The sequence below is a fragment of the Paracoccus sp. AK26 genome, assembly GCF_011801365.1.
Lineage (GTDB): Bacteria > Pseudomonadota > Alphaproteobacteria > Rhodobacterales > Rhodobacteraceae > Paracoccus > Paracoccus aerius.
This window is the reverse complement of sequence record NZ_CP041041.1, coordinates 755,972-867,057: the sequence shown is the minus strand read 5'-3', so window position 1 is coordinate 867,057 and position 111,086 is coordinate 755,972. Positions and strand designations below refer to the sequence as shown.

Sequence of the window (111,086 nt, the reverse complement as noted above, 5' to 3'; positions counted from 1 at the left end):
CGGGCGCTCGACGCCTTCCGCAAGGGGCAGACGCAGGTGCTGGTGGCGACCGACGTCGCCGCCCGTGGCCTGGATATCCCCGAGGTCGCGCATGTCTATAACTATGACCTGCCGAACGTGCCGGAAAACTATGTCCACCGGATCGGCCGCACCGCGCGCGCAGGCCGCGACGGCCGCGCCGTGGCCTTCTGCGCCCCGGCCGAGGTCGGCGAGTTGCGCGCCATAGAAAAGGCCATGAAGGCCGCGATCCCGGTCATCGGGGGCGAACCCCCGGTTGGTCCGGTTCCTTCGGCCCGTCCGCAGGGCGGTCGTGGCCCGGGCATGGGCAAGCCGATGGGCGCGGGCGGGAACAAGCGGCCGGCGCGCCGTCCCTCTCGTGCGCCGAAAAGCCGGCAGGCGTAACGCCGGGGGCGATGTCGCCCTTTGGGTATTTTGACAACGAAGAAGCCGCAGGGTTCGCGCCCTGCGGCTTTTTTGCAACCTTGATGCGCCTTGGGCGCGGGGCTATCTGGCGGCATGGCCAAGCTCTATTTCCATTACTCGACCATGAATGCGGGCAAGAGCACGCTGCTTCTGCAGGCGTCTTATAACTATCGCGAACGGGGGATGGGGACGCTGCTGCTGACGGCGGCGCTTGACCGGCGGGCGGGACAGGGCCGCATCGCCAGCCGCATCGGCATCGGCGAGGACGCGCTGACCTTCGACGACGCCACCGACATGTTCGCGCTGATCAAGGATCGCGGGGCGGATTGCGCCTGCGTCTTCGTGGACGAGGCGCAGTTCCTGTCATCTGCCCAGGTGTGGCAACTGGCCCGCGTGGCGGACGACCTGCGCATCCCGGTGATGTGCTATGGCCTGCGCGTCGACTTCCGGGGCGAACTGTTTCCCGGGTCGGCCGCACTGCTGGCCTTGGCCGACGACCTGCGCGAGGTTCGCACGATCTGCCATTGCGGCAAGAAGGCCACGATGGTGATCCGCCGCGACGAGCAGGGCCGCACCATCACCCAAGGTGCCCAGGTCCAGGTCGGGGGAAACGAGACCTATGTCTCGCTGTGCCGGCGCCATTGGCGCGAGGCCACGGGAAACTGAGCATCAATTCTATCTCAGGATGTGCCGCCCGCGTTGCGGGACGCATGGCCTTGTTGTAACCATCGACACCAAACAGGCAAAGGATCTTCCATGCGCGCGTTCCTGCTGCGGCTTCTCGCCATTTTCTGTCTGGCTGCCCCGGCGCAGGCCTTCGAGACGACGGCAACCTCGGCCTGGGTTTATGACGTCAACACAAGCACGGTGCTGATGTCGAAGAACGCCGATGTGCCGATCCCGCCTGCTTCCATGTCCAAGCTGATGACGCTGTACATGGTGTTCGAGGCGCTGCAGAACGGCCGCCTGAAGCTGGACGACACGCTGCCGGTATCGACCAAGGCATGGCAGATGGGCGGGTCAAAGATGTTCGTGGAACCCCGCGACACGCCGACCGTGGAGCAGTTGATCAAGGGCGTCATCGTCCTGTCCGGAAACGACGCCTGCGTTGTGCTGGCCGAAGGACTGGCCGGGACCGAGGAAGCCTTTGCCCGACAGATGACCGAACGGGGAAAGACGCTGGGCCTGAAGCATTCGGTCTTCAAGAACTCGACCGGCTGGCCTGCGGAAGGCCATGTGATGTCGGCCGAGGATTTGGGGATGCTGGCCATGCACATCATCAACGACTTTCCCCAGTATTACGATGACTTTGCCCTGACCGAGTTCCGCTACATGGACCGGGTGCCGTCGAACCGCTTCAACCGCAACCCGATCCTGAAGCTGGACATCGGGGCGGACGGGCTGAAGACCGGGCACACGCAGGAAGCGGGCTATGGCCTGGTCGGATCGGCCGTGCAGGACGGGCGCCGGGTGATCTTTGTCATCAGCGGCTTGCAATCCGAAACCGCGCGGGCCGAGGAATCCGAGCGGATCGTCAACTGGGCATTCCGCCAGTTCAGCATGGAAACGCTGGTGCCCGCGGGCGACACCGTGCTGGAAGCACCGGTCTGGCTGGGCACGAAGGCGCGCGTCGGCTTGACGACGAAGGACGGCGTGAACGTGCTGGTCCCCGCCGGTTCCCAGGACCAGGTCAAGGTCGAGGCGGTTTATGAATCCCCCATTCCCGCGCCCATCTCCAAGGGCGATCAGATCGGCCGGCTGGTCGTCTCGGTCCCCGGCACACAGGATGCGGTGACGCCCCTGCTGGCGGCCGAGGACGTGCCCGAGGCCGGCTTCACGGGCCGCATGAAGGGCGCCGTCATGCGTCTGGGCCACAAGGCCGTCGAGGCCGCCGGCCTTTGATGTTCATCAGCTTCGAGGGGGTCGACGGCTGCGGCAAGTCCACGCAGGCCCGCCTGCTGGCCGAAGCCCTGCGTGCCGAAGGCCGCGACGTCGTGCTGACCCGCGAACCGGGCGGCAGCCCCGGCGCCGAGGAGATCCGCCGCCTGCTGGTGGAAGGCGCGGGCGAACGCTGGTCGGCGGAAACCGAATGCCTGCTGTTCACCGCCGCCCGGCGTGATCACCTGGAGCGCACCATCCGCCCGGCCCTGGACGCCGGAAAAACCGTCATCACCGACCGCTTCGCCGACAGCACCCGCGTTTACCAGGGCGCGACGCGGGGCGAGTTGCGCGGCTTCGTGGACCGGATGCATGACCTGGCGATCGGGGTCGAACCCGACCTGACCTTTGTCATCGACCTCGACCCCGAAACCGCGCTTGGCCGCGGCAATGCGCGGGGCGGGGCCGAGGATCGCTTCGAAAGCCTCGGCCTGGATTTCCAGCAGCGGCTGGCCCAAGGCTTCCGCGCCTTGGCCAGGGAGTTTCCGAACCGCGTCCGCCTGATCGATGGCAGCGGCAGCGAAAGCAGTGTCGCCGCCCGCATCCGGGCCGCCCTGTGAAGACTGAGCCAGAGGACATTCCCGAACCCGACCGGGTTCCCGGCGCCCCCCATCCGCGCCACACCGACCGCGTGATCGGCCAGGACAATGCCATCGCCGAGTTCATGGAGGCCGCCCAGGGCGGCCGCCTGCACCATGCATGGCTGCTGACTGGCCCGCGCGGCGTGGGCAAGGCGACGCTGGCCTGGGCCATCGCCCGCTGGATGCTGTCGGGCGCCTCTGGCCCCTTCGGCGCCACCGACACGCCCGAGGCGCGGCGCATCGCAGCCCTGTCCGAACCGCGCCTGCATCTGGTCCGCAGGCCGTGGGACGACAAGGCGGGACGGCTGTCCGCGCAGATCACCGTGGACGAAATCCGCAGGCTTCTGTCCTTCTTCCACCTGTCGGCGGCCGAGGGAGGCCGGCGCGTTGCCATCATCGACGCCGCCGACGACATGAATCTCGCGGCTGCGAATGCCCTGCTGAAGGTGCTGGAGGAACCCCCCGCCGATGCGCTGATCTTGATGATCGCCCACCAGCCCGCGGGCCTTCTGCCGACGATCCGGTCGCGCTGCCGCACGCTGCGCCTGTCGCCGCTGACGCCTGCGCAGATGGGCAATGTCCTGGCGCATCTGGGCATCGACGAGGATGCCGAGGCCCTGGCCGCCCTGTCCGACGGATCGGTGGGCGAGGCCCTGCGGCTGGCAGGCCAGGGCGGGCTTGACCGCTACCAGCAGCTGGTGGACCTCATGACCACCCTGCCCCGGCTGGACCGGCCGCGCGCGGCGGTTTTCGCCGACGGGGCGGCCGGGCGCGCGGGGGCGGATGGCGACCCCTTCGACCTGACCATGACCGTGCTCGACCGCTTCCTGACAAGAACCGCCCGGGCCGGGCTGATGGGGCCGCCCCTGCCGCAGGCCGCCCGGGGCGAGGGCGCTTTGCTGGCCCGCCTGTCGCCCGATGACCAGGCCGCGCGGGCCTGGGCCGATGCGCAGGCGCGCCTGTCTGCCCGCGCCCGGACCGGGCGGGCGGTCAACCTTGACCCTGCCGCCCTGGTGATGGATATGCTGATCGAACTGGCGCATCTGCCGCCCGCGCGATCCGCCCTGCCATCCAAAGGTTGATCCATGTCCCAAGCGGCATCCCCCACGCCGATCGTCGATAGCCATTGCCATCTGGATTTCCCCGATTTCGAGGGTGAGCATGACGCGCTGATCGACCGCGCCCGCGCGGCCGGCGTCACGCGGATGGTCACGATCTGCACCCGCCTGCGCCAAGAACCGCAGGTTCGCGCCCTGGCTGAACGCTATGACGGGGTCTTCTACGCCGCCGGCACCCATCCGATGAGCGTGGCGGACGAACCGATGGCGACGGTTGACCAGCTTGTCGCCCTGTCCGCGCATCCGAAGTTCGTGGGCATCGGCGAAACGGGCCTCGACTATCACTACACCGCCGACAGTGCCGCCCTGCAGGCCGAAAGCCTTCGCATTCACATCGAGGCCGCGCGACGCACCGGCCTGCCGCTGATCATCCATTCCCGCGATGCCGACGACGACATGGTACGCATCTTGGCCGAGGAACACCGGGCGGGCCCGTTTTCCTGCGTGATGCATTGCTTCACATCCGGCGCGGCCCTGGCGCAGACGGCGCTGGATCTGGGCTTCTACCTGTCGATGTCGGGGATCGCCGCCTTTCCGCGTTCCGACGACCTGCGCGCGATCTTCGCCGCAGCGCCCGTGGACCGCATCCTGGTCGAGACCGACAGCCCCTACCTCGCCCCGCCCCCGCATCGCGGCAAGCGCAACGAACCGGCTTATGTCGCCAAGACCGCCGCCCTGGTGGCCGAGATCTTCGGCATGGATTACGCGCAATTCGCCGCCCAGACCTCGGCCAATTTCGACCGGCTGTTTTCGAAGGCCGCAAGATGATCCGGGCAACGATCCTGGGCTGCGGATCCTCGGGCGGGGTGCCCCGGCTGGGGAACCGCTGGGGCGCCTGCGATCCCGCCAATCCGAAAAACCGCCGCCGCCGCTGTTCGCTGTTGGTGGAACGCCCCGGCCCCGGCGGGGTGACGCAGGTGCTGATCGACACTGGACCCGACCTGGTGCCGCAACTGCTTGACGCGAACGTGGCGACGCTGGACGCAGTGGTCTATACGCACCCCCATGCCGATCATATCCACGGCATCGATGACCTGCGGCAGGTGGCCTACAACGCGGGTCGCCTGATCCCGGCCTGGGCCGACATGCCCACGTCCGAACAGTTGCTGGATCGCTTCGACTATATCTTCAAGACCCCGCCCGGCAGCTATTACACGCCCATCTGCGACCATCACCTGATCGACGGACCCATCCGCGTCGACGGCCCGGGCGGCCCCGTTACGTTGGTCCCCTTCCGCGTCCAGCACGGGGAAATCACCGCCCTGGGCCTGCGCATCGGCGGGATCGTCTACCTGCCCGACGTGTCCGACATCCCCCACGCCGCCTGGCCGCTGATCCACGGGGCCGAGGTCTTTGTCTGCGACGCCCTGCGGCCGCAGCCCCATCCCAGCCATGCGCATCTGGCGCAGGCGCTTGACTGGATCGCCCGATCCGGCTGCCCGCGCGGGGTGCTGACGAACATGCATATCGACATGGATTACGCGACCGTTGCAGCGACAACGCCGGATCATATCCAGCCCGCCTTCGATGGCATGGTGATCGAGGCCGCGGCGGACACGCCCGACCACCCCGCCGCGCTATGAGCGCGCTGTTCAACATCATCGTCCCGGTCTTCCTGATCGTAGGCTTCGGCTATGTGGCAGCCTGGCGCGGCATCTTCCGAGAAAGCGCGGTCGACGGGCTGATGGTCTTTGCCCAGAACTTCGCCGCGCCCACGCTTCTGTTCGCCTCGATGTCGCGGCTTGACCTGGGGACCGAGTTCCGGCCCGGGCTGCTGCTGCCTTTCTATGTCGGTGCCTTTTCCAGCTATTTCATCGGCTGGGCCGGGGCGCGGTTCCTGTTCAACCGCCCACCGATGGATTGCGTGGCGATCGGCTTTGTCTGCCTGTTCTCGAACAGCCTGCTGCTGGGCATCCCGATCATGGAACGCGCCTATGGCCCCGACTCGCTGTCGGGGAACTGGGCGATCATCGCGATCCATTCGCCGCTGCTTTATACCTTCGGCATCACCTTCATGGAATTCACCCGCGCCCATGGCAGCGGCCTGTCGGTCGGCCGCGTCGCGCTGCGCGCCATGACGGGGGTGCTGCGGACGCCGCTGGTGATCGGCATCCTGGCCGGCATGACCATGAACGTGCTGCAGCAGGCCGGCCTTGTCATGCCCGAGGGCTTCTGGGCCGCCGTGGATATGATCGCCGGTGCCGCCCTTCCTGCCGCCCTGTTCGGCCTGGGCGGCGTCCTTTATCGCTATCGCCCTGAAGGCGACATGGGCGCCATCGCCATGTGCTGCGCCTGCTCGCTGCTGGTCCATCCCGGCATCGCCTATGCCTTGGCCCGCATCACCGGCCTGGACGATGCAGGGCTGCGGTCGGCGGTGATGACCGCCGCCATGGCGCCGGGGGTGAACGCCTATCTCTTCGCCAACCTCTACGGCTCGGCCAAGCGGGTCGCCGCCACGACCGTCCTTGTGGGCACGGCCGTCTCGGTCCTGTCGATCTGGATGTGGCTGGCGATCCTGCCCTAGGACTTCTTCCTTGCCCAAATACCCCGCGGGGGTCTGGGGGCGCGAAGCCCCCAGGCTTCACCGTGGCGTTACGCCCCGGATCCGTTCCGACCGCCGGCGCAGCAGTTCCACCGTGGTCAGCAGCGCGATGGAAAAGATCACCAGCAGCGTCGCCACGGCCAGGATGGCGGGGCTGATCTGCTCGCGGATACCGTTCCACATCTGGCGCGGGATGGTCTGCTGTTCCGGGCCGGCGATGAACAGCACGGCCACCACCTCGTCGAAGCTGGTCACAAAGGCAAACAGCGCGCCCGAGATCACGCCCGGCAGGATCAGCGGCATGGTCACCCGGAAAAAGGTGGTGCGGGGATTGGCCCCCAGCGACGCCGCCGCCCGGTTCAGCGACTGGTCGAAGCCTACAAGGGTCGCGGTCACGGTGATGATGACAAAGGGTATCCCCAGCGTCGCATGGGCCAGGATCACGCCCAGATAGGTGCCCGCAAGCCGCCCGCAGTTTGTGGGCAGGCCCACCAGGCCCAGAAGCTCGCACGGGTTCGAATAGAAGAAGAACATCCCCGTCGCCGTGATGATCAGCGGCACGATCATGGGCGAGATCAGGATCGCCATGATCGCCCGGCGGAACGGCATCTCGGGGCGCGACAGGCCCAAGGCGGCCAGCGTCCCCAGCACCGTCGCCAGCAGGGTCGAGAAGACCCCGATGATGATCGAGTTCTTGGCGGCCTTCACCCAGTTCGCGTTCTGCCAGGCATCCGACCAGAAGGCCCAGCCGGTGGCGTCGGGGTTCTGCATCCCGAAGGTCAGCAGGCTGCGATACCACCTCATGCTGTAACCCTCGGGGTCGAAGGACAGCATCCGGTCGGTAAAGGTGAAATACGGCTCGGCGTTGAACGACAGCGGGATGATGACAATGATCGGCGCGATCAGGAAGAAGAAGATCAGCCCGCAGATCACCAGATAGGCGTAATGCCAGATGCGCTCCAGCGGGGTTGCATAGGTCGGAACAGCCATGGATCACCCCAGCTTCAGGTTGTCGATGCCGACCATGCGGTCATACACCCAGTACAGCAGCAGGACCGCGCCCAGCAGCAGCGCGGCAAGGGCCGCCGCCATCGACCAGTTCAGCGTGTCGGTCATGTGCATCGCGATCATGTTGGAAATCAGCTGGCCCGAGGATCCGCCCACAAGCGCCGGCGTGATGTAGTATCCCACGGCCAGGATGAACACCAGAAGCGCCCCCGCCCCCAGGCCGGGCAGCGTCTGCGGGAAATAGACGCGGCGGAAAGCGGTCCAGCTTGTCGCGCCAAGCGAACGCGCGGCGCGCACATAGGACGGGTTGATCGTCCGCATCACCGAATAAAGCGGCAGGATCATGAAGGGCAGCAAGATATGCGTCATCGCGATGATCGTGCCGGTCTGGTTATAGATCATCTGCAACCGTTGGCTGCCCCCGATCACGCCCAGCCAGACCAGGACATCGTTGATGACCCCCTGCTGTTGCAGCAACACCATCCAGCTTGTGGTCCTGACCAGAAGCGAAGTCCAGAAGGGCAGCAGCACCAGGATCATCAGCAGGTTCGATTTCCGCATCGGCAGGGTCGCCAGCAGATGCGCGATGGGAAAGCCCAGAACGAAGGTGATCGCGGTGATGACCAGCGACAGCCAGAAGGTGCGCATGAACAGCATCACGTAGACCTGCTGGCGCTCCTCGACCTGGACGATGCTGCCGTCATCGGCCCGGCTGCGGTCCACCGCCGCCAGGTAAAAGTTGCCGGTCAGCGGGGTCGCGGCATTGCGCATTGCGGACCACAGTTGCGGGCTGCCCCAGTCCTCATTGATGTCCAGCAGCGCGGCTTGATAGGGCGGCTCCAACCCCCGCCGGACCTGACGGCCGGTCGAGGTGAACAGCGACCGCGTCCCCGGCACGTCATAGTTGATGCGGGTGCCGACGATGCCGATGGTGCGCCCCTCGGCGGCGGCTTGCAGGTCGGTGGCCAGGGCTGTCCAGGCCGCGTCGTCCGGCTCGACCCCGCGCGGATTTTCGGCGAACCATTGCGACAGTTGCGGCATATGGGCCGAAAAGCCGTCGTTGTAAAAGGACCGCTGCAGCATCTGCCCGATCGGCACGACGAAGGTGATCAGGACAAAGGCCAGCAGCGGCAGCACCAGCAGAAAGGCCCGGCGGCGGGCCAGCGACTGCGACCGCGCAAGCGCGCGGACCAGCGGCCTGCCATCGGCGGTCCGCAGCGCGCCATCGGTAAGGCCGGTGGCCGTCGTCGCAATGGCCGCGTGCGGATCAAGAGCGTTCGCCATGTATTCCCCAAGGTATCTGGGCCGCCGCCCCTGCGAAGGGCGGCGGCGATCGTCGGCTGTCAGGCGCCGGCCAGCCAGCTGTTGAAGCGTTCGGTCAGCTCGGTGTCATGGTCGGCCCAGAACCCGGCATCGTTGACCACGGCACGCTCGGCGTTTTCGGGCGTCGTCGGCAGATAGGGCGCCATTTCCGTGGTGCCGTCCTTGTAGGTGCCGACGCTGGCCGAGGCCGATTCGCGTGGCGGGCCATAGGCGATGTATTTCGACAGATCCGCCTGCCGCGCCGGGTCCGAGGCAAAGGCGATGAACTGCATCGCCACGTCCCTGTTCGGCGCTCCCATCGGCACCACCCAATAATCCATGTCAAGGTTCGCGCCGTCCCAGACAAAGGCGAAGGGCTTTCCCTCGTCGACGATGGCGTCGAAGATCCGGCCGTTATAGGCCAGCGTCATCGACACTTCCTTGTCGGCCAGAAGCTGCGGGGCCTGGGCGCCCGCTTCCCACCAGACGACCTGGTCCTTGATGCTGTCCAGCTTGGCGAATGCACGGTCGACGCCTTCGGGCGTGGACAGGACGTCGTAGACCTCGTCGGCGGGCACGCCGTCGCCCAGCAGGGCGAACTCAAGCGCGTATTTCGGCCGCTTGATGATGCCGCGCTTGCCGGGGAATGTCTTGGTGTCGAAGAAATCCGCGACGGTGGTCGGCGCGGCGTCCGGGAAGGCTTCGGTATTGTAGGCGATGACCGTGGACCAGACCATGATCGCGGTCGCGCATTCATGCAGCGCCTGGGGCAGGTAATCGTCCGCCGCGGGGGTGCCGTCGGCGGCGGCGGGCAGGATCGAGGGGTCGATCGGCTCGATCAGGCCTTCGTCGCACAGCCGCAGCACGTCCGACTGCTCGACGTCGAAGACATCGCTGGTGATGTTGCCGGCCTCGACCTGGGCCTTCAGCGTCGCGGGCGGGTTGTCGTTGTCCACCATCGTGGCCTGAACGCCCGTCTCGGCGGTGAAAGGCTTGACGAAGGCCTCGTTCACGGCGGCCCCGAAAGCACCGCCATAGGTGGTGATGTTGATCGGGCCGTCCTGGGCCTGCGCGGCGACCCCAAAGATCAGCGCAAGCGCCGTTCCTGCAATCAGTCGTCTTGTCATGCTTTGCTCTCTCGAAACCTTGGGTGAAGGCGGCGCCGCAGGGCGCCGTCCGGTCAGGAACCAGCCAGCCAGCTGTTGAAACGCTCGGACAGTTCGGCATCGTGGTCGGCCCAGAACTCCGGGTCGTCCACGACGGCGGTCGTCAGGTGTTCGGGTTCGGTCGGCATATGCGGCGCCATTTCGGTCGTGCCGTCCTGATACATCCCCACCAGCGGGGCAGAGGATTGGCGCGCCGGGCCATAGGCGATGTATTTCGCCTGATCCGCAAGCGGTTGGGTGCCGGTCGCGAACTTCACGTATTCCACGGCCGCTTCGGGATTGGGGGCGTCCTTGGGAACGACAAAGGCGTTGATCTCAAGGTACTGTCCGTCCCAGATCACGTCGAAGGGCTTGCCCTCGCCCACCATCGCGTCGAAGATCCGGCCATTGTAGACGGTGGTCATCACGACCTCTCCGTCGGCCAGCAACTGCATCGGCTGGGCGCCGGCTTCCCACCAGATCACGTCGTTCTTGATCGTGTCCAGCTTGGCGAATGCACGGTCAACGCCTTCGGGCGTGGCCAGCGTGTCGTAGATGTCGTCGGCGGCAACGCCATCGGCGATCAGGGCCAGATACAGCGTCCGCTTGGGCGACTTGGGCAGGCCGCGCTTGCCGGGAAACTTCTCGGTGTCGAAGAAGTCGGCGACGGTGGTGGGCGCCTCGGCTTCGAACTTGGTCTTGTCGTAACCGATCACCGTGCCCCAGACGATGTTGCCCACGGCGCAGTCACCCAGCGAGCCGTCGACGAAATCCTCGGCGGCGGGGGTGCCATCGGCGCCGGCGGGCAGATCGGCCGGATCGAACTCCATCAGCGCGCCTTCGTCGCACAGCCGGATCGCATCGGCCATCGCCAGGTCGAAGACATCGCCGGTGATGTTGTTCGCCTCGACCTGCGCCTTCAGCGGCGTGGCCGGGTCGTCGGCAGCGATCATGTTGGCCTTGATGCCGGTCGCCGCGGTGAAGGGCTTGTTATATGCCTCGACCTGGCTGACCTCGTAGGCGCCGCCCCAGGACACGACATTGACCTCTTGCGCAGTCGCCGCGAAGGCCATGCCCGCCAAGGCCGTGGATAGGACCAGAGTGATTTTCACGTTCCTGAACTCCCGTTGGTGAAGGGTCTTTGCCCCATGTTCTTGGCCCCCCAAGGGGCAAGGGACGGGCATCGCCTGCCCGTCCCGTCCGGTTCAGCTTGCCAGCCAGCTGTTGAAACGCTCGTTCAGTTCGGCGTCACGATCGACCCAGAACTCCAGGTCCGACCCAAGCGCGTTGGTCATGTTCGCCTCGGTCGTGGGCAGGTTCGGGCCCATCGGCTGGTCCGTGCCCTCGATGTTGCCGACCATGGCCGCCGCCGAACGGCGCGGGGGACCATAGCTGATGAACTCGGCCGCGCGGGCCTGCGGCGCGGGCGAGGTCGTCCAGGCCACGAACTGCTTGGCTTCCTCCAGGTTCTCGGCCCCTTTCGGGATCACCCAGCCCTCCATCTCATAGATCTGGCCGTCCCAGATGATCTCGAAGGGCTTGCCCTCGGCCTGCGCGGCATTGAAGATCCGGCCGTTGAACGCATAGGCCATCGTGACCTCGCCATCGGCCAGCAGTTGCGGCGGCTGCGCGCCCGCTTCCCACCAGATCACGTCGTTCTTGATCGTTTCCAGCTTGGCGAATGCGCGGTCGACGCCTTCGGGCGTGCCCAGGACCTCGTAGACCTCGGCCGCCGGGACGCCATCGGCCATCAGAGCCAGTTCCAGGTTGAACTTGGCGCCCTTGCGCATGGTGCGCTTGCCGGGGAACCGTTCCAGGTCGAAGAAATCCGCGGGGGTCGAGGGCTTGGCCTCCGGGAACTTGCTGTCGTCGAAAGCCAGGACCATCGAATAGACATCGGTCGCGACGAAGCATTCGGTGATTGCGCCTTCGATGAAATCCTCGGTCGCGGCGGTGCCATCCTCGGCGGCGACCAGGATCGCCGGGTCGATTTCCTCGAGCAGGCCTTCATCGCACAGCCGCACCGCATCGGCATATTCGACCGATGCCACGTCGGTGGTGACGTTGCCGGCCTCGACCATGGCCTTGATGGGGGTGGCGGGGTTGTCGGCGTCGGCCATGTTCACCTTGATGCCCGTCTCGGCCTCGAAGGGCTTGGCATAGGCTTCCAGATGGCTGTTGCCATAGGCACCGCCCCAGGACAGCAGGTTCACATCGGCCAGCACGGGCGAGGCGATCAGGCCAAGCGCGGTGGTCAGGGCAAGCGTCTTCTTCATTGATCACTCCAACTGCAGGGACATGCGGCATTCGCCGTCATTCGTGGGCCGGGACGGCCTTCAGACCGGATCGAGGGCACGGGCATCCGCCGGATGCCAGCCGACCTTGATCTGCTGGCCGGGCTCCAGCCGGGTCTGGCCGATCGTGTTGCGCATCTTCATCACGAAGTCGCCGCTGCCCGCGACCTTCAGGCGGGCGCGCAGGATGTCGCCCATGTAGATGACCTCGCAAACCTCGGCGCCGATCATGTGGGCACCCGGGGGCATCATCTCGGGCTTGAACTCGACCCGTTCGGGGCGGATCGACACCAGCACCTGCTGGCCCCTGGCGGTCACGTTCACCGGCGTGGCGTCGATCACCTCGCCCGTGGACAGGCGCACCAGGGCCTTGTCGCCCGACAATTCCTCGATCACACCGGGCAGCTTGTTGTTCTCGCCGATGAACTGGGCCACGAAGCTGTTCTCGGGGCGTTCATACAGGTCGGCGGGCGCGGCAAGCTGCTGGATGCGGCCGTCGTTGAAAACCGCGACCCGGTCCGACATGGTCAGCGCCTCGCCCTGGTCGTGGGTGACGTAGACCACCGTGATTCCAAGGCGTTCGTGCAGATGCTTGATCTCGAATTGCATGTGTTCGCGCAACTGCTTGTCAAGCGCGCCCAGGGGTTCGTCCATCAGCACAAGCTCGGGGTCGAAGACCAGGGCGCGGGCAAGCGCGATCCGCTGCTGCTGGCCGCCCGAAAGCTGCGCGGGCCGGCGGTTCGCGAACTTGCCCATCTGCACCATGTCCAGGGCGCGGGCGATGCGGGTTTCGCGTTCCGATTTGGCCATGCCCCGCACTTCCAGCGGGAAGGACAGGTTTTCGCCCACCGTCATGTGCGGAAAAAGGGCATAGTTCTGGAACACCATGCCGATGCCGCGCTTGTGCGGCGGCACCTGGTTGATCGGGCGGCCCGCCAGCCTGATCTCGCCATGAGTCGCGGTCTCGAACCCGGCCAGCATCATGAGGCAGGTGGTCTTGCCGGACCCTGACGGTCCAAGCATGGTCAGGAACTCTCCCTTGCCGATGGACAGGTTCAAGTCTTTGACGACAAGTGTCTGGCCGTCATAGCTTTTCTGCACATGCTCGAATGCGACGAAAGCATCGCCGTGGCGGTCATCCAGCAAAAGGCGCTCTCCCTCTTTCTGTTTTCGTTGTTGGGCGCCCGCACAGGTTAGCCGTGCGATCCGCGGCCGCGCAACACCGTTTGCGACATTTCTCGGCACCAGAGTGTCGCTTCCATGCCTTGGTCCGGGACGCCCGGAAAACCGGCATTGCTGCCAGAAAAACAGGCGACTGCGGTCGGGCTTGTGCCTCTGCACCCCTGGGGTTAGCGTCGCTGCCGACCCGAATCCGGCCACTTGCGCCACCACCTGCCAAGGACCCGCGTCCTTCGCCCGATCCGAAGGACTGCCATGCTGGAAGCCGCGCTGTTGTTCGCCGCCGCATTCTTCGGCGGGATGCTGAACGCCGTCGCCGGCGGCGGCACCTTCATAACCTTCCCGGCTCTGGTCTTCGTGGGGATCCCGCCGGTCGTGGCCAATGCCACCAGCACCATCGCCGCCCTGCCGGGCTATCTGTCGGCGGCCATCGCCTTTCGCAGCGACATCCGCCGGATCGAGGACGCGCCCTTCGCCAAGCTGACGATCTGGACCATGATCGGCGGCGCGGTGGGCAGCGGCCTTCTGCTTGTCAGCTCGAACGAGGCGTTTTCCGTTCTGGTGCCCTTTCTGCTGCTGGGCGCGACCCTTGTCTTCTATCGCGCGGACGAGGTCCGGCGCATGGCGTCGCGGTGGCGGTCGGTCGTCGTGCCCTTCGGCCTTGGGATCCTGCTGCCGGTGGCGATCTATGGCGGCTATTTCAACGGCGGCCTTGGGATCGTGCTGCTGGCGGTCTTCGCCATGTGGGGCATGACCGACCTGCACCAGATGAACGGGCTGAAATGCTGGCTGTCCTTCGCGCTGTCGCTGATCGCCTTCGCGATCTTCGCGGCGGGCGGCGCGGTGGCCTGGGGGCCGGCGGCGGTCATGGCCTTGGGCACGGTCGTCGGCGGCTATGCCGGCGCGCCCGTCGCCCGCCGCATTCCGCGCGACAAGCTGCGCCTGCTGATTGCTATCGTGGGCTTCGGCATGACCGCGATCTTTTTCTGGCGTCTCATCCAAGGAGCATGAACATGAGCGACATCAAGCGTATCGAGACCGGCCCGCGCATGAGCCAGGCGGTCATCGCGGGCGGCATCGTCTGGCTGGCGGGCCAGGTGGGCGAGCCCGGCGCGTCGGTGGCCGACCAGACCCGCGTGGTGCTGGAACAGGTGGACCGCCTGCTGGCCGAGGCAGGGACGGACAAGACCCGCATCGTGTCGGCCCAGATCTGGCTGGCCGACATGGCCGATTTCGCGGAAATGAACGCCGTCTGGGACCAGTGGGTGCCCCAGGGCCACACCCCTGCCCGCGCAACGAGCGAGGCGAAGCTGGCAACGCCGGACTACAAGGTCGAGGTGATCGTCACCGCGGTCCTGTAACCGCCGCCAGCACCGAACGGGCGGCGCGCAGACCCGGCGCCTCGCCCCCCTTGCCCAGCCGGTCCATTGTCAGGTCCATCGCGTCCAGTTGCGCCTGCCGCGCCGCGGGGTCGTCCAGCAGGCGCAGCAGCGCCTGCGCCATCGGGCCGGGCTGGCAGTCGCGGCCCAGGAACTCGGGCACCACGCGCGTGTCGCTGACCAGGTTCACCAGCGTCACCGTGTCCGTCTTCAGCAGCATTCCCACCAGCATCCGGCTGAGCGGCGCCATGTCATAGCCGATCACCATCGGCACCCGGTTCGCCGCCAGATCCAGGCTGACCGTCCCCGACGCCGCCAGCGCCAGATCCGCCGCTGCGAAGGCCGCGCGCTTCCCCTCGGCATCCTCGACCACCAGCGGCCGGACGGGCCAATTGGCCGTCTCGTGCCTTACCTGACCGGCAACCCCCGGGACGGTGGGCAGGACCACCCGCATGTCGGGAACGTGATGACGCAGGTCGTTCAGCGCCTGCCCGAACCGGGGCAGAAGCCGCCCCACCTCGCCGCCGCGCGATCCGGGCAGGCACAGCACGACGGGGCTTTCGGGCGCGATGCCGTGGCCCGCGCGGAACAGCGCGGCCTCGTCCGGTCCCGCGACAGGAGCGGTGGCGATGGGATGGCCCACGAAATCGCAGGTCATCCCCGCGGCCTGCATCAAGGGCGGCTCGAAGGGAAGGATCGCCAGGACGTGATCCACGACCTGGGCCATCTTCAGCGCCCGCCCCGGCCGCCAGGCCCAGACCGAGGGCGCGACATAGTGGATCACCCGCAAACCGGGCTGCTGCGCCCGCGCCATGCGGGCCACGCGCAGGCAGAAATCCGGGCTGTCGATGCCGATCAGCGCATCCGGGTTCTCGGCCGCGACGCGGGCGGCCGTTTCGGCAATGCGGCGCTTGAGGTGGCGGTATTTCGGCAGCACCTCCCAGATGCCCATGACGCTCAGTTCCGCCATGGGGAACAGGCTGGTCAGGCCCTGCGCCGTCATCGCCTCGCCGCCGATGCCCAGGAACTCGGCATCCGGCACCAGCTCGCGCAAGCCCGCCATCAGCGCCGCGCCCAACTGGTCGCCCGAAGGCTCGCCCGCGATCAGGAAGAACTTCATGCGCGTCACCCTGTTGCTGCTGTCTTACGGGTATTTAAGCAAAGAAGAAGCCGGTTTCTTCTTTGTCTAAATACCCGAAGGCGGCATCGCCCACAAAAACAACCCTGCGGCTTCCGCGCGCCGGACGGATTCGTCCCGGTCCAGCAGGATCACGCCGCCCGCTTGCCAGGCAATCCCGGCCAATCCCGCGGCAGCGGCCTGGGTCACGCTATCGGGGCCAAGCGTCGGCAGGTCGATGCGCATGTCCTGGCCGGGCTTCGGGGCCTTGACGAAGACGCCTTTCGCGCCGTTCGGGTTAGGCCGCAGGCCCGTATGGCGGGCGGCGAAGTCCAGCATCGCAGCAGTGCCCGGCAGCGTCTCGATGGCGAGGCACTGGCCCTGCGCCACCACCGCGCCCTGCCCTACGTCCAAGGGTCCCAGCGTCGCCAGGATCAGCGCCGCCCGCGCCGCATCGCGGCGGTCGGCGGCGGTGGGTTCGCCCGCCAGCACGCCTTCGCCGGGGATCAGGCCGGGCGCGACCTCGGCGACCGAGGCAATGGCCAGCCCGTGTTCCTCGAACACCTCCAGCACGGCCCGCAGCGCGCCGTCGTCGCCCGACTGCATCGCCATCATGATGCGCGGCACCAGTTGCGCGGTGCGGTTGTCGAACAGTTCGGGATCAAGGCGCGGGCGGCGGATCGCGCCCGCGAAGACCACGCGAGACACGTCCTGATCCAGAAGGCTGTCCAGGAACGGCACCAGTCGTTCCAGCCGGAAGGGCTGCGCCTCGACTCCTTCGGGCGCGAAGCCCTCCAGCGCATAGACCTGCGGCGCATCCAGCGCGGCGATGACGGCGGGGGCCAGCGCGCCCTGGCCCGCGATGACGGCGGTGCGGCTCATGCGGGCTTCGGGGTCAGGAAGCTGCGGTCGGACGGGCCGAGGATGAAGTCCAGCACGTCGCGGACCATCGTGCCGCCGTCGCCCCCGGCCAGCGCACGGGCCGTGTCGCGGAAGCTGCCCGCGCCCAGCTTGTCCAGCATCTCGCGCAATTCGTGGATATCGGCGCGGCTGGCGCCCCGGCGCTTCAGTCCCACAAGGTTCAGCCCGTCCAGATGACCGCGCGGCCCCTGCACCAGGCCATAGGGGATCACGTCCGCCGTCACCATGGTCACCGCGCCGATCATCGCGCCGCGCCCGATGCGCACCCATTGATGCACGCCCGACAGCCCGCCGACGATCACGTCGTCGTCCAGATGGCAATGCCCGGCCAGCGAGGCGTTGTTGACCAGGATCACCCGGTCGCCCAACTGGCAGTCGTGGCCCACATGGCAGCCCGCCATGAACAGCCCGTCGTCGCCGATGCGCGTGATCCCGCCCCCGCCCTGCGTGCCGGGGTTCATGGTGACATATTCGCGGATGCGGTTGCGCGCGCCGATTTCCAGCCGCACATCCTCGCCCCTGAACTTCAGATCCTGCGGCACCTCGCCGATCGAGGCGAAGGGAAAGACCACCGTTTCCGCGCCGATCGTCGTGTCGCCCGCGATGGCGACATGGGATTTCAGCACCACCCCGTCGGCCAGCCGCACCTTTGGACCCACCACGCAGAAGGGTCCGATCCGCACCCCTGCGCCGATCCGGGCGCCTTCCTCGATCACGGCGCTTGGGTGGATCAGGCTGTCAGCCATCGGTCTTCATCGCCATCATCGCCGTGAACTCGGCCGAGGCGCAAAGCTGGCCGTCCACCAGGGCGCGGCCCTCGAACTTCCAGATTTTGCCGCCGCCGCGCAGGGCCTTGCAATGCAGCTCAAGCACGTCGCCCGGAACGACCATTCGGCGGAACTTGCACTTGTCGATGCCCATGAAATAGGTCGCCAGGGGCTTGTCGATGATGTTCATGCTGATGCCCACGATCACGGCGGATGTCTGGGCCATCGCCTCGACGATGGTGACGCCGGGCATGACCGGCTCGTCCGGGAAATGGCCCTGGAAATGCGGCTCGTTGCAGGTGACCATCTTGATGCCCACGCCGCTTTCATGCGGGACGATGTCGCGCACCTTGTCGATGAACAGGAACGGATAGCGGTGGGGGATGATGCGCTTGATCAGCGACAGGTCGGCCGCGGTGTAAGGGGCGGGGGCGCGCGTTTCTTCGGCCATGAGCGTTCCTTCGGGACGTTTTTTCCCGGTTAGCAATGCGCTTGCCCCTTGGCAAGCGTTCAGCCGGATGCCGGTCGGGCCGTGGGCGCGGCCTTGCCGGGCCGTCCCTCGCGCAGCCAGCCGGTCAGGATCAGCCCCGCGACCAGGATCAGCCAGGCCCAGCCGGGCAGCAACGGCCGCCGTTCCAGCCCGGTGACCGAGGCCGCCTCGCGCGGGGTGATCGCGATCCAGTCGCCCAAGGCCGCCGCGCCGTGGGCGTTTCGGCCCGGCGCCACGCTGCGCAGGTCGGGGATGCCGTCCGACAGCGACACCACGCCGCCGCCTGTCGCGTCCACCAGCGGCTGCAGTGCCCCCGCGTCCGCCACCGTCTGCTCGAACTCGCGCGGCGCCGCCGGGCCAAGGGCCAGGACGCGACGCAGATCGCCGTCCTGCAGGCGGTAGAGGCCCGGTTCAGGCGCGGTCCAGTCGGCTGTGAAACGGCCCGGCCCGGCCTCGGTCAGCGCAACTTCCTCGGTCTGGCCGTCGGGGCGGGTGACCACCAGCGGGCCGGCGCTGTCGCCCATGGTGCGGCGCGTGAAGCGGACCGCAAGATCACCCGAGACGTCGGCAAGAAGCGCCTCTTCCTCAAGCTCGGGCTCCTTCATCGACCAGTGGGCGATGCGGCGCAGCAGTTCCAGTTGCGGCCCGCCGCCTTCGAAACCGCGCCCCCACAGCCACACCTGGTCCGAGGTCAGAAGCGCCACCCGCCCCTCGCCCACCCGGTCCAGGATCAGCAGCGGCTCGTCGTCGATGCCGGTCATCGCCACCTGCGCTTCGGGGTCGGGCTGGACCGTCGCCATGCGCAGCCAGCGGCCCCAGCTGGAATCGTCGCCTTCGGAGCCAGGCAGGGCGGCGGTCACGGGATGGCGCTGCCCGTCCTCGGTCAGGCGGGGAAGAAAGGGTTCTTCCAGGACGCGGCCAGTCGGGCGGGCGGGCAGGATGCGGCCCAAGGGCGACAGGTAAAGGCTTTCCACCCCGGCCATCTCGGGTCCGGCAGATACCAGGATCGCCCCGCCGTCTTCGACATATTGGGCGATGTTGAGGTAGTAATCCGGCGGCAGGATGCCCCGCACGCTGTAGCGGTCGAAGATGATCAGGTCGAAATCGCCGATCCGCTCCATGAACAGTTCCTGGGTCGGGAAGGCGATCAGCGACAGTTCGTTGACCGGCACGCCGTCCGACTTGTCGGGCGGGCGCAGGATGGTGAAGTGGATCAGATCAACCGCCGCGTCGGATTTCAGCAGGTTGCGCCAGGTGCGTTCGCCGGCATGGGGCTCGCCCGACACCAGCAGCACGCGCAGGCGGTCGCGGACGCCGTTGATGCTGATCGCGGCAGTGTTGTTCCTGTCGGTCAACTCGCCCCCCTCGGGCGCGTCGAAGCCGATCTGCACGACATTCTGGCCCGCGTGATCCAGCACCAGCGGCAGGCTGATCGGCTGGCCCAAGGGAACGGCCACGACCTGTTCGTCCTCACCGTCAAGCGACAGGCGCAGGTTGACCGAACCCGTCTGCGCCTCGGGCGGGACGGCGCCCTGATCCTCGATCCGCAGGCGGATGGTGACTTCCTGGTCGATCAGGCCGAAGGCAGGCGCCTCCTCGATCACCAGGCGGCGGTCCCAGTCCTGGGGGCGGCCGGTCAGCAGGACATGGACCGGCGCGGGAACGGATGCGGGCAGCATCGCGGGGTCGTGCAGGCGGCCGTCGGTGACGGCGATGACGCCTGCAAGCCGGGTTTCGGGTTCGGCGGCGATGGCGCGGGCCATCTCGGTCGCAAGCAGCGTGCCGTCGTCGTTGTCGCCCACCGTCACGCGGCGCAGTTCGGTATCGGGCAGCGCGGCGATCTGGCGGGTCATGGCGTCCACCGCGGCGTCCGTCTGCGCGGTCCGTTCCGGCAGGGACTGGCTGGCGGAACGGTCGTCGATCAGGATCACGATGTCCGACAGCCCGGCCCGGCTGCCGATCTCCAGCGCGGGTCCAGCCAGGGCCAGGGCGGCCGCAAGGCCTGCAAGCCCGCGCCAGGGCCAGCCTCGCAGGCCGCGCCACAGCGCAAAGCCCGCCACCAGCAACGCAAGGACGGCCAGGGCGGCAATCGCCCACCAGGGCAGCAGCGGGTCGAAGCGAAGCTGGGTCATGGGCCAAGCGTCTCCTCGGTCCGCATCCGATCCAGCAGGGCGGGCACATGGACCTGGTCGGATTTGTAGTTGCCCGTAAGCACATACATGATCAGGTTCACGCCGAACCTGAAGGCCATCTCCCGCTGCATCTCGCCTTCCCAGCCGCCGCCGATGGGAAAGGTGGGATAGCCGTTCTCATCCACGGCCCAGGCCTCGGCCCAGGAATTGCCGCCGATCACGACCGGGCTGACGCCGTCGTTGAGCTGACGGAAGGGCACGCCCTCGGCCGCCTCGGCGCCCGCAGGGGGCGCTTCCAGCCAGACCGGGTTGCCTTGCCAGCGGCCCGGAAAATCCGACATCAGGTAAAAGCTGCGGGTCAGGACATGGTCGTCCGGCACCGGCGCCAGCGGCGGTATCTCCAGCGGCGCCGCAAGGGCTTGCAGCGCCTGCGACATATCGGGGCCGCCCACGCCGGTCACGTCGCCGTCGCGCGTGTCGAACAGGATCATCCCGCCCGAACGCATGAAGTGGTTCAGCCGCACATAGGCCTGGGGCGAAGGCGCGGGCTGGCTGTCGGTGATCGGCCAATACAGGAAGGTCAGCACCGAGAGTTCGTCCCGGTCCAGGTCGATGGCAACCGGATCGCCCGGCTCGACCGAGGTCCGCTGCGACAACAGCATCGACAGCCCCCGCAGCCCTTCGCGCGAGGCTTCGTCGACGCGGTCGTCACCCGTGACCACATAGGCCAAGGCGACCTCGTTGGCGGCGCGGGCCAGTTCCGGGTTCACGTCCTGCGCCATGGCGGGCGGGCCGGGCTGGACCAGCAGCGCCAGCAGCAGTCCCGCAGCAGCAACGCGTCCACCCCGCGCCAGCATGGCCGAGCCAAGCGCATCGACAGCCAGGATCAGCGCGGCCAACGCGAGCAGCACGCCCTTCAGATCGCGCCCGCCGGTCGTGCCCACGGCTTCCACCGCGGCGCCGGGCCATTGGGCCAGGACCAGCGGCCCGCCGGCATTCAATGCCATCCTGCGTTCACCTGCGGCATAAATGCCAGCCGGGCGGTCCGGGCCCGCGCCAAGCGCCAGATCCGCCGCCGCGACAGGGGCCATCCCTTCGGCGGGCGAGGCGCGGCCGAAGCCGTCCAGAACCTCTTCCGGCGTCCAGAAAGGTTGTTCGCGGTCGTCGGCGGCGGCCTCGGCCGGGGTAACGCGGGCGGTCTGGACCAGCCGGTCCAGCATCTGGACGAACAGGCCCGAGATCGGCAGGTTCGACCATTCCGCATTGGCCGTGACATGGAACAGCACGACCTGCCCCTGCCCCAACCGGGCACGGGTCACCAGCGGCGTGTTGTCCGAAAGCGCGGCCAATGTGCGTTCGGCCAGTTCGGGGGCGGGCTGCGCCATCAGTTGCGCGCGAACCGCCACATCCTCGGGCGCGGTCAGGCCAGCGAAGACACCGTCGGCGGCAAAGGGCGCGATGCCGCGCGGATCGCCCCAGGACAGGGCGCCGCCAATGTCGCGCCCGCCCTGGCGCAGGGCCACGGGAATCAGGGGTTCGTCCTGCAAGCCCTCGAAGGCCGCCATGCGCGGACCGGCAAAGCGGATCAAAAGCCCGCCTTCGTCCACCCAGGCCGCAAGGTCATCGGCCTCGGCCAGATCAACCTGGTCGGCCAGCACGATCACGTCGGGCGCGGTGTTCAGCACGTCGCCCAGCCCACCCTCGACCAGATCGGTCGTGGGCGTCAAGGCGCGGCGCAGGTAGTGAAGCTGGGACAGAAGCTGCTGGCCCTCGGCCTGGCGATCCGCCTCGCCCACAAGGCCCACCTTGCGGCGCTTCACCCGGTCATCCGCCAGCACGACCGCGCCCGCATGGGCCTCGCCCTCGATCTGGAAGCGGGTGATGCGGTTGCGAAGTTCGGGCGGCAGGTCGATCGCGGTGGGGCGGGTGGTGACGCCGGCGGCGGTCGCGGCCTCTCCGGGCGTCAGGCGGGCCAGTTCGCGTTCGACGCCCTGCGGGTCGGGACCGATGGCGAGGATGGCGGGTGCCAAGTCGTCGGTCGCGGCCAGCGTCAGCGAGGGCGTTTCGCCCTCGTGCAGCGACAGGGACCGGAGAGCGCGGGCAGGCGGGACGACGGTCACCGGGCCACGCTGGGACAGCGCCCCAAGCCAGGGGGCGCGGTTCGGGTGATCCAGCCCGTCGGTGATCCACAGGGTCGCAAGCTGGCCCTCGGGCGCATTGGCCAGCAAGACGGCGGGATCGTCGGGCAGGCCAGTTGGCCAGGCGGCGGGCTGCGCGGCCCGCAGGCCTGCAAGCAAGGTATCGGCGGGGGCAAAGGGCAGCGCGCCCTGCGCCGCCTGCCCGTCGGCCAGCAGTAGAGCAGCGGGGCGGCCGTCGGCGGCGGCCTGGGTCAGGGCGGATTCGGCGCGGGTCAGGCGCGCGGGCCAGTCGGGCGCGGCAGCCCAACCCGCATCCAGGACCACCAGCAGCGGCCCGCTTTGCCCCGATGCCATGACCGGCTTCCAGCTTGGCCCGGCAAAGGCCAGGATCAGCGCGGCGACGGCGGCAAGGCGCAGCAGCAGCAGCCACCAGGGCGTCCGCCGTGCGACCGGCACGCGGTCCAGCAAGCCGCGCAGCAGCGCCACGCCCGGAAAGGCCACAAGGCGCGGCGCGGGCGGCAGGGCGCGCAGGATCACCCACAGGATCGGCAGCGCGATCAGCGCGGTCAGCACCCAGGGGGCCGCGAAGCCTATGGGACCCAGCATCAGCATCAGTCGGCAAGCACCTGATAAAGCCAGCTCAAGGCCGTGGCGGGCGGGTGGCCGGTGGAATGGTGGCCGAACTGCCAGCCCGCGCCGGTTGCCTGACGGCGCAGCCAGTCGCGGCGTTCGGACAGGCGGGCCAGATAGGCCTCGCGCAACCCGCCCGCGTCGCGGCTGTCATGGCGGATCGCGCCAGACAGCGACCGGAACAGGACCGCGCCGGACCAGGGAAATACCTCCTCGTCGGGGTCGAGAACCTGCATCAGCACGCCCTTCACGCCGATCCCGGCGGCGCGGGACAGCAACCCCTGGACCCAGGCTGGATCGTCCAGAAAATCCGACAGGATCACCAGCCGCTGGTTGGGGCGCAGCAGATCGACCGGGGGCGCATCGGCGTCGCCCCGCGCGGCCACCATTGTCGCGATCTGTTCCGCCAGCCGGTCCGCCTGGACCCGGCCCGCGCGGGCAGGCTGGCCCAGAAGCCCCACCTTCTCGCCCCCGCGCAACAGCACCATTGCCAGGGCCAGGGCCAGAAGCTGCGCGCGGTCGGACTTGGTCGGGCGGTCGGCGGCCCCCGCATAGCCCATCCCCTGCCCGGCCGAAATCCACAAGCCCACCGCCTGCGCGGTCTGCGCCTCTCGGTCGCGGACGAATTGGGTGTCGGACCTGGCCGAGCGGCGCCAGTCGATGGATCGGGCGGTATCGCCGGGCCCGGCGGGGCGATACTGCCAGAAATCCTCGCCCGGACCGCCCCGACGCAACCCGTGGGCGCCGGGCGCGATCATCGCGGCCAGGCGTTCGGCGGACAGGATCAGCGCGGGCAGGTGTCCGCTTGCCGTCTGCGCCCTGGCGCGGAGGTCGGCGGGCGACGCGGTCATGCGGCCTGGCGCGCCCCGAGCCGGTCGTCCAGCAACTGACCGATCACGCCGTCCACCGTCTCGCCCCGCGCGCGGGCCGAGAAGGACAGCGCCATGCGGTGGCGCAGGACAGGGGCGGCCATCGCCTCGACATCTTCCAGCGTCGGGGCAAAGCGGCCGTTCAGCACGGCACGCGCGCGGGTCACCAGCATCAGCGCCTGCGCGGCACGCGGTCCCGGCCCCCACATCAGGCTGTCGCCCAGGAAGGGGGCCGTTTCCGGCCCGCCCGGACGGCAGGAGCGGACCAGATCCAGGATCGCCTCGACCACGCCCTCGCCCACGGGCATCTGCCGGATCAGGCGCTGCGCGGCGATCAGACCCTCGGCGTCGAAGGCCGCATGGGCGCGCGCATCCTCGACCCCGGTGGTGTCCAGAAGGATCTGCCGTTCCGTGTCGCGGTCGGGATAGTCCACGTCGATCTGCAGCAGGAAGCGGTCAAGCTGCGCCTCGGGCAGCGGATAGGTGCCTTCCTGCTCGATCGGGTTCTGGGTGGCAAGGACGTGGAAGGGCCGGCCCAAGGGGCGGTGCTGGCCGCTGATCGTGACCTCCCGCTCCTGCATGGCCTGCAGCAGGGCTGACTGGGTGCGGGGGGATGCGCGGTTGATCTCGTCCGCCATCAGAAGCTGGGTGAAGACCGGGCCTTCGATGAAGCGGAAGGCGCGGCTGCCGTCGGGCAGCACATCCAGAACCTCGGACCCCAGGATATCGGCGGGCATCAGGTCGGGCGTGAACTGGATCCGCTGGCTGCCCAGGCCCAGGACCGTCGACAGCGTATCGACCAGCATCGTCTTGCCCAGGCCCGGCTGGCCCACCAGCAGCGCGTGGCCGCCCGACAGGATCGCCGCCAGCACCTGTTCGACCACCTGGTGCTGGCCCACGAATTTCTGTTCGATGCTGGAACGGGCATTGCCGAGGGTCTGGCCTAGCTGTTCGACCCGCTGCACCAGAATTTCATCCGAAGCCATGACAATGCCCCCTGACTGCTCTACACCAGACCATAAGGGGATAACCGAAAGACGACTACAAGGAATGGCAGATCGCGGTGACAAAGCTGTGAGCGCCGAGGGCATTGCCGCAGCAGCCAGCAAGGCGGCGAAGGGCGGCCTTCCGCCGGTGCATCTGTGGAACCCGCCCTTCTGCGGCGACCTGGACATGGAGATCCGGGCCGACGGCACCTGGTTCCACGAAGGCACACCCATCGGCAGGCCCGCGATGGTGCGGCTGTTCTCTACCATCCTCAAGCGCGAGGGGGACCGCTTCTTCCTGGTCACCCCGGTCGAGAAGGTGGGGATCCGGGTTGCCGACGCACCCTTCGTGGCCGTCGATGCGGATATCGTGGCCGATGCCGTGGCCTTCACCACGAATGTGGGGGACAGGGTCACGGCGGGGCCGGAGAACCCGATCACCCTGCGAGGAACGGCTGACGAACCGCGCCCCTATGTCCATGTCCGCGCCGGGCTGGAGGCGCTGATCGACCGCAAGACCTTCTACCGCCTTGCCGCCGCCGCCACCGAGCAGGACGGACGCGCGGGAATCCGGTCGCAGGGCGTCTTCTTCCCGTTGGAGCCCTGATGCCCCGGTTTGCCGCCAACCTGACCATGCTGTTCACCGAACTGCCGATGCTGGACCGATTCGCGGCCGCGGCGGATGCGGGCTTCGAGGGGGCAGAGATCCTGTTCCCCTATGACATCCCTGCCCGCGACCTGTCGCGTGCGGCGATCTCGGCGGGGCTGGAATTCGTTCTGATGAACACTCCCCCGCCGAACTGGGCCGGCGGCCCGCGCGGTTTCGCCGCCGAGCCGGGACGAGAGGACCGTTTCCGCAGCGACTTCGACCGCGCCCTGCGTTTTGCGGGCGCGCTGCGGGCGCGGCACATCCACATCATGGCGGGCTATGCCCAGGGGCCAGAGGCACAGGACAGCTTTGCCCGCAACCTGGCTTGGGCTGCGGCCCGCGCGCCCCATGTAAGCCTGACGATCGAGCCGCTGAACCCCAAGGACCAGCCCGGCTATTTCTTGGCCGACTTCGGCCTTGCGGCCGAGCTGATCGCCGAGGTCGGCGCGCCGAACTTGGGCTTGCAGTTCGACAGCTATCACGCGCACCTGATCACCGGCGACGCGATGGCGACCTGGCGCAGGCACGCGTCGATCATCCGCCATATCCAGATCGCAAGCGTTCCGGGGCGGCACGAGCCAAGCGGCGGCATGATCGACCACCAGGGCTTTTTCGCGGCCCTGGATCATTCCGGCTACAAGGGCTGGGTCAGCGCCGAATACAATCCCGCCGGGCTGACGGCGCAAGGCCTGGGCTGGCTGCCGCGCCGGATCGGCTGACAGGCAGCGGGCCGGGAACCTCGGTTGCACATTCGCGTTATCACGATGACGCCGTTCGGAAAATCCGAACCTCGGACGCAATCATCAGCGGAGACAACCCATGAATTCCATCATCTACATCGTCGGCCTGGTCGTCGTCGTCCTGTTCATCCTGTCCTTTCTTGGCCTTCGCTAAGACGACTTGCACGGACGGCTGACGCATCCCTGCAGCCGGCATTGGCCAAGGCCGATGGACCGGCATCCTGTCCCGGACGCCCCCGCCACCCAACGTGGCGGGGTTTTCCGTTGCGTCGGCAGGCAGCGGCCGCTTTCCAGTTTTCATCTGGTGTTTTTGCCCGCGATTGTTTAGGGCGACCGCAAATTGAAAAGGTCGCCCATGGATATCCGCAACATCGCCATCATTGCTCACGTTGACCACGGCAAGACGACCCTGGTCGACCAGCTGTTGCGTCAATCCGGGTCCTTCCGCGAAAATCAGGCCGTCGCCGAACGTGCGATGGACAGCAACGACATCGAACGCGAACGCGGCATCACCATCCTGGCCAAGGCCACCTCGGTCGAATGGAAGGGCACGCGGATCAACATCGTGGACACCCCCGGCCACGCCGATTTCGGCGGCGAGGTCGAGCGCATCCTGTCCATGGTCGACGGCGTCTGCCTGCTAGTCGACGCGGCCGAAGGGCCGATGCCGCAGACCAAGTTCGTCACCTCGAAGGCGCTTGCCCTGGGCCTGCGCCCGATCGTGGTGCTGAACAAGGTGGACAAGCCCGCAGCCGAACCCGACAACGCGCTGAACGATGTCTTCGACCTGTTCGCCAACCTGGGCGCGAATGACGAGCAACTGGATTTCCCGCATGTCTACGCCTCGGGCATCGGCGGTTGGGCGGACGAAACGCTGGACGGTCCGCGCAAGGACATGTCGGCGCTGTTCGACCTGATCCTGTCCCACGTCCAGCCGCCCAAGCAGATCGCCCGGTCGACCGAGCCCTTCCAGATGCTGGCGACCACGCTGTCGGCCGACCCCTTCCTGGGCCGTCTTCTGACCGGCCGCGTCGAGGCTGGTCGCGCCAAGGCCGGCGACACCGTCAAGGCGCTGTCGCGCGACGGCGAACGGATCGAACAGTTCCGCATCAGCAAGGTCCTGGCCTTCCGCGGCCTGACCCAGACCCCCATCGACGAGGCGCAGGCCGGCGACATCGTCACCCTGGCCGGCATGTCCAAGGCCACCGTGGCCGACACCATTGCCGCGCTTGACGTGGATACCGCCCTGCCCGCCCAGCCGATCGACCCGCCCACCATCAGCGTGACCTTCGGCATCAACGACAGCCCCCTGGCCGGCCAGGACGGCAAGAAGGTCCAGTCCCGCGTCATCCGCGAGCGCCTGATGCGCGAGGCCGAGGTCAACGTCGCCATCAAGGTCGAGGATACGCCGGGCGGCGACGCCTTCATCGTCTCGGGCCGGGGCGAATTGCAGATGGGCGTCCTGATCGAGAACATGCGCCGCGAGGGCTTCGAGCTGTCGATCAGCCGCCCCCGCGTGATCTTCCGCGAGGAGGACGGCCAGCGGCTTGAGCCGGTCGAGGAAGTCATCATCGACGTGGACGACGACTATACCGGCGTCGTCATCGAGAAGCTGACCGGCGAACGCAAGGGCGACATGGTCGACATGCGCCCGGCAGGCCACGGCAAGACGCGGATCGTCGCCCATGTGCCGTCCCGCGGGTTGATCGGCTATCACGGCGAATTCATGACGGACACGCGCGGCAACGGCGTGCTGAACCGCATCTTCCACGGCTGGACCCCCTACAAGGGCCAGATCCAGGGCCGCCGCCAGGGCGTGCTGATCAGCATGGAGGACGGCGTGTCCGTGGCCTATGCGCTGTGGAACCTGGAAGACCGCGGCAAGATGTTCATCGGCGCGCAGGAACAACTGTATCAGGGCATGATCATCGGCGAACACAGCCGCGACAACGACCTGGAAGTGAATCCGCTCAAGGGCAAGAAGCTGACCAACGTCCGCGCGTCCGGCACCGACGAGGCCGTGCGCCTGACGCCCCCGGTCCGCATGTCGCTGGAAGAAGCCATCGCCTATATCAACGACGACGAGCTGGTCGAGGTGACGCCCAAGAACATCCGCCTGCGCAAGCGTTTCCTGGATCCCCACGAACGCAAGCGCCAGTCCCGCGCGGAAGGCTAGGCCGGGACGCGACCTGTCGTTTTAGCGAAGTTCGCAGCAGCCTTGCTGCGTGTTACCTTGTTTCATGGGCCCCGTGTCGGGATCGTCAGTGCTTATGTTCAGTCGTTGTTCACCGGGTTTCCTCGGCCGTTCCGGCATAGCTGCCGGCAGGACCGCCAGGATCCTGTCCAGCCGGATCGGTGGCTTGGCGGGGAACCTTGGTGAACGTGGTTCGTTCCTTGTCAGGGAACATCCGTCGCATGACGCCCCGGGTCGGCCCTGACATGAGCGTGGTTGATCAGGATCGTGCCGTGAGCAGACATGACGACATCATGAGGGGGCTTGGCCTGCATGGGCAGGCGGTGGTGGCGACCCTTCAGATGATGGATGATCTGGACCGGCGAGATCCGGATCTGGAACAGGTTGCAGCGCGCCTGGGGATCGACCCGTCCGACCTGCAGCGCATCTTTCCCGACAAGCACAGCCTGCTTTTGGCGGTGGCCGAACAGGCCTTGGTGCGCCTGATGGATTCCTGCACCAAGGCGGTCGTCAAGGTCGATCCCGGTGATGCGGTCGGGCAGTTCCTGGCGCTTGGAAAGGCCTATATCCGCTGGGCAGCCGACCACCGCATCCAGTTCCGGATGATCGCAAGCCACCCCAGTCTGAACGTGGGTCGGGTGCCGGAACTGCGGCGCTACCTGGATTCGGTGATCGACCTGATGACGCGGATGCTGGAACGCGCCCGCGACGCAGGGCGTCTTCGCGATGACGAGGATATCCCGATGCTGGTGATGTCCTCGCGCATCTTCGTTTATGGCCTTGCCCAGATGGTCGTCGATGGCCGGGTCGAGGCATTGCGGCCCGCCCGCACGCCCTTGGAAGCCGCCGAACAGGCCTTGTCGGACTTCGTGCAGCGGATCGCCCGGACCGCGACGGTGAAGCTTCGGCGGAAAGGCGGCTGATGCCGTCGGGCCGCCACGCGTTTTGTGAAACGCCTTTCGAGCCTGTGCAGTCGGCCTGCCAAGGCCCCGCCCCGGCTTAAACCTATTTTCAGATTCCTTTGACAACCTGCCGTCGGGAGGGTCTTTCCCCGACTTGCGAAGGCTTGTCGCATCAAAGGGGGACGTGCGGCGCACCGCCGTCCTCCGGGCTGCGGCGGATCTGGGGTTCCGCCGCAGCCACATCGGGGCGCCAGGGCATATCCCTTTTCCCTTTCGATTCCGGCCCGCTTGGGCTATCCGGGCAGGGTTGCAGGAATAGACGAAAGACGAACCGCCGTGACCGACTACATCATCAGGGATATCTCGCTGGCCGGTTACGGCCGCAAGGAACTGGACATCGCCGAGACGGAAATGCCCGGCCTGATGGCGCTGCGCGCCGAATACGGCGCGGCCAAGCCCCTGGCGGGCGCGCGGATCGCGGGCAGCCTGCACATGACGATCCAGACCGCCGTGCTGATCGAGACGCTGACGGCCCTTGGCGCCGAGGTCCGCTGGGCGTCCTGCAACATCTATTCGACCCAGGATCATGCCGCGGCCGCGATCGCCGCGACCGGCGTGCCGGTCTTCGCCATCAAGGGCGAGACGCTGGCCGAATACTGGGCCTATACCGACAAGATCTTCCAGTTCGCCGAGGGCACGGCGAACATGATCCTGGACGATGGCGGCGACGCGTCGATGTATGTCCTGCTGGGCGCGCGGGTCGAGGCGGGCGAGACCGGCCTGATCGACGTGCCGACCAGCGAGGAGGAGGAGGCGCTGTTCGCGCAGATCCGCCGCCGGATCGCCGAGACGCCCGGCTGGTTCGCCCGCCAGCGCGACGCCATCAAGGGCGTCAGCGAGGAAACCACCACCGGCGTCCATCGCCTTTACGACCTGCACAAGAAGGGCCTGCTGCCCTTCCCCGCGATCAACGTGAACGACAGCGTCACCAAGTCCAAGTTCGACAACAAATACGGCTGCAAGGAATCGCTGGTCGACGGCATCCGCCGCGCCACCGACACGATGATGGCCGGCAAGGTCGCCGTGGTCTGCGGCTATGGCGACGTGGGCAAGGGCTCGGCCGCGTCCCTGCGCGGCGCGGGCGCGCGCGTCAAGGTGACGGAAGTGGACCCGATCTGCGCCCTGCAAGCCGCAATGGACGGATACGAGGTCGTCCTGCTGGAGGATGTGGCCGCCACCGCCGACATCTTCGTCACCACCACCGGCAACAAGGACGTCATCCGCATCGAGCATATGCGCGAGATGAAGGACATGGCGATCGTCGGCAATATCGGCCATTTCGACAACGAGATTCAGGTGGCGGCGCTTCGCAACCACAAGTGGACCAACATCAAGGACCAGGTGGACATGATCGAGATGCCTTCGGGCAACCGCATCATCCTGCTGTCCCAGGGCCGGTTGCTGAACCTGGGCAATGCCACGGGCCATCCGTCCTTCGTGATGTCGGCCAGCTTCACCAACCAGGTGCTTGCCCAGATCGAGCTGTGGACCAAAGGCGACGAATATGCGCCGGGGGTCTATATCCTGCCGAAGGCGCTCGACGAAAAGGTCGCTCGGCTGCATCTGGACAAGGTGGGCGCCAAGCTGACAGAACTGTCGCGCGAACAGGCCGACTACATCGGCGTGACGCCCGAAGGTCCTTTCAAGTCAGATCATTACCGGTACTGAGTCATGGAATATTCGTTGTTCACCTCGGAATCCGTTTCCGAGGGCCATCCCGACAAGATCGCCGACCAGATTTCCGACGCGATCCTCGACGCCATCCTGGCCGAGGATCCGCGCGCCCGCGTGGCCTGCGAGACGATGGTCAAGACCGGCGTCGCCATCATCTCGGGCGAGATTTCCACGAATGCCTGGGTCGATCTGGAAAGCATCGTGCGCGGTGTCATCAACGACATCGGCTATACCTCGTCGGACGTGGGTTTCGACGGCGCGACCTGCTCGGTCATCAACATCATCGGCAAGCAGTCGCCCGAGATCAATCAGGGCGTCGATCGCGACAACCTTGAAGACCAGGGCGCGGGCGACCAGGGGCTGATGTTCGGCTATGCCTCGGACGAAACCGACGTGCTGATGCCGGCTCCCATCACCTATGCGCATCGTCTGGTGGAACGGCAGGCCAAGGTCCGCCGCGACGGCACCCTGAAGTGGCTGCGCCCGGACGCGAAGTCGCAGGTGACGCTGCGCTATGGCGCGGATGGCCGCCCCGAGGCGATCGACGCGGTGGTTTTGTCCACGCAGCACAACCCGGAGATCACCCTGTCCGACCTGCGCGAGGCCGTGATCGAGGAGATCATCAAGCCGGTGCTGCCCGCCGAATGGTTGTCGGACAACACCAAGTATTTCATCAACCCGACCGGCAAGTTCGTGATCGGCGGGCCGGTCGGCGATTGCGGGTTGACCGGGCGCAAGATCATCGTGGACAGCTATGGCGGCATGGCCCGCCACGGCGGCGGCGCGTTCTCGGGCAAGGATCCGTCCAAGGTGGACCGCTCGGCCGCCTATGCCGGCCGCTGGGTCGCCAAGAACATCGTCGCGGCCGGACTTGCCAGCCGCTGCGAGATCCAGGTCAGCTATGCCATCGGCGAGGCGCAGCCCACGTCGATCAGCCTGAACACCTTCGGGACGGAAATGGTCGCGCATGACAGGATCGTGGCAGCGGTGCGAGAGGTCTTCGACCTGCGCCCCTTCGCCATCATCCGCGACCTGGACCTGCTGCACCCGATCTATCGCCCCACCGCCAGCTACGGGCATTTCGGGCGCCAGCCTTACCAGCTGAACCGGGGCACGGCCTTCAGCTGGGAAAAGACGGACCGGGCCGAAGCGCTGAAGGCCGCACTGACCTGACATGGTCTGGTGGGGGTAACGCCCCGCCATGCCACCCGGTCGGCTAGGGTCTTACCCCACCTTGCCGGCGTCCGCGCCGTAAAGCACCTTTGCGCGGGCCTCGAAGGCCCGCACGATCCGGACCATCGCCTCGTGGAAGACGACGCCGATAAGCCTTTGCAGGATCGCGTTGCGGAACTCGAAATCCACGAAGAACTCGACATGGCAGCCGCCTTCGGGACGGTCGGCGAAGGTCCAGCCGCTGCGCATGTACTTGAACGGGCCGTCCAGATATTCGGTGTCGATCCGCAGCGGTTCCTCCTGGGGCCACAGCACCACGCGGCTGCCGAAGCGTTCGCGGAAGACCTTGAAGCTGATGACCAGATCCGCCGCTATCTCCTCGGATCCGTCGGGGCGTTCGTCGCGGGACCGGATGCGGGCGGCGCTGTTCCAGGGCAGGAACTGGGGATAGCTTTCGATGTCCGCGACCAGGTCGTACATCTGCCGGGCGCTATAGGGAAGGTCGCGGGAATCCTGATGATGGGGCAAAGCAGTCTCGCAGGTTCGGTCTTGAAAGGCGACCCGCTCTCTGATCGAGTCGCCCCGATCTAGCAGGAGGGCGTTGCCGTGAACAACCTGATCTGGCTGCTTCGGGCATCGAAATGGGCGCGAAACCCGCCAAGCGCGCGCACCGTCAGGCTGGTGCTGCTGATCGTGGCGGCGGGCCTTGCGATCGCGGCGCTTGAATGGCTGCAGCTTTGGCCCGAATGGGCCACGCTGGACGAAGGCCGGGCGCCGCGCCTTCCGCGCTAGCGGCGGCGGCGCACCGGCACGGGCTTTGGCTGGGGGCGGCGGCGCAGCATCAGCGCACCGGTTGCCAGGGTCAGGATCGTCAACGTCGTCAGCATCGTCTTTCCTCCTGTTGCGGCTAGTTTCCTGCCGCGCTGAATGTGTCGCATTGGGCCATGTCGCCCGAGTTGAAGCCGCGCATCAGCCATTCCTGCCGCTGCGCCGCGCTGCCGTGGGTAAAGCTGTCGGGCACCGGCGTCCGGCCCGCATTCGACTGGATCACGTCGTCGCCCACGGCCTCGGCCGCGGACATCGCCTCTTCCAGGTCACCAGCCTCCAGGGTGCCGAAACGCTGCTGCGCCTGCCGCGCCCAGATGCCCGCATAGCAATCGGCCTGAAGTTCGGTCAGGACCGAGATCTGGTTGGCCTGCCGCTCACTCAACTGGCTACGCAGGCGCTGTGTTTCACCCAGCACGCCGGTCAGGTTCTGGACATGGTGGCCGACCTCATGCGCGATGACATAGGCATAGGCGAAATCGCCCCCTGCCCCCATCCGGCTTGCCATCATGTCGAAGAAGTCGGTGTCCAGGTAAACCCGCTGGTCGTTCGGACAATAGAACGGGCCCATCGCCGAGGACGCACCCCCGCAGGCCGACCGAACGACGCCGCTGAACAGCACCAGCCGGGGTTCGGCATAGTCGATACCAGCCTGCTGCGGCAGGACCTGGCCCCAGACTTCCTCGGTGTCTGCCAGCGTGACCGACACGAATTCGCCCCATTCCTGTTCCTCGCGGGTGATGGCGCGGTTTTCCTGCGGCCGGCCCTGATCCAGGCCCTGCACCACCGGCGAGATGTCGATGCCGAAGAAATAGCCCACGGCCAGGATCGCCAGCATCCCGACGATGCCAACGCCCCCTGCCCCGCCGGCACCCATGCCGCGCCGATCCTCGATATTGCTGCTGCCGCGCCGTCCACGCCATCGCATGTGCCGAGACCTCCTTTGACCCCATGCCGCGGGGCCGTCATCACCAAAACACCGGCCCGTCCAGCGGGTTCCGCAAAGGGGCCTTCGCCTTCACGATCACAGCGCTGCGACGGAACTGCAAGGCGCTTGACGCGGGCGCCCGCTGGGCCGATCCACAAGGCCGGAACAGACCGGGGAACATCATGGACGAACGACAACTTACCTTGCTGGCCGGGGCCGGGTCGGCGGCGCTGCTGATCGCCGCGCTTGGCTTTCAGGCCGTCGGCTATGCCCCGTGCGAATTGTGCATCCTGCAACGCTGGCCCCATGTCGCGGCGATTGCCGTGGCGGTGCTGGTCTGGTGGACGGGCCGGGTGCGGGCGCTGGCGGTCCTGGGCATGATCGCGGCGGGCATTGCGATGGGCCTTGCCATCTATCACACCGGCGTCGAGTGGAAGCTGTGGGCAGGCCCGTCGCATTGTTCCGGGACCATCGGCAACCTTGCCACCATGTCCCCCCAGGATCTGATGACGCGGTTGCAGAACGCCCCCGTGGTGCGCTGCGACGAGGTCGCCTGGCGCTTTCTGGGCCTGTCGATGGCGGCCTGGAACGCGATCTTTTCGGCAGGCTTGGCGATCATGTGGGGATTGGCGGCAAAACGGGCGAAACAGGCCTGAAAACACGGCCCCAAGATTGCCTCCGGGGCTTGGGTCACCTATATGTAACTCAACAAGATGTTGAGGAAATCCCGTGGCCGACACCCCCGAAGACGACCTGCCCGAGACGCCCGGGGCGGGTGACGAAACCACCGCTCCGACCCGTCAGGTGATGCCCCATGACGGGCCGATGATCGACATCAGCGCCGAGATGCGGACCTCGTATCTGGACTATGCCATGTCGGTCATCGTCAGCCGGGCGATCCCCGACCTGCGCGACGGTCTGAAGCCCGTGCATCGCCGCATCCTGTACGCGATGGACGAATCCGGCAACACGCCCGACAAGGCCTATCGCAAGTCGGCGCGGCCCGTGGGCGATGTGATGGGTAAGTACCACCCCCATGGCGACGCCGCGATCTATGACGCGCTTGTGCGGATGGCGCAGGATTTCTCGATGTCGCTGCCGCTGCTGGACGGCCAGGGCAACTTCGGGTCGATGGACGGCGATCCCCCCGCCGCCATGCGTTACACCGAGGTGCGCATGGACAAGCCCGCGAACTTCCTGCTGATGGACATCGACAAGGACACGGTCGATTTCCAGGACAACTACGACGGCAAGGACCGCGAACCCACTGTCCTGCCCGCGCGCTTCCCGAACATGCTGGTCAACGGCGCGGGCGGCATTGCCGTCGGCATGGCGACCAACATCCCGCCCCACAACCTGGGCGAGGTGATCGACGCCACCCTTGAACTGATCGACAACCCCGACCTGCCGACCGAGCGTCTGCTGGAGATCATTCCCGGCCCCGACTTTCCCACCGGGGCGCTGATCCTGGGCCGGTCCGGCGCGCGCAAGGCCTATCTGGAAGGCCGGGGCAGCGTCATCATCCGCGCCAGGACGCATATCGAGGAACTGCGCAAGGACCGCTGGGCCATCGTCATCGACGAGGTTCCCTATCAGGTCAACAAGTCCAGCCTGATCGAACGCATCGCGGAACTGGCCAAGGAAAAGCGGGTCGAAGGCATCGCCTCGGTTCAGGACGAATCCGACCGCCACGGCGTGCGCGTCGTTGTGGAACTGCGCCGCGACGCCACGCCAGACGTGGTGCTGAACCAGTTGTTCCGCTTCACCGCGCTGCAGACCAGCTTTGGCTGCAACATGCTGGCGCTGAACGGCGGCAGGCCCGAACAACTGACGCTGCGCGACTTCCTGACCCACTTCATCACCTTCCGCGAGGAAGTGGTCGCCCGCCGCACCGCATACGAATTGCGCAAGGCCCGCGAACGCAGCCATGTGCTCTGCGGCCTGGCCGTGGCCGTCAGCAATGTCGATGAGGTCGTGGCGACGATCCGGTCCTCGGCTGACGCGGCGGAGGCGCGCGAGCGGCTGATGGAACGCCGCTGGCCGGCCCATGACATCCTGGAATACCTGCGCCTGATCGACGATCCGCTGCATCCGGTGAACGAGGACGGGACCTATAACCTGTCCGAAGCCCAGGCCCGCGCGATCCTGGACCTGCGCCTGCAGCGCCTGACCCAGCTTGGCGTCCAGGAAGTCACCAGCGAATTGCAGCAACTGGCCGATTCGATCCGCGACTATCTGGCGATCCTGGGGTCGCGGGAACGGATCATGGGCATCATCAGCGACGAGCTGCGCGAGGTGCGCGAACTGTTCGCCGTGCCCCGGCGGACCGAGATCACCGAATGGTCCGGCGACATGCTGGACGAGGATCTGATCGAGCGCGAGGACATGGTCGTCACCATTACCTCGGGCGGGTATATCAAGCGCACGGCCCTGGCCGAATTCCGGTCGCAGCGTCGTGGCGGCAAGGGCCTGTCGGGGATGGCGACCAAGGAAGACGACGTGGTCACCACGCTGTTCGTCGCCAATACCCACACCGAACTGCTGTTCTTCACCACGGACGGCATGGTCTATCGGCTGAAGACCTGGCGGCTGCCGCTGGGCGGGCGGACCGCCAAGGGCAAGGCCATCGTCAACATCCTGCCGATCGAGCCGGGCGTGTCCATCGCCGCGCTGATGCCGGTCGATGCGCCGGAAACCGAATGGGAGAACTATCAAGCGGTCTTCGCGACCTCGGATGGGGACGTGCGCCGCAACGCCTTGTCGGATTTCGCCAATGTGCGGTCCAACGGCAAGATCGCCATGAAGCTGCCTGATGGCGTGGAACTGGTTGGCGTTCGCATGGCGACGGTGGATGACGACGTGATGCTGGTCACCGCGCTTGGCCGGGCCATCCGCTTCCCGACGACCGATGTGCGGGTCTTCAAGGGCCGCGATTCCACGGGCGTCCGGGGCATCAGGCTGGCCGATGGCGACCGCGTGGTCAGCATGTCCGTGATCCGCCACTTCGAGGCCGATCCGGCCGAACGCGCCGCCTATCTGAAGATGCGCCGCGCGGTCGAAGGCGCCCTGGACGACGGGGCCGAGGCCGACGAGGACGAGGAAGCCGTGGCCGAGGGCGCGGTGACCCAGGAACGCTATGCCGAAATGTCGGCGGCCGAGGATCTGATCCTGACCATCACCGCCGGCGGCGCGGGCAAGATCAGTTCCAGCCATGACTATCCGGTGCGCGGGCGCGGCGGCCAGGGGGTGATGGCCATGGACAAGGCCATGCGGGGCGGCGCGCTTGTCGCCAGCTTCCCGGTGGAAATGGACGACCAGATCATGCTGGCGACTTCCACGGGCCAGTCGATCCGGGTGCCGGTGGACGGCATCAGCTTCCGGTCGCGCAGCGCGGGCGGCGTCCGGGTCTTCAGCACTGCCGCGGGCGAAGAAGTGGTCTCGGTCGCGCGGATCGCCGAACAGGGCGATACCGAGGAAGCGCCCGACGCATGAACCAGGGCCCGGCATCGTCCGGGCCCTTTTTTCCACGTGAGGACAGCTTGACCCCATCCAGCGAAGATGTGCTGCGCCAAAGGCTCCAGACGGGGTTCCTGGGCATCATCGCCTTTTCGCTGGTCCTGTTCCTGCTGTTCCAGGCGCGCTTCGTGCTGATTTGCCTGGCGATCGCGGTGATCCTGTTCTCGCTGACCTCGGACGCGATCCACGCGATCTCGACCCGGCTGAAGGTGCCGAACTGGCTTGCCACCACGCTGGCGCTGATCGGCATCACGCTGGGGCTGATCTGGCTGTCCACCACGATCATGTCCCAGGTCAACGAGGTCGTGGGCCGCGCCATCACCTATGCCGAATCCGTGCAGGTGGCACTGACGGCCCTGATCGAGCGTTTCGGCCCCGAGGCGCAGACGCGGCTTCTGGCGGCCTTGACCGAGTTCAACATCACCGGATGGCTGCGCTCGCTTGCAGGACAGGCTTCGGGGCTCTTGTCGGGCAGCCTGCTGGTGATCCTGTTCGTGGGCTTCATGTTCGCCGAACGCGCCTGGCTTCCGATCAAGGTCGAACGGCTGACGGGCGATCCCGACCAGGCGCTGCGCGTGCGGCTGATCATGGCCTCGATCATGCGGCGGGTGAACCGATACCTGGTGGTCAAGACGTTCGTCAGCGCGCTGACCGCCGCCGGTGTCTGGCTGATCTATGTGGTGGCTGGGCTGGAACTGGCAATGGCGATGGCGCTGCTGACCTTCGTGCTGAACTTCATTCCCAATATCGGCTCGGTCATCGCCTGGGGGATCACGGTGGCCCTGGCTTTCGTGCTGACCGGCGATTCGACCGCCACCATCGCCGTGGGCTTTGCCTGTCTGCTGGTCCACTTCGTTCTGGGCAATATCCTGGACCCGATGCTGACCGGCCAGACGCTGCAGCTCTCCAGCTTCGGGATCATCCTGTCGCTGGCCTTCTGGGGCGCGATCTGGGGCATCGCGGGCGCCTTCCTGGCCGTGCCGATCATGGTCGCGGTGATGATCGTCTGCTGGCACATCCCCTGGCTGCGCCCCGTCGCGATCCTTTTGTCGCGCGAGGGACTGGCCGATGTGGATCCGGTCGGGCGCTAGAAGCCTCCGGCGTTCCGCCCCTGCACGCCAAAGCCTATCGCCTGTCCGAAGCAGGCGCTTCTGTTTCGTCCTCGGCCACGGCCTTGCGGTCCGCTGGAACCCCGTCGCCCTCCTCGGGCGTGGACGGCAGCCTTGGCGCCGGAACCGAGCCTTTCAACGCCTCGGGGTTGCGCAGCCAGATGTCGCGCTGCGCATAGGGGATTTCGATGTTTTCCTCGGCAAAGCGCTCGACGATGCGGTGGTTGATCTCGTTCTGGACAGCGCCCTTGCCGTTCACGTCGGTCACGACGACATACATGCTGAAGTTAAGGCCGTCCGCGCCAAAGCCGCTGAACAGCACGAAGGGGGCCGGATCAATGGTGACGGTCGGCTGGTCCTCGGCGATCTCGCGCAGGATCTGGGACACCCGGCGGGTATCGCTGCCGTAAGCCACGCTTACGGTGATGGTGATGCGCCCCATCAGGCTGCCGCGCGTCCAGTTCGTGACCTGCTGCGTGATCAGGTCGCCGTTCGGGATGATCACCTGCTGGCGGTCGAAGGTCTCGATCTGGGTGGACCGGACCGAGATCCGCCGGACGATGCCCTGCTGCGTGCCCACGCCGATCCAGTCGCCCACGCCCACCGGCCGCTCGATCAGCAGGATGATGCCCGACACGAAGTTCGACACGATGTTCTGCAAGCCGAAACCGATGCCGACCGACAGCGCACCGGCGACGATGGCAAAGGACGACAGGTTGATCCCGGCCGAGGTGATCGCCAGCAGCGCCGCCAGGATGATGCCGATATAGCCGATGCCGGACACAAGGGCGTTCTGGCCCCCCGGATCCAGCTTGGTCTTCGGCAGGACGGATGTGCGCATTGCCCCCTGCACCGCGCGGGTGATGGAATAGCCGATGGCAAAGACCAGCAGGAACATCAGCACCGCGCCGGGCGACAGGCGCACGCCGCCCAGGGTGATGCCCTGCCGGAAGCGGTTCCAGTATTCTGCCAGTTCGTTGCCCGACGCACCCCAAATCAGCAGGAAGATGGGGATCGACAGCAAGACCAGGGCAAAACCGATCAGCAGCGGCGCCAGCCCGTCGCGCGCGCCTTCCTGGCCGCGCTTGAGCATGTTGAACAGGTCCGCGATGAAGTCCTGCAGCAGGATCAGCAGGCCCAGCATGGCAAGGGTCTGGATCCAGGGCCAGATCAGCAGGTTGCCGATATTGACGTAACCGATGGCCGCAGCGATCACCGCCGCGATGGCCAGCGGCCGGCTCAGCGTGCCCGCAAAGGACAGGACGCGATGGCGATAGCTGGCGCCGGGTTGGTCGGGCCAAGGCTTCAACCGGCGCAGGATCACGCCCAGCTTGAACAGCAGTGCCCCCGCGATCACGATCAGCACGAAATGCCAGACAACGGCCGCGCCTTCGGCGAAGTCCAGCGGCACGCGCTCCAGCCGGGCGTTCCGCTCGGCCAGGCCAGACAGCGGCAGGAAGGCGACCGAGGCGACATGATGGACCGCCAGGGCAAGCGCCAGGGAATTGATCAGCCAGCGTGCATTTTGGCGTTTTTCCGGGGGAACGTTCAGCGTGTCATAGGCGACCGACTTGGTGGGAAACAACTGCCGTGCCAGCCAGGCGGCCCCGAACAGGATCACCGCCGCGACGGGCAAGGCGTCCAGGAAAGGCCGCGTCCAGGGACCAAAGATCTCTGTCGCCGTCAGGGCGCTGATCAGCAGATAGATCCCGATCATCGGCAGCACGATCTGGGCCAGCGACACGACAAAGGCCACCACGGCGCGCGAATAATCCATCGCCCGCGCCGACAGGCGCGAGGGAAGCGTTTCCACCCAATGCCGTCCCAGCGTCAGCAGCAGCAGCGCCGCGATCAGATATCCGGCGACCTGCGGCAACCGGGGCCGAATCTCACTCCATGTGGCGCGTTCGTTGATCCGCTGGCCGGTGTTTTCCCAGATCCCGTTGACCAGCCGGGTCGTTTCCGATGCCGCCAGCAGCCAGTTGCCCGGCAGCACCGGCGAGGTGGAAAGCCTTGCCAGTTCGCTGACCTGCCGTTCGCTCAACACCTGGTCGATCCGCCGGATCAAGGCGTCGGCCCGGCTGAAAGCCTCGACTGCGGCAAGGCGGGGGGCCTGCAATTCGGCAAGCTGCGCCTGCAATTCCGCGCGGCGCGCAGCGATGTCCTCGGGTTCCGTGGCCCCTTCGGCCGGCGCCGGACCCAAGGAGGCGATCTGCCCCTCCACCGTGGCGATGCGGTCGGCGTTGATCCCCTGCGCATCCTCGAACTGCCTGCGCCATTCGACGACGCGGGCACGGATGTCGTTCAGTTGCGCAGCCGGCGTTTCGGCATTGCCGGCCAGTTCCTCGCTCTGGGTCGCGACACGTTCCCAGGTCTGGTAATTGGGAACCGTCGGTTCTTGCGCCCAGGCAGGAGACACATGGAGGGTCAGGACCGTCAGGACGACAGCCAGGAACGCACGGATCATGGGGGTCAGCCTTCGTAAACTTCGGGAATGTCGGGCGCTTCGCGGGTCAGCCAGCCAGGCACGGGCAGGCCCTTGGCACGCAGGAAGTCCGGGTTGAACAGCTTGGTCTGGTAGCGGTTGCCATAGTCGCACAGGATCGTGACGATCCTGTGGCCCGGCCCCATGTCGCGCGCCATGCGGATCGCGCCCGCGACGTTGACGCCCGATGAGCCGCCCAGGCAAAGGCCCTCGTGTTCCAGCAGGTCGAAGACCACCGGCAGCGCCTCGGCGTCGGGGATGCGATAGCTGAAGTCCGGGGTGAAACCCTCCAGGTTCGCGGTGATGCGCCCCTGCCCGATGCCTTCGGTGATCGAGCTTCCGGGCGCATCGAACTCGCCCGTGGTATAAAAGGAATGCAGCGCCGCGCCTTCGGGGTCTGCCAGGCCGATCTTCACGCCCCTGGGCTGCAAGGCCTCGGCCACGCCCGCCAGCGTGCCGCCAGAACCCACCGCGCAGATGAAGCCGTCGACCTTGCCGCCGGTCTGGTCCCAGATCTCGGGGCCGGTGGTTTCCACATGGGCCTGGCGGTTGGCGGTGTTGTCGAACTGGTTGGCCCAGATCGCGCCATTGGGTTCGGTCCGGGCCAGCGCCTCGGCCAGGCGGCCGGAATAGCGGACATAGTTGTTGGGATTCTTGTAGGGGGCTGCCGGAACCTCGACCAGATGCGCGCCGGCAAGGCGCAGCATGTCCTTTTTCTCCTGGCTCTGGGTTTCCGGGATCACGATGACCGAGCGGAAGCCCATCGAGGCGCCGACAAGCGCCAGCCCGATGCCGGTATTGCCCGCGGTGCCCTCCACGATGGTGCCGCCGGGCCGCAGCGCGCCGCGGGCCACCGCGTCCTTGATGATGTAGAGCGCGGCGCGATCCTTGACCGACTGGCCGGGATTCATGAACTCGGCCTTGCCCAGGATTTCGCAGCCCGTCGCCTCGCTGGCCTGGCGCAGGCGGATCAGGGGCGTGTTGCCGATCATGTCGGCCAGGTCGGGGCAAATTCGCATGGTCAAGCAACCTTCCGGTCTGGATCAAGTTCCGCGCTAACTACACATGGCCCCCGCCAGGGCACAACCCCGCCCCCCTGTTCAGACCTGCCCAAGCGCAGCCCGGATCGTGTCCTTTCGCAGTTCCAGCCACAGCGACAGCATGGCCAGGGGGCCGTTTGCCACCTGACCCGACATGGCCATCCGGGCCAGGTCGCTGCGGCCGATCACATGACCGCGAATGTCCTCGGCTTCAGTTTCCAAGCCGTGGACGCCCTCGATCCCGTCGGGCAGGTCGGCGATGCCGACATAAAGATAGAGATATTCGCCCAGCACACCGGGGCTGGGATAGTGGTGGATCGCCGGGAACAGGCGGGTCAGCGGCAGGTTCGCTTCCTCGCGCGCCTCGCGCAGGGCTGCCTGCTCGACCGTCTCGCCCGCGTCGACGCGACCGGCGACGGCCTCTAGCAGCCAGGGCTGCGGGTCGCGGCGGAACACCGGGGCCATGCGGAACTGCTCGATCAGAAGCACGCGGTCGCGGACCGGATCCCAGGGCAGCACCACGACCGCATCACCTGACACAAGCGCCTCGCGAGGCAGGTCCGGGGTCATCCCGCCCGCATGGGTCCGATGCCGCAGCTTGCAGACCTGGACCGAGAAGAAGCCGCCATAGGCTTCGTGCTGTTCAAGGATCTGGACATCCTCGGGCGCGCGACGATCGACCAGCGGGCTGCCGGAATAAGGGCTTTCCGACCCCCGCAGTTCCGAGGCCGCAATCACCCCGATCATCGTCAGCCGCTTCGCGATGTCCCCGGCGGGCTGATCTGGGGGCGCGGTCAGGATATGCCGTGCGATTCCGGCGGCAAGGGCAGGCTGCGCCTCGCCCTCGGTCTTGCCATCGCCCAGGCCCAGGATGCCGTGTCGCGGCTTCAGATCCATCACGGCGGAATATCGTTCCAGGGCCGGATTGGGCGTGACCCGGACCGCGGGAACGGTCCCCCCGCCCCCCTCGAGCCGGGGCCAGCCGTCCTTGTCGATCCCGGCCCGCGCGCCGCCTGCAAGCCTGCCCGGCAGGACTTCGGACCGGCCATCCAGGCCCAGGACCTGCTGCATGTCGGGATGGGCCAGGACGCCCACCAGAAGAACGGTGCCGCTCACAGTTGGCGCCCCCTCAGTTCCGCGGCGGCGGCCAGGCCCATGTCCTGCGAGGTCCGCGTGAACACGCCGTCAAACCCTGCAAACATCACCCGCGCCAAGGCCCGGCCCCCGTCCGACTGGGCGAAGATCGTGTAAAGGTCCAGCTGCGCGTCGCTGAGGGGCGCATAGGCCAGGAACAGATAGGCGCCGATCCAGCTTTCCGTGTCGGCCCGCATCCGCGCTTCCTCGGCCCAGGCGTCGGCGATCATCTGGTCCTCGCCCATGGGCATCGGAAAGCCTCCGCCCGCCTCGAACCCGCGGGCAAAGGCGACCGAGGCGTTCAGGCCGCCCGCCACGTTCGGCTCGATCAGGTCGGCGGCCTGGATCAGGCGCTCGATCCGGTCCGCGCGGGGTGTGGACTGTCGCTGCGCCTGTTCCCAGGCCCGGCGCGCGGCCTCCTCGACCTTGTCGTCCAGCATGGCGACGCGGGCGCGGGTCTCCAGGGCCAGAAGCTGCCGCCCCAGGCCGGTCCGGTAGAAGGCAAGCCCTGCCTGAAGATGCGCCGGATCGGTCGAGGGCAGCGCTTCGGCAACCCCGCGCAGGAACAAGGCGCGGATGCGCGCGGGCGTATGGATCGCCGCGACCTGTTCCAGCCAGCGGCCGGTCCCGCCGCGCGGAAACATGGTCGCGGCCATCTCGCGACCCTCGGCCAGGGCCTCGTCGCGCAGGGTGGGCGCAAGCTGGTCAAGCTGCATCACCTCCCACAGGATCCGTGCCGCCTGCTGGTGCTGCGGGACGGGCGGCGCGGGCTGCGCATGACCGGGTTGCGCGAAGGCGACCAGAAAGCAGAAACACAAGAACCGCAGCATCGGGCATCCTTTCCTGATACAGGTGTTTTTTTCGACAGAAAGCACTTGCGCTTCAACCCCTACCCCTCTAAATCCCCGCCTCACCACCCCAAAAGCGCGGAGAGGTGCCGGAGTGGTCGAACGGGGCGGTCTCGAAAACCGTTGAGCCTTCACGGGTTCCGTGGGTTCGAATCCCACCCTCTCCGCCACTTTCACGTCAACCTGGCCCTGTTGCCATCCTGCGGTCTATTCGCCCAGGGTGAAGGTCTGCTCCACCACCGCCTCCATGGACACATAGCTTGACGTGTTGCTGATATGCGGCAGGCCCGAGATCTTCTCGGCCATGATGCGCCGGAAATCGGCCATGTCGCGCGAACGGACCTTGATCAGATAGTCGAAGCCGCCGGCGATCATGTAGCATTCCTCGATCTCGGGAATGGCGCGGACAGCGGCGTTGAACTGTTGCAGCGCGGCTTCCCGGGTGTCGCTCATGCTGACCTCGACATAGGTGACATGGGTCAGGCCCAGCTTCAGCGGCGACAGGATCGCGCGATACCCGGTGATAAGGCCGATCTCCTCCAGGTGCTTGATGCGCAGGGTGATCGGCGTCTTGGACAGGCCGACCTTTCGGGCCAGCTCGGCCACCGGGATGCGGGCGTTGCGCGTCAGTTCGGCCAGAATCCTGCGGTCATAGGCGTCCAGCTTGACATTCATCCCAGGAATCCTTCCGCAATTGTTCGATCTGCCCAGGACGATCTTCATCTTCAGGCACACGGCCTAGATATTCTCTGATAACTCCGCCGGACCAGTCAAGGAGTCAGGCCATGTCGTCGTCCGTCAGCCCCAGCGTCTTTTCCACCCAGGCCAAGTTTGCTGACGAAGCGCAGCTTCTGGAACACCTGACGGCCCAGGCCGGCCTGCAGCCCGCCGCCCGCGCCGCCATCACCGCCCGCGCGGCCGACCTGGTCCGCCGCATCCGGGCCGAGGCGCGTCCGTCCCTGATGGAGCATTTCCTGTCGGAATACGGCCTGTCCACGCGCGAAGGGGTCGCCCTGATGTGCCTGGCCGAGGCGATGCTGCGCGTCCCCGACAAGATCACCATCGACGCCCTGATCGAGGACAAGATCGCCCCGTCCGATTGGGGCAAGCATCTGGGCGAGGCATCGTCCTCGCTGGTCAACGCATCCACCTGGGCCCTGATGTTGACGGGCAAGGTGCTGGACGACGACCAGGCGGGCACGCTGCGCCGCATGGTGCGCCGCCTGGGCGAGCCGGTGATCCGCACCGCCGTGGGCCGGGCCATGAAGGAAATGGGCCGCCAGTTCGTGCTGGGCCAGACCATCAACGACGCCCTGTCGCGTGCCAAGACGCGCGAGGCGCAGGGCTTCACCTACAGCTATGACATGCTGGGCGAAGCCGCGATGACCGGGGCCGACGCCGCCCGCTATGACCGCGCCTATGCCGACGCCATCGCCGCGATCGCCAAGGCTTGCGACAAGGGTTCGGTCGAGGAAAATCCCGGCATCTCGATCAAGCTGTCGGCGCTGCATCCGCGATACGAGGTCGCGCAGGAAGGCCGCGTCCTGCGCGAGCTGGTGCCCGTCGTGCTGCGCCTTGCTCGGCAGGCCAAGGCCGCCGGCATGGGCATGAACATCGACGCCGAGGAACAGGACCGCCTGGTCCTGTCGCTGAAGGTCATCGAGGCGGTGCTGTCCGACCCCTCGCTGGCCGGATGGGACGGGTTCGGCGTGGTGGTGCAGGCCTATGGCAAGCGCGCCAGCCAGACCATCGACTGGCTGCATGAGACCGCGACCCGGCTGGACCGCCGCATCATGGTGCGCCTGGTCAAGGGCGCCTATTGGGACAGCGAGGTCAAGCGCGCCCAGGTCGAGGGGCATCCGGGCTTTCCGCTGTTCACCAGCAAGGTCGCGACCGATGTCAGCTATATCGCCAATGCCCGCAAGCTGATCGGCTATGCCGACCGGATCTATCCGCAATTCGCCACCCACAACGCCCACACCGTCGCCGCGATCCTGGAAATGGCCGGCGACATCCGGTTCGAATTCCAGCGACTGCACGGCATGGGAGAGCGCCTGCACGACATCGTGCTGCGCGAGACGGGCGGCCGCTGCCGCATCTACGCCCCCGTGGGCGCGCATCGCGACCTTCTGGCCTATCTGGTGCGCCGCCTGCTGGAAAACGGCGCGAACAGCAGCTTCGTGAACCAGATCGTCGATGAGACCGTCACGCCCGAGGAAGTGGCGCGCGATCCCTTTGATGCGCTTGCCACCGCCAAGGCCCCCGCATCCCTGCTGGCCCCGGCGGACCTGTTCGGTTCCTCGCGCCGCAATTCGGTTGGGTTCGATCTGTCGGACGAACAGACCCTGGCGCGGATCAACGCGGCGCGGGATGTTGCGCTGTCCGACGTGGCGCCGCTGACCGTATCCCCGCCCACGGGCGAGGCGCATGAGGTGGTGAACCCCGCCACGGGCGAACGCCTGGCCTCGGTCCTGATGGCCGATGCCGCAACCACCGCCCGCGCCATCGACGATGCCCGCATCTGGGACGCGCCCGCGTCGGAACGCGCCGCCGTCCTGCGCCGCGCGGCCGACCTCTACGAGGAGAACTTCGGCCCGATCTTCGGCATCCTTGCGCGCGAGGCCGGCAAGTCGCTGGCCGACGCCGTGGCCGAACTGCGCGAGGCGGTCGACTTTCTGCGCTATTACGCGGCCGAGGGCGAGACGAATCCCGGCGCACCCCGCGGCATCGTCGGTGCGATCAGCCCCTGGAACTTCCCGCTGGCGATCTTCACCGGCCAGATTGCGGCTGCGCTGATGGCGGGCAACGCGGTGATCGCGAAACCCGCCGAGGCGACGCCGATCATCGCGGCCCTGGGCGTCAGGCTGATGCACCAGGCCGGAGTGCCGCTTGCCGTCCTGCAGATGCTGACCGGGCGCGGCAGCGTGGTGGGCACCGCCCTGTCGCAGGATCCGCGCGTCAACGGCATGGTCTTCACCGGCTCCACCGCGACCGCGCAGACCATCGCGCGGACGATGGCCGGGCACCAGGCCCCCGGCACGCCGCTGATCGCGGAAACCGGCGGGCTGAACGCCATGATCGTCGATTCGACCGCCCTGCCCGAACAGGCGGTCCGCGACATCGTGAACGGCGCCTTCCGGTCGGCGGGCCAGCGTTGTTCCGCCTTGCGCTGCCTTTACGTGCAGGAAGACATCGCCCCCCACCTGATCGAGATGATCAAGGGCGCGATGGACGAACTGGTCGTGGGCGATCCCTGGAACCTGTCCACCGACGTGGGCCCGGTGATCGACACGCGCGCGCGTGACGACATTGTGGGCTATCTGTCCAGCAACGGCAACCGCGTCATCCACAAGCTGCACGCGCCGTCGCGCGGAACCTTCATCGCGCCCACCATGCTGCGCGTCGGCGGGATCGGCGACCTGGAACGCGAAATCTTCGGGCCGGTCCTGCATGTGGCGACCTTCAAGGCCGACAAGCTGGACCGGGTCGTGGCCGACATCAACGCGCGCGGCTTCGGGCTGACCTTCGGCCTGCACACCCGCATCGACAGCCGTGTGCAGGAAATCTCGGACGCGGTCCATGTCGGCAACATCTATGTCAACCGCAACCAGATCGGCGCGGTGGTGGGCAGCCAGCCCTTTGGCGGCGAAGGGCTGTCGGGGACCGGCCCCAAGGCCGGCGGCCCGCGCTATGTGCCCCGGTTCTTCGCGCCCCGGGCACCTGCCGGCGGCACCGGAAACTGGCAGGGCCAGGCCGACGAAGCCCGCATCCGTTCGCAGCTTGAGGCACATGTCTCGCGCAAGATCGACGAGCGTCTGATGCCTGGCCCGACTGGCGAGTTGAACCGCCTGACGGCCCATACGCGACCGCCGGTGCTGTGCATGGGGCCGGGTGCAGACACCGTGGCCGCCCAGATGGCCGCCGTTGCGGCGCTTGGCGGTGATGCGGTTGGCGCGGATGGCACGCTTGCGCCCGATGTCCTGACGCGCCTGCCGGCCATGGCTGCGGTGCTGTGGTGGGGCGACGAGGCGCAGGGCCGCGCCTATGCCGAAGGCTTGGCCGCACGGGACGGAGAGATCGTGCAACTGGTCACCAGCCTGCCCGACTTCGGCCACGTCGCGCATGAACGCCACCTGTGCGTGGACACGACGGCGGCGGGCGGCAACGCGGCACTGCTGGCGGGATAAGGAAAGGGGGCCGGAAGGCCCCCTTTTTCATGACGTGGCGCGGGCGGTCAGACCTGCCAGCGACGCTTCAGCGCGATCAGGTGCAGCGCCGCCGCAGCAGCACCGCCGCCCTTGTTCTGGCCCTGCGGATCGGCCCGAACCTCGGCCTGGGGCAGGTTCTCGACCGTCAGGATGCCGTTCCCGATGCATTGCCCCTGCAGGCCCAGCAGCGTCAGCCCGCGGGAGCTGTCATTGCAGACCGTGTCGTAATGGGTCGTTTCGCCCCGCACCACGCAGCCCAACGCGACATAGCCGTCGTAAAGGTCGCCCGCGGCCGCTAGCGCAATTGCCGTCGGGATCTCAAGCGCGCCGGGAACCTCGACCAGATCGACCTCGGCGCCTGCGGATTCTGCTACCGCGCGGGCGCCCGCGACCAGTCCGTCCGCCACCTGCCGGTAATAGGGCGCGACGACGATCAGCAGGCGCAGGTTGCCGTCGATGCGGGGCAAGGGCAGTTGATGGTGTTCGATGCTGGCGGCCATGGGTTCACTCCTTGATCGGGCGGGTCGAATGGATCGACAGACCATAGGCGTCCAGGCCGATCACCCTGACCGGCGCCGAATTGGTCAGCAGGATCAGATCCGACAGCCCCAGCACCGACAGGATCTGCGCGCCCAGCCCGTATTGGCGCAGGACATGGGACGAAACCTCGTCCTGGCGCGGCAGGCGGGGCTCGATGTCGCGGAACAGCACCACGACGCCTCTGCCCTCGTCGGCGATCATCCGCATCGCCTGGCCCAGCGTGCCCGCGTTCTCGCGCCCGATGCCCAGAACGTCGTGCAGCGGATCCAGGACGTGCATCCGCACCATCACCGGGCCGGGCTGCGTCAGGTCGCCCTTGGTCAGCACGATATGTTCGGCCCCCGAGGTGTCGTCGGCAAAGACCCGCATCATCCAGTCGCCGCCGTGGACGGACGTGACCGCCATCTGGCCGCGTTCCGCGATCAGGTTGTCGTGGCGGCGGCGATAGGCGATCAGCTGGCTGATGGTGCCGATCTTCAGCCCGTGCCGTTGCGCGAAGGCCACCAGATCGGGCAGGCGCGCCATCGTGCCGTCGTCGTTCATGATCTCGCAGATGACGCCCGACGGATTCAGCCCCGCCAGCCGCGCGACATCGACCGCGGCCTCGGTATGGCCCGCGCGGACCAAGACGCCGCCTTCGCGCGCGCGCAGCGGAAAGATGTGGCCCGGCGTGGCGATGTCGGACGGACCCTTGGTCGGGTCGATCGCCACGGCGATCGTATGCGCCCGGTCCTGGGCCGAGATGCCGGTGGTCACGCCCTCGCGCGCCTCGATCGACATGGTGAAGGCGGTCTCGTGGCGGCTGGAGTTCTTGGCGCTGAGCAGCGGCAGCCCCAGGGCGTCGATCCGTGCGCCGGGCATCGACAGGCAGATCAGCCCGCGCCCGTGGGTCGCCATGAAGTTGATCGCCTCGGGCGTGGCCATCTGCGCGGGGATCACCAGATCGCCCTCGTTCTCGCGGTCCTCGTGGTCCACCAGGATGAACATCCGGCCGTTGCGGGCCTCGTTGATGATCTCCTCGATGGGCGAGATCGCCGCCGACCAATCCCGCTCGACCGGGCCGGGATTGCTGTCAGACATGCGCCGCTCCTGCAAGGTTTGCCTTTGGTGACATGTGCCTTCCTTTCGCAACGATCCTGCTTCGTGCACAGCGCCGCAAGACCGCGGCGGGTTTCGCAGCATCTGCACCGCGAACGGCCCCGGTGCAAGACCGGACGCTGCGCCAGACCGGATATCGGGATCAGATGGATTTCGAAAGGATGGATGGTGCCCGGAGACGGATTTGAACCGCCGACACGCGGATTTTCAATCCGCTGCTCTACCAACTGAGCTATCCGGGCAACCTTGCGCACCGTCTGGCGCGTGGCGTGACGCGGTGTTTACGGACGCTTGATGCGACTGTCCAGACCCCCGCCGGTGTTTTTTTCGCTTTCCGGCGCCTGGTCCGACGACAGGTCGTCCTGCGGCAGGCCGGGGATGACATAATCGCCCCGCAGCCAGCGCGCCAGGTCGACATCCGCGCAGCGTTTCGAACAGAAGGGACGATAGGCCGGCACGCCCGGCTTGTTGCAGATCGGGCAGGCCATCAGCGGGCCGCCTGCGCCAGGCGATGCAAGGGGATGCGGTCGCGCTTGCGGTTGATTTCGTAAAGGCCCATCGTGGTCCAGCCGATCAGCGAGGTTTCGGCGCTTTCGCCCTTGAAGGCGGCACGCAGCACCTGGTCAAGCGTGGCCCGGTCGCGCTTGGGGACCGGCGCGAAATCCACCACCACCTGCCCGCCAAGCCCGCGCAGGCGCAACTGGCGCGGCAGGTCGCGGGCCAGGGCGATATTGGCCTTCAGCGCGGCGGCGGGACTGGCGTCCTGGCCGGTGTTCACGTCGATGGCCAGCAGGGCGCGCGTGGGCTCGATCGCGGCATGGGCGCCGCCCGGCAGGGGCACGACGGGCGACAACAGCGCGTCCACCGCCTCGAGGACGCCGCAGCGTTCGAAGCTGTCAGGGCCTTCCTCGACCGCCTCGGGTTCGGGATCCGCCCAGTCCATCCAGGCCTGTTCATGGGGTGACGGGGCGCCCAGCAGCAGTTCCGGACCACCCGCCACCTCGCCCGCGATCCGGGCCGACAGGTCCAGAAGGCCGCGCAGTTCCCCGGCAATATCCTCGTCCTCGGCCAGCTCGGCGATGCTGCGGATGATGATGCCGGTATCCTCGGGGGGCAAGGCCGCCTGCCCCAGGCCGGTCAGCCGGGCACGGGTTTCATCGTCCCGGATGCGGCGGGACACGTTGATGCCGGGCGCGCCGGGCGTGACCAGCACGTGCCTGCCGCGCAGCAGGATGCGCCCGGTCACGGGCGTGGCCTTGCCCTCGTCCGCAACGCCCGTCACCTGCACCAGCAGCGACTGCCCCTCGCGCAGGCCGGATCGGTCTCGCAGATAGCCCCGCTGTGCTTCGGGCAGGCGCAGGAAGACGCCGCCCTGCCCCTTCATCAGGCGTTCGACGACGCCCCGGCAGATGTCGCCGGGCACCAGCGGAGACAGCGCGTTCGCGTCGACCAGCAGGTCAGTCAGGACGCCGTCCTCCAGAAGCGCGGCGGCCTCGACGCCGAAAAGCTGGCCCAGAACGACCTGACGTCCCTTCATGATCGGGGTTCCTTCATGGTGACACCGCAGGCCGCAAGCATGGCCGCCGTTTCCGACAGCGGCAGGCCGACGACCGAGGAGAACGAGCCCTGGATCCAGGGGATAAAGGCTGCCGCCGCGCCCTGGATGGCATAGCCGCCCGCCTTGCCCTGCCAGTCGTTCATGTCCAGATAGGCTTCCAGTTCGGGGGGCGCGATGGGCCGCATCCGTACGGTGGTCTCGACCAGGCGGTCGCGGATGCGGTCGCCGTCGCGCAGGACCACGGCCGTCAAAACGCGATGGCGGCGGCCGGACATGAGGCGCATGAAATCCGCAGCCTCGGCCGGCGAGCCTGGCTTGCCAAGGATGCGGCGTCCGACGGCCACCGTCGTGTCGGCACAAAGCAGCACTTCGGACGGCGCCAGGTGGAAGGCCTGGGCCTTGGCAAGCGCAATGCGCCGGACATAGTCGCGCGCCAGTTCGCCCTTGAGCGGGGTTTCGTCGATATCGGCGCTGCGGACCTCGTCGGGGACGATGCCGATCTGCGCCAGAAGATCCAGGCGCCTCGGGCTGGCCGATCCAAGGATCAGCCGCGGGCGCGCATGGTCGTTTCGGGGGTCGGGACGGGGCGCGGTCATCGCGGCGCCCGTGTCACTTGAAGCGATAATTGATCCGTCCCTTGGACAGGTCGTAGGTGTTCATCTCCACCTGCACCTTGTCGCCGGCAAGAACGCGGATGCGGTTCTTCCGCATCTTTCCTGCCATATGCGCAATGATCTCATGGCCGTTTTCCAGCTCGACCCTGAACGTCGCATTCGGCAGGAGTTCCTTCACGACGCCGGGGAATTCGAGCATTTCTTCCTTGGCCATGACTACTCCATCCTGATCGCCCCGCCTGATTCGGGACCGGGGTTAAATGGAACCGCCCCGCCGGGATTTCAAGTGTAATCAGCATTTCACGCCCCTGCCGCCTGCCGGGCAAGGGCGTCGTGGCCGGCGGGCTGGACCAGTTCAGCGCTGCGGAAGGGGTCGGCATGGGCCAGGTCGGGCGGCGTGGTCGTGACCGGCGGCGTGATCGGGTCAAGCCGGCCTGCGGGGGTCGCTCGGGCCGGGTCGTGCAGCCGCAGGGCGTGGCAGCCCTCGGACTCGCCCAGCTTGCCTGTCGCCAGAAGCTGGCCGTCGCGCGTTTCCAACCGCGCCTCGGCCAAGGTGACGCGGGGCAGCGGCAACAGCTTGCCGGGCACCAGCCCGCGCAACTCGCCCAGCGTCATGGTGCGGCGGCAAAGAACCCCTACGACGTCGACCGGGGCCAAGGCCATGGCTGCGGCCAAGGTCGCGTCCGCAGCCGATGCGGGGGGTGCAAGCGGCGCACCATCCTGGGACGTGGCCGCTGGCGGCAACGCCGCCGAGAGGTGCAAGGGCTGTGGCGCCCTAGCCTCGGCCTTGTGGGGCAGCGCGATCAGGATGGACCCATTGCGGGTTTCCGTGCCCCCCATGCGCAGGTCAAGGGACAGGCTGCGATAGGGCCGATCCTCCAGCATCAGGATCAGCGGGCGCGGATCGTCCAGATAGGTGGCATAGCGATAGCCCTGCACGCCGCCGAAACCGTCAAGCCCAGCCATCTCGGATCCCAGTTCCGCCATCAGCGCGTTGACGAAATCGACGCAGATCGCCGCATCGCTGCGGGTCAGCCTGCGCCTTTCGCTGGGGCGCGCGGTGACGCGGCCCAAGGCCTGCACCTCGATCAGGGCGGTCACGGTCTCGAACCCAAGGGCCATCATGCCGACCTGGTCGCCCGGTCCCTGAAGGACCACCAGAAGCCCTTGGTCGGGAAGCATTTCGGGCAGTTCGGCAAGGGCCGCTGTGCCCGGCTTGATTTCGACCGGCATGACGGGCAGGCGATACAGGCGCTCTGCCGCGCGGCCCACCGCATTGGCTGCCGCGCGCGCGGGCGACAAGGGCTGGGGCTGCGGCAGGCGGGCGGGTTTGTCCCCGTCACGGTCGCGCGCCCGCAGCAGCGTCCTTAACAGTCCTGCCTGACCAGTTTGCGCCATGTTCGCCCCGAATCGTCCTTGCCTGATCCGCAATCTGGCAAAAAGCGGTTGAGAAAGGGTTTATGCGCGCCTCAGCCCCGCATCCGCTGGTACCGGCGGCCGGCGGGGCAGGACGATGCGAAAGGCCGCGCCGCCCTGGCCGGGCAGATAGGTGATCTCTCCTCCCAGGTTGGCCATGATCTCCTTGCAGATGGCCAGGCCCAGGCCCGCCCCCCCTGCCCGCGCGGGGTCGTTGAGGCGCGAGAACTTTTCGAAGATCAGCGCCTGGCGGGCGGTCTCGATCCCGGACCCGTTGTCCGCGATGTCGATCTGCGCCCCGCCGCGCAGGGTCCGGCGGACGCGGATGGACAGGACCGGAGGCTCGGCATCGCAATACTTGCGGGCGTTGCTGATGACGTTGATCAGCACCTGCAGCAGCCGATCGGCGTCGGTGATGACACCCACGTATTCGGCCAGCGGTTCCCGGTCCAGGCGGAACACCCGCTGGGGCTGGGTGGCCGAGGCGGCCGACAGCGCCCGTTCGATCAGGTCGTGCAGGTTTGCGGGCGTGATCGACAACTGCGCCTGCCCGCTTTCCAGGACCGAAAGATCCAGCAGGTCGTCCAGCAGGCGCGTCAGGCGGCCGGATTCGTCATAGATGATCTTCGCGAAGCGGTCGCGATCCGCATCCGACAAATCGGGCGAGCGGAGGATTTCCGAAAAGGCCCGGACCGAGGTCATGGGCGTGCGCAATTCGTGGCTGATCTGGCCAAGGAAGGCGTCCTTCTGGATCGACAGCGCCGTCAGCTTGTCATTCGCCTCGCGCAACTGGGTCGCGGTGCGGGCCAGTTCGGCGCGGGCGTTTTCAAGGCGCTGCGTTTCCTCCTTGGCACGCTGCGCCTCGGTCGCGACCTGCATCAGGTCGGACACGGTCAACTCGGACCCGCCGGCCACGCTGTCGATCATCGCATGGGCGGTGGCCGCGCCGATGGATCCCGCCAGACGCCGTTCCAGCCGCGTCAGGAAGCGCGGCGTCATGTCGGGCAGATAGCCGGACTTGCCCTGCGCCGCGGCCTCGGACTGGAAGAAGCGCAGCGCGTCCTCGGCCCCCCAGACGCGGCGGGCCATCACCAGCAGCGGCTCGACCTGGTCGGCGCCGCGGGCCATGCGCCCGTGACGGACCGGATCCACGGCGCTGACGAAGGACAGGCCCTGCAGGCGCTCGACCGGGTCGGGCATCCCGAAGATCGAGAATACGATAAAGGCCAGCGTGTTCAGCGCCAGCGACAGGCAGATCGCGAAGGCCAGGGGATCAACGCTTGGCGGCAGCGCGGGATCTTGGCCGATTCCGACCGAGGGCAGGAAGATCAGCGCCAGCCACAAGGCAAAGCCCGTGCCCACGCCCGCATAGGCCCCTTGCCGGTTCGCCCCGCGCCACAACAGCCCGCCGATCATCGCGGGCAGCACCTGCGCCATGCCGGTAAAGGCCACCAGCCCCATCGAGGCAAGCGCCGCCGTCCCGCCCGTGGCGCGGTAATAGACCCAGCCCACTGCCATGACCGCCAGGATCGCCAGCCGCCGGGCGTTCAGGACGAAGCCGCGCAGATCCTCGGGGTCGCCCGTCTGGGGCTTGCGGCGCAGGATCAGCCACAGCGGCACCAGCCAGTGGTTCGAGATCATGGTCGCAAGTGCGATAGTGCAGACGACCACCATCGAGGTTGCGGCCGAAAAGCCGCCCAGGAAGACCAGAAAGGCCAGCCAGTTCTGCCCCGACTGCGCGGGCAGCGTCAGGACATACAGGTCGGGATTGGCGTCGGCGGGCAGAAGCTGCTGGCCCATGACCGCGATGGGCAGCACGAACAGCGACATCGCGAAGAGGTATGCCGGAAAGGCCCATCCGGCCACCGCCAGCCGATCCTCGTCCGCGGCCTCGACCACCAGCACCTGGAACATCCGCGGCAGGGCGATGATCGCGGCGCCAGACACGACGATCAGCGCGGTCCAGCGGTCGGGCTTCAGCAGCCAGCCATCATGGCCGGCCGCGGCCTGCGCGATCCGGTCCAGCATGTCGGCAGGGCCCTCGGCCAGTCCCCAGACCACGAAAACGCCAAGCGCCAGAAAGGCCATCAGCTTGACCACCGCCTCGAGCGCGATGGCCGTGACGACCCCGTGGTGGCGTTCGTCGGCGGCCAGGTTGCGGGTGCCGAAGACGATGGTGAACAGCGCAAGTCCCGCAGCCACCCACAGGGCCGTGCCGCCGCCGCCGGCAAGCGGGATGTCGGTCAGGCTGTCGGTCGCGAAGACCTCGAAGGACAGGCTGACCGATTGCAGCTGCAGCGCGACATAGGGCGTGGCGGCAATGACGGCGATCAGCGTGATCAGGGCGGCGAGGCGGTTCGACTTGCCGAAGCGGGCGGAAATCAGGTCGGCGATCGAGGTGACATGATGCATCCTGGCCACCCGCACCAGGCGCCGCAGCCCCCACCAGGCGCCGCAGAAGACGATGGTCGGCCCCAGATAGATCGTGGCGAATTCCAGCCCCGACCGCGTGGCGTAGCCGACCGCTCCGTAGAAGGTCCAGGCCGAGCAATAGACGGACAGCGACAGCGTATAGACCGCCGGATGGTCCAGCCACCGGACCCGGCCCCTGGAGGCGGCACGGTCGGCGGCAAAGGCCACGCCGAACATCAGCGCGACATAGGCCAGGCAGCCCGCGACAAGCGCCTCAAAGGGCATGATCGTCGTCCCGCGCCATCGCCTGGGTCGCGCGCAGGGTGGCGGCATCCGCCCGGCGCAGCGCGCGGTGCAGCACGAAGATGGCCAGGATCAACCCGGCCCACAGGCCGAACAGCCAGACCGCGCCCGCCGCGAAGCTGACCTGCGCCGGGATCCACCAGACCGGGACCAGGACCAGGATCGCCGCCAGCATCGGAAGAACGCGCGCCGCGTCGCCAAGCCGCCGGCGGCGGAACGAGGCGCGTTCGAGAAACAGCGGCCGGTCGGGCATGGTGGTCAGTTCAGCATCCGGCGCACCATGGCGCGCAAGTCGTCATTGGCGAAGGGCTTGGCCAGCACGGCATCCGCCTGCGGCAGCGACAGCGAGGCCTGCCCGCGGGCCGTCAGCATCAGCACCGGCGTCGCCGCCAGGCTGGGGTCCTGGTCGCCCCGAAGTTCCGCCAGGATCTCGGTCCCCGACCGATGCGGCAGCATCACGTCCAGGATGACCAGGCGCGGCTTGGCGCCCCTGATCGCCTCGATCCCGCCCGCGCCGTCGGCATGAAGCGCGACCTGCCAGCCTTCGCGGGACAGGATGAAGCGCACCGCCTCGGCGATGTTGGGTTCATCCTCGATCATCAGGATGTCGAGCATTCGGTCGATGGTCCCCCCAGGTGCCACGATAATGTGCCGGGCGGGCCCGCGCTGTCAAAGGATTCACGCCGCCAGCAGGATCGAGGGTTCACGCCGCGCCGCGCAATCGATGCGCGGGCAGATGCGGCAGGCGGGACCGATCAGCAGATCCGGGCTTCCGGGCGAGCCCGGCTCCTCGGGCAGGATCAGCATCTGCGCGCGGGTCAGCACCGGCCCCTCGGTCCCGAGGGGCTGGTGGCGGGTGGCCAGCGACAGGGTGCGGAACCGTCGGCCGTTCGGCGCCTCGACCAGCCTTGCGATGGCGGTCTGCGGCGCGGCAAGGGATTGGAACAGCGGCCAAAGCGGGCAGGCGTCGCCGGGACGCGGCAGGGGAAAGCCCGGCGCCGGGCGGCGCAGCGTCAGCGCGCCCGATCCGTCGCAGACCAAAAGGCCCGCCGCCTCGAACCCAGCCGGTTTCAGCAGCGCCAGGCGGCGCATCACCAGGTCCAGGGGCTGGCGCAGCCGGTCGGCCATGCGCAGCGGGTCGGCCTCTTCCGCCGCGGCCTCGGCCAGGGCCGCATCCGGCAGGGCCAGGCGCTCCTCCTCCATGCGCAGCAGGTGGGCGCGGGCCAGGGCGCGGGCGGCATCCGAGGCCAGGTCGGCCGCCTCCTCGACGGGCGGGGCGCCCGCTGCAAGCCAGGCCTCGACCTCCTCCTGCGGGGTGAAGATCGCGTCCTGCGCCTCGAAACTGTCCAGATAGGCGACAAGGGCCTGCGCGGTGCTGGACAGGCGCAGGCTGTCCCCGTCCAGGTTCGCGTGAAACCGCGCGCGCCAGTCGGGCGGGATTTCGCCCCCTTCCGCCAGGATCGAGGCCGTGGAGCGGACCGAAGTCACCGCCGACAGCACCTCGTGCAGGGTGGTCAGCAGATAGGGATCCTGCCGCATCCGGTCAGACAGGGTGACAAGCTGGCGTTCATGCGCATCGGCCCGCCGCGCCGTGGCGATCAGCGCCGAGGCCCAGCCGGGAAATCGAGCCAGCAGTTCGGGTGTCTGGTCCAGCTCGGGCGTCACGTCGTCGGGCAGCCGCGCCGCGGCCTCGCGCAGCGCCGCGATCTGGGCCTCCTCGCGCCCTTCGGCCAGTTCGGCCGCCGACACGTCCAGCGCGGCGGCCAGGCGCAGGACCAGATGGTCGCCCACCGGACGGCGGTTGTGCTCGATCAGGTTCAGGTAGGCGGCCGAGATCCCGGCCTCGCGCGCCACGTCCGCCTGCCGCCGCGACAGCGCCAGGCGGCGTTCGCGGATGCGGGTTCCCGTCAGGACGCGGTTTCCGGGACGCTGCTTCATGACACGATCAAACCGCGTGGCGGGGCGGGGTGCAAGCCGCAACGATATCTTAGGGATTTTGCTCCACGATCATGCCATGATCCTGATCCGTCCCATCGTCGGTCCATCCATCGCGGCTCTTGTCGTGACCGCTTTGCAAAAGCTAATGCAGCTTTTGCAAAAGGGGGGACGCATCATGGCCATGCAGAAGATCTATGCCGGAACGTCGTTGCGCGAAACGCGGGGGCGCAGCGGGCTGACCCAGCGGCGCTTCGCCGAACGGCTGGGGGTGTCCCTGCCCTATCTGTCTCAGATGGAAAACAACCACCGCCCGATTTCCGCCGGGGTGCTGCTGCGGCTGGCGCAGGAATTCGGGGTGGACCTGACAACGCTGGCTGCGGGCGACGCCGAACGCATGGTGATCGACATGCAGGAGGCCCTGGCCGATCCGCTGTTTGATGCCGTTCCGCCCCTGGCCGACCTGCGCCTTGCCGCCACCAACGCGCCGGTGCTGGCGCGGGCCTTCCTGGACCTCTACCGCGCGCATCGGCAAGGCCAGGAACGCCTTGCCGCCCTGGACGAGGCGATCGGCGCGTCTGGTCAGAACGCCCTCTCCACCCCGTGGGAGGAGGTGCGCGACTTCTTCCATTACTGCGACAACTACATCGACGCCGTGGACCGCGCGGCGGAACGCTTTGCCTGCCCGGCGGGCCAGCGGCTGGATCCGTGGGACGCGGGCGTCGCGGCCCTTGCCGCCCGCGGGATCCGCGTGACGCGGGCGGAACTGCCCGCCAATGCGGTCTTTCGACGCGTGGGGACGGAAATCCATGTGAATGCCGCCGCCGAACGGCCGACGCAGCTTTTCCAGCTGCTGCATCTTGTTGCTTTGGAACGCCAGTCGGACCTGCTGGACGCTACGCTTGATCTGGCGCGGTTCCGCAGCCAGACCGCGCGGGACGTGGCGCGGGTGGGACTTGCCAACTATTTCGCGGGGGCGGCGCTGATGCCCTATCGCGCCTTTCTGGCCGCAGCCCAGGCCGAACGGCACGACCTGGAACGGCTGGCGCACCTGTTCGACGCTTCGCTGGAACAGGTGGCGCACCGTCTGTCCACCCTCCAGCGGCCCGGCGCGAAGGGGGTTCCCTTCTTCTTCGTGCGCGTCGATCAGGCGGGCACGATCACCAAGCGCCATTCCGCCACGCGCCTGCAATTCGCCCGCTTCGGCGGCGCCTGCCCCTTGTGGAATGTCCACCAGGCCTTTGAACAGCCCGGCCGCTTCCTGCGGCAACTGGCCGAGACTCCGGACGGGATGCGCTATCTGCTGATGTCGCGCGACGTTTCCAAGCACGCGGGCGCCTTCAACGCGCCGGTGCGCCGCTTCGCCATCGGCCTGGGCTGCGAAGTGTCCCATGCCGGCAGCGTCGTCTATGCCGACGGGCTGGACCTGACCAAGCCCCGCGCGTTCGAGCCCATCGGCATCTCCTGCCGGATCTGCCCCCGCCCCGACTGCCACCAGCGGTCCGTGCCGCCCATCGACCGGCCGCTGCGCATACCGGGCGAACGCAACGGACCACTACCCTATGAGATATCCTGAGGGCGGCCCCTACATCTTGTGCCAGTCGGCGGATTTTTGCCCGAAGGGGCGAGGTTCCGCGCATCAAGGGAACCGAAACGATCCTGATGTTGCCAGGAAGGCACACATGCGGTTTACCCGCAGCGAACCGGAACCAGATCGCCCGAGTCATCTCGGACGCGCCAACGGGGGACATGATTTGCCAACCTTGACGAACCGCCTCAACGCTTCGCTGGAACGCATCCTGCCGGAAAAACGGCTCCACCTGCGCTCTGACGACGAAAGCCGGTTCGTCCGCCTGCGTCCCCTGACCCAGCTTGTCGGCATCAGCGGCATCACGCTGGCTTTTGGCTGGACGCTGGTTGCAAGCTCGATCCTGGCGATCGACGCGCTCAGCGCCGGCACCTCGGCCCGCAACCAGATCACCGCCACCACCTCGGCCTTCGAGCAGCGCCTGACAGAACTGTCCCAGGAACGCGATGCCCGCGCGGCCGAGGCGCTTGCGGCGCAGAACCGCTTTGCCCTGGCGCTTGACAAGGTCTCGCAGATGCAGACCCAGCTTCTGGCCGCCGAGGAACGCCGCCGGGAACTCGAAGCCGGCCTCGACAGCGTGCAGTCCACCCTGCGCAGCGCCATCGACGAACGCGACAGCGCCCGCGCCGTGGCCGATGCGACCGACGACCATTCCCATGTCCACGCCGAGGAAGTGACCGCCGCGCTGGATATCGTGACGGGCGAACTGCGCCAGGCGGCCGACGAACGTGCCTCCGCCGTCCAGGAAGCCGAGGCGGCCCGCCAGACGGCCGAGGAGCTGGCCCTGGAACGTGAACAGATCCTGGCCCGCAACGACGAGATCCTGACCCAGCTTGAAAACGCCGTCTCGATCTCGGTCGAGCCACTGGACGATGTGTTCCGGTCCGTCGGCATGAACCCCGATGACGTGCTGGAAACCATCCGCGAAGGCTATTCCGGCCAGGGCGGCCCGCTGACCCCGATGAGCTATTCGACCCGTGGCGACGCGGCCCTTTCGAACAGCGAGACGAAGGCCAACCAGATCATCGTCACGCTGGACCAGATGAACACCTATCGCATCGCGATGGAGAAGCTGCCGCTGGCCATGCCGGTGAAGCAGTCGTTCCGTTATACCTCGGGCTTCGGCCGCCGCTGGGGGCGCGCGCATGAAGGCATCGACATGGCGGCCCCGGTCGGCACGCCGATCCATGCCACGGGCGACGGCGTGGTGATCTATGCCGGACGTTTGGGGGCCTATGGCAATCTCATCAAGATCCAGCACGAGCTGGGGGTGGAAACCCGCTATGGCCATCTGTCCCGGATTCGCGTGAAGACCGGCCAAAGGGTGTCGCAAGGCGAACTGATCGGTGATATGGGCAATACCGGACGCTCGACCGGGCCGCATCTGCATTACGAGGTGCGCATGAAGGGTCGGGCCGTTGACCCGATGAGCTTCATCAAGGCAGCCAGCAATGTTCAGTAAGACCCGTGTGACTGAAAAACCCCATACGCCCCCCTCGCCCGCGGCCCCGGGGACCGATGCCGTGGCCCCCGCCCCCCATCATGACCGGCCCGAAGCGCCTGCGGCATCGCCCGCGCGGCGCAATGCGCCGTCGATCCTGTCGCCGGACCTGACGGTTGTCGGCAATATCCGCACCGAAGGCGACATCCAGATCGAGGGCACGGTCGAGGGCGACATCCGCGCCCACCAGCTGGTGATCGGCGAAACCGCCACCATCCGGGGCGAGATCGTGGGCGACGAGGTGGTGGTGAACGGCCGCGTGGTCGGCCGGGTCCGCGGCCTCAAGGTGCGCCTGTCCGCATCCGCGCGGGTCGAGGGCGACATCATCCACAAGACCATCGCCATCGAATCCGGCGCGCATTTCGAAGGTTCGGTCCAGCGGCAGGAAGACCCGATCGCCAACGGCCCGACCAAGAAGCTGGCTCCGCCCGCTTCGGAGTAAGCCTTCTGCCCTTGTCATGCCGGCCCGCCCTGCGCGGGCCGTTTTGTCATGCCTGCCCCGGCCCGACTTTCGCGCGGGCCTGCAGAAAGCATCTGCCAATCCGCAAGAATGCGGCGGCTGGACTTCCGCTAGGGTTCCGGGACAGGTTCGACGGAACGAAACAGGGGAGGACGCATGAAACTGGTAAGATACGGCGCGAAGGGTCAGGAACGACCCGGCGTCCTGGACGGCGAGGGAGCGGTGCGCGACCTGTCGGGGCATCTGTCGGACATCGACGGCGGTTGCCTGACCACCAAGGGCCTGGCCGCCCTGCGCGCCATCGACCCGGCCTCCTTGCCCCTGGTCGAGGGGACGCCGCAGCAGGATCTGCGGCTTGGGGCCTGCGTGGGCAGCGTCGGCAAGTTCCTGGCGGTCGGCCTCAATTACGCCGATCACGCCGCCGAGGCGGGAATGGACGTCCCGGCCGAGCCGATCCTGTTCACCAAGTGGACCAGCTGCATCGCCGGGCCGGACGACAACCTTGCCCTTCCGCCCGATTCGGCCGCCACCGACTGGGAGGTGGAACTGGGCATCGTGATCGGCAACGGCGGGCGCGACATCGCCTTGGACCGGGCGGCGGATCACATCGCCGGCTATTGCGTCATCAACGACATCAGCGAACGCGACTGGCAGTTGCGGCGTGGCGGCACCTGGGACAAGGGCAAGGGCTATGACGGCTTTGGCCCCATCGGCCCCTGGCTGGTCACCGCGGACGAAGTCGCGGATCCCGCCGCCCTGCGCCTGTGGCTGGAGGTTGACGGACACCGCTTCCAGGACGGCACGACCGCGACGATGGTCTTTGGCCCGGCCGAGATCGTGTCCTATGCGTCCCGCTTCACGACGCTGATGCCGGGCGACGTGATCGCCACCGGCACCCCGCCGGGCGTCGGGATGGGGCAGAAGCCGCCGGTCTATCTGCGGCGCGGGCAGGTGATGCGCCTGGGCATCGACGGGCTGGGCCAGCAGACCCAGAAGGTCGTCTGACATGGCCGCGGCGCGATCCGTCGTCATCACCGGCGCGGGCAGCGGCATCGGGCGGGCCACCGCGCGGCGCTTTCTGGCCGAAGGCTGGCGGGTCGCGCTGCTGGGCCGCAAGGAAGGCGGCTTGCGCGACACCGCCCGGGGCACACCTGCCCTGATCCTGCCCTGCGACGTCAGGGACGAGGCCGCCGTGGACGCGGCCTTCGACCGCTGCCGTGCGGAATGGGGTCGGCTGGACGTGCTGTTCAACAACGCCGGGCGCGGCGCCGATCCCGCCACGCCGGACGAAGTCGATCCCGCCACCTTCCGCGACGTGATCGCAACCAACGTGACGGGGATGTTCCTGTGTGCCCGCGCGGCGTTCCGGCTGATGCGCGCGCAGCACCCGCAGGGCGGGCGGATCATCAACAACGGGTCGATCGCCGCCCATGCGCCGAGACCGGGTTCGATTGCCTATACGACCTCGAAGCACGCGGTCTCGGGGTTGACGAAATCGCTGTCGCTGGACGGGCGTCCCTTCGACATCGCCTGCGGCCAGATCGACATCGGCAATGCCGCGACCGGGTTGCTGGCCCAGGTCAGCGCCAACACGCCGGGCGCGGAACCGCTGATGGACGTGGGCGTGGTCGCCGATGCCGTCCTTCACATGGCCAGCCTGCCCAGGGGCGCGAATGTCCAGTCCCTGACCGTCCTGGCGACCAACATGCCTTTCATCGGGCGCGGCTAGCAGCCTGGCATCACCCGGCGATAGACATGCCAGCTGGCATGGCCCAGGACCGGCATCACCACAAGCAGGCCCAGAAAGCCAGGCAGGATCGCCAGGAACAGCCAGATCGCGATCAGCGCCGCCCAGATTGCCATTACGCCTGGATTTTCCGCCACGGCACGGCAGGACGTGATGATGGCGGTGATGAAATCGACCTCTCGATCAAGCAGCAGGGGCAGGCCCACGACGGTGAAGCAGAACAGCACGGCCGCGAAGCCGCCGCCGATGATCGTGCCCAGGACCAGCATCGCAAGCCCCCTGCCCTCCAGCAGCACCGCAAGCGAGGAGGTGATGTTGGTCAGCGCCGACACGCCCATGAACAGCGCGAAGACCGTATGGGCCACGAAGACCCAGAACATGAACAAAAGCAGGATCACCATCGCCATCGACGGGATCTGCCGCTGGCGCTGATCGAAGACCACGCGCAGGATGCGGGCTGTGTCCAGCGGCTCGCCCGCCTCGATCCTGCGGCTGACCTCGTACAGACCAACGGCCGCGAAGGGCGCAATCAGCGGGAAGCCCAGGATGAAGGGGATCAGCCACCATTCCTGCCCCGAGGCCAGCGCGACCGAGGCAAGCACCCAGCCGCCCAGCACATAAAAGGCCGAAAACATCAGGCCGAAGGCAGGCGCGCGGCGGAAGTCGCGCCAGCCCAGGGTCAGCGCCTGCGACAAGTCGGACAGGATGATCGGGCGTGGATCGGGAATATCGTCGGGCAGGTTCCGGTGGTCGCGCGCGGACAGGTCGGATCGGGTCAAGGATTCCCTCCGGTTCAAGACAGCGCGTTCAGTCCAGATGCTATCAGCGCGGCGACCTGCCGCAAGCCTTATCCGCGAAAGCGGTCTGCAAGGGCCTGCTGGATCGGGGGGGTCACGAACTTGGACACGTCGCCCCCCAGCCGCGCGATTTCCTTGACCAGCTTCGAGGCGATGGCCTGGCGGCGGGCATCGGCCATCATGAAGACCGTCTCGATGCTGGCATCAAGGGCGCGGTTCATGCCGACCATCTGGAACTCGTATTCGAAATCCGCGACCGCCCGCAGGCCGCGCACGATGACCTGGGCGCCCACGTCGCGGGCGCAGTCGATCAGCAGGTTCTCGAACGGATGGACGACGATCTCGCCCCCGGTGCGGCTGGCGATCTGGTCGCATTCGGCCTGCACCATCGCGACCCGCTCCTCGAGGTCGAACAGCGGCTTCTTGTCCCGGTTGATGGCGACGCCGATCACCAGCCGGTCCACCAAGGCCATTGCGCGCTGGATGATGTCGACATGGCCCAGCGTGATCGGATCAAAGGTGCCGGGATAAAGACCGATGCGCATGAACGGGCGTCCTTATGCTTGCCTGCCGCGCAGGGAAAGCCGATTTCTGCCGGGATGGCAAGCGGTTGGGGCGCCGCGTCAGGCGCCCATGATCATGCCGGTCAGGGCCTCTTTCTCGGCCGCCAGTTCCTTCAGCCGCCCGCTGACCGCATCGCCGATGGAGACGACGCCCAGCATGTTGCCGTCGCCGTCCACCACCGGCATGTGGCGGAAGCGGCCCTGGGTCATGCGTTCCAGGATCGCCAGGGCGTCGTCGCTCATCGCGCAGGTCTGCACCTCGCGCGTCATGACCTCGGCGATGGGGGTGGACAGCACCTCGGGGCCGTGCTTGCCAAGCTGGCGCACGACGTCACGTTCCGACAGGATCCCCTGCGGCTTCCTGCCGTCGTCGGACACCACGACCGCGCCGATGCGCTGTTCGGCCAGCATCTTGACCGCCTCGCCGAGAGTTGCGTCAGGCCGGATGGTCAGGATCGTCTGCGCCTCGATTCCCGGCTTGCCCGAGCTGGATTTCATCGACAGCAACTGATTGACGAGCATGGTGCATCCTTTCTTGGCGACGTGCTTCACGGCCATCCTTTTCCCGGAATCGTGATCCGTCAAGTCCGACAAAGGCGCGGAACGGCCAGCAGCGATTCAAGGCGCGCCACCTCGGCCCGCAGGCCTTGCGCCAACAGGTCGGCCAGCAGCGACAAGCGACGCGAGGCGCGGTCGTCGGCGTGGCGGATCAACCAGAAGCTGCGCTTCAGCGCGATGCGGTCCGGCAGCACCAGCCGGACACCGGGCGCAAAGGGAATGGCGAAGTCATGGACGATCCCGACCCCCGCCCCCGCCCGGATCGCCTGCATCTGCACCGACACCGAGTTCGAGGTGATCGCCGCCACCTGCACCCCGGTTTCCGACAGATAGTCCAGTTCGCGGTCGAAGATCATGTCGGGGATATAGCCGATCATCCGGTGGTGCCGCAGGTCTGGCAGGTCGCGGATCGGGGGCGTGTCGCGCAGGTAATCCTCATGCGCGGCCAGGTGCAGGTGGTAATCGGCCAGCCGCTGCACGGTCAGCCGCCCCGTGTCCGGGGGCGAAACCGCGACGGCCATGTCGGCTTCGCGCTTGGTCAGGTTCACGACCCTGGGCAAGGCGACAATCTGGATCTCCAGCCCCGGATGGGCGGCGCACAGATCGCGCGCCACCTGCGGCAGCAGGTAATTGGCGCAACCGTCCGGCGCGCCGATGCGAAGCTGGCCTGTCAGCCCGGCCTCGTGCCTTACCGCCTCGGCCGCGGCATTGGCCCCCTGCTCGGCGGCCTCGGCGGGGGCAACCAGCCGCGCGCCCTCGGCCGTCAGGACATAGCCTTGCGGCGTCTTGGCGAACAGCGCAGCACCCACCGCCCGTTCCAGCCGTGCGATGCGCCGCCCGATGGTGGAGGCATCCATCCCCAGCCTGCGCCCTGCGCCCGAAAGGCTTTCGGTTCGCGACACCGCCAGGAAGATGCGCAGGTCGTCCCAGTCCATGCCCGCCCCTTTTGCAAAAACGCAAAATGTCTTTGCCATCCTTCCTCTTTATCCGGCAAATCCGCAAGGCTAGGCTGCGTCCAAACAAGGAGGATGTGATGAAAGAGATTCACCACTGGATCGACGGCAAGGAATACAAGGGCACCTCGGGCCGCTTTTCCGACGTCTTCAATCCTGCCACGGGCGAGGTCCAGGCGCGCCTGTCGCTGGCCACCAAGGCCGAGCTTGACCACGCAGTCGCCCGCGCCGCCGAGGCGCAGGTGGCCTGGGGTGCGACCAACCCGCAGCGCCGTGCGCGCGTGATGATGGCCTTTGTCGGCCTGATCAACCGCGACATGGACAAGCTGGCCGAGGCCTTGTCCAGCGAACACGGCAAGACCTTTCCCGACGCCAAGGGAGACATCCAGCGCGGGCTTGAGGTGATCGAGTTCTGCATCGGCGCGCCGCATCTGCTGAAGGGCGAATTCACCGACAGCGCCGGCCCCGGCATCGACATGTATTCCATGCGCCAGCCGCTGGGCGTCGTGGCGGGCATCACGCCCTTCAACTTCCCGGCCATGATCCCCTTGTGGAAGATGGGCCCCGCCCTGGCTGCCGGGAACGCGATGATCCTGAAGCCGTCCGAACGCGACCCCTCCGTGCCGCTGATGCTGGCGCAACTGCTGCAGGAGGCCGGGCTGCCCGATGGCGTCTTGCAGGTCGTCAACGGCGACAAGGACAGCGTGGACGCGATCCTGGACAACCCGGTGATCCAGGCCGTGGGCTTCGTGGGTTCCACCCCGATCGCGCAGTACATCTATGAACGCGCGGCGGCGACCGGCAAGCGGGCGCAGTGCTTCGGCGGCGCCAAGAACCACATGATCATCATGCCGGACGCCGATCTGGACCAGGCGGCCGACGCCCTTGTGGGCGCGGGCTATGGCGCGGCGGGCGAACGCTGCATGGCGATCTCGGTCGCGGTCCCCGTGGGTGAAAAGACCGCCGACGCGCTGATCGAGCGTCTGGTCCCGCGGATCGAGAAGCTGAAGGTCGGCCCCTGGACCGCCGGCAATGACGTGGATTACGGCCCCGTCGTGACCAGGGCGGCCAAGGAAAACATCCTGCGGCTGGTGCAGTCGGGCATCGACCAGGGCGCGGAACTGGTCGTGGACGGCCGCGACTTCAACCTGCAGGGATACGAGAACGGCTTCTTCGTCGGCCCGCACCTGTTCGACCGCGTGACCCCCGACATGGACATCTACAAGACCGAGATCTTCGGCCCCGTCCTGTCCACCGTCCGCGCCGGATCCTACGAGGAAGCCATCGGCCTGGCGATGAGCCACGAATACGGCAACGGCACCGCGATCTATACCCGCGACGGCGACACGGCGCGTGATTTCGCCAGCCGCATCAACATCGGCATGGTGGGGATCAACGTGCCGATCCCGGTTCCGCTGGCCTACCACACCTTTGGCGGCTGGAAGAAGTCGGGCTTCGGCGACCTGAACCAGCACGGCCCCGACGCCTTCCGCTTCTACACGCGCACCAAGACGGTCACCGCCCGCTGGCCCTCGGGCATCAAGGAAGGCGGAGAGTTCAACTTCCGCGCCATGGACTGACAGGCCGAAGGGCGGGATCATCCCCGCCCTTTTCCTTATCCGCCCCTTGCATTGCCGGCAGCCGCGCGTTTCCATCCCGCCAGGCCAGCACAGGAAGCCCATGTCCGACGATCCCGACTTCACCCTTGGCATCGAGGAGGAATATCTTCTCGTCGATCCGCAGACGGGCGATCTGGCCCCGGCGCCCGACGCGCTGATGGCTGCCTGCCGGGACGCCCTGGGCGACAGCGTCAGCCCCGAGTTCCTGCGCTGCCAGATCGAGGTCGGGACCCCCGTTTCCGCCGACATCGCCGAAGCGCGGGGCCATCTGGCCCATCTGCGCCGCACCGTGGCACGGATCGCGGGGGAATACGGGCTGGCCCCGATCTCGGCCTCCTGCCACCCCTTTGCCGATTGGCGCGACCAGTTCCACACCGACAAGGACCGTTATCACCAACTGTCGCGGGCCTTGGGTGCGGTGTCGCGCCGGATGCTGATCTGCGGGATGCACGTCCATGTGGGCATACCGTCGCCCGCCCAGCGCATCGACCTGATGAACCAATTGACCTATTTCCTGCCGCATCTGCTGGCGCTGTCGGCATCAAGCCCGTTCTGGCAGGGCAGCGATACCGGGCTTGCGTCCTATCGCACCACGGTCTTCGGCGGGATGCCCCGGACCGGCTTTCCCCCGCAGTTCGGTGGTTGGGACGAATTCGAACGATCCGTGCAGGTGCTGGTGGACCTGGGCGTGATCGAGGACAGCAGCAAGATCTGGTGGGACCTGCGCCCGTCTTCCCGGTTCCCGACGCTGGAAACGCGGGTCTGCGATGCCTCGCCCCGGCTGGACGACACGGTCACGCTGGCCGCGCTGAACCAGGCCACGCTGCGGATGCTGTGGCGCCTGTCGCGCCAGAACCAGCGGTGGCGGCAATACGACCCCTTCCTGCTGGGGGAAAACCGCTGGCGCGCCGCGCGCTATGGCCTGGCGGAAGGCCCCATCGACTTCGGCGCGGGCCGGATCATCCCCTTTGCCCAGGCTCTCGAGGACTGGCTGGCGCTGATTGCCCAGGACGCCGATGCCCTGGGCTGCCAACCCCAGGTGGCCCGCGCCAGGGACATGGTGGCCGGGGGCGGATCGGCCGCACGGCAACGCGCCGTCCTGTCGCGCGCCCTGGCCGCAGGCGCCACCCGCGACGAAGCGATGGTCGAACTGGTGCGCCACCTGATGGCCGAGTTCCACCACGGCCTGTGACCCTTGCCAGCGGCAGCATCCTGAGGCAATTAAACGCATGTTCAATTAAGGGGAGGGATGAGGACATGGACTTCGCACCAAGCGAGGAACAGCAGGCCATCTTCGACATGGCGCGCGACTTCGGCCAGGACCGCATCGCCCCCCATGCCCGCGCCTGGGAAGAGGCCGGCACCATCCCGCGCGATCTGTGGGCCGACGTGGCGCAACTGGGCTTTGGCGGGCTTTACGTGTCCGAGGAATACGGCGGGGCCGGCCTGTCGCGTCTGGACGGCACCCTTGTGTTCGAGGCGCTTGCCATGGCCTGCCCCTCGGTCGCGGCTTTTCTGTCGATCCACAACATGTGCGGGGGCATGATCGACAAGTTCGGATCGCCCGAAGCCAAAGCCCGCTGGCTGCCGGGGCTTTGCAGCATGGAGACGGTCTTCAGCTATGCCCTGACCGAACCCGGCAGCGGTTCGGACGCGGCGGCCCTGCGGACGCGGGCGGACCGGACGGATGCGGGCTGGCGGCTGAACGGGACAAAGGCCTTCATCTCGGGCGGCAGCTATTCCGACGCCTATATCGCAATGGTGCGCACGGGGGCCGACGGTCCCAAGGGCATCAGCGCGGTGATCGTGCCCGACGGCGTCCCCGGCCTGTCCTTCGGCGCCCTGGAACAGAAGATGGGCTGGAAGGCCCAACCCACCGCGCAGGTCCAGTTCGACGACTGCGACATTCCCGCCGACCACCTGCTGGGCGAGGAAGGCCGCGGCTTTGCCTATGCCATGGCTGGCCTTGACGGCGGGCGGCTGAACATCGCGGCGGCAGCGCTTGGCGGGGCGCAGGCGGCGCTTGACGCGACCGTCGCCTATATGGGCGAGCGCCGCGCCTTTGGGCAAAGTCTCGACCAGTTCCAGGCGCTGCAGTTCCGCCTGGCCGAGGCCGAGACGGCGCTGCAATCGGCGCGCATCTTCCTGCGCCAGGCGGCCTGGAAGCTTGACAGCCGCGCCCCGGATGCCACCAAGTTCTGCGCGATGGCCAAGCTGCACGTGACCGACCGCGCCTTCGAGGTCGCGAACCAGTGCCTGCAACTGCATGGCGGCTATGGCTATCTGGCCGACTACGGGATCGAGAAGATCGTGCGCGACCTGCGCGTCCACCAGATCCTTGAGGGCACGAACGAGATCATGCGCCTGATCGTCGCGCGGGCGATGCTGGCCGAACGGGGGTAGAACGTGGACGATCTGAACATCCGCAAGACCGGCCGCGCCGGGCGCATCACCTTTACCCGGCCCAAGGCCCTGAACGCCCTGAGCCACGAGATGGCAAGGGCGATCCACCGCGCCCTGGACGGCTGGCGCGACGACCCGGACGTGGCGCTTGTCATCATCGACGCGGAAGGCGACCGGGCCTTCTGCGCGGGCGGCGACATCGCTGCCGTCTATCGCGCCGGGCTGGCGGGCGAACATGCGGCGGGGCAACGCTTCTTTGCCGACGAATACCGCATGAACGCGGCCATTGCCGATTATCCCAAGCCCATCGTCGCCTTCATGCAGGGCTTCGTGATGGGCGGCGGCGTGGGCGTGGGCGGCCATGCCAGCCACCGCATCGTGGGCGACACGACCCAGATCGCCATGCCCGAATCCGGCATCGGCCTGATCCCCGACGTGGGCGGCACCTGGCTTCTGTCCCGCGCGCCGGGCCGGATCGGCGAATACCTGGCGCTGACGGGCGCGCGGATGGGCGCGGGCGACGCGATCCACGCGGGCTTTGCCGACACCTACCTGCCCGAAAGCGAATGGCCCGACCTGATCGCCCGGCTGGAGGAAACGGGCGATCTGTCCTTGATCGAAGGTGCACACGCCCCCACTGCCCCCCTGCGGACGATGGATCTGTCGCCCTTTGCCGCGGAGACGGTGCCCGACATCATCGATGCGCTCGAGGAAGACGGCAACGCGCAGGTGCTGAAGATCCTCCACGCCAATTCGCCCCTGTCGATGGCGGCGGGTCTGGCCATGGTGCGGGCAGCGCGGAACGACAGCCGGATGCAGGACTCGCTGGCCCGCGAATACCGCTTTACCTATCGCGCGACGCAGGACACCGACTTCCTGGAAGGCGTGCGTGCGCAGATCATTGACAAGGACCGCAAGCCCAAGTGGATGGCCGATGCCAGCCCCGACAATGTCGCGGCGCTGCTGGCGCCCCTTGGACCGAACGAGCTGGATTGGGAGGAACGGGCATGAAGATCGCATTCATCGGGCTTGGCAACATGGGCGCGCCGATGGCCCTGAACCTGGCGCAGGCGGGGCATCAGGTGACGGGCTTCGACACCGCCGCCCGCCCCGATGGCCTGACCCTGGCCGACAGTGCCGCCGCCGCCGCGTCGGATGCGGACGTGGTCATCACCATGCTGCCCAACGGCCAGATCCTGCGCGCGGTGGCCGACCAGGTGATCCCGGCCATGAAGCCAGGCGCGGTCCTGTGCGACTGTTCCACCGTGGACGTGGACAGCGCCCGCGCCGTGGCCCAGCAGGCCCGGGCGGCGGGACTGGCCGCGCTTGACGCCCCCGTGTCCGGCGGGATCGGCGGCGCGCAGGCAGGCACGCTGACCTTCATGGTGGGCGGGCCGGACGATGCTTTCGCGACCGTCCAGCCGCTGTTCGACATCATGGGCCAGAAGGCCGTCCACTGCGGCGATGCAGGGGCGGGACAGGCCGCAAAAATCTGCAACAACATGATCCTGGGCGTCACCATGATCGCCACCTGCGAGGCTTTCGCGCTTGCCGACAAGCTAGGCCTGGACCGGCAGAAGATGTTCGACGTGGTGTCCACCTCGTCCGGCTATAGCTGGTCCATGAACGCCTATTGCCCGGCGCCCGGCGTCGGCCCGAAATCGCCCGCGGACAATGACTACAAGCCCGGCTTTGCGGCGGAACTGATGCTCAAGGACCTGAATCTGTCGCAGGCGGCTGCGTCCTCGGCCGGGGCGGACACGCCGATGGGTGCGCTTGCCCAACAGCTTTATCACCAGTTCGTCGAGCATGAAGACGGCCGGGGCCGCGACTTTTCGGCAATGTTGCCACGCTTCGCCGGAAAAAACCGCTAACGCGACGGAACTGTGACGCGTCGATGGAACCGCCGCAGTCCTTGCCTTGTTTTCGAACGATAAGGACAGAAGAACCGGCGAGACGATGATACACAAGGTCATGATGATCGCGACTGCCGCAGCAGCGGCCGTCGGATTGACGGTCTTCGAAGGCCCGACCCCGCAGGCCCAGGGCCGGGCCGGGGCCGATCCCGTTCGCGCCGCGGCTGTCCCCCTTGTTCCCGGAGAGGTGCTGCCCGCCGATCTTGTGGATTTCATCGAACAGCCCGGCCGATACGGCCTGGGCACCGAACCGCGCGGCAGCCGCTATGCCATCGTGCAGGGCCATCTGGTGCGGGTGGACGCTGATACGATGGAACTGCAATCGGTCCTTCGCAAGGACAGCGTCGCCTATGACAGGCCGCCCGCGCGCCCGTGATGTCCGTCAGGGATGATGGTTGGAGCGGGTGATGGGAATCGAACCCACGTATTCAGCTTGGAAGGCTGCTGCTCTACCATTGAGCTACACCCGCGTCGGAAACGGTATAGGCGAGCCGCGCGGGGCGTGCAACCGTCATCGGCGGGTCTGGAAGAACCCCTGCAACAGCGCCCGCGCGGGGTCTGCGCCGATGCCGTCATAGACGGCGGGACGGTGGTGGCATTGCGGGTGGTCGAACACCCGCGCACCATGTTCCACGCCCCCCATCCGCACGTCGCTGGCCCCGTAATAAAGCCGCCCGATCCGCGCGGCCGAGATTGCCGCCGCGCACATCGGACAAGGTTCCAGTGTGACCCACAGGTCATGGCCGGGCAGCCGTTCGGACCCCGCGGCCCGGCAGGCATCGCGAATCGCCAGGATCTCGGCATGGGCAGTCGGGTCCGACAACTCGCGCGTGCGGTTTCCTGCCGCCGACACCACGCTGCCGTCAGGGGCCACCACGACCGCGCCCACCGGAACCTCGCCCCGCCGGGCGGCGGCCCTTGCCTGGTCAAGCGCCAGGGCCATATGAGAGGTGAAGCGGGTCATGCCCGCTTGTCGCAAGGGCGCGGCAGCCATGCAAGTCGCCCTTTCCATGCCCTGCCGCGCCCGATAGAAGCGCGGCTTTGCCACCGCAGCGATGCGCAGGAGATATCGCCATGACCGACGACAGTGCCCCGAAATCCGCCGACCAGACCCCGGCCTCTGCCCAGTCCCCCGACCGCATTGCCAAGGTGATGGCGCGCTCGGGCGTCGCCAGCCGCCGCGAGGCCGAGCGGATGATCCTGGAAGGTCGTGTTTGGGTCAACGGCAAGAAGATCGACAGCCCGGCGCTTGACGTGCTGCCGACCGACCGCATCGTCGTGGACGGCAAGAAGCTGGACGAGCCGCAGGAAACCCGGCTGTGGCTGTATTACAAGCCCCTGGGCCTGGTGACGACGGAATCCGACGAAAAGGGCCGCCAGACGGTGTTTGATGCCCTGCCCCGCGACCTGCCGCGCGTGATGACCGTGGGCCGGCTTGACCTGACCTCCGAAGGTCTGCTGCTGCTGACCAACGACGGCGAATTGAAGCGCCGGCTGGAACTGCCCTCGACCGGCTGGCTGCGGCGTTACCGCGTGCGGGTCAACGGCACGCCCAGCGACATGACCTTCGCCCCCCTGCGCCGCGGCGCGACCATCGACGGCGAGGAATTCGCCCCGATGGAAATCAAGCTGGACAGCCAGCAAGGCGCGAATGCCTGGCTGACCGTCGGCATCCGCGAAGGCAAGAACCGCGAAATCCGCCGCGCGATGTCCCATGTCGGGCTTCAGGTGAACCGGCTGATCCGAATCGGCTATGGTCCCTTCAAGCTGACCGGGATGGAGAAGAACGAGGTGGTCGAGGTCAAGAAGCGCGTGCTGCGCGACCAGCTTGGCGGCTTGCTGACCGGCGAGGAAACACCTCCGAAGGAACGCGAGATGCGCCCGCGTGGCGCCGAAGGCTCGCGTGGCCCGCGCCGCGAGGACGGTGACGCGCCCCGCCGCACCTTCCGCAGCGCGTCAGGGGGCGAAGGCGAAAGTCGCTTTGCCCGCAAGTCCGGCCCGCGCGAGGACGGCGACCGCCCGACGCGCCCCTGGTCCGGCAAGCCCCGATCCGAGGAAGGCGGCGACCGGCCCCAGTTCCGCGCCAAGCGCCCGCAAGGCGACGGCGACCGCCCCGCCCGCAGTTGGTCCGACAAGCCGCGCACGGATCGCGACGGGGCCTTTGGTGACCGTCCCCGTTTCACCAAGCCTGACCGCGAAGGCCAAGGTGGCAAGCCCGGATACAAGCCGCGCGGCGACCGACCCGAGGGCGGCTTCAAGCCCCGTGGTGACCGGCCCGAGGGCGGCTTCAAGCCTCGTGGGGATCGTCCGGAAGGTGGTTTCAAGCCCCGTGGGGATCGGCCCGAAGGTGAGCGCAGCTACAAGCCGCGTGGCGATCGTCCCGAGGGAGAGCGTGGCTTCAAGCCCCGAGGGGATCGTGCCGAAGGGGGGTTCAAGCCCCGCCGCGACGCCGATGACGCCGGGCGGAGCTTCAAGCCGCGCGGAGAGGGAAAACCCGGCGACAAGGGGTTCAAGCCGCGCGGCGACCAGGCCCCGGGCGGCTTCAAGCCTCGGGGCGACGGTCCTCGTCCGGGCGGCAAGCCGGCTGGGGATCGCAAGCCCTTTGGAAAACCGGGCGGGCCGAAGCCCGCGCGCGGCGGTGCCGGCGGCGACAAGCCGCGCTTTTCCGGCAAGCCCGGCGGACGGCCAGGTGGTTCGGGCGGCGGCCGTCCCGGCAGCAAGCCGCGCGGCTGACAGGCCTGCCGCCCGGATCGCGCCATGCGTCCGGGGCGGCCTTTCCTATTTCGTCAGGATCAGCTTGCCGGCGCGGGTGATGCGAAGCTGATAGATCTGGTCGTCCAGGATGATCAGGGCCTGGTTGCCCCCGCGGGTCAGCTGGGTCGCGTCATGCTGCGGGATCCGGGCCAGGACGCTGGTGCCGGGTTGCGCGAAGTCTGCGGGACGTACTGCGGTCATGATCAGCCTCTCGAAAATGGGGTCCGTCTTCCTTCACCCGAAATCTGACCAATTCAGTCTGGATTGTCAAAGTAAAAGAGTCGGAAATTTTTGGAGGGGTCAGGTCACTGTGACAGACAATCCGCGATGGCCCCGCCCATCTCGCCCAGGATCTGCGCGTAAAGTCCGGGGCCCGGCTCCAGATCTCCGCCTTCGGGCATCAGTTCGCGCCCGGCCCGAACGGTGCTGCCTTCCGTGACGGCCTGGACCAGTTTCGGGTCGCTGCCATATTCGGGAAAGGCGCAGTGGGCGCCGGACTGGGCAATGCGGGCGCGAATCTCGTTCAGCCTTGCCGCGGACGGGGTGCTGGCGTCGCCAAGGGAAACGGCGATGGCGGGCTGAAGGCCGAAGTGATCGGTGAAATAGCCATAAGCGTCGTGGAAGACGACAAAGCTGCCCATGGCGTGGGGCTGAAGCTGCGCGCGCAGGTCTTCCTCGAGCCGGAGGATGCCTTCGCCTGCCGTTTCCGCATTCTGCCTGTAGGCGGCCGCATTGTCGGGATCGGCCTCGGCCAGCGTTTCGGCAATGGCGGCAATCCAGAGGCGGGCGTTCTGGGGGTCCAGCCAGGCATGGGGATCGACATCGCCATGCGCGTGATGATCGCCGTCATCATGCGCGTGATCGTCACCATGTGCGTGATCATGTGCGTGGTCGTGGTCATGTGCATGGTCGTCGCCATGCCCCGAGCCATCCCCGTGCCCATGTTCCTCATGGCCGTGGTCATGACTCTCGTCGTAACCGCGCAGGTAGGTGCCCGGCACCTCGAGCAGGCGCAGTTGCGCGACATCGCCGGCGACCGAGGACGCGGCGCGGTCCAGCCAGGGCGTCAGTTCCGGCCCGGTCCAGACCAGCAGCCCGGCCTCCTGAAGCCCGCGCGCATCGGACGGACGCATCTGGTGGTGATGTGCACTTGCCCCCTTTGGCAGCAGCACCTGCACCTGCCCAAGATCCCCCATCACCTGCTGGACAAGCGAGGCGGTGACGGGCGTGTCAACCACCACTTGCGGCGGTTCGGCCAGGGCTGGACCGGCGGCCAGAAGGCCCAGGGCGGAAAGGATCATGCGCATCATGTCACCTCGACAGGTTGGTTTCTTGCAGGGCCGTGCTTATTCATGTTACATGATAACAAGTCAAACATAATGTGATAAAGTAACAAGATTGGCCCATCACGATCCTCATTCTGCCTTTGCCCCGCATGACCACCGCGCCTGCGAGGCGCGCGTGCTGGACCAGGCTCGCGACCGTCTGGCCGCCAATGGCGCCCGCCTGACCCCCGTGCGGCAGCGGACGCTGGAGATCCTGCTGGAATCGCATCGCGCGATGGGCGCCTATGAGGTGCTGGACCGCCTGGCCGCCGAGGGTTTCGGCCGCCAGCCGCCGGTCGCCTATCGCGCCCTGGAGTTCCTGGTGGAACACGGGCTGGCCCATCGCCTGCAGCGGCTGAACGCCTTCGCCGCCTGCCTGCATCCAGGCCATGACCATGCGCCCGCCTTCCTGATCTGCCGGGAATGCGACATGCTGGCCGAACTGCCCGCCGCGCCCGTGCGCGATGCGCTGACGGAACTGGCCGCCGAGTCCGGTTTCCAGGTGGAACGCGCCACGATCGAGGCCCTTGGCCTCTGCCCCGCCTGCGCCGGCGCGGCACGGCCATGACCGCCCTGATTCAGGCCAGCGGCCTGACGATCCTGCGTCCCGGCGGATCCGAAACCGTTCTGCAAGGCGTCGACTTCCAGATCCGGTCCGGAGAGATCGTGACGGTCGTCGGGCCGAACGGTTCGGGCAAGTCGTCGCTGGTGCGCGCGCTGCTGGGACATATGCCGCTGGCGGCGGGCCATGTTGAACGCAAGTCGGGGCTGCGGATCGGCTATGTCCCGCAGCGCGTGCAGGTGGATACCACGATCCCGATGACCGTGCGCCGCTTCCTGTCCCTGCCCCTGCGCGTCAGCGACGGGGATGCCGCCCGCGCCTTGGCCCGCACCGGGGTCGAGGGGCTCGAGGCCCGCCAGCTGACGCAGCTTTCAGGCGGCCAGTTCCAGCGTGTCCTGCTGGCCCGCGCCTTGCTGCACGACCCGCAGCTTCTGGTCCTGGACGAGCCGACCCAGGGGCTGGACCAGCCCGGCATCGTGGCCTTCTACAAGCTGATCGAGGAGGTGCGCCGCCAAACCGGCGCGGCCGTCCTGATGGTCAGCCACGACCTTCTGGTGGTGATGCGCGCCTCTGACCGGGTGATCTGCCTCAACGGCCATGTCTGCTGCGAGGGCACCCCCCAGCACGTCAGCAGCGCCCCCGAATACCGCGCCCTGTTCGGGGCCGAGGCCGAGGGAACGCTGGCCCTGTATCGCCACCACCACGATCATGACCACGATCACCACCACCACGCCGGGGCGCATTGATGCTGAACGACTTCTTCATGCGCGCGATGCTGGCGGGCTTGGGCATCGCGGCGGTGGCTGGTCCCCTGGGCAGCTTCGTCGTCTGGCGGCGCATGGCCTATTTCGGGGATGCCACCGCCCATGCGGCGATGTTGGGCGTGGCCGTCAGTTTGGCCTTCCAGATCTCGATCTATGCGGGGACCACGCTGGTCGCGGCGGCCATGGCGGTCACGATTTCGGGCCTGGTGACGCGCGGACAGTCGATGGACACGATGCTGGGCGTGCTGTCGCATTCCGCACTGGCGATCGGCCTTGTGGCGATCAGCTTCGTGCCGCAGGCCCGGTCGGACCTGTCGGCCTATCTGTTCGGCGACATCCTGGCGGTAGGCCGGGGCGATCTGGCGCTGATCTGGGCGGGCGCGGCCGGCGTGCTGGCGCTGCTGGCCTGGCGGTGGCAGCGCCTGCTGACAGCCTCGCTGAACGAGGAACTGGCGATGGCCGCCGGCATCGACCCCCGAGTCGAAAGGCTGGTGCTGTCCATTGCCCTTGCGGTTGTAGTGGCCCTGTCGATTCGAGTGGTCGGATCGCTGCTGATTTCCGCCATGCTGATCGTTCCTGCCGCCGCCGCCCGCGGATTGTCGCGCAGCCCCGAACGGATGGTCGGCAACGCCGTGCTGATCGCCGCCCTGGCGGTCATGGGCGGGCTGACGGCCAGCCTGTATCTGGACACCCCGGCAGGCCCCTCGATCATCACCGCCGCCGCCGCGTTTTTCGCGTTTTCACAGGTGTTTCGCCGCGCCTAGTGCAGGAATGCCACACCCCCTGCGGCGCCCGTTGCAGGGCCGGAACCAGGGGCCGCGGGGGGTGTTGGCCAATATGCAACAGTCAGCATGAACCAGCGACGGATTTGAACCAATGCAGCTTTCAAACGTCTGGGGATTGTGTAACTGTCGCCTCGATGTTGCCGGTGACGGCAGCCTTCAACGAAACGGAGCATGATCATGACCAAATTCGCTACTTTCGCTGCCGCTCTCGGCCTGACCGCCACTTCGGCTCTGGCTGGTGGCTATGTCGCCCCCGTCGTCGACGTCGAGCCCGTCGTTGTGGAGGAGCGTCCCGCTTCGACCAACGCTGGTCTGGTTGTCCCGGCCCTGCTGCTGCTGGGCGTCATCGCCGCCGTTGCTTCGGACGACGACGACAGCTGATATCCGAAGCGGAACTCCGGTTCCGTCACGGTTTAAAGGGCTGGCCTTTTGGCCGGCCCTTTTCCATTTGCGCGCCTCGACAGGCCTGCCCTGCGGGCGTAGCATCGTCCCTGTCCGACGGTCTGCCTGCGGGGGTGATCATGCATCGCTATCTGGTCCTTGGCCTTCTGGCCTTTCCCGCCCCGGTTGTGGCGCAAACCGAGACCCAGGAAGGCCTTGGCCTGATCGAGCGGGGCCTGGGCATCATCGCCGAAAACCTGTGGACCGAATTCGGCCCCCAGCTTGACCAGTTGGGACAGGGCATGGGCAATGCGCTGACCGACCTTCGCCCGGTCCTTCAGGACCTGGCCGTGCTGGTGGACGACCTGGGCAATTACCAGGCGCCCGAGCGGCTGGAGAATGGCGACATCCTGATCCGCCGCAGAGCCGACGCTCCACCGCCCCCGCCGCTGCCCGATGCCCCTTCGGCAGACGGCGATGTAACACCCTCGGTTCCGGTGGACCCGGACCAGCCCGAAATTCCGCTATAGGCTCTGGACCCGCCCGGACCGCACGGGCTAGGCTGCGGAAAACGCAAGGGGATGAAGGACATGGGCGATTTGCTGGCGGCGCAGGCAGGCGACATCTTCCGCATCGGCCTGCTGGTGATGCTGCTGCTGACGACGCTACGCAACCGCCCCATTACCGGGATGCTGCTGCCCTTGGCTGCGGGCGCGTTGTTCGTGGCGGTCATCATCCCCATGACCGGCACCAGCCCCCGCCCCGAGCCGGTGATGCAGCAGGTTCTGGCGGGCCTTCTGGTCAATGCCGCCTATATCGCCCTGGGGCTTGGCGCATGGTCGCTGTGGACGGCGCGGCGCTGATCGTCAGCTTAGCAGGCGCGTCATCTCGGCCCGCAGTTCCGACAGTTCGAAGGGCTTCGCGATGAAGCCGTCCGCCCCAAGCGCCAGCCCGCGCCGCTTTTCGACGATGGACCCGCGCGCGGTCATCAGAAGGATGCGGACGCCCGACAGGCCCGGATCGGCGCGCAGCTTTTCCACGACCTCGTAGCCCGAGATGTCGGGCAGCATCACGTCCAGCAACACAAGATCCGGGCGCTCGCTGCGGATCGCGCTTAACGCGGTGCCGCCTTCAGCATGGCGCGAATGGACGTGGCCCTCGCGCGCCAAAAGGAACTCCAGGGCCACGGCGATGTTGTCCTCGTCCTCGACAACCAGAATGCGCGCCATGGGCCAAGCCTTCCTCTGCTAGGGGTAAAAGGCCGGACCGGGGCAACCCCGGACCGGCCGTCATCGGTCAGACGTTGTCGTCTGCGAAGATGTCCTTCTTGTGGCTGTCGTTCGGCACGAACAGGGTGCCGATGATCACCGTCATCACGGCGATCACGATCGCATACCACAGGCCCGCATAGATGTTGCCGGTCTGGGCCGAGATCGCGAAGGCAGTCGCGGGCAGCAGGCCGCCGAACCAGCCGTTGCCGATGTGATAGGGCAGCGACAGGCCGGAATAGCGGATGCGGGTCGGGTAAAGCTCGACCAGTTGGGCCGCGATCGGGCCATAGACCATCGTCACCAGAACGATCAGATAGGTCAGGATCAAAACGATCTGGATGTTCTGAGCCTTGAAGATGTCGAAGAAGTGGCTGGCCTTGGCAACCGTGGTATTGTCCGCCGCCGTCAGCGGATAACCGGCGGCGGTCAGGGCCGCGTTCACCTCGGCCGTGAAGCGTGCCTTTTCGGCGGCCAGGGCGTCGCCCGTCAGCGTGTTGCCGTCATAGGACTGCACAACGGTTTCGCCGATGCTGACCGACGCCACGGTGCCCGCCGGAGCATCCACCGTTTCCTGGACGTTGACCGATGATTTCGACAGCGCCGCCTTCAGGATGTCGCAGCTGTTGTTGAACTGCGCGGTGCCCACCGGGTTGAACTGGAACGAGCAGTCGTCGGGCGCGGCCGTGACCGTGACAGGCGTGTTCTGCGCCGCGGCCAGCGCGGGGTTCGCGACGCTGGTCAGCATCGGGAAGACCCACATGTAGGTCGCCGCAGCCAGGGCACAGCCGCCCAGGATGATCGGCTTGCGGCCGATGCGGTCGGACAGCGAGCCGAAGAAGATGAAGCCCGCGGTGCCCAGGATCAGCGACCAGGCCACGAAGACGTTGGCGCTGAACTGGTCGACCTTCACGACGTTCTGGATGAAGAACAGCGCGTAGAACTGGCCCGAATACCAGACCACGGCCTGGCCGGCCGTCAGGCCCAGCAGCGCGATCAGGGCGATCTTGCCGTTCTTCCAGTTGCCGAAGGCTTCCTTCAGCGGGGCTTTCGACTGCGCGCCTTCTTCCTTCATCTTCTTGAAGGCAGGCGATTCGTTCATCTGCAGGCGGATATACAGCGAGATCAGCAGCAGGAAGACCGAGCCCAGGAACGGGATGCGCCAGCCCCAGGCCTTGAAGGGCTCCAGCATGACCTGTGCGCCGGCGGCGTCCAGCAGCGGCTGCCCGTCCAGGCCCAGTTGCGGCACGGCGGGATAATTCGCGTTCACATAGGACGTGACCAGCAGGATCACGACCAGCGACAGCAGCAGGCCCAGCGTGGCCGTGGTCTGGATGAACGCCGTGAAATAGCCGCGCTGATTGGCCGGGGCATGTTCGGCCACATAGACCGCCGCGCCGCCATATTCGCCCCCAAGCGCCAGGCCCTGCAGCATTCGCAGCACGATCAGGATGATCGGCGCGGCGATCCCCCAGGACGCATAGCCCGGCAGAAGGCCGACCAGGAAGGTCGAGAAGCCCATGATCAGGATGGTGGCCAGGAAGGTGTATTTCCGGCCGATCAGGTCGCCCAGGGCGCCAAAGACAAGCGCGCCAAAGGGACGGACTAGGAAGCCTGCGGCAAAGGCCAGAAGCGCGAAGACGTTCCGGGTGGCCTCGGGGAAGGCGGTAAAGAACTGCGCCCCGATGATCGCCGCCAGCGAACCATACAGGTAGAAGTCATACCATTCGAAGATCGTGCCCGCGGACGAGGCCAGGATGACCTTCTTTTCCTCGGACGTCATGGGACGCGAACGGGTCGTCGCGTCGGGCGATGCATAAGCCATCATTCCTCCTCCTGTTGAACCGGCGTTGCGCCGGCATGGGATCCCATCAGGCATGGGCAGCGGGCAAGCCTTTCCCGGCCGCGTTCCGGGCCTTGCCGGAACAGCGCGCTGCCTTTTCTGTCGGGCTGGTCTTGCAGCACCCGATCCTCCTTCGGATGCCGCGCTGTCGTGGATGCAGAGGGACTAGCCCCCTTTTTTCACCCTCTGTTCATCCTGTTCTGGATGAGGTCGTCGACGACTTCGGGTTCGGCGAGGGTGGAGATGTCGCCGAGGCTGCTGTAGTCGTTTTCGGCGATCTTGCGCAGGATGCGGCGCATGATCTTGCCCGAGCGGGTCTTGGGCATGCCGGGCGCCCACTGGATCACGTCGGGCTTGGCGATGGGGCCGATCTCGGTGCGGACCCATTTCTCAAGCTCGCCGCGCAGCTCGTCCGAGGGCTCGACGCCGTTCATCAGCGTCACATAGGCATAGATGCCCTGCCCCTTCAGCGGGTGGGGGTATCCCACCACCGCGGCCTCGGCGACCTTTTCATGGGCCACAAGCGCGCTCTCGACCTCGGCCGTGCCCATGCGGTGGCCCGAGACGTTGATCACGTCGTCCACCCGCCCGGTGATCCAGTAGTATCCGTCCTCGTCGCGCCGGCAGCCGTCGCCGGTGAAGTAGTAGCCCGGATATTGCTGGAAATAGGCCTCCTGGAACCGCCCGTGGTCGCCCCAGAGCGTGCGCATCTGGCCGGGCCAGCTGTCGGCGATGCACAGGACGCCCTCGGCCGGGTTGCCGTCCTGGACCTGGGCGGTCGCGGGATCGAGGATCACCGGCCTGATGCCGAAGAAGGGCAGCGTGGCCGAGCCGGGCTTGGTTTCGGTGGCGCCGGGCAAGGGCGTGATCAGGTGGCCGCCGGTCTCGGTCTGCCACCAGGTGTCCACGATCGGGCAGCGGTTCTTGCCGATATTGTCGTTGTACCAGGTCCAGGCCTCGGGGTTGATCGGCTCGCCCACCGTGCCCAGGATGCGCAGGGACGACAGGTCGTGGCCCCCGATGGGATCGGTGCCCTTGGCCATCAGCGACCGGATCGCGGTCGGCGCGGTGTAGAACTGGGTGACCTTGTGCTTGGCGCAGACCTCCCAGAAGCGGCCGGCATCGGGCCAGGTGGGCACGCCCTCGAACATCACGGTGGTGGCGCCATTGGCCAGGGGGCCATAGACGATATAGCTGTGGCCGGTGACCCAGCCCACGTCGGCCGTGCACCAGAAGACGTCGCCGTCGCGATAGTCGAAGGTGTATTGATGCGTCATCGCGGCATAGACCAGATAGCCGCCGGTGGTGTGCACGACGCCCTTGGGCTTGCCGGTGGACCCCGAGGTATAAAGGATGAACAGCGGATCCTCGGCCCCCATGGGACGGGGCGGGCAGTCGGGCGCCACCGTCTCCATCAGCGCCTTCACATCCACGTCGCGGCCCTCGATCCAGGTGGTCTGGTCGCCGGTATGCTTGACCACCAGGCAGCGCACCCGGTCCGAGCAGTGCAGCAGGGCGGCGTCGGTGTTCGACTTGAGGTTGGTGCGGCGCCCGCCGCGCGGCGCGGTGTCGGCGGTGATCACCACCTTGGCGCCGCAGTCGTTGATGCGGTTGGCCAGCGCATCGGGCGAGAAGCCCGCGAACACGATGGAATGGATCGCCCCGATCCGCGCGCAGGCCAGCATCGCATAGGCCGCCTCGGGGATCATCGGCAGATAGATCACCACCCGGTCGCCGCGCATGATGCCCTGGGACAAAAGCACGTTGGCGAAGCGGTTCACCTTTTCCGACAGCTGGGCATAGGTGATGTGCTGGGCGGGCGTGGCGGGATCGTCGGGCTCGAAGATGATCGCGGTCTGGTGGGCGCGCTTGGGCAGGTGGCGGTCGACGCAGTTGACCGAGGCGTTGAGGATCCCGTCCTCGAACCACTTGATCGAGACCTTGCCAAAGGTGAAGTCGGTGTTCTTGACCGTGCTGTAGGGATGGATCCAGTCCAGCCGCCGCCCTTCCCGGCCCCAGAACGATTCGGGATCAGCCACCGATTCGGCGTAAAGACGCGCATAATCCCCAGGACCAACATGCGCACCCGCAAAACCCGCAGGTATCGGATGCTTTTGAATCGTTTCGGTTGTCATGGCTTCCCCTTCGCTTGACATCTGGCCGCTGGTCCTTGCCGTCTGCGCAGTCCCGGCAGCCCTTCCAGGCGCTCCCTTGAGGATGTTAATCACATCGGAAGCATTCTGTTAAGTGTTTTTATCAAAACGCTTTTTCTGTGAATTACTTGACCATTATGTTCTATGAATTGTAAATCCTTCACAACGGTTGCACAAACTTGTCCCGCGCTGCAGCCTGTCGCCATGTCACGCGCCCCGATCCAGGACAGCGACCCGCGCGCACGCGACCAGGCCCGCGACATGCTGGCCCGGATGCGTCATGCGGTGCTGGCGGTGAACGACCCGGCCACAGGTCATCCGCATCTGTCGCGCATCGCCTGCCAGGCCGATTCGACCGGCCTGCCGGTGGCGCTTTTGTCGGGACTGGCAATCCACAGCCGCGCGCTTGCCGCAGATCCGCGCGCCGCCCTGCTGCTGGATGAGCCAGGCGCGAAAGGCGATCCCATGACCTGGCCGCGCCTGTCGCTGCAGGTCATGGCCAGCGTGATCGAGGAACCGGGACAACCGCGCGACCGCTGGCTTCGCGCCCATCCCAAGGCGACCGTGTTCATCGACCTGCCGGACTTCCGCTTCTGGTACCTGCGGCCGGTGGCAGGCTTCCTGAACGCGGGCTTCGGTGCGGCTTTTCGCCTGACGCCTGCGGATCTTGGCGCATGACAAGGCCGCCGCGAGGGTTCGCGGCGGCCAGCGGTTCGGTCGAGTGACTTATTGCGGGCGGTCCATCCGCGCGTAGACCGTCACCCTGCCCCGCACCGCAGAAGGCCAGTTCAGCCGAAGCTGGCGCTTGGTCGTCCCGATCTCCGTCTGGACCCAGGGCGCCGTATCGACCCGCGCCCCCGCGGCATTGGTGATGGCCGTTTCGGCAATCACCGACTGCACCGACTTGGCCCAGCCCTTGAAGGGCAGCCCCTCGATCACCGGCAGCGTCCAACTGGTCGAGGTCGAAGTCTGGTTGTGCTGCAGCATCAGCGGGTTCGAGACATAGCTTTTCACCCCGTTGAAGGTGTTCCCCTCGAACTGCAGGTTGCGCATGTTGTTGTAGTTCAGATCCGCGACCGAGGTATCGACCCGCTCGATCCGGTCCACGTCGCCGTAAAGCGCCTTGAAGACGTTGCTGGTCACGGTCAGGCCGTGGATGAAATGGCCGGTGCCATAGGGCTTGATGGTCAGCCAGGTGAACCAGGGGGCGGTATTGCTGCACAGGCAGGTGTTGCCGTTGATCGTCAGCCCGCCGAAGCTGTACTCGTTGCCCGTGAAGTTCGGCTGCTCGCTGTGTTCGTTCGTCCATTCGATCGAGGCGTTGTCGATGTAATTGCCGTTGATCGTCGTCTGCACATTGGGCCGGGTCAGCACCAGCCCGGCATAGCGCAAGCCGTCGCCCGAGCCGTCGCCCTGGAACCAGTGGTTGCCCGAAATGATGTGCCCGCCGCCATTCGCCACCATGAAATGCGCGAAACGGACAAAGCGGTTGTCGCGCATCTTCACGTCATTGGCGTTCACGTTGATGGCCACGGTGGTGCGCTGCTGGGCGGGCAGGTCCATCTCGTTCGACAGGAACTGGCAGCGGTCCACCAGCATGTCCTGGCAGCCCCGCCCGATGGATGTGATTCCCCGGTCCCTGGGCTTGGTCAGGTAGCAGTCGCGCAGCGCGATCATTTCCCCCTTGGGCGGCAGCATGATGCCGCTGGCGACCCCTTCGCAGTTCAGGTCCAGATCGACGAAATTCAGCCGCGACACCTCGACCCCCGAGAAGTCGAACATGTAGCGATATCGTTCGAAGGAATAGCCTCGCGTCCCCGCCCCACCATGCAGCGGCTGCGACAGGGTCAAGGTGCGCGCGGCGATGTCGCGGGCGTTAACATAGACCTCGCGGCCCACGCCGGGGCCGATGACGCGGCTGCCGACCTCGATCGCGGCGACGTTGGCGACATTGGCAAGCCGCAGGGGCTGGGCCGGGTCATAGGTGCCGGTGCTGGTCCAGCGGCCAGTGTCCCAGGCAAGGCCGGCCTTGGCGCTGATGCTGCCGTTGCAGATCACGCGACGATTGGAAAAGCCGGTCAGGTCCGGCGCCAGCGCCCCCACCACCAGCGGTTCGTCGAGGTCGACCCGGCGACCGCAGAGGTCCAGCGACACATGGTCGGTATAGCCGAACAGCGCCTGCAGCGCCTTCTTCATGCCCAGCGTCTCGCTGCCGAAGGCGTCCGCATAGGTGGGGAAGTCGAAGCTTTGCAAAAACGACACCCGCGTCGAATCAGGCGTGCGAATGGTTCCCCTGAAGCGGATCGGGCTGCTGATACCCAGGTCGCCGCTGATGAAGAACGTGCCTTCCGGGACCAGGATCGACCCGCCATTCGCCGCCTGGTCGGCGGCGATGAAGGCTGCGCGGTCGTTTGTGACGCCGTCGCCCCGCGCGCCGAAGTCGCGCACGTCCACCCAGTCGATCAGCGAGGGGATGAAGGCCGACGTCACATCCTCGATCCGGATCGATTCAATGCGGAAGGCCCCGCCGTTGGCGCCCACCAGATCCAGCCCGAAATGGCCATAGACGGGGCCCGTGCCCCAGGCCATGTCCACGCCGCGGCGCGAGCCTATGCCGACGATGGCGCTGATCTCGACCACGTCGCCATAGGTGGTCAGGGGCACGGTCGGACCGACATCGACAAGCCCCGTCACCCGCGCCCGCGACCCGCTGCCCGCCCAGCCCGCGATGCGCGCCGAACACAGCGCCCCCGCCACCGCCTTGATCCGGGCCGAGACGCGCAGATAGACGCCCGGGATAATCGGCGTTTCGCCCATGAAGCGGATCGATGTCGTGGTCTGCTGCTTCATCACCTCGAGGCAGGTGCCGAAGTCCTGGTCGGCGGGCACAAGCGCCGCGTTGTCTGCCGTTCCCCAGGTGGGGCTGCCGGGCGTGCCGTCGGTGCGCGACCAGGTGGCCAGGCCGCCCCGGAAGGCGGGCGGCATCAGCAGAAGCCCGTTGGTGATTGCGATGTTCATGACCTATCTCCTTCAGCCGCGGCAGGCGCATGGGTGAAGGGATAGTTACCAAACGGTTAACGCAGGATTGACGGGGCGGGCGTTGCAGCCCCGCCCCGCGCAACGGTTTTCAGAAGTGGATCGCCCGGCCGTAAGCGTCCAGAACGGATTCGTGCATCATCTCGGACAAGGTCGGGTGGGGGAACACCGTCTCCATCAGATCCTGCTCGGTCGTTTCAAGATGGCGACCGATGACATAGCCCTGGATCAGTTCGGTCACCTCGGCGCCCACCATATGCGCGCCCAGCAATTCGCCCGTCTTGGCATCGAAGACAGTCTTGATCATGCCTTCCGGTTCGCCAAGCGCGATGGCCTTGCCGTTGCCGACGAAGGGGAAGCGGCCGACCTTGACGTCATGGCCCAGTTCCTTGGCCTTGGCCTCGGTCAGGCCGACGGATGCCACCTGCGGGTGGCAATAGGTGCAACCGGCAATGGACGACGGCTTGACCGGATGCGGGTGCCCGCCCGCGATCAGCTCGGCCACCATCACGCCTTCATGGCTGGCCTTGTGCGCCAGCCAGGGCGCGCCCGCCACGTCGCCGATGGCATAAAGCCCGTCGACCCCGGTGCGGCAGTATTCGTCGGTCAGGACATGGGTGCGGTCGATCTTCACGCCCAGGTCTTCCAGGCCGAGGTTTTCCACGTTGCCAACGATGCCCACGGCGGAAATCACCGTGTCGAAGTCCTGCGTCTCGGTCTTGCCATTGCTTTCGATATGCGCCGTCACCGTGCCGCCCTTGCGGTCCAGCTTTTTCACGGTCGCCTTTTCCAGGATCTTCATGCCCTGCTTGACGAACTGCTTCTTGGCGAAGGCGCTGATTTCCGCATCCTCGACCGGCAGGACGCGGTCCATCACCTCGACCACCGTGGTATCGGCGCCCAGTGTATTGAAGAAGCTGGCGAATTCGATGCCGATGGCGCCCGAACCGATGACCAGCAGCTTTTTCGGCATATGCGGCGGCACAAGCGCGTGCTTGTAGTTCCAGACCAGCTTTCCGTCAGGCTCCAGCCCCGGCAGTTCGCGGGCCCGCGCGCCGGTGGCAAGGACGATGGACTTGGCCGTGACCTCCTCGGCCCCCTTGTCGGTCTTGACGCTGACCTTGCCGGGGGCAACCAGCCGCGCCTCTCCCATGATGGTGGTGACCTTGTTCTTCTTGAACAGGTGGCCGATGCCGCCGGTCAGCTGCTTGGCGACGCCGCGGGACCGGGCCACGACCTTTTCCAGGTCAAAGCCGATGCCCTCAGCCGACAGCCCGAAGTCCTTGGCGCGGTGCATCAGGTGGAACACCTCGGCCGACCGCAGCAGCGCCTTGGTAGGAATGCAGCCCCAGTTCAGGCAGATGCCGCCCAGGTGCTCGCGTTCGATGCAGGCCACCTTCAGGCCCAGTTGCGCGCCGCGGATCGCGGCGACATAGCCGCCGGGCCCTGCGCCAATCACCACCATGTCGAAATTCTGGGCCATAGGTTTCCCTCGTCTGGTCACGATAGTTCAGCGTTAAACCAATCCGGCAGGGGGAACAAGCAGGCCGGTTACGCGGCGTCAGCAGCCTTGCGCTCGCCTGGGTCGGATTGCTTCTCGTCCAACGCAGCCTCGATGGCGATGGTCGTGGCGTTGGGCGTGATGACGGCGAAGTTGCCCTGCTCCTCGGGCGTCAGGGCGCGGCGGCGGGTGGTGCGCCAGCCGGCATAAACCGTCAGCAGCGCCAGCAGCAGGCCCATGTAGACCCAGAACCCGTCGGGACCGATGACCTCCATCAGCCAGCCGGTGATGACCGGACCGCCCATCGATCCGATGCCATAGATGAACAGCAGCCCGGCCGAGGCCGCCGCCATGTCCGTCTGGTCCAGGTAGTCGTTGGTATAGGCCAGCAGCAGCGCATAGATCGGGTTGACCAGCCCGCCCATCAGCGCGCCCGCGACCACCAGCCCCAGCGTGCCGGGCTGCGCGGCAAGGACCGCGACCCCTGTCGCAGCCCCGACTGCGGACAGCATCAGCACCAGCTTGCGACGGTCATAGCGGTCCGAAATCCAGCCGATCGGATACTGCATCACCAGACCGCCCGCATAGCTTGCCGCCACGAAGATCGAGATCTGGGCGACCGACAGGCCGATGGCCGCGCCCCAGACCGACGACATGCCGGAGAGAACCGCAAAGACCCCGCCGATCAGGAAGATGCCCACGCATCCCAGCGGCGAGGCGCGGTAAAGCTGCCTGAACGTCATGCGCTTGATGGTCTGGAACTGCGGCGCAGGACGCGCCGACAGAAGGATCGGCATGAACGCGAAGGACACCAGGACGGACGCGACGATGAACAGCGTGTATCCGCCCGGATCGCTGACATTCAGCAGCGCCTGCGCCGCCACAATCCCCAGCAGTTGCACGATCATGTAGGCCGACAGGGTCTGGCCGCGGTTCTCGTTCGTGGACCCCGCGTTCAGCCAGCTTTCGGCGGTAATGTAGACCCCGCAGAAGCAATAGCCGATGATCAGGCGCAGGATGGTCCACCAGATCCAGTTGGGCTCGACCGAATAAAGCACCAGCACGGACGAGATCATCGACCCGAGCGCCGCGAAGACCCGCACATGGCCCACGTTCTTGATCAGCGCCGGCACCGACAGGCTGCCCAGCAGGAAGCCCGCGTAGTAACCCGACATCGCGACCGACATCTGGAAGGTGGGGATCCCCTCGATGCCGCCGCGGATGCCCAGCAGCGTGCCCTGCATCCCGTTGCCGACCATCAGCAGCAGGATCCCCAGGAACAGCGGCCAAGTGGTTCGCAGCACAGAAAGCATCGGTCGTCTCAATTCGGATTGCGGGGGTCGGCCCCCTGTCTCGCCCATCCCGCGCAGGGGGGCCACCCGGAAAGCGACCCTATGGGATCAGCAGCGACGAATCGCCATAGCTGAAGAAACGGTAGCCCGTCCCGACCGCATGGGCATAGATTTCCCTGATCTTTTCCGGCCCCATCAGCGCCGAGACCAGCATCAGCAGCGTCGATTTCGGCAGGTGGAAGTTGGTCATCAGCCCATCGGTCACCCGGAAGTGATAGCCGGGATAGATGAAGATGTCGGTCGTTCCCTCGAAAGGCGCAACGCGTCCGTCATCGGTGGCCGCCGATTCGATCAGGCGCAGCGCGGTGGTGCCGACCGGAATGACACGGCGGCCCTCGGCCTTGGCGCGGTTGATTGCGGCTGCGGCCTCGGTGCTGACAGCCCCCCATTCGGCGTGCATCCGGTGGGTGGTCACATCCTCGACCTTCACGGGCAGGAAAGTGCCCGCGCCGACATGCAGCGTGACATGGACGAACTCCACGCCCTTCGCGGACAGGCTGTCCAGCAGGGCATCGTCGAAATGCAGGCTGGCGGTCGGTGCCGCGACCGCGCCCTGCCGGGCCGCCCAGACCGTCTGGTAATCCTGCCGGTCCTGGTCGTCCGGCGCGCGCAGGGCGGCGATATAGGGCGGCAGCGGCATCGCACCTACCTGCTGCAACGCCGCATCGAAGGCGTCGCCTTCCGCGTCAAAGCGCAGGCGCAATTCGCCCCCGGCGATATCGGCCACCTCGGCCGACAGCGCCTTGCCGAAACGGATCACCTCGCCCTCGCGCAGCTTGCGAAGGGGTTTTGCAAGCGCGCGCCAGCCGTCGGCCACGGGTTCCAGCAGCGTCACCTCGATCCGCGCCACGGCCTCGCCCTGAGGGGTGGCGCGGCTGCGGGTGCCGTTCAGCCGGGCGGGGATCACCTTGGTGTCGTTCAGCACCAGCACGTCGCCCGCGCGCAGGATGTCCGGCAGATCACTGACCCGCCGGTCCTGGATTGCGCCGCCTTGGGCCAGCAGCAGCCGGGCCGAACTGCGCGGGCGGGCCGGGCGCGTGGCGATCAGCGACGGGGGCAGGTCGAAATCGAAATCTGACAGTTTCATGGCCGCGCTTTTGCGCCCGCCGTGGCCCGACCGTCAAGACGAAGGCTGACCTAGCAAACTTGTCACCTTTACTTTTCCGACTGAAACGCTAAGTTTCGGCCAAACAGGAGCCATGCGATGATCGTCTGCCACTGCACGCAAATCTCGGATCATGAGATCAAGGCAGCCATCGACTGGATGCGGAGCGCCGACCCCCAGACCATCATCACGCCCGGCAAGATCTATCACGCCCTGGGCAAGCGGGCCGACTGCGGCGGGTGCATGCCGCTCTTTCTGGACACCATGCGTCACTGCGATAATCTGGGCGTAGCCCCGCCGATTTTGCGGGCAAAATCAGAGATCGCAAAGGAAAGCCATCATGAAGGGCGACGCAAAGGTCATCGAGTATCTCAACGCGGCGCTGCGGTCTGAACTGACCGCGGTCAGCCAGTACTGGCTGCATTACCGCCTGCAGGAGGACTGGGGCTTCGGCCGCATCGCCGACAAGTCGCGCGCTGAATCCATCGAGGAGATGAATCACGCCGATCGCCTGATCCAGCGAATCATCTTCCTGGAAGGCCATCCGAACCTGCAGAAGCTGGACCCGCTGCGGATCGGACAGAACCTGCGCGAAACGCTGGAATCGGACTTGGCGGCGGAACATGATGCCCGCACGCTGTATCTGGAAGCCCGCGAGTATTGCTCCAGCATCAACGACCAGGTTTCCAAGTCGCTGTTCGACGACCTGATCGAGGACGAGGAAGGCCATATCGACTTCCTCGAAACACAGTTGCAACTGTTCGACACGATCGGCGCCCAGAACTATGGCCAGTTGAACGCCAAGCCGGCAGACGAGGCCGAATAATCCGGCGCCGTCCCGGAAACGGGGCGGCAGCCCTAGCGGGCGATCCGGCGCAACACCGCAAAGGCCAGCAGCGACGCGATCAGCAGGGGCGCTGCATCCGGCAGCGGAACAGGCTGCAGCGGGGGCAGATGCGGATCGACCGGTTGTTCGGTGGTCGGGGGCCAGGGTTCCTTGGGCGGCTGGGGCTTGCCGGGCTCGGTGGTGGTCGGCGGGGTCACTGGCGGCTTGCCAGGCGTGACGGGCGTGCCGCCTTCTGGCGGAACCGACGATGTATCCTCGATCGGCGGCCTGCCGCCTCCGGATCCGCCGCCGCCTCCGAAGATCGGCACGAAGGGCATGGCCCAGCCCCCGCCAGGGGTGCCGGGCGTCGATGCCGCCAGAACAGCCGCGGGCGTGCCGCCGACCGGCGCATAAACATCAAGGGCCGGCAGGAAGTTGTTGTATCCAGGCGGCACCTTGCCTTCCAGGGGACTGTCGTCGCCCACGACCAGCGTCAGGTGATCCCCGTACTGGTCGCGCTGCACAACATGAACAGCGGGGCGAAAACCCATGTTCGGGAAGAAATAAAGGCATTGGTCATCGGCCGCGCAAACCGGCTGCATTGAAAAACCCTGGTCTTGCATGTCGGCAGGCCAGGATGCAGACCGCAGTTCGCGGACCCGTAAATGACACTGACAAACATCGAACACTTGTAAACAAGTCGTTCATATTCGGTCGGTGCGAGATTGGGAATATGTCCAAATGGTCAGTTATGCCGGACCGCGCGATTTTCTTCAGCCCAGCCAAAGGCGGGCAAGTTCAGGCAGTTCCTCGAAATGGGCGATCAGGGCATCGGGGGCCAGGCGGCTGATCCCCTCGCCCTCGGGTCCGAAGGACACAAGCGCCACTTTGACGCCCGCGGCCGTCGCCGTCTTGCGGTCAGTTTCCGTGTCGCCCACCAGGAACGAGGCTGCGACCCTTCCCCCTGCCCGCTCGACCGCGGCATGGTAGGGACGCGGGTCGGGCTTCCTGACCGGCAACGTGTCGGCGGCAATCATCGAGGCAAAGCGGCCCCGGACGCCCAGTGCATCCAGCAGCGCTTCCGCCAGGGCCCCGGGCTTGTTGGTGCAGACGGCAAGGATGTGACCGTCTGCCTGCAGGCGATCCAGCGTTTCCTCGACCCCAGGGTAAAGCTTCGTGTGGACCGCGATGTTTTCGCCGTAATGGCTGAGAAGACGGGGAAAATCTTCATCCTCGGCGCCGGGCGGCAAAAGCATCTCTGACCCCATGCGGCCATAGCCCGCGCGCAGCATGGCCCGCCCGCCGTGAAAGGCGGTCAGCGCATCGGCGACGGGGTCCAGGGCGACATCGATGCCCCGCGCGGCAAAGCAGGCATTGGCCGCGGCGATCAGGTCGGCCGAGGTATCGGCCAGCGTGCCATCCAGATCGAAAACCACCGTTCCTGCCATTCCCTGTCTTCCCCGCAATGATTGGTCACCAAAGGTGAACGCCCGGGGCTTCCCCAGGCGGCGCAGCCCGATTAGAACGCGCGGCAAAGAATTTGAACAGGCATTGGGACAGGCATGGCAGACAAATCAGTAGCGATCGTGGTTCTGGCGGCCGGACAGGGAAGCCGGATGCAGTCCGACCTGCCCAAGGTGCTGCACAGGCTGGCGGGCGTGCCGCTGGTCGGACACGCCCTGTCGGTCGCCCGAACGCTTGACCCCGAGCAGGTGATCGTCGTCGCAGGCCACGGTGCCGACCAGGTAACCAAGGCCGTGGGCAAGATCGACCCTGATGCGCGGATCGTTCTGCAGTCCGAACAGCTTGGCACCGGCCACGCCGTCCGTCAGGCCTTGCCCGAGCTTGAGGGGTTCGAGGGCAAGGTGATCGTCCTTTACGGCGACACCCCCTTCATCGGCGAGGAAACGCTGGCAGCCCTTGCCGCGCATCCGTCCGACCTGGTGGTGCTGGGTTTCGAGGCCGAGGATCCCGGCCGCTATGGCCGCCTGATCGTGACCGGCCGCGGACTGGAACGCATCGTCGAGTTTAAGGATGCCGACGCCGCCACGCGCGAGATCGCGTTGTGCAATTCCGGGGTCATGGCGCTTGACGCGTCGCTGCTGCGCCAGTTGATCGTGCGGCTGACGAACCAGAACGCCTCGGGCGAATACTACCTGACCGACCTCGTGGCCCTGGCCCGCGCGGAAGGCCGCAGCGCCGATGTGGTGACCTGCGACGAAGCCGAAACCCTGGGCATCAACACCCGCATCGAACTGGCTGCGGCCGAGGCCTCGTTCCAGGACCGCGCCCGCAGTCGCGCGCTTGAAGACGGGGTGACGCTATGCGACCCGGCCTCGGTCTGGTTCGCGCTGGACACGGTGATCGGGCGCGATGCGGTGATCGGCCAGAACGTCGTCTTCGGTCCCGGCGTCACGATCGAATCGGGGGCCGAGATCCTGCCCTTCTGCCATCTGGAGGGCTGCCATGTCTCCTCGGGCGCGACCGTCGGTCCCTTCGCCCGCCTGCGCCCCGGCGCGGAACTGGGCGGCGATGTGCACGTGGGCAACTTCGTGGAAATCAAGAACGCGGTGCTGGACGAAGGCGCCAAGGTCGGCCACCTCACCTATCTGGGCGACGCCCATGTGGGCGAGCGCACGAATATCGGCGCGGGCACGATCACCTGCAACTATGACGGCGTGATGAAGCACCGCACGGAAATCGGCGCCCGCGCCTTCATCGGCAGCGACACGATGCTGGTCGCCCCCGTCCGCGTGGGCGACGACGCCATGACCGGATCGGGTTCCGTCATTACCGAGGACGTGCCCGACGGTGCCCTGGCCCTGGGCCGTGCGCGTCAGGTCACGAAGCCGGGCCTTGCAACCCGCTTGATGGCAGCCCTCCGCGCCAAGAAGGAGGCCCGCTGATGTGCGGCATCATTGGCATCCTGGGATCGCACGAGGTTTCCCCGCAACTGGTCGACGCGCTGCGCCGGCTGGAATATCGCGGCTATGACAGCGCCGGCGTGGCGACGGTGGATTCCAGCGGGCGGCTGGACCGTCGCCGGGCCGTGGGCAAGCTGGTGAACCTGTCGGACCGCCTGGTCCACGAGCCCCTGCCCGGCCATATCGGCATCGGCCATACCCGCTGGGCCACCCATGGCGCCGCGACCGAGGTGAACGCCCATCCCCACCAGTCCGGCCCCGTGGCCGTGGTCCACAACGGCATCATCGAGAACTTCCGCGAGTTGCGCGACGAACTGGAGACCCTGGGGATTCACGCGCAGTCCCAGACCGATACCGAAACGGTCGCGCTGTGGGCCGCGCATTACATGGCCGGGGGCGCCTCGCCCGTGGACGCCGCGCGCCGGACGCTGGCGCGGCTGAAGGGCGCCTTCGCCCTTGCCTTCATCTTCGACGGCCAGCCCGACCTGATGATCGCCGCCCGCAAGGGCAGCCCCCTGGCGATCGGCCATGGCGACGGCGAGATGTTCCTGGGTTCGGACGCCGTGGCGCTTGCGCCCTTCACCGACCGGATCACCTATCTGGACGATGGCGACCATGCGATCCTGACGCGCTCGGGCGTCCAGGTCTTCGATGCCGATGGCAACCAGACCCACCGGACCGAAGCCCGCATCGACGCCGGGGCCGCAACCATCGACAAGGGCGGCTATCGCCACTTCATGGCCAAGGAGATCGCCGAACAGCCGGTGGTCATGGGCGACGTGCTGAACCATTACGTGAAGGGCGACCGGATCGTGCTGCCCGACGGAATGGATTTCAACGGTGTCGACCGGATCAGCCTTGTGGGCTGCGGCACCGCCCATCTGGCGGGCCATGTGGCGAAATACTGGTTCGAACAACTGGCCGGCCTGCCCTGCGACATCGACGTGGCGTCCGAGTTCCGCTATCGCGAGCCGCCGCTGTCGCCCACAAGCTGGTTCATCGCCGTCAGCCAGTCGGGCGAGACCGCGGACACGCTGGCTGCGCTGCATTACGCCCGCAACCATGTCGCCCGCACCGTGGGCCTGGTGAATGTCGGCACCTCGGCCATTGCGCGCGATTCCGACATCGCCCTGCCCACGCGGGCAGGGATCGAGGTCAGCGTGGCGTCGTCGAAGGCCTTTACCTGCCAGTTGACGGTTCTGGCGATCCTGGCGCTGAAGGCCGCCCATGACCGGGGACGCATCGACGATGCCGCCCTTGCCGCGCATCTGGCCGACCTGCGGTCGATCCCTGGCCTGATGCAGCAGGCGTTGAACCTGTCGGACGATTGCCGCGCCCAGTCCGAATGGCTGTCCCAGGCGCGCGACGTGCTGTTCCTGGGCAGGGGCGCGCTGTATCCGGTGGCCCTTGAAGGCGCGCTGAAGCTGAAGGAGCTGAGCTATATCCACGCCGAAGGCTATGCCTCGGGCGAGCTGAAGCACGGACCCATCGCCTTGATCGACCGCGACGTGCCGGTGATCGTGCTGGCCCCGCATGACGCGCTGTTCGACAAGACCGTCTCGAACATGCAGGAGGTGATGGCCCGCCACGGCCCGATCCTGCTTCTGTCGGACGAAGCAGGCCTGTCCTCGGCCAGCCACGGGGTGCAGGCGACCCTGCGGATGCCATCGGGCGGAGGAGTGTTCCAGCCGATCCTGTATGCGATCCCGATGCAGTATCTGGCCTATCACACCGCGGTGGCCAAGGGCACGGATGTGGACCAGCCCCGCAACCTGGCGAAATCGGTCACGGTGGAATGAAGAAAAGGCACGCGGGGCCAAACCCGCGCGCCTTTTCCTTATGCGGCGTCGGCGCGGGTTTCTGCGGCGATCCGGGCGTCCAGTTCCAGCATCTGGTGGACGGCCTGCGCGGCCTCGGCGCCCTTCTTGACGAAGTGGTCGCGGTAAAAGCCCGTCAGCAGTTCGGTTTCCTGGTAATTGTGCGGCGTCAGCGAAACCGAGAAGCAGGGCACACCGGTTTCCAGCCCGACATTCATCAAGCCGGTGACAACGGCAGTCGCGACGAAATCGTGGCGGTAGATGCCGCCATCGACGACAAGGGCGGCGGCGACCACGGCGTCGTATTTGCCGGTCTGGGCCAGCTTCTTGGCCAGCAGCGGCATCTCGAATGCGCCGGGCACGTCAAAGGCCACGACGGTGGCGCCGGGGATCAGGCGCTGCTGTTCGGCCAGGAAACCGTCATGGGCGCGGTCCACGACATCGGAATGCCAGCGGGCCTTGATGAATGCGATGCGAGGGGTCTTGTGGGTCATCTTTCAGGAACCTTACGTTGACTTGCGTATGGTCCCAGGACACGAGCCATGACCGCCCCCGGGAAAGGACGCGGCCACGGTTCTCTTTCATCCAGACTATGACTGTCGGCCCCGGAGTTTCACCGGATCTGCTGACCCCTTCGTTGCCGAAGGGCGCTCGCGGGCTGTGACCGCCGGTGGGGAATTTCACCCCGCCCTGAGAACGGGATTTGCATAGCACGCAAGACAGGACCCGCCAAGAGGCCTCAGCCAAGCCGCGCCAAGGCCTCCTGCACCGCGCCGCGCAACTGATCCTCGCCATAGGGCTTGCACAGAAGCACCGTCTGGCGGGGGCAGCCGGCAGGCAGGTCACTGTCGCCCGTGGCATAGACGACGGCCAGGCCCGGCTGCATCTCGACCGCCTTTTGCGCCAGGTCATTGCCGTTCATGTCCGGCAAACCAAGATCGGTCAGCAGCAGGTCGAAGCTCTGCTCTTGCAGCTTGCCCAGCGCCGGGGCGGCCTTGCCGGCCTGCGCGACCGCATGACCCATGTCCTCCAGCATGAAGGCGGTGTCGGCGCGGATCAGGGCATTGTCCTCGACCAGCAGGATCGACACCGGGCGCCCCGCCGCCGGCTCGGGCCGTTCCCCGGGCTGGGCCGCCCGATCCTCGGTGATGGCGCTGCGGACCTGCTGGGCATTGGCGATGACATGGCGCAACCGGCGCGCCAGGGCTTCGCGCGGATAGGGCTTGGACAGCAACTCGACCCCCGGATCCAGCCTGCCGCCATGCACGATGGAGTTTTCCGTATAGCCCGAGGTGAACAGCACGCCCAGGCCGGGCATGATCTCCTGCGCCCGCCGCGCCATGTCGCGGCTGGACAGCCCGCCGGGCATCACCACATCGGTGAACAGCACGTCGATATGCAGCCCGCTTTCCACGACCGCCAGCCCCGCCTGGGCATCCCGCGCCGTCAACACATTGTAGCCAAGCGAGGTCAGGAGGTCCACGACGGTGCCCCGCACGGCCTCGTCATCCTCGACCACCAGGATCGTTTCGGACCCGCCGACGACGGGCCCGTCGAACAGCGGGACATCGGTGTCTTCCTCGTTCTCGGAGCGCGGCAGATAGATCCGCACGGTCGTCCCTTCGCCGGGTTCGCTATAGACGGACACATGCCCTCCTGACTGCTTCACGAAGCCATAGACCATCGACATCCCAAGGCCAGTGCCGCGGCCTTCGGGCTTGGTGGAATAGAAGGGATCAAAAATCCGTTCAAGCACCTCGGGGGTCATGCCGCAGCCGGTGTCGGTGACGGCCAGCATCACATAGTCCCCCGCCGAGACGTCGCCCGCAACCGCTGCATAAACCTCGTCCAGGCGGGTGTTGGACATCTCGATGGTCAAAAGGCCTGGGCCGTCCATCGCGTCGCGGGCGTTGATGGCCAGGTTCAGCAGCGCGCTTTCAAGCTGGGCGCGGTCCACGCAGATGTTCCACAGGCCGTCGGGCACCACCACCTGCACCTCGATCGCCTCGCCCAGGGAACGGCGCAGCAACTCGTCCATCTCGCTGACAAGGCGGCAGGGCTGGATTACCCGGGGTTCAAGCGGCTGGCGACGGCCGAAGGACAGAAGCTGGCTGGCCAGCTTTGCCCCGCGGGATACGGCGGACAGCGCATTCTCGACTCGCTGGCTGGCGCGGGGGTCGCCCTCGACATCCTTGGCCAGCATCTGAAGGTTGCCGTTTATCACCTGCAGAAGATTGTTGAAATCATGCGCCACGCCGCCGGTCAGTTGGCCCATGGATTCCATCTTCTGCGCGCGGTGCAGGGCCTGTTCGGTCTTGCGGTGCTGCTCGATCTCCTCGGCCACGCGCGCCTCTAGCGTCTCGTTGAGACGGCGAAGCTGTTCCTCGGCGCGTTCGCGATGGCTGACCTGGCGCTGCAAATCCTCGGCTTGGGCCTGAAGCTGGGCCTCGCCCAGCCGTTGCTCGGTGATGTCGGTATGGACGCCGACCCATTCCTTGATCCTGCCCTGGCCGTTCAGGGTGGGAACGGCGCGGATCGCGAAGATGCGGTATTCGCCATCGATGCAGCGAACCCGATGTTCCCATTCAAAGGTCGTGGTCGTTTCCAGCGCGCGCTGCCATGCCTCGATGCTGCTGGCGCGGTCGTCGGGATGAACGGCATTCGACCAGCCGTAATCCTGGTATTCCTCGAAGGCCTGCCCGGTCAGGGATGCCCAGCCCCGCTGCTCGCCGCTCATCCGGCCGTCGGCCGTGTTGGTCCACAGGATGCTGTGGATCGCCTCGACCGCCGCGTGGAAGCGGTCGTTGCTGTCGCGCAGCCGGGTTTCGGTCTGCTTGCGATCCTCGATGTCGATCAGGATCATGTAGACGCCGTCGATCCGGTCGTCGCGGGTCTTGCGCGGCAGGCAGCGCATTTCGAAGGCGCGGGGGCGATCGCCCGGCAGGCGCACGATCGCGTCCACGTTCACCGTCTCGCCCGCAAGCGCATTGCCCAGCATTTCCTGGGTCAGTTCGGCCTGGGTTGCGCCAAGGATATCGGAAATCTGCTTGCCGATGACCTGTTCGATCTCCAGCCCGAAGACCTCAAGATAGCACTGGTTGGCGAAACGGAAGGTCAGCGTCTTGTCCAGAAACGCCACCAGGATCGGCAGGGCGTCGGACAGGTGGTACAGTTCGGCGCGGCTTTCGGCCAGGGCCTCGCGCGCATGGACGGACTGGGTGATGTCAAGAACGGTGCACAGCACGCCGTCCACCCGGCTGCCGTTCTCGTTGTAGATGGGCGTGTAGAACAGGTCGAAGACCACGGTCTCGGGGACGCCCTTGCGGTGCAGCACCATCGAATGTTCGCGATGGGCCTGCACCTCGCCGCGGAAGCCCCGTTCAAGGATCTGGCGGTTCCAGTCCCAGATCTCGGGCCAGATCTCGGGAACGGTGCCTCCAAGCGCGCGCGGGTGATAGTTTCCCGCGATCTCGGCATAGCTGTCGTTGTAGATCATGACATGATCCGGACCCCACATCAGCACCTGCGGGATGGGAGAGTTCAGCAGCGAACTGACCTTGATCCGCAGATGCATGGGCCAGCTGTCGATCGGCCCCACCGAGCTGCGTGACCAGTCGAGGTTCCGAACAAGCTCTCCGCAGACGCCGCCGCCGACTGGCCAGGGGGAAAGGGGCAGGTCTGTCGTCATCGTCCACCAAAATATCCGGGTTTAGCGCCGGAAATTAGGGATGGATCGCATGGGCCGCAAGCTGCGACCATGCGGCATGGTTAGCATTGAATGAAAATCAATCGGGCGGGCTTGCCGGCCCGCCCGTTGAAGGCCTTAGAAGGTGAAGTCGCTCAGGTCCAACTGGCCGCGCTGCATGTCCTCGAGGGTGATCGAGGTGTTCGCGTCCAGCACGATCACCACGTCCGATCCCTGCTGGCGGGCGCCGTTGATGATCTGGCTGACCTGGGCGCGGCTAAAGTCGTCCAGTTCGATCCGGTCCACGCCGTTCTGGAAGTCGGTAATGCGGTCGCGCCCGTCGCCGCGCTCGAACTCGAAGAAGTCCACGCCCGCGCCGCCGGTCAGGATGTCGTTGCCCGCGCCGCCTTCCAGCGTGTCGCGGCCAGCGCCCCCAAGCAGCGTGTCGTTGCCGCGATCGCCTTCCAGATCGTCGTTGCCGCTGCCGCCCGACAGCCAGTCAAAGCCGCGCCCGCCTTCCAGCTCGTCGTTGCCGGCCTCGCCCGACAGGCGGTCGTGGCCGTCGTTGCCTTCCAGGTCGTCATTGCCGTCGCCGCCGAACAGGCGGTCGTTGCCGCGCCCGCCCTCGATGTCGTCGCGGCCAAGGCCACCGTAGACCGTGTCGTTGCCGTCGCCGCCATAGATGTCGTCATTGCCGGCATAGCCCCGGATCAGGTCGTCGCCGCGCAGTCCCGCAAGCCAGTCGGACAGCGAGGTGCCGAAGATGCTGTCTGCTTTGTCCGTGCCGGTCTTCCGTGCCATGTGCTTTTCCTTTTTCGCTAATAGGCCGCGCCCCTACGGCAAGGCCCTGTTACGCGAATCGTTCTAACCCATGCGCCCTGACAGCATCCTGACGCCGCTTGTCAGGCATTTGTCAGGACGGTCGCGCTATGACAGGGTCATGAAACAGCTTCCCGCCATCATCCTTGCGATGCTCCTGCCCTCGGCCGTCGGCGGCCAGCAGGAACCCCTTCCCGACTTCGAACTGGCCCAGGGGGCCGTCGAGCGGGGCGAGATCCTGCCGCTTGCCCAGATCCTTCGCCTGCTGGAGGGCGAACACCCCGGCACCGTGGTCGAGGTCGAGCTTGAATATTCCGACGGAACCCGCGTCTATGAGGTCGAGCTGATCACGCCGGACGGCCGGCTGATCGAAGTCGACATGGACGCCGCCACCGGCCAGGTCCTGAAGGTCGAGGAGGAAGACGACGACTGATGCGCGCCCTTGTGGTCGAGGACGACCGCCGCATCGCCGCCGACCTGACCCGCGCGCTTGAATCCGCGGGCTTCCGGGTCGAGCATGTCGAGGATGGCGAAGCCGCCTGGTTCCGCGGCGGAACCGAAAGCTATGACCTGATCGTGCTGGACCTGGGCCTGCCGCGCCTGGACGGGCTTTCGGTGCTGAAACGCTGGCGGGCCGAGGGTTGCGACAGCCCGGTCCTGATCCTGACCGCCCGCGGCGCCTGGACGGAACGGGTCGAGGGGATCGACGCGGGCGCCGACGATTATCTGCCCAAGCCCTTCCGGATGGAGGAGCTGATCGCCCGCGCCCGCGCCCTGGTGCGCCGCTCGGGGGGGCGCGCGACATCCGTCCAGCAGGTGGGGGCGCTTTCGGTGGACCTCAACCGCATGTCGGTGTCGCTGGCGGGCGTGCCGCTGGCCGTGACGCCGCTGGAATACCGGCTGCTGTCCTATCTGACGCTGCACCGCGACCGGACCGTGCCGCCCTCGGAACTGCTGGAGCATCTCTACGGCGACGACGACGCGCGCGACGCCAATGCGCTCGAGGCGGTGATCGCCCGGCTGCGCCGCAAGATCGGGCCGGGGCTGATCCACACCCGGCGGGGCTTCGGCTATGACCTGGGGGCGCCCGGCTGATGCGGCGGTCCCTGCGGCTGCGGCTGCTGGTCGTCGGCGCCTTTGCCATCGTGGTGACGCTGTGGGGGGCCGCGCTTGGCCTGGCCCTGCTGTTCGAACGCCATGTCGAACGGGTGGCCGTGGGCGATCTGGAAGCCCGCGCCCAGACCCTGGCCGGGATCGTCGAACATGACGCCGAAGGCGTGCCGCGGCTGGCCGCGCCGCCGCCGGACCGGCTGTATCAGCAGCCATTCTCGGGCCATTACTGGCAGGTGGCCTTGGGATCCGATGTGCAGCGGTCGCGGTCGCTGTGGGATTACAGCCTGCCCATGGATCGCGCGGCCCCCCCGCCGGGCCGGACCGAGGTGCTGGACCTGCCCGGACCGCAGGGGGAACGCCTGCTGGCAGTGGAGCAAAGCCTGCTGGTGGGACGCGGCCCACAAGCCCTTTCCCTGCGGATCATCGTTGCCTCGGACCGGGCGGTGCTGACGGCGGCGCGGCAGGATTTCCTGGCCGACCTCATGCCATACCTGGCCTTCCTGGGCCTGCTGCTGGGCATCGCGTCATGGCTGCAGATCCGCATCGGCCTGTCGCCCCTGGCCGAGGTGGCTGACCGCGTGAAGGCGCTGACCCAGGGGCAGCGGTCGCGGATCGGCACCGACCTGCCCGACGAGATGCTGCCCCTGTCGCGGCAACTGGACGCGCTTCTGGACGCCCGCGATGCCGAACTGCTGCGCGCGCGGCACCGGGCGGGGGATCTGGCGCATGGCTTCAAGACGCCGCTTCAGGCGCTTCTGGGCGACGCCGGCACCCTGCGCGGCCGGGGAGAGCCGGAAATCGCCGGCAGCATCGAGACGGTCGTGACCTCGATGCGGCGGCTGGTGGACCGCGAACTGACCCGCGCGCGCATCCAGTCCGACCGCCACGCGGCCGAGGCCGATCCCGCAGCCGTCCTGGCCCGGCTGGTCAAGGTGCTGAAGCGCACGCCGAAGGGCGGGACGATTGACTGGCAGACCCGCGTCGACGATCCCGCCCCGCGCGCGCGCATCGACCCCGACGACCTGACCGAGGCGCTTGGTGCGCTTCTGGAAAACGCGATGCATCACGCCGACGCCGTGGTCGAGGCGGTGGTGACCCGGCAGGGCAGCCGCGTAAGGATCGCCATCTGCGACGACGGCCCCGGCGTGCCCGACACGGCCTTGGCAAGCCTGCCGCAGCGGGGAATGCGCCTTGACGAAAGCGGCGACGGGCAGGGCATCGGCCTTGCCATCGTCAGCGACATCGCCGAGGCGGCGGGGGGCGATCTGACCCTGACCAACACCCGCCCCGGCCTTTGCGTCGAACTGACACTGGCAGCAGCAGCAACCCGCCGATAAGCTGCCCCAACAACAAGGGGGCAGGACATGACACGGACGGGCGGGGCTTTGGTGGTGGATTGCCTGATGGCGCTTGGGGCGACCAAGGCATTCGGCATTCCGGGCGAAAGCTATCTGGCGGTGCTGGACGCGCTGCACGACACGCAGGGGCGGCTGGATTTCGTGCTGTGCCGGCACGAGGGCGGCGCGGCCTTCATGGCCTCGGCCTGGGGCAAGCTGACAGGCAAGCCCGGCATCTGCCTTGTCACCCGTGGCCCAGGGGTCACCAACGCGGCCATCGGCATTCACACCGCCATGCAGGACAGCGCGCCGATGCTGGTGCTGGTGGGCCAGGTCGGCACCGACATGATCGGGCGCGAGGCCTTCCAGGAAATCGACTATCCCGCCGTCTTCGGCAGCATGGCGAAATGGGCCGTCCAGATCGACCGTGCCGACCGCATCCCGGAAATCCTGGCCCGCGCCTGGAAGACCGCCGTGACCGGCCGCCCCGGCCCCGTCGTCATCGCCCTGCCCGAGGACATGCTGACCAGCCAGACCGACACCCCGCCCCTGACCGGCCCGGCCGAGATCGCCGAGCCCGCGCCCCTGCCCGCCGCCCTGGACAAGGCGCTGACCATGCTGGCCGGGGCCAGGCGCCCGCTGATCCTGACCGGCGGCTGCACCTGGACCGCGCAGGGCAAGGCCGCGCTGCAACGCTTTGCCGAGGCGTCCGACATCCCCGTCCTTGCGGCCTTCCGCTTCCAGGATTGCGTCGACAACACCTCGCCGGTCTATGCGGGCGAGGCGGGCGTGGGGATGCCGACCCATGTGCGCCGCCTGATCGCGGAATGCGACCTGCTGCTGGCCGTGAACGTGCGCTTCGGCGAGATGACCACGGACGCCTATACGCTGCTGCGGGTGCCGCAGCCGGAACAGGTGCTGATCCATGTCCATGCCTCGGATGCCGAGATCGGCAAGATCTATCAGCCGCAGCTTGGTATCCAGTCGGGTCCGAACGCCTTTGCCGATGCATTGCGCCCCGTCACCGGGCCCTGGTCCGACTGGCGCAGGGCGGCGCGGGCGGGGTTCCTGGCCTCGATGCAGGCGCCGGCGCAACCCTCGCCCGTGGACATGGTCGCGGTGATGGACCACCTGCGCGCCACCCTGCCCGAGGACGCGATCCTGACGAACGGCGCGGGCAACTTCGCGGTCTGGCCCAACAAGTTCTTCGCCTTCGGCCCCAAGGCGCGGCTGCTGGCCCCGCAGTCGGGCGCGATGGGATACGGCCTGCCCGCGGCGATCGCGGCAAAGGTCGCCCATCCCCGCCGCACCGTGGTCTGCTTCGCGGGCGACGGCGATTTCCAGATGACCTGCGCCGAACTGGCGACCGCCGCGCAGGCCGGGGCTCAGCCCATCGTGCTGGTCCTGAACAACGGCATCTACGGCACGATCCGCGCGCATCAGGAACGCAACTATCCCGCCCGCGTGTCCGGCACGACCATGCAGAACCCGGATTTCGTGATGCTGGCCCGCGCCTATGGCTTCCATGCCGAACGCGTGGGCGCGACCGGCGATTTCGCGGCGGCCTTCGGCCGCGCCATGCAGTCCAGGACCGGCGCGCTTCTGGATCTGGACATCTCGCCCGAGGCGCTGACCCCGCGCCAGACCCTGACCCAGATGCGAGAGGCAGCCCTGTCGCGGCACGAGGGCTGAGGCCTAGCGCTCCAGGATCAGCAGGTCGCCCTCGAAGCTGACGCGGGCGAAGGTGCGCAGATAGGACATGCCCAGCAGCGACCCGTCCAGGTCGCCGCCGATCACCCAGGCGCGGACGTTGCGGTCCACGATGTCGCCGATGGCGATCTCGTCTATGGTGACGGGCGCGGTCTGCACCTGCCCGTTCGCGGTCATGGCCGTCCCGATATAGGCCAAATCGTCCGGGTCCAGCCCCACGCGGCGCGCATCCGCCGGACCAAGCGCGATCGAGGACGCGCCGGTATCGACCATGAAGCGCACCTCCTGCCCGTTCACCTGCGCGGTCAGGTGGAAATGGCCGTCGCGGGCCACCGGGATCTCGATCCGGCCGCCATCCAGCACCTGCTGGCGCGGGGCGTTGCCGGCGATCCACCAGTCGGCCGCCAGGGCCGCGCCCGCGAAGATCACGGCCCACAGCATCAACTGGCGCAGAACCTGCCCGCCACGGCCCGCCAGCTCGAAGATCATGGCGCCGCCGATCACCAGCAGCAGGACGCCGTAATAGACAAGCTGCATCGTGTCGTCGTTGGTCATGGCACCAGCCCCGATCCCTTCAGCCCGTCGATCACGAACTGCACCGACAGCGCGGCCAGCAGCATCCCCAGCAGGCGGGTGACGACCATCACGCCGGTCCGGCCAAGCGCATGGGCCAGGGGCGTGGCGATGACGAACAACGCCATGGCGATGGCCAAGACGGCCAGCATCACCAGATTCACCATGACCATGTGGCCGATGCCCGGCGCCTCGCCCATCAGCAGGATCATCGTGGCAAGCGCCCCCGGCCCCGCCAGCAGCGGCATGGCCAGCGGAAAGACCGAAGGGTCGTGATGAAACGGGTCGCCGTCGCCCTGGTTCTCGCGCCGCTCGGTCCGGCGCTCGAACAGCATGTCAAGTGCGGTCAGGAACAGAAGCAAGCCTCCGGCGATGCGGAAGGCGGAAATCGAGATACCGATGGTGGTCAGGATCGATTCGCCCGCAAAGCCGAAGATCATCATCAGAAGGCCCGCGATGACCAGCGACCGGAAGCCGATGCGCCGACGCTGCGCCGCGCTCATCCCGGGGGTCAGGGCGATGAAGACCGGCGCCAGACCCACGGGGTCGATCACCACGAACAGCGTGACGAAGGCGGTGACATAAAGCGACAGATCCATGGGTGCTTATCGCCCGCCCCTCGTGTCCTGCCAACCCGGATACGGGTCGGGCACCATGTCAAAATGACGTCAGTTTGTTTCAGAACAAGCATCGGCGTCGCGAATTGCCGCAAGTGGGGTTTCGCTGCGGGGTGCGAGGCTCTATATTCCGGCAGATTGGTTGAACCCAGGTCATTGGCCTGATCCTGGAACTGGAGAACTGAAATGCACATGCCGTCCCCCATGGCTCTGCTCGTCATTGCCGTCGTGGTCCTGGTCCTGTTCGGCCGTGGCAAGGTTTCCTCGCTGATGGGCGAAGTCGGCAAGGGAATCACCGCCTTCAAGAAGGGCATCAACGATGGCAACGCGGAAACCCAGGCCGAGCGCAATGCCGCACTCGACCAGCCGGTTCCGCCCGTCCAGCCTGTCCAGCACGCCCAGCCCGTGCAGCCGGTTCATCAGGCCCAGCCCGTCCCGGGCACCGAGGCCCGCGACGTGACCCCGCAGAACGACACGCGCGTCTGATCCCGAAACCGGGACAGGGGTTCCAGAATGCTTGATGTCGGGTGGAGCGAACTGCTGCTGATTGGCGTCATCGCGCTGATCGTCATCGGTCCCGAGGATTTGCCGAAGCTGTTTCACACCCTGGGCCGCATCACGGCCCGGGCACGGTCCATGGCGCGCGAATTCACAAGCGCGATGGAAGATGCGGCCAAGGGCAGCGGCATCAACGACGTGACCAAGGACCTGAAGACCCTGACTTCGAAAAAGTCGCTGGGGCTGGACGCGCTGGACCGCGCGGCCACCAAGTTCGAGCAGTGGGATCCCAAGGCCAGCCTGGACAAGACGACCCGCGCCACGCCCGATCCTGCCGCACCCGCGCCTGCCGATACCCGGCCGATGGACGCGCCGCCGGTTCCCGCCGCCTTGCAGGCCGCGAACGAACCCACGCCGGCACCGGCCCTGGCCGCAACGGACAGTCCGCGCCGCATTGCAGGCGTCCGGCGTTCGGACATGAAGGACCATTAAGTGGCATCGCAAGACGTCGATGAGCTGGACGACAGCTCGGCCCCGCTGATCGAGCATCTCAAGGAACTGCGGACCCGGCTGGTCTGGTCGGCCCTGGCCTTCGTGGTGGCGATGATCCTGTGCTATCTGGTCTGGAACCCGATCTACAACTTCCTGACTGTCCCGATCTGCGCCGCGCTTGAAGACCGGGGGCAGGAATGCGGCCTGATCCTGTTGAAGCTGCAGGAAGGCTTCACCGTCGCGCTGCGCATCTCGTTCTTCGGGGGCTTCATCCTGGCCTTCCCGATCATCGCCTATCAATTGTGGCGCTTCGTCGCCCCGGGGCTTTACCGCAGCGAGAAGCGGGCCTTCCTGCCCTTCCTCGTCGCCTCGCCCGTGATGTTCGCGATCGGGGCCGCCTTCGCCTATTACGTCATCCTGCCGATGGTGTTTTCCTTCTTTCTGGGCTTCCAGCAAGGGCCGCTGTCGCTGCCCGACGATGCCGCGGCCCCCGCGAACAGCACCAACCTGGCGGGGATCGTCTTCCAGGGTTCGGTCAGCGAATACCTGAACCTGACCACCCGATTCATCCTGGCGTTCGGGCTGTCCTTCCAGTTGCCGGTGGCGCTTGCGCTGATGGGACGGGCGGGGCTTGTTTCCGCGCAGACGCTGGCCAGCACGCGGCGCTATGCCATCGTCATCATCCTGACGCTGGCCGCCTGCCTGACGCCGCCGGACGTGGGCAGCCAGCTTGTGCTGTTCTCGGTCATCTACGGGCTTTACGAGATCTCGATCCAGATCGTCCGCCAGATCGAGAAGAAGCGCGAAAAGGAACTGCGCGCCCAAGGGTTGTGGGTCGAGGACGAGTGATGCGGGACGTGCCCGAAACCGATGCCCTGACCCGCATCGCAGCGGCGCTGGAGCGGCTGGCCCCGCCCCCCGTTCCCGCGCCCAGCTTTTCGGAAGCCGTGGCCTATGTCTGGCATCCCGATCCCGACAGGCTGGAAGCCGTGCAGACGGTCAGCCGCGTCGATCTGGTGCAGTTGATCGGCATCGACCGGGCCAAGCGGACCCTGCTGGACAACACCCTGCAATTCGCGCGCGGCTTCGGGGCGAACAACGCCCTGTTGTGGGGCGCGCGGGGGATGGGCAAGTCGTCGCTGGTCAAGGCCGTTCATGCCGAGGCCGTGGCCCAGGGCCTGCCGCTGGTCCTGGTGGAAATCGCCCGTGACGACCTGGGTTCGGTCAGTCGCCTGCTGGCGATCCTGGGACGTGCGACGGACAAGCGGTTCCTGCTGTTTTCCGACGACCTGTCCTTCAGCCACGACGATACGCAGTACAAGTCGCTGAAGGCGGTGCTGGACGGCGGGATCAGCGGGCGTCCCGCGAACGTGATCCTCTACGCCACCTCGAACCGCCGCCACCTGATGCCGCGCGACATGATCGACAACGAACGCGCCACCGCCATCCATCCCGGCGAGGCGGTCGAGGAAAAGGTATCCCTGTCGGACCGCTTCGGGCTGTGGCTGGGCTTCCACCCTTGTTCGCAGGACGAATACCTGGCGATGGTGCGCGCCTATTGCGACACCTATGGCCTGGGGATCACGACCGACGCCCTGCGGGCCGAGGCGATCGAATGGCAGGCCACGCGCGGCGCGCGGTCGGGCCGGGTGGCCTGGCAGTTCTTCACGGACCTGGCCGGCCGGCACGGCATCGCGGTCTAGTCCAGCGGCAGCGGCGGGGTATCGCCGCTTTCTTCAAGATGCCAGACCGCCTGCCACCGTCCCGCGCGGCGGTCCAGCGTCAGGTAGTTCCGTTCAGCGACATAACGGTGCTTCTGCCCTGGCAGCGGCTTGATGCGGATCGGATGGCCCTTGAGCGGCGCATCGCCCAAGCCTGCGAACAGCCCCAGCACCCTCGCATAGGCCTTGGGCGGAGCGCGGTGCGAGATGCCCGAGGCGACGAGCTGGTGGACCAGGCTGTCATCCGGCCCCATCTCGGCCCGCGTGGCCAGGTGGATCTCGCCCGACAGCACGGTGACGGGGGCCGTCTTGCGCATCCGCAGGACAGCGCCCAGCATCCGCCGCCATTCGTCGCGATGCGCATGGCTTTGCCACTGGTCGCGAAGGTCGTCCTCGTAATGCTGCATCCGGGGGATCATCATCATGGCCGATTCCAGCAGCGACAGGCGCGGCCCCAGCAGCGGCACGCTGGACACCATGAAGACGTGATCGCCCATGGGCTGCAGCGCATCCATCGCCTTCCATCCCGCCTCGCCCATGATCCGGTGGCGATGGCGTTCCGACCGCAGGTCCGGCGCGAACAGCGTTGCGCCCGGCAGGTCGCGCCGCCAGCCCAGGGCGCTGCCCGTCGGGTCCGTGAACAGCGCCGGCACGTCAGCCTCGGTCGCGCCGTGCTGGAACAGCAGATACATCTGCCGCGCCACGCGGAACAGGGCCTGCCCCACCGCCGAAGCCGTGCGGCTTTCCGGCAAGGATCCCCAGCCGTCGCAGATGTCGTGGTCGTCCCAGACCGACAGCGACGGCACGCAGGCAAGCAGGTTCGCACAGCCTTCGGCAGCCAGCACCATCATGTAGCGTTCCGCGAACTTGCGCTGCAGGTAAAGGGTCAGGTCGTCGAGATCGTCGGGCGACGGGTCTTCGGGAACATGGTCCGGCCAGTCCTGGGTCAAGGGATGGCCGTGGGTCGCCTCGTCCGCATAGATCTGGTCGCCGCCCTGCAACAGCAGCGCGAAAGGCGCGCGGCGGTGATCCGCTTCCAGCCGCGCCCACATCAGGTTCCGCTCGGCCGATTCGCGGTCCAGGTCGCCGTTCTCCTCGCCGTTGCAGGACACGAAGGCGATGCGGATGTCGCCGTCCAGCCGGGTGACGACGGCGTGGTCGCGCCCGTTGAGGTGATAGCCCCTCTCGGCCGTGGTCAAGGTAAAGTCGTGCCGCCAGACTGCCAGCCCGGCGACTTGGGCAAGCAGGACCGGCTGGCAGTCACCCCTGGCAGTCCGAAGCGAACCGGGCGACGCAGCGCCTTGCGGCGTGACCGTGACGGCCGCAAGGTGCAGGCCATTGGCATCGCAGCCCCGAAAATGCAGGATCGGACCCGCGAAACCCTTGTCTTGAACCATATGTTGCGTCTTGTCCTGTCTGCCCCTTGAAGTTTCTAGATAGGCGGCCGGACGAAGATGTCACCCCCCAGCCCGGATCCCAGCGGTTTGTCGCGGGCCAGGGCGTCGCCAAGCCGCGACAGGTCGGGCACCAGCGGGAACAGGTCGGCCTGCAGGGCATGGTAGATGTCGGGCTTGCCCTGGAACTGGGCGCCGGGGGCCGGCCCACCCGGCTCGGGGAACCAGCCGCCCCGGTCATGGTCGATCAACCGGTCATCGGCAAAACGCCACAGGCGGCGATACCATGCCTCGTCCTCGGGGCGC

Annotated in this window: 109 protein-coding genes, 3 tRNA genes and 1 riboswitch (2 of these 113 running past the window's edge); of the genes, 53 read left to right on the top strand and 59 right to left on the bottom strand. The window is 67.1% G+C overall.

Annotated features, from left to right (window positions below; all coding sequences use genetic code 11):
- The 8 genes from FIU66_RS04220 to FIU66_RS04185 form a co-directional block, all read left to right on the top strand.
- A protein-coding gene (locus FIU66_RS04220) for a DEAD/DEAH box helicase (RefSeq protein ID WP_240544770.1) crosses the window boundary here: on the top strand, nucleotides 1-402 show its 3' end. 837 nt of this gene lie to the left of the window's left edge; only the last 402 of its 1,239 coding nucleotides appear in the window; its start codon lies beyond the left edge, outside the window; its stop codon occupies nucleotides 400-402.
- Between the two features lie 114 nt (nucleotides 403-516).
- Entirely contained in the window at nucleotides 517-1,089 is a 573-nt protein-coding gene (locus FIU66_RS04215) for a thymidine kinase (RefSeq protein WP_167621540.1), read from the top strand.
- 90 nt (nucleotides 1,090-1,179) lie between these two features.
- Nucleotides 1,180-2,325 (top strand): D-alanyl-D-alanine carboxypeptidase family protein, encoded by a 1,146-nt coding sequence (locus FIU66_RS04210; RefSeq protein ID WP_167621539.1) that lies wholly within the window; start codon nucleotides 1,180-1,182, stop codon nucleotides 2,323-2,325.
- On the top strand, nucleotides 2,325-2,921 hold the full coding sequence (tmk, locus tag FIU66_RS04205) for a dTMP kinase (RefSeq protein ID WP_167621538.1): 597 nt from the start codon (nucleotides 2,325-2,327) through the stop codon (nucleotides 2,919-2,921). The genes FIU66_RS04210 and tmk overlap by 1 nt, the downstream gene beginning before the upstream one ends.
- Entirely contained in the window at nucleotides 2,918-4,024 is a 1,107-nt protein-coding gene (locus tag FIU66_RS04200) for a DNA polymerase III subunit delta' (RefSeq protein ID WP_167621537.1), read from the top strand. The genes tmk and FIU66_RS04200 overlap by 4 nt, the downstream gene beginning before the upstream one ends.
- Nucleotides 4,025-4,027: 3 nt before the next feature.
- On the top strand, nucleotides 4,028-4,828 hold the full coding sequence (locus FIU66_RS04195) for a TatD family hydrolase (RefSeq protein ID WP_167621536.1): 801 nt from the start codon (nucleotides 4,028-4,030) through the stop codon (nucleotides 4,826-4,828).
- On the top strand, nucleotides 4,825-5,643 hold the full coding sequence (locus FIU66_RS04190; protein WP_167621535.1) for an MBL fold metallo-hydrolase: 819 nt from the start codon (nucleotides 4,825-4,827) through the stop codon (nucleotides 5,641-5,643). The genes FIU66_RS04195 and FIU66_RS04190 overlap by 4 nt, the downstream gene beginning before the upstream one ends.
- Entirely contained in the window at nucleotides 5,640-6,584 is a 945-nt protein-coding gene (locus FIU66_RS04185; protein ID WP_167621534.1) for an AEC family transporter, read from the top strand. The genes FIU66_RS04190 and FIU66_RS04185 overlap by 4 nt, the downstream gene beginning before the upstream one ends.
- Before the next feature lie 57 nt (nucleotides 6,585-6,641).
- Here the strand turns inward: FIU66_RS04185 and FIU66_RS04180 are convergent, their stop codons facing one another.
- From FIU66_RS04180 to FIU66_RS04155, 6 genes are all read right to left on the bottom strand, one after another.
- The gene (locus FIU66_RS04180; RefSeq protein WP_167621533.1) at nucleotides 6,642-7,592 is read right to left on the bottom strand and encodes an ABC transporter permease; all 951 of its coding nucleotides are present in this window, start codon (nucleotides 7,590-7,592) and stop codon (nucleotides 6,642-6,644) included.
- 3 nt (nucleotides 7,593-7,595) lie between these two features.
- Entirely contained in the window at nucleotides 7,596-8,894 is a 1,299-nt protein-coding gene (locus FIU66_RS04175) for an ABC transporter permease (RefSeq protein ID WP_167621532.1), read from the bottom strand.
- Nucleotides 8,895-8,953: 59 nt separating this feature from the next.
- Entirely contained in the window at nucleotides 8,954-10,039 is a 1,086-nt protein-coding gene (locus FIU66_RS04170; RefSeq protein WP_167621531.1) for an ABC transporter substrate-binding protein, read from the bottom strand.
- A 53-nt stretch (nucleotides 10,040-10,092) separates the two neighbouring features.
- Complete coding sequence (locus FIU66_RS04165) at nucleotides 10,093-11,169, bottom strand: ABC transporter substrate-binding protein (protein ID WP_240544733.1); 1,077 nt, start codon at nucleotides 11,167-11,169, stop codon at nucleotides 10,093-10,095.
- 93 nt (nucleotides 11,170-11,262) lie between these two features.
- Nucleotides 11,263-12,333: an ABC transporter substrate-binding protein gene (locus FIU66_RS04160; protein WP_167621529.1), complete on the bottom strand. Its 1,071-nt coding sequence runs from the start codon at nucleotides 12,331-12,333 to the stop codon at nucleotides 11,263-11,265.
- Nucleotides 12,334-12,393: 60 nt separating this feature from the next.
- Nucleotides 12,394-13,497, bottom strand: a complete 1,104-nt coding sequence (locus tag FIU66_RS04155) for an ABC transporter ATP-binding protein (protein WP_167621528.1) — start codon at nucleotides 13,495-13,497, stop codon at nucleotides 12,394-12,396.
- Between the two features lie 288 nt (nucleotides 13,498-13,785).
- On the opposite strand from FIU66_RS04155, the gene FIU66_RS04150 reads away from it, so the two are divergent.
- Both FIU66_RS04150 and FIU66_RS04145 read left to right on the top strand, forming a co-directional pair.
- Nucleotides 13,786-14,541, top strand: a complete 756-nt coding sequence (locus FIU66_RS04150; RefSeq protein ID WP_167621527.1) for a sulfite exporter TauE/SafE family protein — start codon at nucleotides 13,786-13,788, stop codon at nucleotides 14,539-14,541.
- 2 nt (nucleotides 14,542-14,543) lie between these two features.
- Complete coding sequence (locus tag FIU66_RS04145; protein WP_167621526.1) at nucleotides 14,544-14,891, top strand: RidA family protein; 348 nt, start codon at nucleotides 14,544-14,546, stop codon at nucleotides 14,889-14,891.
- On the opposite strand, the gene lpxB is transcribed toward FIU66_RS04145, so the two are convergent.
- The 8 genes from lpxB to FIU66_RS04105 form a co-directional block, all read right to left on the bottom strand.
- Nucleotides 14,875-16,029: a lipid-A-disaccharide synthase gene (gene lpxB / locus FIU66_RS04140; RefSeq protein WP_167621525.1), complete on the bottom strand. Its 1,155-nt coding sequence runs from the start codon at nucleotides 16,027-16,029 to the stop codon at nucleotides 14,875-14,877. The two genes, FIU66_RS04145 and lpxB, sit on opposite strands and share 17 nt — an antisense overlap.
- Nucleotides 16,030-16,095: 66 nt before the next feature.
- Nucleotides 16,096-16,908: an LpxI family protein gene (locus tag FIU66_RS04135; RefSeq protein ID WP_167621524.1), complete on the bottom strand. Its 813-nt coding sequence runs from the start codon at nucleotides 16,906-16,908 to the stop codon at nucleotides 16,096-16,098.
- Nucleotides 16,905-17,693 (bottom strand): acyl-ACP--UDP-N-acetylglucosamine O-acyltransferase, encoded by a 789-nt coding sequence (lpxA, locus tag FIU66_RS04130; protein ID WP_167621523.1) that lies wholly within the window; start codon nucleotides 17,691-17,693, stop codon nucleotides 16,905-16,907. Before lpxA ends, FIU66_RS04135 begins: the two co-directional genes overlap by 4 nt.
- Complete coding sequence (gene fabZ / locus FIU66_RS04125; protein WP_167621522.1) at nucleotides 17,686-18,165, bottom strand: 3-hydroxyacyl-ACP dehydratase FabZ; 480 nt, start codon at nucleotides 18,163-18,165, stop codon at nucleotides 17,686-17,688. Before fabZ ends, lpxA begins: the two co-directional genes overlap by 8 nt.
- 59 nt (nucleotides 18,166-18,224) lie before the next feature.
- Entirely contained in the window at nucleotides 18,225-20,336 is a 2,112-nt protein-coding gene (locus FIU66_RS04120; RefSeq protein ID WP_167621521.1) for a hypothetical protein, read from the bottom strand.
- The gene (locus FIU66_RS04115) at nucleotides 20,333-23,080 is read right to left on the bottom strand and encodes a DUF4159 domain-containing protein (protein ID WP_370528942.1); all 2,748 of its coding nucleotides are present in this window, start codon (nucleotides 23,078-23,080) and stop codon (nucleotides 20,333-20,335) included. Before FIU66_RS04115 ends, FIU66_RS04120 begins: the two co-directional genes overlap by 4 nt.
- 5 nt (nucleotides 23,081-23,085) lie before the next feature.
- The gene (locus tag FIU66_RS04110) at nucleotides 23,086-23,955 is read right to left on the bottom strand and encodes a DUF58 domain-containing protein (protein ID WP_167621519.1); all 870 of its coding nucleotides are present in this window, start codon (nucleotides 23,953-23,955) and stop codon (nucleotides 23,086-23,088) included.
- Complete coding sequence (locus tag FIU66_RS04105; protein WP_167621518.1) at nucleotides 23,952-24,959, bottom strand: MoxR family ATPase; 1,008 nt, start codon at nucleotides 24,957-24,959, stop codon at nucleotides 23,952-23,954. Before FIU66_RS04105 ends, FIU66_RS04110 begins: the two co-directional genes overlap by 4 nt.
- 64 nt (nucleotides 24,960-25,023) lie before the next feature.
- Between FIU66_RS04105 and FIU66_RS04100 the strand changes: the two genes are divergently transcribed.
- Both FIU66_RS04100 and FIU66_RS04095 read left to right on the top strand, forming a co-directional pair.
- Nucleotides 25,024-25,566 carry a DUF1285 domain-containing protein gene (locus FIU66_RS04100; protein WP_167621517.1) on the top strand — a complete coding sequence of 181 codons (543 nt, stop codon included), beginning with the start codon at nucleotides 25,024-25,026 and terminating at the stop codon, nucleotides 25,564-25,566.
- The gene (locus tag FIU66_RS04095; RefSeq protein ID WP_167621516.1) at nucleotides 25,566-26,327 is read left to right on the top strand and encodes a hydroxypyruvate isomerase family protein; all 762 of its coding nucleotides are present in this window, start codon (nucleotides 25,566-25,568) and stop codon (nucleotides 26,325-26,327) included. The genes FIU66_RS04100 and FIU66_RS04095 overlap by 1 nt, the downstream gene beginning before the upstream one ends.
- A gap of 40 nt (nucleotides 26,328-26,367) precedes the next feature.
- Here FIU66_RS04095 and FIU66_RS04090 read toward each other — a convergent pair whose 3' ends face one another.
- Complete coding sequence (locus tag FIU66_RS04090; RefSeq protein ID WP_167620772.1) at nucleotides 26,368-26,781, bottom strand: hypothetical protein; 414 nt, start codon at nucleotides 26,779-26,781, stop codon at nucleotides 26,368-26,370.
- On the opposite strand from FIU66_RS04090, the gene typA reads away from it, so the two are divergent.
- On the top strand, nucleotides 26,704-28,524 hold the full coding sequence (gene typA, locus FIU66_RS04085; RefSeq protein ID WP_167621515.1) for a translational GTPase TypA: 1,821 nt from the start codon (nucleotides 26,704-26,706) through the stop codon (nucleotides 28,522-28,524). The genes FIU66_RS04090 and typA overlap by 78 nt on opposite strands.
- 109 nt (nucleotides 28,525-28,633) lie before the next feature.
- On the opposite strand, the gene FIU66_RS18250 is transcribed toward typA, so the two are convergent.
- The gene (locus FIU66_RS18250; RefSeq protein WP_255432334.1) at nucleotides 28,634-28,756 is read right to left on the bottom strand and encodes a hypothetical protein; all 123 of its coding nucleotides are present in this window, start codon (nucleotides 28,754-28,756) and stop codon (nucleotides 28,634-28,636) included.
- Between the two features lie 31 nt (nucleotides 28,757-28,787).
- Between FIU66_RS18250 and FIU66_RS04080 the strand changes: the two genes are divergently transcribed.
- The 3 genes from FIU66_RS04080 (at nucleotide 28,788) to metK (ending at nucleotide 32,351) form a co-directional block, all read left to right on the top strand.
- Entirely contained in the window at nucleotides 28,788-29,465 is a 678-nt protein-coding gene (locus FIU66_RS04080) for a TetR/AcrR family transcriptional regulator (RefSeq protein ID WP_167621514.1), read from the top strand.
- 315 nt (nucleotides 29,466-29,780) lie between these two features.
- A complete protein-coding gene (gene ahcY, locus FIU66_RS04075; protein ID WP_167621513.1) occupies nucleotides 29,781-31,172 on the top strand; it encodes an adenosylhomocysteinase in 1,392 nt (463 codons plus the stop codon).
- Nucleotides 31,173-31,175: 3 nt separating this feature from the next.
- Nucleotides 31,176-32,351: a methionine adenosyltransferase gene (gene metK / locus FIU66_RS04070; protein WP_167621512.1), complete on the top strand. Its 1,176-nt coding sequence runs from the start codon at nucleotides 31,176-31,178 to the stop codon at nucleotides 32,349-32,351.
- A 51-nt stretch (nucleotides 32,352-32,402) separates the two neighbouring features.
- Here metK and FIU66_RS04065 read toward each other — a convergent pair whose 3' ends face one another.
- A complete protein-coding gene (locus FIU66_RS04065; RefSeq protein WP_167621511.1) occupies nucleotides 32,403-32,879 on the bottom strand; it encodes a type II toxin-antitoxin system RatA family toxin in 477 nt (158 codons plus the stop codon).
- Between the two features lie 78 nt (nucleotides 32,880-32,957).
- On the opposite strand from FIU66_RS04065, the gene FIU66_RS04060 reads away from it, so the two are divergent.
- A complete protein-coding gene (locus tag FIU66_RS04060; RefSeq protein ID WP_167621510.1) occupies nucleotides 32,958-33,143 on the top strand; it encodes a hypothetical protein in 186 nt (61 codons plus the stop codon).
- 115 nt (nucleotides 33,144-33,258) lie between these two features.
- Here FIU66_RS04060 and FIU66_RS04055 read toward each other — a convergent pair whose 3' ends face one another.
- A complete protein-coding gene (locus FIU66_RS04055; RefSeq protein WP_167621509.1) occupies nucleotides 33,259-34,104 on the bottom strand; it encodes a neutral zinc metallopeptidase in 846 nt (281 codons plus the stop codon).
- 182 nt (nucleotides 34,105-34,286) lie between these two features.
- Here FIU66_RS04055 and FIU66_RS04050 point away from each other — a divergent pair, with 182 nt between their 5' ends.
- The 3 genes from FIU66_RS04050 to FIU66_RS04040 all read left to right on the top strand — a co-directional run bounded on the left by FIU66_RS04050 (nucleotide 34,287) and on the right by FIU66_RS04040 (nucleotide 38,711).
- Entirely contained in the window at nucleotides 34,287-34,760 is a 474-nt protein-coding gene (locus FIU66_RS04050) for a disulfide bond formation protein B (protein ID WP_167621508.1), read from the top strand.
- 151 nt (nucleotides 34,761-34,911) lie between these two features.
- On the top strand, nucleotides 34,912-37,596 hold the full coding sequence (gene gyrA / locus FIU66_RS04045) for a DNA gyrase subunit A (RefSeq protein ID WP_167623384.1): 2,685 nt from the start codon (nucleotides 34,912-34,914) through the stop codon (nucleotides 37,594-37,596).
- 47 nt (nucleotides 37,597-37,643) lie between these two features.
- A complete protein-coding gene (locus FIU66_RS04040) occupies nucleotides 37,644-38,711 on the top strand; it encodes an AI-2E family transporter (RefSeq protein ID WP_229849325.1) in 1,068 nt (355 codons plus the stop codon).
- A gap of 34 nt (nucleotides 38,712-38,745) precedes the next feature.
- On the opposite strand, the gene FIU66_RS04035 is transcribed toward FIU66_RS04040, so the two are convergent.
- The 4 genes from FIU66_RS04035 to FIU66_RS04020 form a co-directional block, all read right to left on the bottom strand.
- On the bottom strand, nucleotides 38,746-41,196 hold the full coding sequence (locus tag FIU66_RS04035; protein WP_167621506.1) for a DUF3772 domain-containing protein: 2,451 nt from the start codon (nucleotides 41,194-41,196) through the stop codon (nucleotides 38,746-38,748).
- A gap of 5 nt (nucleotides 41,197-41,201) precedes the next feature.
- Nucleotides 41,202-42,233, bottom strand: a complete 1,032-nt coding sequence (locus FIU66_RS04030) for a cysteine synthase A (RefSeq protein ID WP_167623383.1) — start codon at nucleotides 42,231-42,233, stop codon at nucleotides 41,202-41,204.
- Nucleotides 42,234-42,314: 81 nt separating this feature from the next.
- A complete protein-coding gene (locus FIU66_RS04025) occupies nucleotides 42,315-43,370 on the bottom strand; it encodes an NUDIX domain-containing protein (RefSeq protein ID WP_240544732.1) in 1,056 nt (351 codons plus the stop codon).
- A complete protein-coding gene (locus FIU66_RS04020; protein WP_167621505.1) occupies nucleotides 43,367-44,218 on the bottom strand; it encodes a hypothetical protein in 852 nt (283 codons plus the stop codon). Before FIU66_RS04020 ends, FIU66_RS04025 begins: the two co-directional genes overlap by 4 nt.
- A gap of 98 nt (nucleotides 44,219-44,316) precedes the next feature.
- On the opposite strand from FIU66_RS04020, the gene FIU66_RS04015 reads away from it, so the two are divergent.
- Nucleotides 44,317-44,406, top strand: a tRNA-Ser gene (locus tag FIU66_RS04015).
- 37 nt (nucleotides 44,407-44,443) lie between these two features.
- On the opposite strand, the gene FIU66_RS04010 is transcribed toward FIU66_RS04015, so the two are convergent.
- On the bottom strand, nucleotides 44,444-44,911 hold the full coding sequence (locus tag FIU66_RS04010; RefSeq protein ID WP_167621504.1) for an Lrp/AsnC family transcriptional regulator: 468 nt from the start codon (nucleotides 44,909-44,911) through the stop codon (nucleotides 44,444-44,446).
- 110 nt (nucleotides 44,912-45,021) lie between these two features.
- On the opposite strand from FIU66_RS04010, the gene putA reads away from it, so the two are divergent.
- Nucleotides 45,022-48,423, top strand: coding sequence for a bifunctional proline dehydrogenase/L-glutamate gamma-semialdehyde dehydrogenase PutA (putA, locus tag FIU66_RS04005; protein WP_167621503.1), 3,402 nt, complete (start codon nucleotides 45,022-45,024; stop codon nucleotides 48,421-48,423).
- Between the two features lie 47 nt (nucleotides 48,424-48,470).
- Here the strand turns inward: putA and FIU66_RS04000 are convergent, their stop codons facing one another.
- From FIU66_RS04000 to FIU66_RS03945, 12 genes are all read right to left on the bottom strand, one after another.
- Nucleotides 48,471-48,944, bottom strand: a complete 474-nt coding sequence (locus FIU66_RS04000) for a 6,7-dimethyl-8-ribityllumazine synthase (protein WP_167621502.1) — start codon at nucleotides 48,942-48,944, stop codon at nucleotides 48,471-48,473.
- 4 nt (nucleotides 48,945-48,948) lie between these two features.
- Nucleotides 48,949-50,064 carry a 3,4-dihydroxy-2-butanone-4-phosphate synthase gene (gene ribB / locus FIU66_RS03995; RefSeq protein WP_167621501.1) on the bottom strand — a complete coding sequence of 372 codons (1,116 nt, stop codon included), beginning with the start codon at nucleotides 50,062-50,064 and terminating at the stop codon, nucleotides 48,949-48,951.
- Nucleotides 50,065-50,248: 184 nt separating this feature from the next.
- Nucleotides 50,249-50,324 (bottom strand) — tRNA-Phe (locus FIU66_RS03990).
- A gap of 39 nt (nucleotides 50,325-50,363) precedes the next feature.
- Complete coding sequence (locus FIU66_RS03985) at nucleotides 50,364-50,570, bottom strand: DNA gyrase inhibitor YacG (protein ID WP_167621500.1); 207 nt, start codon at nucleotides 50,568-50,570, stop codon at nucleotides 50,364-50,366.
- Nucleotides 50,570-51,619, bottom strand: a complete 1,050-nt coding sequence (locus FIU66_RS03980; protein WP_167621499.1) for a ribonuclease E/G — start codon at nucleotides 51,617-51,619, stop codon at nucleotides 50,570-50,572. Before FIU66_RS03980 ends, FIU66_RS03985 begins: the two co-directional genes overlap by 1 nt.
- Entirely contained in the window at nucleotides 51,616-52,236 is a 621-nt protein-coding gene (locus FIU66_RS03975) for a nucleoside triphosphate pyrophosphatase (protein ID WP_167621498.1), read from the bottom strand. Before FIU66_RS03975 ends, FIU66_RS03980 begins: the two co-directional genes overlap by 4 nt.
- A 13-nt stretch (nucleotides 52,237-52,249) precedes the next feature.
- Entirely contained in the window at nucleotides 52,250-52,468 is a 219-nt protein-coding gene (gene infA / locus FIU66_RS03970) for a translation initiation factor IF-1 (protein ID WP_036636451.1), read from the bottom strand.
- A gap of 86 nt (nucleotides 52,469-52,554) precedes the next feature.
- A complete protein-coding gene (locus FIU66_RS03965; protein ID WP_167621497.1) occupies nucleotides 52,555-53,652 on the bottom strand; it encodes a FliM/FliN family flagellar motor C-terminal domain-containing protein in 1,098 nt (365 codons plus the stop codon).
- Between the two features lie 60 nt (nucleotides 53,653-53,712).
- On the bottom strand, nucleotides 53,713-56,367 hold the full coding sequence (locus tag FIU66_RS03960; protein WP_167621496.1) for an ATP-binding protein: 2,655 nt from the start codon (nucleotides 56,365-56,367) through the stop codon (nucleotides 53,713-53,715).
- Nucleotides 56,357-56,638, bottom strand: coding sequence for a hypothetical protein (locus tag FIU66_RS03955; protein ID WP_191310009.1), 282 nt, complete (start codon nucleotides 56,636-56,638; stop codon nucleotides 56,357-56,359). Before FIU66_RS03955 ends, FIU66_RS03960 begins: the two co-directional genes overlap by 11 nt.
- A 5-nt stretch (nucleotides 56,639-56,643) precedes the next feature.
- Complete coding sequence (locus FIU66_RS03950; protein ID WP_167621495.1) at nucleotides 56,644-57,000, bottom strand: response regulator transcription factor; 357 nt, start codon at nucleotides 56,998-57,000, stop codon at nucleotides 56,644-56,646.
- A 63-nt stretch (nucleotides 57,001-57,063) separates the two neighbouring features.
- On the bottom strand, nucleotides 57,064-58,323 hold the full coding sequence (locus FIU66_RS03945; RefSeq protein ID WP_167621494.1) for a helix-turn-helix transcriptional regulator: 1,260 nt from the start codon (nucleotides 58,321-58,323) through the stop codon (nucleotides 57,064-57,066).
- A 175-nt stretch (nucleotides 58,324-58,498) separates the two neighbouring features.
- Between FIU66_RS03945 and FIU66_RS03940 the strand changes: the two genes are divergently transcribed.
- The 5 genes from FIU66_RS03940 to FIU66_RS03920 all read left to right on the top strand — a co-directional run bounded on the left by FIU66_RS03940 (nucleotide 58,499) and on the right by FIU66_RS03920 (nucleotide 63,598).
- A complete protein-coding gene (locus FIU66_RS03940; RefSeq protein WP_167623381.1) occupies nucleotides 58,499-59,896 on the top strand; it encodes a short-chain fatty acyl-CoA regulator family protein in 1,398 nt (465 codons plus the stop codon).
- Between the two features lie 187 nt (nucleotides 59,897-60,083).
- Nucleotides 60,084-61,370 (top strand): DUF5930 domain-containing protein, encoded by a 1,287-nt coding sequence (locus FIU66_RS03935; RefSeq protein WP_240544731.1) that lies wholly within the window; start codon nucleotides 60,084-60,086, stop codon nucleotides 61,368-61,370.
- Nucleotides 61,360-61,851: a polymer-forming cytoskeletal protein gene (locus FIU66_RS03930; RefSeq protein ID WP_167621492.1), complete on the top strand. Its 492-nt coding sequence runs from the start codon at nucleotides 61,360-61,362 to the stop codon at nucleotides 61,849-61,851. The genes FIU66_RS03935 and FIU66_RS03930 overlap by 11 nt, the downstream gene beginning before the upstream one ends.
- A 174-nt stretch (nucleotides 61,852-62,025) precedes the next feature.
- Entirely contained in the window at nucleotides 62,026-62,874 is an 849-nt protein-coding gene (locus FIU66_RS03925) for a fumarylacetoacetate hydrolase family protein (protein ID WP_167621491.1), read from the top strand.
- A gap of 1 nt (nucleotide 62,875) precedes the next feature.
- Complete coding sequence (locus tag FIU66_RS03920; protein ID WP_167621490.1) at nucleotides 62,876-63,598, top strand: SDR family oxidoreductase; 723 nt, start codon at nucleotides 62,876-62,878, stop codon at nucleotides 63,596-63,598.
- On the opposite strand, the gene FIU66_RS03915 is transcribed toward FIU66_RS03920, so the two are convergent.
- The 4 genes from FIU66_RS03915 to FIU66_RS03900 all read right to left on the bottom strand — a co-directional run bounded on the left by FIU66_RS03915 (nucleotide 63,595) and on the right by FIU66_RS03900 (nucleotide 66,469).
- Entirely contained in the window at nucleotides 63,595-64,395 is an 801-nt protein-coding gene (locus FIU66_RS03915) for a DUF2189 domain-containing protein (RefSeq protein ID WP_240544730.1), read from the bottom strand. The genes FIU66_RS03920 and FIU66_RS03915 overlap by 4 nt on opposite strands.
- A 68-nt stretch (nucleotides 64,396-64,463) precedes the next feature.
- Nucleotides 64,464-64,958, bottom strand: a complete 495-nt coding sequence (coaD, locus tag FIU66_RS03910) for a pantetheine-phosphate adenylyltransferase (RefSeq protein WP_167621489.1) — start codon at nucleotides 64,956-64,958, stop codon at nucleotides 64,464-64,466.
- A 78-nt stretch (nucleotides 64,959-65,036) separates the two neighbouring features.
- Nucleotides 65,037-65,498 carry a CBS domain-containing protein gene (locus FIU66_RS03905; RefSeq protein WP_167621488.1) on the bottom strand — a complete coding sequence of 154 codons (462 nt, stop codon included), beginning with the start codon at nucleotides 65,496-65,498 and terminating at the stop codon, nucleotides 65,037-65,039.
- 59 nt (nucleotides 65,499-65,557) lie between these two features.
- Nucleotides 65,558-66,469, bottom strand: coding sequence for a LysR family transcriptional regulator (locus tag FIU66_RS03900; RefSeq protein ID WP_167621487.1), 912 nt, complete (start codon nucleotides 66,467-66,469; stop codon nucleotides 65,558-65,560).
- A gap of 98 nt (nucleotides 66,470-66,567) precedes the next feature.
- Here FIU66_RS03900 and FIU66_RS03895 point away from each other — a divergent pair, with 98 nt between their 5' ends.
- The 6 genes from FIU66_RS03895 to FIU66_RS03870 all read left to right on the top strand — a co-directional run bounded on the left by FIU66_RS03895 (nucleotide 66,568) and on the right by FIU66_RS03870 (nucleotide 72,801).
- Complete coding sequence (locus FIU66_RS03895) at nucleotides 66,568-68,067, top strand: CoA-acylating methylmalonate-semialdehyde dehydrogenase (RefSeq protein ID WP_167621486.1); 1,500 nt, start codon at nucleotides 66,568-66,570, stop codon at nucleotides 68,065-68,067.
- Nucleotides 68,068-68,167: 100 nt separating this feature from the next.
- Nucleotides 68,168-69,298, top strand: coding sequence for a carboxylate-amine ligase (locus FIU66_RS03890; protein ID WP_167621485.1), 1,131 nt, complete (start codon nucleotides 68,168-68,170; stop codon nucleotides 69,296-69,298).
- Between the two features lie 65 nt (nucleotides 69,299-69,363).
- The gene (locus tag FIU66_RS03885; protein ID WP_167621484.1) at nucleotides 69,364-70,509 is read left to right on the top strand and encodes an acyl-CoA dehydrogenase family protein; all 1,146 of its coding nucleotides are present in this window, start codon (nucleotides 69,364-69,366) and stop codon (nucleotides 70,507-70,509) included.
- 3 nt (nucleotides 70,510-70,512) lie between these two features.
- On the top strand, nucleotides 70,513-71,520 hold the full coding sequence (locus FIU66_RS03880) for an enoyl-CoA hydratase/isomerase family protein (protein WP_167621483.1): 1,008 nt from the start codon (nucleotides 70,513-70,515) through the stop codon (nucleotides 71,518-71,520).
- Nucleotides 71,517-72,383: a 3-hydroxyisobutyrate dehydrogenase gene (mmsB, locus tag FIU66_RS03875; protein WP_167621482.1), complete on the top strand. Its 867-nt coding sequence runs from the start codon at nucleotides 71,517-71,519 to the stop codon at nucleotides 72,381-72,383. Before FIU66_RS03880 ends, mmsB begins: the two co-directional genes overlap by 4 nt.
- A 100-nt stretch (nucleotides 72,384-72,483) precedes the next feature.
- A complete protein-coding gene (locus tag FIU66_RS03870) occupies nucleotides 72,484-72,801 on the top strand; it encodes a hypothetical protein (RefSeq protein WP_167621481.1) in 318 nt (105 codons plus the stop codon).
- Nucleotides 72,802-72,821: 20 nt separating this feature from the next.
- On the opposite strand, the gene FIU66_RS03865 is transcribed toward FIU66_RS03870, so the two are convergent.
- Nucleotides 72,822-72,895, bottom strand: a tRNA-Gly gene (locus tag FIU66_RS03865).
- Nucleotides 72,896-72,936: 41 nt separating this feature from the next.
- On the bottom strand, nucleotides 72,937-73,419 hold the full coding sequence (locus FIU66_RS03860; protein WP_229849321.1) for a nucleoside deaminase: 483 nt from the start codon (nucleotides 73,417-73,419) through the stop codon (nucleotides 72,937-72,939).
- A gap of 80 nt (nucleotides 73,420-73,499) precedes the next feature.
- On the opposite strand from FIU66_RS03860, the gene FIU66_RS03855 reads away from it, so the two are divergent.
- Nucleotides 73,500-75,158 carry a pseudouridine synthase gene (locus FIU66_RS03855; RefSeq protein ID WP_167621479.1) on the top strand — a complete coding sequence of 553 codons (1,659 nt, stop codon included), beginning with the start codon at nucleotides 73,500-73,502 and terminating at the stop codon, nucleotides 75,156-75,158.
- A 45-nt stretch (nucleotides 75,159-75,203) separates the two neighbouring features.
- Here FIU66_RS03855 and hemP read toward each other — a convergent pair whose 3' ends face one another.
- Both hemP and FIU66_RS03845 read right to left on the bottom strand, forming a co-directional pair.
- Nucleotides 75,204-75,380 carry a hemin uptake protein HemP gene (hemP, locus tag FIU66_RS03850; protein ID WP_167621478.1) on the bottom strand — a complete coding sequence of 59 codons (177 nt, stop codon included), beginning with the start codon at nucleotides 75,378-75,380 and terminating at the stop codon, nucleotides 75,204-75,206.
- 104 nt (nucleotides 75,381-75,484) lie between these two features.
- The gene (locus FIU66_RS03845) at nucleotides 75,485-76,480 is read right to left on the bottom strand and encodes a zinc ABC transporter substrate-binding protein (RefSeq protein ID WP_240544729.1); all 996 of its coding nucleotides are present in this window, start codon (nucleotides 76,478-76,480) and stop codon (nucleotides 75,485-75,487) included.
- Between the two features lie 97 nt (nucleotides 76,481-76,577).
- Between FIU66_RS03845 and FIU66_RS03840 the strand changes: the two genes are divergently transcribed.
- The 6 genes from FIU66_RS03840 to FIU66_RS03815 all read left to right on the top strand — a co-directional run bounded on the left by FIU66_RS03840 (nucleotide 76,578) and on the right by FIU66_RS03815 (nucleotide 79,859).
- A complete protein-coding gene (locus FIU66_RS03840; protein WP_167621477.1) occupies nucleotides 76,578-77,072 on the top strand; it encodes a Fur family transcriptional regulator in 495 nt (164 codons plus the stop codon).
- The gene (locus tag FIU66_RS03835; protein WP_167621476.1) at nucleotides 77,069-77,812 is read left to right on the top strand and encodes a metal ABC transporter ATP-binding protein; all 744 of its coding nucleotides are present in this window, start codon (nucleotides 77,069-77,071) and stop codon (nucleotides 77,810-77,812) included. Before FIU66_RS03840 ends, FIU66_RS03835 begins: the two co-directional genes overlap by 4 nt.
- Nucleotides 77,812-78,594, top strand: coding sequence for a metal ABC transporter permease (locus FIU66_RS03830; protein ID WP_167621475.1), 783 nt, complete (start codon nucleotides 77,812-77,814; stop codon nucleotides 78,592-78,594). The genes FIU66_RS03835 and FIU66_RS03830 overlap by 1 nt, the downstream gene beginning before the upstream one ends.
- Nucleotides 78,595-78,792: 198 nt before the next feature.
- On the top strand, nucleotides 78,793-78,996 hold the full coding sequence (locus tag FIU66_RS03825) for a hypothetical protein (RefSeq protein WP_370463831.1): 204 nt from the start codon (nucleotides 78,793-78,795) through the stop codon (nucleotides 78,994-78,996).
- A gap of 140 nt (nucleotides 78,997-79,136) precedes the next feature.
- Nucleotides 79,137-79,526, top strand: coding sequence for an AAA+ family ATPase (locus FIU66_RS18105; RefSeq protein ID WP_240544728.1), 390 nt, complete (start codon nucleotides 79,137-79,139; stop codon nucleotides 79,524-79,526).
- Between the two features lie 60 nt (nucleotides 79,527-79,586).
- The gene (locus FIU66_RS03815) at nucleotides 79,587-79,859 is read left to right on the top strand and encodes a hypothetical protein (protein ID WP_167621474.1); all 273 of its coding nucleotides are present in this window, start codon (nucleotides 79,587-79,589) and stop codon (nucleotides 79,857-79,859) included.
- 3 nt (nucleotides 79,860-79,862) lie between these two features.
- Here FIU66_RS03815 and FIU66_RS03810 read toward each other — a convergent pair whose 3' ends face one another.
- The 3 genes from FIU66_RS03810 to acs form a co-directional block, all read right to left on the bottom strand.
- A complete protein-coding gene (locus FIU66_RS03810; RefSeq protein WP_167621473.1) occupies nucleotides 79,863-80,225 on the bottom strand; it encodes a response regulator transcription factor in 363 nt (120 codons plus the stop codon).
- A gap of 67 nt (nucleotides 80,226-80,292) precedes the next feature.
- Nucleotides 80,293-82,092, bottom strand: coding sequence for an MFS transporter (locus FIU66_RS03805; protein ID WP_229849317.1), 1,800 nt, complete (start codon nucleotides 82,090-82,092; stop codon nucleotides 80,293-80,295).
- A gap of 194 nt (nucleotides 82,093-82,286) precedes the next feature.
- On the bottom strand, nucleotides 82,287-84,242 hold the full coding sequence (gene acs / locus FIU66_RS03800) for an acetate--CoA ligase (protein WP_167621472.1): 1,956 nt from the start codon (nucleotides 84,240-84,242) through the stop codon (nucleotides 82,287-82,289).
- A gap of 222 nt (nucleotides 84,243-84,464) precedes the next feature.
- Between acs and FIU66_RS03795 the strand changes: the two genes are divergently transcribed.
- The gene (locus FIU66_RS03795) at nucleotides 84,465-84,938 is read left to right on the top strand and encodes a pyridoxamine 5'-phosphate oxidase family protein (protein WP_167621471.1); all 474 of its coding nucleotides are present in this window, start codon (nucleotides 84,465-84,467) and stop codon (nucleotides 84,936-84,938) included.
- A gap of 48 nt (nucleotides 84,939-84,986) precedes the next feature.
- Here FIU66_RS03795 and FIU66_RS03790 read toward each other — a convergent pair whose 3' ends face one another.
- The 4 genes from FIU66_RS03790 to queA form a co-directional block, all read right to left on the bottom strand.
- Nucleotides 84,987-87,278 carry a glycosyl hydrolase family 28-related protein gene (locus FIU66_RS03790; protein ID WP_167621470.1) on the bottom strand — a complete coding sequence of 764 codons (2,292 nt, stop codon included), beginning with the start codon at nucleotides 87,276-87,278 and terminating at the stop codon, nucleotides 84,987-84,989.
- 109 nt (nucleotides 87,279-87,387) lie between these two features.
- Nucleotides 87,388-88,779 carry a dihydrolipoyl dehydrogenase gene (lpdA, locus tag FIU66_RS03785; RefSeq protein WP_167621469.1) on the bottom strand — a complete coding sequence of 464 codons (1,392 nt, stop codon included), beginning with the start codon at nucleotides 88,777-88,779 and terminating at the stop codon, nucleotides 87,388-87,390.
- Between the two features lie 68 nt (nucleotides 88,780-88,847).
- A complete protein-coding gene (locus tag FIU66_RS03780; protein ID WP_167621468.1) occupies nucleotides 88,848-90,110 on the bottom strand; it encodes an MFS transporter in 1,263 nt (420 codons plus the stop codon).
- Between the two features lie 79 nt (nucleotides 90,111-90,189).
- Nucleotides 90,190-91,236 carry a tRNA preQ1(34) S-adenosylmethionine ribosyltransferase-isomerase QueA gene (gene queA, locus FIU66_RS03775; RefSeq protein ID WP_167621467.1) on the bottom strand — a complete coding sequence of 349 codons (1,047 nt, stop codon included), beginning with the start codon at nucleotides 91,234-91,236 and terminating at the stop codon, nucleotides 90,190-90,192.
- Nucleotides 91,237-91,353: 117 nt separating this feature from the next.
- Between queA and FIU66_RS03770 the strand changes: the two genes are divergently transcribed.
- Nucleotides 91,354-91,647 carry a bacterioferritin-associated ferredoxin gene (locus FIU66_RS03770; protein WP_167621466.1) on the top strand — a complete coding sequence of 98 codons (294 nt, stop codon included), beginning with the start codon at nucleotides 91,354-91,356 and terminating at the stop codon, nucleotides 91,645-91,647.
- A complete protein-coding gene (gene bfr, locus FIU66_RS03765; RefSeq protein WP_167621465.1) occupies nucleotides 91,595-92,080 on the top strand; it encodes a bacterioferritin in 486 nt (161 codons plus the stop codon). The genes FIU66_RS03770 and bfr overlap by 53 nt, the downstream gene beginning before the upstream one ends.
- A 32-nt stretch (nucleotides 92,081-92,112) precedes the next feature.
- Here bfr and FIU66_RS03760 read toward each other — a convergent pair whose 3' ends face one another.
- On the bottom strand, nucleotides 92,113-92,682 hold the full coding sequence (locus FIU66_RS03760) for a hypothetical protein (RefSeq protein ID WP_191311908.1): 570 nt from the start codon (nucleotides 92,680-92,682) through the stop codon (nucleotides 92,113-92,115).
- Between the two features lie 171 nt (nucleotides 92,683-92,853).
- A complete protein-coding gene (locus tag FIU66_RS03755; protein WP_167621463.1) occupies nucleotides 92,854-93,528 on the bottom strand; it encodes an HAD-IA family hydrolase in 675 nt (224 codons plus the stop codon).
- A gap of 114 nt (nucleotides 93,529-93,642) precedes the next feature.
- Here FIU66_RS03755 and glmU point away from each other — a divergent pair, with 114 nt between their 5' ends.
- A complete protein-coding gene (gene glmU, locus FIU66_RS03750) occupies nucleotides 93,643-94,986 on the top strand; it encodes a bifunctional UDP-N-acetylglucosamine diphosphorylase/glucosamine-1-phosphate N-acetyltransferase GlmU (protein WP_167621462.1) in 1,344 nt (447 codons plus the stop codon).
- A complete protein-coding gene (glmS, locus tag FIU66_RS03745) occupies nucleotides 94,986-96,803 on the top strand; it encodes a glutamine--fructose-6-phosphate transaminase (isomerizing) (RefSeq protein WP_167621461.1) in 1,818 nt (605 codons plus the stop codon). Before glmU ends, glmS begins: the two co-directional genes overlap by 1 nt.
- Nucleotides 96,804-96,841: 38 nt before the next feature.
- On the opposite strand, the gene FIU66_RS03740 is transcribed toward glmS, so the two are convergent.
- The 3 genes from FIU66_RS03740 to FIU66_RS03730 form a co-directional block, all read right to left on the bottom strand.
- Nucleotides 96,842-97,315, bottom strand: a complete 474-nt coding sequence (locus FIU66_RS03740) for a 6,7-dimethyl-8-ribityllumazine synthase (protein WP_167621460.1) — start codon at nucleotides 97,313-97,315, stop codon at nucleotides 96,842-96,844.
- A gap of 75 nt (nucleotides 97,316-97,390) precedes the next feature.
- Nucleotides 97,391-97,523: riboswitch (FMN riboswitch) on the bottom strand.
- A gap of 37 nt (nucleotides 97,524-97,560) precedes the next feature.
- Nucleotides 97,561-100,509, bottom strand: a complete 2,949-nt coding sequence (locus FIU66_RS03735) for a PAS domain-containing protein (protein WP_167621459.1) — start codon at nucleotides 100,507-100,509, stop codon at nucleotides 97,561-97,563.
- A 135-nt stretch (nucleotides 100,510-100,644) separates the two neighbouring features.
- On the bottom strand, nucleotides 100,645-101,307 hold the full coding sequence (locus tag FIU66_RS03730; RefSeq protein ID WP_167621458.1) for a calcium-binding protein: 663 nt from the start codon (nucleotides 101,305-101,307) through the stop codon (nucleotides 100,645-100,647).
- 139 nt (nucleotides 101,308-101,446) lie between these two features.
- Between FIU66_RS03730 and FIU66_RS03725 the strand changes: the two genes are divergently transcribed.
- The 4 genes from FIU66_RS03725 to FIU66_RS03710 are packed head-to-tail and all read left to right on the top strand — an operon-like array spanning nucleotide 101,447 to nucleotide 105,467.
- Nucleotides 101,447-101,758 carry a PepSY domain-containing protein gene (locus FIU66_RS03725; RefSeq protein WP_167621457.1) on the top strand — a complete coding sequence of 104 codons (312 nt, stop codon included), beginning with the start codon at nucleotides 101,447-101,449 and terminating at the stop codon, nucleotides 101,756-101,758.
- Entirely contained in the window at nucleotides 101,758-102,420 is a 663-nt protein-coding gene (locus tag FIU66_RS03720) for a response regulator transcription factor (protein WP_167621456.1), read from the top strand. The genes FIU66_RS03725 and FIU66_RS03720 overlap by 1 nt, the downstream gene beginning before the upstream one ends.
- Nucleotides 102,420-103,775, top strand: a complete 1,356-nt coding sequence (locus tag FIU66_RS03715; RefSeq protein ID WP_201281080.1) for a HAMP domain-containing sensor histidine kinase — start codon at nucleotides 102,420-102,422, stop codon at nucleotides 103,773-103,775. Before FIU66_RS03720 ends, FIU66_RS03715 begins: the two co-directional genes overlap by 1 nt.
- Nucleotides 103,776-103,802: 27 nt before the next feature.
- Complete coding sequence (locus FIU66_RS03710; protein ID WP_167621455.1) at nucleotides 103,803-105,467, top strand: thiamine pyrophosphate-dependent enzyme; 1,665 nt, start codon at nucleotides 103,803-103,805, stop codon at nucleotides 105,465-105,467.
- Between the two features lie 3 nt (nucleotides 105,468-105,470).
- Here the strand turns inward: FIU66_RS03710 and FIU66_RS03705 are convergent, their stop codons facing one another.
- Nucleotides 105,471-106,040 carry a TIGR02281 family clan AA aspartic protease gene (locus FIU66_RS03705; protein WP_167621454.1) on the bottom strand — a complete coding sequence of 190 codons (570 nt, stop codon included), beginning with the start codon at nucleotides 106,038-106,040 and terminating at the stop codon, nucleotides 105,471-105,473.
- On the bottom strand, nucleotides 106,037-106,657 hold the full coding sequence (locus tag FIU66_RS03700; protein WP_167621453.1) for a MarC family protein: 621 nt from the start codon (nucleotides 106,655-106,657) through the stop codon (nucleotides 106,037-106,039). The genes FIU66_RS03705 and FIU66_RS03700 overlap by 4 nt, the downstream gene beginning before the upstream one ends.
- Nucleotides 106,658-106,861: 204 nt before the next feature.
- Between FIU66_RS03700 and tatA the strand changes: the two genes are divergently transcribed.
- The 4 genes from tatA to FIU66_RS03680 are packed head-to-tail and all read left to right on the top strand — an operon-like array spanning nucleotide 106,862 to nucleotide 109,368.
- Entirely contained in the window at nucleotides 106,862-107,161 is a 300-nt protein-coding gene (tatA, locus tag FIU66_RS18100; protein ID WP_167621452.1) for a twin-arginine translocase TatA/TatE family subunit, read from the top strand.
- Nucleotides 107,162-107,188: 27 nt separating this feature from the next.
- The gene (tatB, locus tag FIU66_RS03690; protein WP_167621451.1) at nucleotides 107,189-107,665 is read left to right on the top strand and encodes a Sec-independent protein translocase protein TatB; all 477 of its coding nucleotides are present in this window, start codon (nucleotides 107,189-107,191) and stop codon (nucleotides 107,663-107,665) included.
- Entirely contained in the window at nucleotides 107,666-108,514 is an 849-nt protein-coding gene (gene tatC, locus FIU66_RS03685) for a twin-arginine translocase subunit TatC (protein WP_167621450.1), read from the top strand. It begins immediately after the preceding gene.
- Nucleotides 108,514-109,368, top strand: coding sequence for an ATP-binding protein (locus FIU66_RS03680; protein ID WP_167621449.1), 855 nt, complete (start codon nucleotides 108,514-108,516; stop codon nucleotides 109,366-109,368). Before tatC ends, FIU66_RS03680 begins: the two co-directional genes overlap by 1 nt.
- On the opposite strand, the gene FIU66_RS03675 is transcribed toward FIU66_RS03680, so the two are convergent.
- Together FIU66_RS03675 and FIU66_RS03670 are read right to left on the bottom strand one after the other, a co-directional pair.
- Nucleotides 109,365-110,783, bottom strand: a complete 1,419-nt coding sequence (locus tag FIU66_RS03675; protein ID WP_167621448.1) for an alkaline phosphatase D family protein — start codon at nucleotides 110,781-110,783, stop codon at nucleotides 109,365-109,367. The genes FIU66_RS03680 and FIU66_RS03675 overlap by 4 nt on opposite strands.
- Before the next feature lie 35 nt (nucleotides 110,784-110,818).
- Nucleotides 110,819-111,086: the 3' end of an AGE family epimerase/isomerase gene (locus FIU66_RS03670; RefSeq protein WP_167621447.1), read on the bottom strand. Its footprint extends 1,004 nt past the window's final position; only the last 268 of its 1,272 coding nucleotides appear in the window; its start codon lies off the right edge, out of view; the stop codon is at nucleotides 110,819-110,821.

Excerpts from the sequence above, each read along its gene's own strand:
- FIU66_RS04080 (WP_167621514.1), top strand. The coding sequence starts at position 28,788 with ATGAGCGTGGTTGATCAGGATCGTGCCGTGAGCAGACATGACGACATC.
- FIU66_RS03900 (WP_167621487.1), bottom strand. The coding sequence starts at position 66,469 with ATGGACTGGGACGACCTGCGCATCTTCCTGGCGGTGTCGCGAACCGAA.
- FIU66_RS03795 (WP_167621471.1), top strand. The coding sequence starts at position 84,465 with ATGTCACGCGCCCCGATCCAGGACAGCGACCCGCGCGCACGCGACCAG.
- FIU66_RS18250 (WP_255432334.1), bottom strand. The coding sequence starts at position 28,756 with ATGTTCCCTGACAAGGAACGAACCACGTTCACCAAGGTTCCCCGCCAA.
- FIU66_RS03855 (WP_167621479.1), top strand. The coding sequence starts at position 73,500 with ATGACCGACGACAGTGCCCCGAAATCCGCCGACCAGACCCCGGCCTCT.
- FIU66_RS03755 (WP_167621463.1), bottom strand. The coding sequence starts at position 93,528 with ATGGCAGGAACGGTGGTTTTCGATCTGGATGGCACGCTGGCCGATACC.
- FIU66_RS04145 (WP_167621526.1), top strand. The coding sequence starts at position 14,544 with ATGAGCGACATCAAGCGTATCGAGACCGGCCCGCGCATGAGCCAGGCG.
- gyrA (WP_167623384.1), top strand. The coding sequence starts at position 34,912 with ATGCCCCATGACGGGCCGATGATCGACATCAGCGCCGAGATGCGGACC.
- FIU66_RS04055 (WP_167621509.1), bottom strand. The coding sequence starts at position 34,104 with ATGCGATGGCGTGGACGGCGCGGCAGCAGCAATATCGAGGATCGGCGC.
- tatB (WP_167621451.1), top strand. The coding sequence starts at position 107,189 with ATGCTTGATGTCGGGTGGAGCGAACTGCTGCTGATTGGCGTCATCGCG.
- acs (WP_167621472.1), bottom strand. The coding sequence starts at position 84,242 with ATGACAACCGAAACGATTCAAAAGCATCCGATACCTGCGGGTTTTGCG.
- FIU66_RS03770 (WP_167621466.1), top strand. The coding sequence starts at position 91,354 with ATGATCGTCTGCCACTGCACGCAAATCTCGGATCATGAGATCAAGGCA.
- FIU66_RS04120 (WP_167621521.1), bottom strand. The coding sequence starts at position 20,336 with ATGACCCAGCTTCGCTTCGACCCGCTGCTGCCCTGGTGGGCGATTGCC.
- FIU66_RS03780 (WP_167621468.1), bottom strand. The coding sequence starts at position 90,110 with ATGCTTTCTGTGCTGCGAACCACTTGGCCGCTGTTCCTGGGGATCCTG.
- FIU66_RS03960 (WP_167621496.1), bottom strand. The coding sequence starts at position 56,367 with ATGCCCTTTGAGGCGCTTGTCGCGGGCTGCCTGGCCTATGTCGCGCTG.
- FIU66_RS03675 (WP_167621448.1), bottom strand. The coding sequence starts at position 110,783 with ATGGTTCAAGACAAGGGTTTCGCGGGTCCGATCCTGCATTTTCGGGGC.
- hemP (WP_167621478.1), bottom strand. The coding sequence starts at position 75,380 with ATGACCGCAGTACGTCCCGCAGACTTCGCGCAACCCGGCACCAGCGTC.
- glmS (WP_167621461.1), top strand. The coding sequence starts at position 94,986 with ATGTGCGGCATCATTGGCATCCTGGGATCGCACGAGGTTTCCCCGCAA.
- FIU66_RS03930 (WP_167621492.1), top strand. The coding sequence starts at position 61,360 with ATGTTCAGTAAGACCCGTGTGACTGAAAAACCCCATACGCCCCCCTCG.
- FIU66_RS03925 (WP_167621491.1), top strand. The coding sequence starts at position 62,026 with ATGAAACTGGTAAGATACGGCGCGAAGGGTCAGGAACGACCCGGCGTC.
- FIU66_RS03825 (WP_370463831.1), top strand. The coding sequence starts at position 78,793 with ATGACCAAATTCGCTACTTTCGCTGCCGCTCTCGGCCTGACCGCCACT.
- glmU (WP_167621462.1), top strand. The coding sequence starts at position 93,643 with ATGGCAGACAAATCAGTAGCGATCGTGGTTCTGGCGGCCGGACAGGGA.
- FIU66_RS03955 (WP_191310009.1), bottom strand. The coding sequence starts at position 56,638 with ATGCCCGACCGGCCGCTGTTTCTCGAACGCGCCTCGTTCCGCCGCCGG.
- metK (WP_167621512.1), top strand. The coding sequence starts at position 31,176 with ATGGAATATTCGTTGTTCACCTCGGAATCCGTTTCCGAGGGCCATCCC.
- FIU66_RS03725 (WP_167621457.1), top strand. The coding sequence starts at position 101,447 with ATGAAACAGCTTCCCGCCATCATCCTTGCGATGCTCCTGCCCTCGGCC.
- FIU66_RS03965 (WP_167621497.1), bottom strand. The coding sequence starts at position 53,652 with ATGGCGCAAACTGGTCAGGCAGGACTGTTAAGGACGCTGCTGCGGGCG.
- FIU66_RS03835 (WP_167621476.1), top strand. The coding sequence starts at position 77,069 with ATGACCGCCCTGATTCAGGCCAGCGGCCTGACGATCCTGCGTCCCGGC.
- FIU66_RS03790 (WP_167621470.1), bottom strand. The coding sequence starts at position 87,278 with ATGAACATCGCAATCACCAACGGGCTTCTGCTGATGCCGCCCGCCTTC.
- FIU66_RS04050 (WP_167621508.1), top strand. The coding sequence starts at position 34,287 with ATGGACGAACGACAACTTACCTTGCTGGCCGGGGCCGGGTCGGCGGCG.
- tatA (WP_167621452.1), top strand. The coding sequence starts at position 106,862 with ATGCACATGCCGTCCCCCATGGCTCTGCTCGTCATTGCCGTCGTGGTC.
- FIU66_RS04185 (WP_167621534.1), top strand. The coding sequence starts at position 5,640 with ATGAGCGCGCTGTTCAACATCATCGTCCCGGTCTTCCTGATCGTAGGC.
- FIU66_RS03945 (WP_167621494.1), bottom strand. The coding sequence starts at position 58,323 with ATGAAGCAGCGTCCCGGAAACCGCGTCCTGACGGGAACCCGCATCCGC.
- FIU66_RS03940 (WP_167623381.1), top strand. The coding sequence starts at position 58,499 with ATGGCCATGCAGAAGATCTATGCCGGAACGTCGTTGCGCGAAACGCGG.
- FIU66_RS04170 (WP_167621531.1), bottom strand. The coding sequence starts at position 10,039 with ATGACAAGACGACTGATTGCAGGAACGGCGCTTGCGCTGATCTTTGGG.
- FIU66_RS04030 (WP_167623383.1), bottom strand. The coding sequence starts at position 42,233 with ATGCGAATTTGCCCCGACCTGGCCGACATGATCGGCAACACGCCCCTG.
- FIU66_RS04160 (WP_167621529.1), bottom strand. The coding sequence starts at position 12,333 with ATGAAGAAGACGCTTGCCCTGACCACCGCGCTTGGCCTGATCGCCTCG.
- FIU66_RS03735 (WP_167621459.1), bottom strand. The coding sequence starts at position 100,509 with ATGACGACAGACCTGCCCCTTTCCCCCTGGCCAGTCGGCGGCGGCGTC.
- FIU66_RS04010 (WP_167621504.1), bottom strand. The coding sequence starts at position 44,911 with ATGAATGTCAAGCTGGACGCCTATGACCGCAGGATTCTGGCCGAACTG.
- FIU66_RS04150 (WP_167621527.1), top strand. The coding sequence starts at position 13,786 with ATGCTGGAAGCCGCGCTGTTGTTCGCCGCCGCATTCTTCGGCGGGATG.
- FIU66_RS03830 (WP_167621475.1), top strand. The coding sequence starts at position 77,812 with ATGCTGAACGACTTCTTCATGCGCGCGATGCTGGCGGGCTTGGGCATC.
- lpxA (WP_167621523.1), bottom strand. The coding sequence starts at position 17,693 with ATGGCTGACAGCCTGATCCACCCAAGCGCCGTGATCGAGGAAGGCGCC.
- FIU66_RS03680 (WP_167621449.1), top strand. The coding sequence starts at position 108,514 with ATGCGGGACGTGCCCGAAACCGATGCCCTGACCCGCATCGCAGCGGCG.
- FIU66_RS04180 (WP_167621533.1), bottom strand. The coding sequence starts at position 7,592 with ATGGCTGTTCCGACCTATGCAACCCCGCTGGAGCGCATCTGGCATTAC.
- FIU66_RS04115 (WP_370528942.1), bottom strand. The coding sequence starts at position 23,080 with ATGCTGGGTCCCATAGGCTTCGCGGCCCCCTGGGTGCTGACCGCGCTG.
- FIU66_RS04210 (WP_167621539.1), top strand. The coding sequence starts at position 1,180 with ATGCGCGCGTTCCTGCTGCGGCTTCTCGCCATTTTCTGTCTGGCTGCC.
- queA (WP_167621467.1), bottom strand. The coding sequence starts at position 91,236 with ATGAAACTGTCAGATTTCGATTTCGACCTGCCCCCGTCGCTGATCGCC.
- FIU66_RS03920 (WP_167621490.1), top strand. The coding sequence starts at position 62,876 with ATGGCCGCGGCGCGATCCGTCGTCATCACCGGCGCGGGCAGCGGCATC.
- FIU66_RS03710 (WP_167621455.1), top strand. The coding sequence starts at position 103,803 with ATGACACGGACGGGCGGGGCTTTGGTGGTGGATTGCCTGATGGCGCTT.
- FIU66_RS03860 (WP_229849321.1), bottom strand. The coding sequence starts at position 73,419 with ATGGCTGCCGCGCCCTTGCGACAAGCGGGCATGACCCGCTTCACCTCT.
- FIU66_RS03740 (WP_167621460.1), bottom strand. The coding sequence starts at position 97,315 with ATGACCCACAAGACCCCTCGCATCGCATTCATCAAGGCCCGCTGGCAT.
- FIU66_RS03815 (WP_167621474.1), top strand. The coding sequence starts at position 79,587 with ATGGGCGATTTGCTGGCGGCGCAGGCAGGCGACATCTTCCGCATCGGC.
- mmsB (WP_167621482.1), top strand. The coding sequence starts at position 71,517 with ATGAAGATCGCATTCATCGGGCTTGGCAACATGGGCGCGCCGATGGCC.
- typA (WP_167621515.1), top strand. The coding sequence starts at position 26,704 with ATGGATATCCGCAACATCGCCATCATTGCTCACGTTGACCACGGCAAG.
- lpdA (WP_167621469.1), bottom strand. The coding sequence starts at position 88,779 with ATGGCCCAGAATTTCGACATGGTGGTGATTGGCGCAGGGCCCGGCGGC.
- FIU66_RS04100 (WP_167621517.1), top strand. The coding sequence starts at position 25,024 with ATGGCAGATCGCGGTGACAAAGCTGTGAGCGCCGAGGGCATTGCCGCA.
- FIU66_RS03975 (WP_167621498.1), bottom strand. The coding sequence starts at position 52,236 with ATGACCGCGCCCCGTCCCGACCCCCGAAACGACCATGCGCGCCCGCGG.
- FIU66_RS03810 (WP_167621473.1), bottom strand. The coding sequence starts at position 80,225 with ATGGCGCGCATTCTGGTTGTCGAGGACGAGGACAACATCGCCGTGGCC.
- FIU66_RS04110 (WP_167621519.1), bottom strand. The coding sequence starts at position 23,955 with ATGACCGCGTCGCCCGCCGACCTCCGCGCCAGGGCGCAGACGGCAAGC.
- FIU66_RS03805 (WP_229849317.1), bottom strand. The coding sequence starts at position 82,092 with ATGATGGCTTATGCATCGCCCGACGCGACGACCCGTTCGCGTCCCATG.
- FIU66_RS04035 (WP_167621506.1), bottom strand. The coding sequence starts at position 41,196 with ATGATCCGTGCGTTCCTGGCTGTCGTCCTGACGGTCCTGACCCTCCAT.
- FIU66_RS04095 (WP_167621516.1), top strand. The coding sequence starts at position 25,566 with ATGCCCCGGTTTGCCGCCAACCTGACCATGCTGTTCACCGAACTGCCG.
- FIU66_RS03895 (WP_167621486.1), top strand. The coding sequence starts at position 66,568 with ATGAAAGAGATTCACCACTGGATCGACGGCAAGGAATACAAGGGCACC.
- FIU66_RS03700 (WP_167621453.1), bottom strand. The coding sequence starts at position 106,657 with ATGGATCTGTCGCTTTATGTCACCGCCTTCGTCACGCTGTTCGTGGTG.
- FIU66_RS03715 (WP_201281080.1), top strand. The coding sequence starts at position 102,420 with ATGCGGCGGTCCCTGCGGCTGCGGCTGCTGGTCGTCGGCGCCTTTGCC.
- coaD (WP_167621489.1), bottom strand. The coding sequence starts at position 64,958 with ATGCGCATCGGTCTTTATCCCGGCACCTTTGATCCGATCACGCTGGGC.
- FIU66_RS03890 (WP_167621485.1), top strand. The coding sequence starts at position 68,168 with ATGTCCGACGATCCCGACTTCACCCTTGGCATCGAGGAGGAATATCTT.
- FIU66_RS03705 (WP_167621454.1), bottom strand. The coding sequence starts at position 106,040 with ATGACCAACGACGACACGATGCAGCTTGTCTATTACGGCGTCCTGCTG.
- FIU66_RS03760 (WP_191311908.1), bottom strand. The coding sequence starts at position 92,682 with ATGCAGCCGGTTTGCGCGGCCGATGACCAATGCCTTTATTTCTTCCCG.
- FIU66_RS03905 (WP_167621488.1), bottom strand. The coding sequence starts at position 65,498 with ATGCTCGTCAATCAGTTGCTGTCGATGAAATCCAGCTCGGGCAAGCCG.
- infA (WP_036636451.1), bottom strand. The coding sequence starts at position 52,468 with ATGGCCAAGGAAGAAATGCTCGAATTCCCCGGCGTCGTGAAGGAACTC.
- FIU66_RS04175 (WP_167621532.1), bottom strand. The coding sequence starts at position 8,894 with ATGGCGAACGCTCTTGATCCGCACGCGGCCATTGCGACGACGGCCACC.
- putA (WP_167621503.1), top strand. The coding sequence starts at position 45,022 with ATGTCGTCGTCCGTCAGCCCCAGCGTCTTTTCCACCCAGGCCAAGTTT.
- FIU66_RS04195 (WP_167621536.1), top strand. The coding sequence starts at position 4,028 with ATGTCCCAAGCGGCATCCCCCACGCCGATCGTCGATAGCCATTGCCAT.
- FIU66_RS03870 (WP_167621481.1), top strand. The coding sequence starts at position 72,484 with ATGATGATCGCGACTGCCGCAGCAGCGGCCGTCGGATTGACGGTCTTC.
- fabZ (WP_167621522.1), bottom strand. The coding sequence starts at position 18,165 with ATGGCCGAAGAAACGCGCGCCCCCGCCCCTTACACCGCGGCCGACCTG.
- FIU66_RS03985 (WP_167621500.1), bottom strand. The coding sequence starts at position 50,570 with ATGGCCTGCCCGATCTGCAACAAGCCGGGCGTGCCGGCCTATCGTCCC.
- FIU66_RS04000 (WP_167621502.1), bottom strand. The coding sequence starts at position 48,944 with ATGGCCGCCAGCATCGAACACCATCAACTGCCCTTGCCCCGCATCGAC.
- tmk (WP_167621538.1), top strand. The coding sequence starts at position 2,325 with ATGTTCATCAGCTTCGAGGGGGTCGACGGCTGCGGCAAGTCCACGCAG.
- FIU66_RS04215 (WP_167621540.1), top strand. The coding sequence starts at position 517 with ATGGCCAAGCTCTATTTCCATTACTCGACCATGAATGCGGGCAAGAGC.
- FIU66_RS03845 (WP_240544729.1), bottom strand. The coding sequence starts at position 76,480 with ATGATCCTTTCCGCCCTGGGCCTTCTGGCCGCCGGTCCAGCCCTGGCC.
- FIU66_RS04190 (WP_167621535.1), top strand. The coding sequence starts at position 4,825 with ATGATCCGGGCAACGATCCTGGGCTGCGGATCCTCGGGCGGGGTGCCC.
- bfr (WP_167621465.1), top strand. The coding sequence starts at position 91,595 with ATGAAGGGCGACGCAAAGGTCATCGAGTATCTCAACGCGGCGCTGCGG.
- FIU66_RS03980 (WP_167621499.1), bottom strand. The coding sequence starts at position 51,619 with ATGAAGGGACGTCAGGTCGTTCTGGGCCAGCTTTTCGGCGTCGAGGCC.
- FIU66_RS03885 (WP_167621484.1), top strand. The coding sequence starts at position 69,364 with ATGGACTTCGCACCAAGCGAGGAACAGCAGGCCATCTTCGACATGGCG.
- lpxB (WP_167621525.1), bottom strand. The coding sequence starts at position 16,029 with ATGAAGTTCTTCCTGATCGCGGGCGAGCCTTCGGGCGACCAGTTGGGC.
- FIU66_RS04135 (WP_167621524.1), bottom strand. The coding sequence starts at position 16,908 with ATGAGCCGCACCGCCGTCATCGCGGGCCAGGGCGCGCTGGCCCCCGCC.
- FIU66_RS03730 (WP_167621458.1), bottom strand. The coding sequence starts at position 101,307 with ATGGCACGGAAGACCGGCACGGACAAAGCAGACAGCATCTTCGGCACC.
- FIU66_RS03950 (WP_167621495.1), bottom strand. The coding sequence starts at position 57,000 with ATGCTCGACATCCTGATGATCGAGGATGAACCCAACATCGCCGAGGCG.
- ribB (WP_167621501.1), bottom strand. The coding sequence starts at position 50,064 with ATGTCTGACAGCAATCCCGGCCCGGTCGAGCGGGATTGGTCGGCGGCG.
- FIU66_RS03720 (WP_167621456.1), top strand. The coding sequence starts at position 101,758 with ATGCGCGCCCTTGTGGTCGAGGACGACCGCCGCATCGCCGCCGACCTG.
- FIU66_RS04105 (WP_167621518.1), bottom strand. The coding sequence starts at position 24,959 with ATGGCTTCGGATGAAATTCTGGTGCAGCGGGTCGAACAGCTAGGCCAG.
- FIU66_RS18105 (WP_240544728.1), top strand. The coding sequence starts at position 79,137 with ATGCATCGCTATCTGGTCCTTGGCCTTCTGGCCTTTCCCGCCCCGGTT.
- FIU66_RS04020 (WP_167621505.1), bottom strand. The coding sequence starts at position 44,218 with ATGCTGCGGTTCTTGTGTTTCTGCTTTCTGGTCGCCTTCGCGCAACCC.